The 114,305-nt window shown below is 67.9% G+C and carries 102 protein-coding genes (2 of these 102 only partly in view); 47 read left to right on the plus strand and 55 right to left on the minus strand.

Annotation, left to right across the window (positions count from 1 at the left end; translation table 11 throughout):
* Positions 1–744, plus strand: the 3' portion of a protein-coding gene (locus tag RIE32_08605; protein MEQ9096308.1) for a GC-type dockerin domain-anchored protein. It extends 381 nt beyond the left edge of the window; 744 of the gene's 1,125 nt are visible here — the last part of the coding sequence; the start codon falls outside the window, past its left edge; the stop codon is at positions 742–744.
* A 77-nt stretch (positions 745–821) separates the two neighbouring features.
* On the opposite strand, the gene RIE32_08610 is transcribed toward RIE32_08605, so the two are convergent.
* Complete coding sequence (locus RIE32_08610) at positions 822–1,283, minus strand: STAS domain-containing protein (protein ID MEQ9096309.1); 462 nt, start codon at positions 1,281–1,283, stop codon at positions 822–824.
* Positions 1,284–1,328: 45 nt separating this feature from the next.
* The gene (locus RIE32_08615; GenBank protein MEQ9096310.1) at positions 1,329–1,634 is read right to left on the minus strand and encodes a hypothetical protein; all 306 of its coding nucleotides are present in this window, start codon (positions 1,632–1,634) and stop codon (positions 1,329–1,331) included.
* 201 nt (positions 1,635–1,835) lie between these two features.
* On the opposite strand from RIE32_08615, the gene RIE32_08620 reads away from it, so the two are divergent.
* The 6 genes from RIE32_08620 to argS are packed head-to-tail and all read left to right on the plus strand — an operon-like array spanning position 1,836 to position 8,574.
* The gene (locus RIE32_08620) at positions 1,836–3,005 is read left to right on the plus strand and encodes a hypothetical protein (GenBank protein ID MEQ9096311.1); all 1,170 of its coding nucleotides are present in this window, start codon (positions 1,836–1,838) and stop codon (positions 3,003–3,005) included.
* Between the two features lie 60 nt (positions 3,006–3,065).
* Positions 3,066–3,752, plus strand: a complete 687-nt coding sequence (locus tag RIE32_08625; GenBank protein MEQ9096312.1) for a hypothetical protein — start codon at positions 3,066–3,068, stop codon at positions 3,750–3,752.
* A 15-nt stretch (positions 3,753–3,767) separates the two neighbouring features.
* On the plus strand, positions 3,768–4,493 hold the full coding sequence (locus tag RIE32_08630) for a glycosyltransferase family 2 protein (GenBank protein MEQ9096313.1): 726 nt from the start codon (positions 3,768–3,770) through the stop codon (positions 4,491–4,493).
* The gene (locus tag RIE32_08635; GenBank protein ID MEQ9096314.1) at positions 4,457–5,842 is read left to right on the plus strand and encodes a hypothetical protein; all 1,386 of its coding nucleotides are present in this window, start codon (positions 4,457–4,459) and stop codon (positions 5,840–5,842) included. Before RIE32_08630 ends, RIE32_08635 begins: the two co-directional genes overlap by 37 nt.
* Positions 5,839–6,684, plus strand: coding sequence for a hypothetical protein (locus RIE32_08640; GenBank protein ID MEQ9096315.1), 846 nt, complete (start codon positions 5,839–5,841; stop codon positions 6,682–6,684). The genes RIE32_08635 and RIE32_08640 overlap by 4 nt, the downstream gene beginning before the upstream one ends.
* Before the next feature lie 18 nt (positions 6,685–6,702).
* Positions 6,703–8,574 carry an arginine--tRNA ligase gene (gene argS, locus RIE32_08645; protein MEQ9096316.1) on the plus strand — a complete coding sequence of 624 codons (1,872 nt, stop codon included), beginning with the start codon at positions 6,703–6,705 and terminating at the stop codon, positions 8,572–8,574.
* 121 nt (positions 8,575–8,695) lie between these two features.
* Here argS and RIE32_08650 read toward each other — a convergent pair whose 3' ends face one another.
* Complete coding sequence (locus RIE32_08650) at positions 8,696–9,904, minus strand: porin (protein MEQ9096317.1); 1,209 nt, start codon at positions 9,902–9,904, stop codon at positions 8,696–8,698.
* A gap of 501 nt (positions 9,905–10,405) precedes the next feature.
* On the opposite strand from RIE32_08650, the gene RIE32_08655 reads away from it, so the two are divergent.
* Positions 10,406–11,200 (plus strand): response regulator transcription factor, encoded by a 795-nt coding sequence (locus tag RIE32_08655; GenBank protein ID MEQ9096318.1) that lies wholly within the window; start codon positions 10,406–10,408, stop codon positions 11,198–11,200.
* Positions 11,201–11,224: 24 nt separating this feature from the next.
* On the plus strand, positions 11,225–12,547 hold the full coding sequence (locus RIE32_08660; protein ID MEQ9096319.1) for an ATP-binding protein: 1,323 nt from the start codon (positions 11,225–11,227) through the stop codon (positions 12,545–12,547).
* 3 nt (positions 12,548–12,550) lie between these two features.
* Here the strand turns inward: RIE32_08660 and RIE32_08665 are convergent, their stop codons facing one another.
* Positions 12,551–12,961, minus strand: coding sequence for a hypothetical protein (locus RIE32_08665; protein MEQ9096320.1), 411 nt, complete (start codon positions 12,959–12,961; stop codon positions 12,551–12,553).
* Positions 12,962–13,003: 42 nt separating this feature from the next.
* On the opposite strand from RIE32_08665, the gene RIE32_08670 reads away from it, so the two are divergent.
* Both RIE32_08670 and RIE32_08675 read left to right on the plus strand, forming a co-directional pair.
* Positions 13,004–14,119 (plus strand): PhoH family protein, encoded by a 1,116-nt coding sequence (locus RIE32_08670; GenBank protein ID MEQ9096321.1) that lies wholly within the window; start codon positions 13,004–13,006, stop codon positions 14,117–14,119.
* Positions 14,119–16,506 carry an HDIG domain-containing protein gene (locus RIE32_08675; GenBank protein ID MEQ9096322.1) on the plus strand — a complete coding sequence of 796 codons (2,388 nt, stop codon included), beginning with the start codon at positions 14,119–14,121 and terminating at the stop codon, positions 16,504–16,506. The genes RIE32_08670 and RIE32_08675 overlap by 1 nt, the downstream gene beginning before the upstream one ends.
* On the opposite strand, the gene RIE32_08680 is transcribed toward RIE32_08675, so the two are convergent.
* The gene (locus RIE32_08680) at positions 16,503–17,738 is read right to left on the minus strand and encodes a tRNA-dihydrouridine synthase family protein (protein ID MEQ9096323.1); all 1,236 of its coding nucleotides are present in this window, start codon (positions 17,736–17,738) and stop codon (positions 16,503–16,505) included. The two genes, RIE32_08675 and RIE32_08680, sit on opposite strands and share 4 nt — an antisense overlap.
* Positions 17,739–17,785: 47 nt before the next feature.
* On the opposite strand from RIE32_08680, the gene RIE32_08685 reads away from it, so the two are divergent.
* Positions 17,786–18,223 (plus strand): hypothetical protein, encoded by a 438-nt coding sequence (locus RIE32_08685; protein MEQ9096324.1) that lies wholly within the window; start codon positions 17,786–17,788, stop codon positions 18,221–18,223.
* 29 nt (positions 18,224–18,252) lie between these two features.
* The gene (locus RIE32_08690) at positions 18,253–18,990 is read left to right on the plus strand and encodes a PIG-L family deacetylase (GenBank protein ID MEQ9096325.1); all 738 of its coding nucleotides are present in this window, start codon (positions 18,253–18,255) and stop codon (positions 18,988–18,990) included.
* On the opposite strand, the gene RIE32_08695 is transcribed toward RIE32_08690, so the two are convergent.
* Both RIE32_08695 and RIE32_08700 read right to left on the minus strand, forming a co-directional pair.
* Positions 18,987–19,292 (minus strand): hypothetical protein, encoded by a 306-nt coding sequence (locus tag RIE32_08695; GenBank protein MEQ9096326.1) that lies wholly within the window; start codon positions 19,290–19,292, stop codon positions 18,987–18,989. The genes RIE32_08690 and RIE32_08695 overlap by 4 nt on opposite strands.
* A gap of 8 nt (positions 19,293–19,300) precedes the next feature.
* A complete protein-coding gene (locus tag RIE32_08700) occupies positions 19,301–20,707 on the minus strand; it encodes a 3-deoxy-7-phosphoheptulonate synthase class II (protein MEQ9096327.1) in 1,407 nt (468 codons plus the stop codon).
* A 236-nt stretch (positions 20,708–20,943) separates the two neighbouring features.
* On the opposite strand from RIE32_08700, the gene RIE32_08705 reads away from it, so the two are divergent.
* Both RIE32_08705 and RIE32_08710 read left to right on the plus strand, forming a co-directional pair.
* Positions 20,944–21,762 (plus strand): hypothetical protein, encoded by an 819-nt coding sequence (locus tag RIE32_08705; GenBank protein ID MEQ9096328.1) that lies wholly within the window; start codon positions 20,944–20,946, stop codon positions 21,760–21,762.
* Positions 21,763–21,942: 180 nt separating this feature from the next.
* Positions 21,943–22,491, plus strand: a complete 549-nt coding sequence (locus tag RIE32_08710) for a carboxymuconolactone decarboxylase family protein (protein MEQ9096329.1) — start codon at positions 21,943–21,945, stop codon at positions 22,489–22,491.
* A gap of 18 nt (positions 22,492–22,509) precedes the next feature.
* Here RIE32_08710 and RIE32_08715 read toward each other — a convergent pair whose 3' ends face one another.
* Entirely contained in the window at positions 22,510–22,746 is a 237-nt protein-coding gene (locus RIE32_08715) for a hypothetical protein (GenBank protein ID MEQ9096330.1), read from the minus strand.
* A gap of 134 nt (positions 22,747–22,880) precedes the next feature.
* Between RIE32_08715 and RIE32_08720 the strand changes: the two genes are divergently transcribed.
* Both RIE32_08720 and RIE32_08725 read left to right on the plus strand, forming a co-directional pair.
* A complete protein-coding gene (locus RIE32_08720) occupies positions 22,881–23,846 on the plus strand; it encodes a DNA methyltransferase (protein MEQ9096331.1) in 966 nt (321 codons plus the stop codon).
* On the plus strand, positions 23,843–24,109 hold the full coding sequence (locus tag RIE32_08725) for a DUF167 domain-containing protein (protein ID MEQ9096332.1): 267 nt from the start codon (positions 23,843–23,845) through the stop codon (positions 24,107–24,109). Before RIE32_08720 ends, RIE32_08725 begins: the two co-directional genes overlap by 4 nt.
* Here the strand turns inward: RIE32_08725 and RIE32_08730 are convergent, their stop codons facing one another.
* On the minus strand, positions 24,110–25,696 hold the full coding sequence (locus RIE32_08730) for a VCBS repeat-containing protein (GenBank protein ID MEQ9096333.1): 1,587 nt from the start codon (positions 25,694–25,696) through the stop codon (positions 24,110–24,112).
* A 185-nt stretch (positions 25,697–25,881) separates the two neighbouring features.
* On the opposite strand from RIE32_08730, the gene RIE32_08735 reads away from it, so the two are divergent.
* Complete coding sequence (locus RIE32_08735) at positions 25,882–27,126, plus strand: hypothetical protein (protein ID MEQ9096334.1); 1,245 nt, start codon at positions 25,882–25,884, stop codon at positions 27,124–27,126.
* A 4-nt stretch (positions 27,127–27,130) separates the two neighbouring features.
* On the opposite strand, the gene RIE32_08740 is transcribed toward RIE32_08735, so the two are convergent.
* Together RIE32_08740 and rpsU are read right to left on the minus strand one after the other, a co-directional pair.
* On the minus strand, positions 27,131–27,406 hold the full coding sequence (locus tag RIE32_08740; GenBank protein ID MEQ9096335.1) for a hypothetical protein: 276 nt from the start codon (positions 27,404–27,406) through the stop codon (positions 27,131–27,133).
* A 14-nt stretch (positions 27,407–27,420) separates the two neighbouring features.
* Positions 27,421–27,624 carry a 30S ribosomal protein S21 gene (gene rpsU, locus RIE32_08745; protein MEQ9096336.1) on the minus strand — a complete coding sequence of 68 codons (204 nt, stop codon included), beginning with the start codon at positions 27,622–27,624 and terminating at the stop codon, positions 27,421–27,423.
* 141 nt (positions 27,625–27,765) lie between these two features.
* On the opposite strand from rpsU, the gene RIE32_08750 reads away from it, so the two are divergent.
* The gene (locus tag RIE32_08750; protein ID MEQ9096337.1) at positions 27,766–28,413 is read left to right on the plus strand and encodes a cyclase family protein; all 648 of its coding nucleotides are present in this window, start codon (positions 27,766–27,768) and stop codon (positions 28,411–28,413) included.
* Between the two features lie 52 nt (positions 28,414–28,465).
* On the plus strand, positions 28,466–30,925 hold the full coding sequence (locus RIE32_08755; GenBank protein ID MEQ9096338.1) for a hypothetical protein: 2,460 nt from the start codon (positions 28,466–28,468) through the stop codon (positions 30,923–30,925).
* Here RIE32_08755 and lysS read toward each other — a convergent pair whose 3' ends face one another.
* The 3 genes from lysS to coaD form a co-directional block, all read right to left on the minus strand.
* A complete protein-coding gene (lysS, locus tag RIE32_08760; protein MEQ9096339.1) occupies positions 30,926–32,536 on the minus strand; it encodes a lysine--tRNA ligase in 1,611 nt (536 codons plus the stop codon).
* 25 nt (positions 32,537–32,561) lie between these two features.
* On the minus strand, positions 32,562–33,392 hold the full coding sequence (locus RIE32_08765) for a hypothetical protein (protein MEQ9096340.1): 831 nt from the start codon (positions 33,390–33,392) through the stop codon (positions 32,562–32,564).
* A gap of 72 nt (positions 33,393–33,464) precedes the next feature.
* Positions 33,465–34,031, minus strand: a complete 567-nt coding sequence (coaD, locus tag RIE32_08770; GenBank protein ID MEQ9096341.1) for a pantetheine-phosphate adenylyltransferase — start codon at positions 34,029–34,031, stop codon at positions 33,465–33,467.
* Positions 34,032–34,340: 309 nt separating this feature from the next.
* Here coaD and RIE32_08775 point away from each other — a divergent pair, with 309 nt between their 5' ends.
* Positions 34,341–35,426, plus strand: coding sequence for a hypothetical protein (locus RIE32_08775; GenBank protein ID MEQ9096342.1), 1,086 nt, complete (start codon positions 34,341–34,343; stop codon positions 35,424–35,426).
* Between the two features lie 261 nt (positions 35,427–35,687).
* Here RIE32_08775 and RIE32_08780 read toward each other — a convergent pair whose 3' ends face one another.
* Entirely contained in the window at positions 35,688–36,839 is a 1,152-nt protein-coding gene (locus tag RIE32_08780; GenBank protein MEQ9096343.1) for a Nif3-like dinuclear metal center hexameric protein, read from the minus strand.
* 47 nt (positions 36,840–36,886) lie between these two features.
* Between RIE32_08780 and RIE32_08785 the strand changes: the two genes are divergently transcribed.
* From RIE32_08785 to RIE32_08800, 4 genes are all read left to right on the plus strand, one after another.
* Entirely contained in the window at positions 36,887–37,753 is an 867-nt protein-coding gene (locus RIE32_08785; GenBank protein ID MEQ9096344.1) for a hypothetical protein, read from the plus strand.
* Positions 37,750–38,664 carry an ROK family protein gene (locus RIE32_08790; GenBank protein MEQ9096345.1) on the plus strand — a complete coding sequence of 305 codons (915 nt, stop codon included), beginning with the start codon at positions 37,750–37,752 and terminating at the stop codon, positions 38,662–38,664. The genes RIE32_08785 and RIE32_08790 overlap by 4 nt, the downstream gene beginning before the upstream one ends.
* A complete protein-coding gene (locus tag RIE32_08795) occupies positions 38,661–39,890 on the plus strand; it encodes an amidohydrolase (GenBank protein ID MEQ9096346.1) in 1,230 nt (409 codons plus the stop codon). Before RIE32_08790 ends, RIE32_08795 begins: the two co-directional genes overlap by 4 nt.
* Before the next feature lie 119 nt (positions 39,891–40,009).
* Positions 40,010–40,714 carry a hypothetical protein gene (locus RIE32_08800; GenBank protein MEQ9096347.1) on the plus strand — a complete coding sequence of 235 codons (705 nt, stop codon included), beginning with the start codon at positions 40,010–40,012 and terminating at the stop codon, positions 40,712–40,714.
* A gap of 3 nt (positions 40,715–40,717) precedes the next feature.
* On the opposite strand, the gene dnaE is transcribed toward RIE32_08800, so the two are convergent.
* Positions 40,718–44,797: a DNA polymerase III subunit alpha gene (dnaE, locus tag RIE32_08805; GenBank protein MEQ9096348.1), complete on the minus strand. Its 4,080-nt coding sequence runs from the start codon at positions 44,795–44,797 to the stop codon at positions 40,718–40,720.
* A gap of 405 nt (positions 44,798–45,202) precedes the next feature.
* On the opposite strand from dnaE, the gene RIE32_08810 reads away from it, so the two are divergent.
* From RIE32_08810 to RIE32_08820, 3 genes are all read left to right on the plus strand, one after another.
* Entirely contained in the window at positions 45,203–45,904 is a 702-nt protein-coding gene (locus RIE32_08810; protein ID MEQ9096349.1) for a hypothetical protein, read from the plus strand.
* Between the two features lie 328 nt (positions 45,905–46,232).
* Positions 46,233–46,934, plus strand: a complete 702-nt coding sequence (locus RIE32_08815; protein ID MEQ9096350.1) for a hypothetical protein — start codon at positions 46,233–46,235, stop codon at positions 46,932–46,934.
* A 130-nt stretch (positions 46,935–47,064) separates the two neighbouring features.
* A complete protein-coding gene (locus RIE32_08820; protein MEQ9096351.1) occupies positions 47,065–47,370 on the plus strand; it encodes a hypothetical protein in 306 nt (101 codons plus the stop codon).
* Positions 47,371–47,373: 3 nt separating this feature from the next.
* Here the strand turns inward: RIE32_08820 and RIE32_08825 are convergent, their stop codons facing one another.
* From RIE32_08825 to RIE32_08840, 4 genes are read right to left on the minus strand one after another with little or no spacing between them, the layout of a single operon-like run.
* A complete protein-coding gene (locus tag RIE32_08825; GenBank protein ID MEQ9096352.1) occupies positions 47,374–48,312 on the minus strand; it encodes an aminotransferase class IV in 939 nt (312 codons plus the stop codon).
* On the minus strand, positions 48,269–49,144 hold the full coding sequence (locus tag RIE32_08830) for a serine protease (GenBank protein ID MEQ9096353.1): 876 nt from the start codon (positions 49,142–49,144) through the stop codon (positions 48,269–48,271). The genes RIE32_08825 and RIE32_08830 overlap by 44 nt, the downstream gene beginning before the upstream one ends.
* Positions 49,141–50,880 (minus strand): SpoIIE family protein phosphatase, encoded by a 1,740-nt coding sequence (locus RIE32_08835; GenBank protein MEQ9096354.1) that lies wholly within the window; start codon positions 50,878–50,880, stop codon positions 49,141–49,143. Before RIE32_08835 ends, RIE32_08830 begins: the two co-directional genes overlap by 4 nt.
* 41 nt (positions 50,881–50,921) lie before the next feature.
* Positions 50,922–52,574: a hypothetical protein gene (locus tag RIE32_08840; protein MEQ9096355.1), complete on the minus strand. Its 1,653-nt coding sequence runs from the start codon at positions 52,572–52,574 to the stop codon at positions 50,922–50,924.
* Positions 52,575–52,941: 367 nt separating this feature from the next.
* Here RIE32_08840 and RIE32_08845 point away from each other — a divergent pair, with 367 nt between their 5' ends.
* From RIE32_08845 to RIE32_08855, 3 genes are all read left to right on the plus strand, one after another.
* Complete coding sequence (locus RIE32_08845) at positions 52,942–53,616, plus strand: OmpH family outer membrane protein (protein MEQ9096356.1); 675 nt, start codon at positions 52,942–52,944, stop codon at positions 53,614–53,616.
* Positions 53,617–53,735: 119 nt separating this feature from the next.
* Positions 53,736–54,779 (plus strand): UDP-3-O-(3-hydroxymyristoyl)glucosamine N-acyltransferase, encoded by a 1,044-nt coding sequence (gene lpxD / locus RIE32_08850; protein MEQ9096357.1) that lies wholly within the window; start codon positions 53,736–53,738, stop codon positions 54,777–54,779.
* The gene (locus RIE32_08855; protein MEQ9096358.1) at positions 54,776–55,678 is read left to right on the plus strand and encodes a UDP-3-O-acyl-N-acetylglucosamine deacetylase; all 903 of its coding nucleotides are present in this window, start codon (positions 54,776–54,778) and stop codon (positions 55,676–55,678) included. Before lpxD ends, RIE32_08855 begins: the two co-directional genes overlap by 4 nt.
* Positions 55,679–55,681: 3 nt before the next feature.
* Here the strand turns inward: RIE32_08855 and RIE32_08860 are convergent, their stop codons facing one another.
* From RIE32_08860 to dapA, 6 genes are all read right to left on the minus strand, one after another.
* Positions 55,682–56,401 carry an NAD(P)H-dependent oxidoreductase gene (locus tag RIE32_08860; GenBank protein MEQ9096359.1) on the minus strand — a complete coding sequence of 240 codons (720 nt, stop codon included), beginning with the start codon at positions 56,399–56,401 and terminating at the stop codon, positions 55,682–55,684.
* A 69-nt stretch (positions 56,402–56,470) separates the two neighbouring features.
* Complete coding sequence (locus RIE32_08865; protein ID MEQ9096360.1) at positions 56,471–57,259, minus strand: hypothetical protein; 789 nt, start codon at positions 57,257–57,259, stop codon at positions 56,471–56,473.
* The gene (locus RIE32_08870; protein MEQ9096361.1) at positions 57,256–57,942 is read right to left on the minus strand and encodes a DUF1559 domain-containing protein; all 687 of its coding nucleotides are present in this window, start codon (positions 57,940–57,942) and stop codon (positions 57,256–57,258) included. The genes RIE32_08865 and RIE32_08870 overlap by 4 nt, the downstream gene beginning before the upstream one ends.
* Positions 57,943–57,964: 22 nt before the next feature.
* Positions 57,965–58,543, minus strand: a complete 579-nt coding sequence (locus RIE32_08875; GenBank protein ID MEQ9096362.1) for a hypothetical protein — start codon at positions 58,541–58,543, stop codon at positions 57,965–57,967.
* A 151-nt stretch (positions 58,544–58,694) separates the two neighbouring features.
* Positions 58,695–58,838 (minus strand): hypothetical protein, encoded by a 144-nt coding sequence (locus tag RIE32_08880; protein MEQ9096363.1) that lies wholly within the window; start codon positions 58,836–58,838, stop codon positions 58,695–58,697.
* Between the two features lie 28 nt (positions 58,839–58,866).
* A complete protein-coding gene (dapA, locus tag RIE32_08885) occupies positions 58,867–59,787 on the minus strand; it encodes a 4-hydroxy-tetrahydrodipicolinate synthase (protein ID MEQ9096364.1) in 921 nt (306 codons plus the stop codon).
* A 145-nt stretch (positions 59,788–59,932) separates the two neighbouring features.
* Between dapA and gatA the strand changes: the two genes are divergently transcribed.
* Positions 59,933–61,414 (plus strand): Asp-tRNA(Asn)/Glu-tRNA(Gln) amidotransferase subunit GatA, encoded by a 1,482-nt coding sequence (gene gatA, locus RIE32_08890; GenBank protein ID MEQ9096365.1) that lies wholly within the window; start codon positions 59,933–59,935, stop codon positions 61,412–61,414.
* A 1-nt stretch (position 61,415) separates the two neighbouring features.
* Here the strand turns inward: gatA and RIE32_08895 are convergent, their stop codons facing one another.
* Complete coding sequence (locus RIE32_08895) at positions 61,416–62,360, minus strand: hypothetical protein (GenBank protein ID MEQ9096366.1); 945 nt, start codon at positions 62,358–62,360, stop codon at positions 61,416–61,418.
* Between the two features lie 129 nt (positions 62,361–62,489).
* Positions 62,490–63,083 carry a sigma-70 family RNA polymerase sigma factor gene (locus tag RIE32_08900; protein MEQ9096367.1) on the minus strand — a complete coding sequence of 198 codons (594 nt, stop codon included), beginning with the start codon at positions 63,081–63,083 and terminating at the stop codon, positions 62,490–62,492.
* A gap of 93 nt (positions 63,084–63,176) precedes the next feature.
* Between RIE32_08900 and mutM the strand changes: the two genes are divergently transcribed.
* Positions 63,177–64,145, plus strand: a complete 969-nt coding sequence (mutM, locus tag RIE32_08905) for a bifunctional DNA-formamidopyrimidine glycosylase/DNA-(apurinic or apyrimidinic site) lyase (GenBank protein MEQ9096368.1) — start codon at positions 63,177–63,179, stop codon at positions 64,143–64,145.
* 297 nt (positions 64,146–64,442) lie between these two features.
* Here mutM and RIE32_08910 read toward each other — a convergent pair whose 3' ends face one another.
* The gene (locus tag RIE32_08910) at positions 64,443–65,285 is read right to left on the minus strand and encodes a hypothetical protein (GenBank protein MEQ9096369.1); all 843 of its coding nucleotides are present in this window, start codon (positions 65,283–65,285) and stop codon (positions 64,443–64,445) included.
* Positions 65,286–65,485: 200 nt separating this feature from the next.
* Here RIE32_08910 and mgtE point away from each other — a divergent pair, with 200 nt between their 5' ends.
* A complete protein-coding gene (gene mgtE, locus RIE32_08915; protein ID MEQ9096370.1) occupies positions 65,486–66,865 on the plus strand; it encodes a magnesium transporter in 1,380 nt (459 codons plus the stop codon).
* 7 nt (positions 66,866–66,872) lie between these two features.
* Here mgtE and RIE32_08920 read toward each other — a convergent pair whose 3' ends face one another.
* The 11 genes from RIE32_08920 to neuC all read right to left on the minus strand — a co-directional run bounded on the left by RIE32_08920 (position 66,873) and on the right by neuC (position 79,916).
* Positions 66,873–68,201: a GC-type dockerin domain-anchored protein gene (locus RIE32_08920; GenBank protein ID MEQ9096371.1), complete on the minus strand. Its 1,329-nt coding sequence runs from the start codon at positions 68,199–68,201 to the stop codon at positions 66,873–66,875.
* A gap of 177 nt (positions 68,202–68,378) precedes the next feature.
* Positions 68,379–68,822: a biopolymer transporter ExbD gene (locus RIE32_08925; GenBank protein MEQ9096372.1), complete on the minus strand. Its 444-nt coding sequence runs from the start codon at positions 68,820–68,822 to the stop codon at positions 68,379–68,381.
* Positions 68,823–68,825: 3 nt separating this feature from the next.
* A complete protein-coding gene (locus RIE32_08930) occupies positions 68,826–69,248 on the minus strand; it encodes a biopolymer transporter ExbD (protein MEQ9096373.1) in 423 nt (140 codons plus the stop codon).
* Complete coding sequence (locus RIE32_08935; protein MEQ9096374.1) at positions 69,245–69,994, minus strand: MotA/TolQ/ExbB proton channel family protein; 750 nt, start codon at positions 69,992–69,994, stop codon at positions 69,245–69,247. The genes RIE32_08930 and RIE32_08935 overlap by 4 nt, the downstream gene beginning before the upstream one ends.
* 35 nt (positions 69,995–70,029) lie before the next feature.
* Entirely contained in the window at positions 70,030–70,659 is a 630-nt protein-coding gene (gene tsaE, locus RIE32_08940; GenBank protein ID MEQ9096375.1) for a tRNA (adenosine(37)-N6)-threonylcarbamoyltransferase complex ATPase subunit type 1 TsaE, read from the minus strand.
* Positions 70,652–71,533 (minus strand): thiamine-phosphate kinase, encoded by an 882-nt coding sequence (gene thiL / locus RIE32_08945; GenBank protein MEQ9096376.1) that lies wholly within the window; start codon positions 71,531–71,533, stop codon positions 70,652–70,654. Before thiL ends, tsaE begins: the two co-directional genes overlap by 8 nt.
* Positions 71,534–71,548: 15 nt before the next feature.
* Positions 71,549–73,534 (minus strand): biosynthetic arginine decarboxylase, encoded by a 1,986-nt coding sequence (gene speA / locus RIE32_08950; GenBank protein ID MEQ9096377.1) that lies wholly within the window; start codon positions 73,532–73,534, stop codon positions 71,549–71,551.
* Between the two features lie 76 nt (positions 73,535–73,610).
* Positions 73,611–76,139: a ComEC/Rec2 family competence protein gene (locus tag RIE32_08955; GenBank protein ID MEQ9096378.1), complete on the minus strand. Its 2,529-nt coding sequence runs from the start codon at positions 76,137–76,139 to the stop codon at positions 73,611–73,613.
* A gap of 62 nt (positions 76,140–76,201) precedes the next feature.
* The gene (locus tag RIE32_08960) at positions 76,202–77,245 is read right to left on the minus strand and encodes a prepilin-type N-terminal cleavage/methylation domain-containing protein (GenBank protein ID MEQ9096379.1); all 1,044 of its coding nucleotides are present in this window, start codon (positions 77,243–77,245) and stop codon (positions 76,202–76,204) included.
* A 484-nt stretch (positions 77,246–77,729) separates the two neighbouring features.
* A complete protein-coding gene (locus tag RIE32_08965) occupies positions 77,730–78,614 on the minus strand; it encodes an HDOD domain-containing protein (protein MEQ9096380.1) in 885 nt (294 codons plus the stop codon).
* A gap of 114 nt (positions 78,615–78,728) precedes the next feature.
* A complete protein-coding gene (gene neuC / locus RIE32_08970; GenBank protein MEQ9096381.1) occupies positions 78,729–79,916 on the minus strand; it encodes a UDP-N-acetylglucosamine 2-epimerase in 1,188 nt (395 codons plus the stop codon).
* 149 nt (positions 79,917–80,065) lie between these two features.
* Between neuC and dnaN the strand changes: the two genes are divergently transcribed.
* On the plus strand, positions 80,066–81,232 hold the full coding sequence (dnaN, locus tag RIE32_08975; GenBank protein MEQ9096382.1) for a DNA polymerase III subunit beta: 1,167 nt from the start codon (positions 80,066–80,068) through the stop codon (positions 81,230–81,232).
* A gap of 160 nt (positions 81,233–81,392) precedes the next feature.
* The gene (locus RIE32_08980; GenBank protein MEQ9096383.1) at positions 81,393–82,562 is read left to right on the plus strand and encodes a Fic family protein; all 1,170 of its coding nucleotides are present in this window, start codon (positions 81,393–81,395) and stop codon (positions 82,560–82,562) included.
* Here RIE32_08980 and RIE32_08985 read toward each other — a convergent pair whose 3' ends face one another.
* Positions 82,563–83,231 carry a UbiX family flavin prenyltransferase gene (locus tag RIE32_08985; protein MEQ9096384.1) on the minus strand — a complete coding sequence of 223 codons (669 nt, stop codon included), beginning with the start codon at positions 83,229–83,231 and terminating at the stop codon, positions 82,563–82,565.
* Positions 83,232–83,383: 152 nt separating this feature from the next.
* Here RIE32_08985 and RIE32_08990 point away from each other — a divergent pair, with 152 nt between their 5' ends.
* Entirely contained in the window at positions 83,384–84,088 is a 705-nt protein-coding gene (locus RIE32_08990) for a hypothetical protein (protein MEQ9096385.1), read from the plus strand.
* Positions 84,089–84,096: 8 nt separating this feature from the next.
* Positions 84,097–85,113 carry an aspartate carbamoyltransferase catalytic subunit gene (locus tag RIE32_08995; GenBank protein MEQ9096386.1) on the plus strand — a complete coding sequence of 339 codons (1,017 nt, stop codon included), beginning with the start codon at positions 84,097–84,099 and terminating at the stop codon, positions 85,111–85,113.
* On the opposite strand, the gene RIE32_09000 is transcribed toward RIE32_08995, so the two are convergent.
* Positions 85,097–85,633 carry a DUF5658 family protein gene (locus RIE32_09000; GenBank protein MEQ9096387.1) on the minus strand — a complete coding sequence of 179 codons (537 nt, stop codon included), beginning with the start codon at positions 85,631–85,633 and terminating at the stop codon, positions 85,097–85,099. The genes RIE32_08995 and RIE32_09000 overlap by 17 nt on opposite strands.
* 181 nt (positions 85,634–85,814) lie before the next feature.
* Between RIE32_09000 and RIE32_09005 the strand changes: the two genes are divergently transcribed.
* Entirely contained in the window at positions 85,815–90,068 is a 4,254-nt protein-coding gene (locus RIE32_09005; GenBank protein MEQ9096388.1) for a PQQ-binding-like beta-propeller repeat protein, read from the plus strand.
* Positions 90,069–90,072: 4 nt separating this feature from the next.
* On the opposite strand, the gene RIE32_09010 is transcribed toward RIE32_09005, so the two are convergent.
* Together RIE32_09010 and RIE32_09015 are read right to left on the minus strand one after the other, a co-directional pair.
* A complete protein-coding gene (locus tag RIE32_09010; GenBank protein ID MEQ9096389.1) occupies positions 90,073–91,578 on the minus strand; it encodes a potassium/proton antiporter in 1,506 nt (501 codons plus the stop codon).
* Between the two features lie 3 nt (positions 91,579–91,581).
* On the minus strand, positions 91,582–92,310 hold the full coding sequence (locus RIE32_09015; GenBank protein MEQ9096390.1) for an SDR family oxidoreductase: 729 nt from the start codon (positions 92,308–92,310) through the stop codon (positions 91,582–91,584).
* 22 nt (positions 92,311–92,332) lie between these two features.
* Between RIE32_09015 and RIE32_09020 the strand changes: the two genes are divergently transcribed.
* From RIE32_09020 to RIE32_09040, 5 genes are all read left to right on the plus strand, one after another.
* Positions 92,333–93,889 carry an extracellular solute-binding protein gene (locus RIE32_09020; GenBank protein ID MEQ9096391.1) on the plus strand — a complete coding sequence of 519 codons (1,557 nt, stop codon included), beginning with the start codon at positions 92,333–92,335 and terminating at the stop codon, positions 93,887–93,889.
* Positions 93,890–93,910: 21 nt separating this feature from the next.
* On the plus strand, positions 93,911–95,524 hold the full coding sequence (gene pyk / locus RIE32_09025) for a pyruvate kinase (GenBank protein ID MEQ9096392.1): 1,614 nt from the start codon (positions 93,911–93,913) through the stop codon (positions 95,522–95,524).
* A gap of 215 nt (positions 95,525–95,739) precedes the next feature.
* Positions 95,740–97,977, plus strand: coding sequence for a S8 family serine peptidase (locus RIE32_09030; protein MEQ9096393.1), 2,238 nt, complete (start codon positions 95,740–95,742; stop codon positions 97,975–97,977).
* A 97-nt stretch (positions 97,978–98,074) separates the two neighbouring features.
* Positions 98,075–98,992 carry a GC-type dockerin domain-anchored protein gene (locus tag RIE32_09035; GenBank protein ID MEQ9096394.1) on the plus strand — a complete coding sequence of 306 codons (918 nt, stop codon included), beginning with the start codon at positions 98,075–98,077 and terminating at the stop codon, positions 98,990–98,992.
* A gap of 172 nt (positions 98,993–99,164) precedes the next feature.
* Positions 99,165–99,722, plus strand: coding sequence for an asparaginase domain-containing protein (locus tag RIE32_09040; protein MEQ9096395.1), 558 nt, complete (start codon positions 99,165–99,167; stop codon positions 99,720–99,722).
* Here RIE32_09040 and RIE32_09045 read toward each other — a convergent pair.
* Positions 99,719–100,375 (minus strand): hypothetical protein, encoded by a 657-nt coding sequence (locus tag RIE32_09045; protein ID MEQ9096396.1) that lies wholly within the window; start codon positions 100,373–100,375, stop codon positions 99,719–99,721. The genes RIE32_09040 and RIE32_09045 overlap by 4 nt on opposite strands.
* Positions 100,376–100,769: 394 nt before the next feature.
* On the opposite strand from RIE32_09045, the gene RIE32_09050 reads away from it, so the two are divergent.
* The gene (locus RIE32_09050; protein ID MEQ9096397.1) at positions 100,770–102,698 is read left to right on the plus strand and encodes a CRTAC1 family protein; all 1,929 of its coding nucleotides are present in this window, start codon (positions 100,770–100,772) and stop codon (positions 102,696–102,698) included.
* Positions 102,699–102,808: 110 nt separating this feature from the next.
* Here the strand turns inward: RIE32_09050 and rplU are convergent, their stop codons facing one another.
* From rplU to ubiE, 7 genes are all read right to left on the minus strand, one after another.
* Positions 102,809–103,135 (minus strand): 50S ribosomal protein L21, encoded by a 327-nt coding sequence (gene rplU / locus RIE32_09055; protein ID MEQ9096398.1) that lies wholly within the window; start codon positions 103,133–103,135, stop codon positions 102,809–102,811.
* Between the two features lie 122 nt (positions 103,136–103,257).
* Entirely contained in the window at positions 103,258–105,135 is a 1,878-nt protein-coding gene (gene typA, locus RIE32_09060) for a translational GTPase TypA (protein ID MEQ9096399.1), read from the minus strand.
* A gap of 107 nt (positions 105,136–105,242) precedes the next feature.
* The gene (locus RIE32_09065; protein MEQ9096400.1) at positions 105,243–106,715 is read right to left on the minus strand and encodes a hypothetical protein; all 1,473 of its coding nucleotides are present in this window, start codon (positions 106,713–106,715) and stop codon (positions 105,243–105,245) included.
* A 5-nt stretch (positions 106,716–106,720) separates the two neighbouring features.
* Positions 106,721–107,575, minus strand: coding sequence for a hypothetical protein (locus tag RIE32_09070; GenBank protein ID MEQ9096401.1), 855 nt, complete (start codon positions 107,573–107,575; stop codon positions 106,721–106,723).
* A complete protein-coding gene (locus RIE32_09075) occupies positions 107,572–108,198 on the minus strand; it encodes a sigma-70 family RNA polymerase sigma factor (GenBank protein MEQ9096402.1) in 627 nt (208 codons plus the stop codon). Before RIE32_09075 ends, RIE32_09070 begins: the two co-directional genes overlap by 4 nt.
* 137 nt (positions 108,199–108,335) lie before the next feature.
* Complete coding sequence (locus tag RIE32_09080) at positions 108,336–109,028, minus strand: B12-binding domain-containing protein (GenBank protein MEQ9096403.1); 693 nt, start codon at positions 109,026–109,028, stop codon at positions 108,336–108,338.
* Between the two features lie 184 nt (positions 109,029–109,212).
* Entirely contained in the window at positions 109,213–110,007 is a 795-nt protein-coding gene (gene ubiE, locus RIE32_09085; protein ID MEQ9096404.1) for a bifunctional demethylmenaquinone methyltransferase/2-methoxy-6-polyprenyl-1,4-benzoquinol methylase UbiE, read from the minus strand.
* Positions 110,008–110,071: 64 nt separating this feature from the next.
* On the opposite strand from ubiE, the gene RIE32_09090 reads away from it, so the two are divergent.
* Positions 110,072–111,076 carry a M48 family metallopeptidase gene (locus RIE32_09090; protein ID MEQ9096405.1) on the plus strand — a complete coding sequence of 335 codons (1,005 nt, stop codon included), beginning with the start codon at positions 110,072–110,074 and terminating at the stop codon, positions 111,074–111,076.
* Here RIE32_09090 and RIE32_09095 read toward each other — a convergent pair.
* The 3 genes from RIE32_09095 to RIE32_09105 are packed head-to-tail and all read right to left on the minus strand — an operon-like array spanning position 111,073 to position 114,112.
* Positions 111,073–112,116, minus strand: coding sequence for a hypothetical protein (locus RIE32_09095; GenBank protein MEQ9096406.1), 1,044 nt, complete (start codon positions 112,114–112,116; stop codon positions 111,073–111,075). The two genes, RIE32_09090 and RIE32_09095, sit on opposite strands and share 4 nt — an antisense overlap.
* On the minus strand, positions 112,107–113,135 hold the full coding sequence (locus RIE32_09100) for a membrane dipeptidase (protein ID MEQ9096407.1): 1,029 nt from the start codon (positions 113,133–113,135) through the stop codon (positions 112,107–112,109). Before RIE32_09100 ends, RIE32_09095 begins: the two co-directional genes overlap by 10 nt.
* The gene (locus RIE32_09105; protein MEQ9096408.1) at positions 113,132–114,112 is read right to left on the minus strand and encodes a hypothetical protein; all 981 of its coding nucleotides are present in this window, start codon (positions 114,110–114,112) and stop codon (positions 113,132–113,134) included. Before RIE32_09105 ends, RIE32_09100 begins: the two co-directional genes overlap by 4 nt.
* A 141-nt stretch (positions 114,113–114,253) precedes the next feature.
* On the opposite strand from RIE32_09105, the gene RIE32_09110 reads away from it, so the two are divergent.
* Positions 114,254–114,305: the start of a choice-of-anchor B family protein gene (locus RIE32_09110; GenBank protein ID MEQ9096409.1), read on the plus strand. It continues 2,243 nt past the right edge of the window; only the first 52 of its 2,295 coding nucleotides appear in the window; it begins with the start codon at positions 114,254–114,256; the stop codon falls past the right edge of the window.

Raw genomic sequence — 114,305 nt, forward strand, 5'->3', positions numbered from 1 at the left:
GACTTCACGCAGGTGCAGGCGCCGCGCAGCAGCCACCTGCCGTATGAATACTTCGAGGACTTCCAGCTGGGCTTCTGCGGCGATCTTGGTCAGTTCGAGCTGCGGATCAACGAGCCGGGCGTGTACCACCTGGTGCGCTTCGGCCCGACGGGCACGGACATCACCGCCGTGTTCGCCGGCGTGACCGCCGAGATCGAGAGCGACAAGGACGCCAAGACGGGCACCAGCTCGACGCTCGAGATCCACGAGCCCGACCTGGTGATCTCCGACAAGGTGGGCACGCACTCGCTGCGGTGGAAGTACTACATGGATCAGGAGGGCTACACCGTCGAGGAGGTCACCGACGTGGCCGACGCGACCATGGAGGTCTGCGACGCCAAGCCCGTGAAGAAGCTGATCATCGCCAATCACGGCACCGACGGCCAGATCTCGATGGGCGACGGCAACACGCGGCAGGACGGCAAGTGGATCGGCAAGGACGCCGACAACGGCAAGCTCGGCGCCTACCAGACGTTCGTCGACGCCCTGAAGGAAGACGGGAAGTTCGCCAACGACGCGGAGATCTGCCTGATCGGCTGCAACGTGGGCGACGGCACCGAGGGCCAGAACCTGGTGGACTGCCTGGCCATGGACCTGGGCGTCACGGTTCGGGCCACCAAGGGCACCGTGACCTACACGCAGCGCAAGGACGGCACGGTCGAGGTGAGCCAGTCGGGCTCGGGGTGGACCGTCGGCACGCCGTAACAAGCCGACTCGTCGAACAACGAACGCCCGGGCGAGAGGCTCGGGCGTTCTTGCTTGCTTGCTTGAGTGCGGGAGTTTCAGGCCGCGTGACGTTCGACGGCTTCGATGGCGCGCATCACGTCGCGGCAGATGGGGAAAAGGCGGTCCAGGCGGGTGAGCTTGAAGAGGCACTCCACGTTGGCCGCGGCATTGACCAGGGCGACGCGGCCGCCGGCCTTCTGCAGGCGGGTAAGCAGTTCGACGAGCACGCCGATGCAGGCCGAGTCCATGTAGTCGACGTTCTGGAGGTCGAGCACGACGTGGCGGGCGGGGGTCTGGCCGGGCTCTGTGAGCTTGTCGGTCAGGGCGACGACCAGGGCGGCGGCCTCGTTGCCCGAGAGCGTGCGCTCGCGCAGCGTGGCGATGATGGTGCTGCCGAAGCGATCGAACGTGGCCATGCCCGAAGCGTCCGAAGCCTGGGCGGCCATGGACTCGACGTCGGGTCCCCGCTGGTTGTCGGGGCGCTTGGAGTTGTCCTTGCCAAACAGGCGTGAGAGCATGGCGTCCCCCTTACGTGAGACTGGTGCGGTCGGAAGCGACGGGGCTTAGCGAACCCAGCCGTGGGCCGGTCCCGAATTGTCGGGGCGGTTTCGGCGAAGGGGCTTGGCCTTAAGTCGGCCGGGCTGCGCCTCGGTCGGCTCTTCGGTCTCTGGAATCACCGCGGGCGAGCCCGGGGTGGGATTGGCGGCCGGTACGGCCGGCGCCGGCGTGGGCTGTGCCGGCACGTGGGCCGGCGAGGGCACGGGCGGCGTCGAGCCGTGCGTGCGCTTCTGCTGGGCCTCGTCGAGCGATCGATCGAGCTTCTTCAGGATGTTGCGGAGTTCCTCGAACTCCCGCTTGCCGTTTTCCATAGTCGTGCCTCCCGCACCTTGGTTGCCTTCAGGCATCGGCGCGATCCGGACGCCACTTTCTTCAAAGTGAAGACGGGCACGGAGTTTGTGAACCCATTCGCCCCCAGGGCCCTCCAGGACGCCCTGCGGGCGAAATCGTTTTGGGAGTTCGCGGACTTTGGGGTACCCTGCGTGCGCGAAGTGCGACACCGGGGGCCGAGTATGGGGGAACTTCTGGACATTCGACGCGCCGCGCGTTGCCTCGCGGCCCTTCTGGTGGTGGTGCTGGGGTGCCTGGCCCTTGGGATGGAGCGTCAAGGCACCGCCGTGGTCTTGCATGTGCGGGTGGAGGGGCACATTGATTCGGTAGCCATGGTCCGAGAACTTCAGGGCCACCTTGAACGCGGCGCCGATCCGAGGTTTGAGGGTGTTTTGCTTGAGCTGGGGCCCGGCCGGATCCGCGATGACTTGGCATGGACGCTCGGTTCGGCGATCTCGGCGGCTCGTTCGCCGGTGTGGGTGTGGCTGGCCGGGGATGGCGGCGATGCGGGCCCCGAGCAACTCGAGCTTGCCATGCTGGGGACGGCTTCGTGGATCGATCCGGGGGTTTCGGTGGTGTGGGAAGGCCCGCCGGCGTGCGGCGAGTTGATGCCCGAAACGGTGGATCGGGACCGCATGGTCCGAGAACGCTACTCGTCGCTCTGGGTGGCTCTGGAGCGGCGCGGCGCGAACACCCGGCTGGCGGAAGGGCTGTTGCGCCCTTCGGCCCCACTGCGGGCCACGCGCGTGGTCGCGGGCGAGTGCGAACTGGTCCAGGGGCCGGTGGCACCCGGGGAAGACCGGGGGCTGCTGACGCTGGTCGAACCGGTCGCCAATGGCGGGACCCGCGGGCACGTGCCCCCGAGCGTCGCCGTGGCGCTGCACATGGTGGATGGGGTTGAGCGATCGGCTCGGCTCGTTCTTCGGCGGGCGTTGGGCGAGGATGCCGCGCGGGGCCTGCGCACGGAGCGTGTAAGCCTGAAGAGCGATCTGGCAGCCCAGATCGAGGAAGCGCATAAGCAGATCGCCATCGCGCGGGCCGAAGCGGCGCTGGCCCGCGACCAGTTGCGTGAGCGCATCGAGAGCGGGCTGGGCCGGGGCGCGTACGACAGGGCGGTGCGGGCGCGGGCCCGAGAGGCGCTGGCCACGGTGGAGCGGGGGGAGGCCGCGCTCCAGCAGTTCGAGTCGCTGGCGGACGAGCACCCCGAGGTGCTGCGAACGCGGGCGCCGGTGCAGGCCGACCTGCCGGGCGTGGAGGAAACGGCCGCCCGGGCCTGGGCACGGGAGATCGAGTACATCCGACGCGGCTTGGCCTCGACCCGGGCCGAGGCGATGGCGGAGTCTCAGGGATAGTGACTATCTCTGCGGGACCTCGTCGATCGGCCGGGCGAGCGGGTCGCTATTGTGGCCTCTATGAGCGGTGTGAATGGAGAAGGTGCGTCTGAGGCCACGGGGGGTGACGGCGCCGACGTCGTGTCTCGCGGCGGCGGGCAGGGCGGCCGGAAGGGCAACTCGCCGCTCGCCTCAGCCAGCCACGCGATGGCGCTGCGCGAGGCCTTCTGGCACGACATGTGTCGGGAGATCCTGACCACGCTGTCGGCCGAGATGTTCCGCCGCCAGGCCCAGACGCCGGCGATGGAACTGCCCGGCGGGGGGCAACTCGTCAGCAGCGTGGCGCCCTCGCAGCCCGAACCCGAGTTGTTCGACGGGCGAATGGCCATCCTGACCCACGGGGGCGAACGGATCCCCATCGGCGAGGTGCACCCGATGCTGGCGTGCGGTGTCATGGGCGACGACGCCGACCGGGCGGTGTCGCAGGCCGTCGAGTGCAGCATCTTTCAGGTGAAGACGCCGGCGGGGGAGTTGTACACGATTCCGGTGCACGAGATCCGAGCATTCCACGCCCTGACGCCGGAATTGATGGAGCGAATCGAAGAAGCGGGGCGTCAGAACCGTTCGCTGCGCCGGGGCAGCGAGGGGCGCGAGATGCCGTTTGGCTTCGAGGCGTACACGTCGCTGGCCCGCGGAGAGCGTGAGAACCAGAAGGATGACCCGTACTACCCGGCACCGGAAGAAGCCGCTTCTGGCGGCGGGCGCTGAGCTCCAGGAGCGTGCATGACCCGAACGTTGCTTGCCATTCCCGTCTACAACGAAGAGAAGTACGTGGAGCGCGTGCTCGGTCGCGTGAGCGCGTATCTGCCCGACGTGCTGGTGCTTGATGACGGCTCGACCGACCAGACGCCCTCGCTGCTGGCGAAGTTTCCGGTGGAGGTCATCCGCCACGCGCACAACCGGGGGTACGGACGCTCGCTGATGGACGCGTTCCGGTGGGCCGCGGTGGACCGGTTCGACTGGGTCATCACGATGGATTGCGACGAGCAGCACGAGCCGGCGTCCATTCCCGATTTCCTGGAGGCCATCGAGCGTGACGACCTGGACGTCGTCAGCGGCTCGCGATATTTGGACGTGCACCCCGAGAACGACGCGCCGCCCGAGGAGCGACGGCGCATCAACGGGATGATCACCGAAGAACTGAACGGCCGGCTTGGCCTGAAGCTGACCGACGCGTTCTGCGGCTTCAAGGCCTACCGCGTATCGGCGCTCAACCGGCTGAACCTGGACGTCGACGGCTACGCATTCCCGATGCAGTTCTGGGTGCAGGCCGTGGCCGCGGGGCTGCGCATTGGTGAGCTCCCGGTTCGTCTGATCTATAACGACGCGACGCGTTCGTTCGGCGGGCCACTGGACGATCATGATCACCGGTTGACGCACTACCGCGAGGTGTTGACGCGCGAGCTCGAGCGATGCGCCGATCGGTTGCCGCGGCGATGTCCGGCGTGATAGATCGCCTGCTCGACTCGGTCGTCGTGCGCGCCGAGGCGGGCGCATCGGTGGGTGCGTTGCGATCGCCAACGGCCGCGAAGGCGGCGGCGCGGGCCGAGCTTGGTTTGCCGACGGATCGGCCCATCGTGATGGTGGGCCACCAGGCGGAGGTGTGGCACGCGGGCATCCTTGCAAAGCTGTGCGCAGCGGCTGCGATCGCGGCGCGGCACGACGCGGCGCTCGTGTGGTTGACGCCCGACCAGGACGCCAACGAACCAACGATGGTGGCGTATCCGGCCCAGACGCACGAGGGGCGGCTGAAGCGGCGCGAGTGGCTGGTCGACGCGTCGGCGTTCGTCAGGCCCGGCACGCCGACGGGTTCGCGGCTGGCGATCGAGCCGGGGAGCGTTCCGCGCGACGCGCGCACGGAGTGGCCGCACTCGGCTGCGCGTGATGGTTTGGAGCGGATTCGGGCGGCGCTCGAAGACCGGCGGGGCGAAGCATCGCTTGCCCGGCAGTACACGATGGCGGCGCTCGACATCGTGCAGGAAGGACTGGGCGTATCGGTCGATCGCGTGCTGATGGCGTCGGAGATGTCGCGGGGGGCCGCGTTCGGCATGTGGAGCGAGCGCATGCGGCGCGAGGCGCGCGGGTGCGTACTGGCGTACAACGCGGCGGCGCAGAAATGGCCCGAAGCAGGCGTACGCGATCTGGAGATGGGGCCGCGGTGGGAGCTGCCGCTGTGGGCGTTGACGCCGGAGAAGCCCAGGCAGGCGGTGTACGGCGACGGTGAGCTGTCCGGCCGGCTCGCGCCGCGTGCGTTGGCGATGACTGGCTTTGCGCGCACGTTGCTGTGCGACGCGTGGGTGATGGGCACGGGCGGCGAGGCGTACGACGCGGTGACGCGGGCCTGGCTGGAGGCGTGGATGGGCACGGCGGACTTGTCACCGGGCGTCGTGGCAACCGCGACGCTCCGCATGCCGCTGCGAGAGGGTCCGTTGCCCGATGCCGAACGCGCCGCCGACGCGGCGTGGCGTGTGCACCATGCAAAGCACCATCCGGCGATGCTCGATCAGGAAGACCGGCAGCGCAAACGCGATCGATTGGTGCTGGCGATGGCATCTGCGCCGCGGCACTCACTCGAGCGAAAGAAGCTCTTCAGCGAGATGCGCGACGTGTTGCATCGGGCTCGGCATGAAGGAGAGGCTCACCTCGAATCGCTGCGGCGCGAGGCCGAGGAAGAGCACCAGCGGTTGCAGGACATGGAGCAGGTGCTCGATCGCACGTGGCCTTTTGCCTTGCACGATGATTCGGCGTTGAAGGAACTGGATGCGCGGGTTCGCGATGCCGCGGAGGTGCTGGCGTGAGGTGGCTGGGATTGGTGCTGGTGGTGCTGGTGGTGCTGCTGGCAGCCTGCGGCGAGGCGCCTGCGCCGCCGCCCGGGGCTGGCGTGCGCATCGCAACGACGAGCCCGGCGGTGGGCATCATGCTGCGGGACTTTGGAGCCCAAGACCTGGCCGTGGGACGATCGGGCTACGACGTGGCGCTCGATCCGGCGCTGCCGGTAGTGGGGGATGCGGCGGGCATCGACCTCGAGCGGCTGTCGGCGGTGGGGGCGACGCACGTGTACTACGAATCGGGCGCGTCGGCCGTGCCGGTTGGGCTGACCGAATTGGCAGATGACGTCGGCTTTGAGGTTCGCGCATTCGAGCTGACCAGCCTGGAGCAGTTGATCGAGTTGGCGAGCGACGTGCATCGCTTGGTATCGGACGAGGTGGATGCCGGACGCCCGCCCGTGGAACGCTTCGAGGACGCGCTCGAGCACAACACAGACCTGGCTGGCGCCGGGCGGGTGCTGTTGCTGATGCCCGGCACGCCGGCGGCGGCGCTCGGCCCTCGGTCGGTGCATCACGAGGTATTGATTCGGATCGGGGGCACGCCGGCGATCGAAGACGGCCGACCCTACATGCCGCTGGACGCCGAGGACGTGCTGGAGATCGGGCCGGACGCGATCGTGCTGCTGGCGCCGGGGAAGGCCGAGGACTGGCGGGATTTGCTTGGACCGCTGGCCGAGCTTCCGGTGCCGGCGATCGAGTACGGGCGTGTGGCAGTGCTGCGCGACGAGGAGGTGCTGATGGCCTCGACCTCGACGCTTCGGTATGCCGACGCGTTGCGGCAGCGGCTCGAGTCGTGGGCGGCCGAGCGCTAAGGCCCGTACGATGGGCCGATGAACGAGACCCAGAGCCCCAGCGAGACGCAGCTTGACCCCGTGGCGATCCTGAACGATCGGTTCCGGGCGGGGATCGATCGTGCGTTTCCCGAGGTCGCCGGCCGGGCCGACCCGTTGATTGCGCCCAGCAAGAAGGCGGCGATGGGTGACTTTCAGTGCAACGCGGCGATGGCGCTGGGCAAGATGGTCAAGCAGAACCCGCGCGAGGTGGCGGCGGCGATCGTGGACGCGGTCGACGTGTCGGACATCGCCGAGCCTCTTGGCGAATCGTCGATCGCCGGGCCGGGGTTCATCAACATCACGCTGCGCGGGCCGGCCCTGGCGGGTTTGCTCGGCGAGATGGCCGGCAAGGACCTGGGCCTGCCGCCGGTCGCCACGCCGCAGAAGATCGTGGTCGACTTATGCGGCGTGAACCTGGCCAAGCAGATGCACGTGGGGCACATCCGGGCGATCGTGATCGGCGATGCGATCGCGCGGACGTTCGAGCGGCTGGGGCACGAGGTCATCCGCCAGAACCACGTTGGTGATTGGGGCCTGCCCATCGCGATGGTGGTCGATGAGCTGCACCGCGAGAGCCAGGCCGGCCGGCTCGACCTGGACGCTGTGACGCTGGACGACCTGGACGCGATCTACAAGGCCATGAAGAAGCGCACCGACGCGGGGCGCACGGGCTTGCGGCTTGCGAAGAAGTGGGACCTTGGACCCAAGGTGCTGGCCGAGCTGGAGGCCGAGGTGGCCGACGCCGATGAGGCGATGGCGCGTGCAAAGGCGACGCTGGTGGCGCTCCAAGGCGGCGAGCAATGGGCCGTCGATCTCTGGCAGCGCATCAGCGACGTGACGATGGGCGCGTGCATGGACGCGTGCCGGCGGATGCACACGCGGATCACGCTGGAAGCGAGCGCGGGCGAATCGAGTTATCGCGATGAATTAGCGCCGATGGTCGAGGATCTGGTGAAGCGCGGCGTGGCCGAGGAAGACGGCGGGGCGCTGGTCATCCGCGGCGAGGGGAAGGACCCGCCCGCGCTCGTACGCAAGGGCGACGGCGGGTTCCTGTATGCCACGACCGACGTGGCCGCCATCCGCCGGCGCGTGCAGGACTTGGGCGCAAGCCGCGTGATCTATTGCGTGGACGTTCGCCAGGCGATGCACTTCCGCCAGGTGTTCGCCGCGGCCCACAAGGCCGGATATGCGACGACGCCCGATGGCGTAGAGGCGTCGCTCGAGCACGCCGCGTTCGGCACGATCCTGGGTACCGATGGCAAGCCCTTCAAGACGCGCTCGGGCGAGAGCGTGAAGCTGCAGGACCTGCTGGACGAGGCGCACGACCGGGCCGAGCGCGTGGTGGCCGAGCGGAACGATGCGCTCAACTCCGAAGATCGCGCGAAGACCGGCGAGGTCGTGGCGATGGCGGCGCTGAAGTTTGCCGACCTGTCGAACGATCGCGTTCGCGACTACGTGTTCGACTTCGATCGTATCCTGGCGTTCGAGGGTGATACCGGGCCGTACCTGCTGTATGCGCTGGTGCGCATCCGCAGCATGTTCCGTGAGGCCGAGTCTCGCGGCGTGGGCGATGGCTGGAAGGGCACGAGCGTGCGCATCGAGCACGAGGCCGAAAAGCAGCTCGCGATGGCGCTCTTGCGCTATCCGTCGGTCGTGCGGGCGGTGGGCGAGCACCTGGAGCCGCACCGGCTTTGCCAGCACATGCTCGAAATCGCGAACCGCTTCAGTGGGTTCTACCAGTCGTGCAAGGTGCTGGGAGCCGACGACGAGGCCACGCGCGACAGTCGGCTGTGGCTGTGCGACCTGACGGCGCGCGTGCTGGAGGACGGTCTGGGCGTGCTGGGGTTGCCGACGCTCGATCGGATGTAATCGAGACACCCGCAGACGAGTAGGTGTCGGCGTCCGCGATATCGTGGAGCGCACGAAAAAACGGGCGACCCGCAAGGGCCGCCCGTTCTTGATTCAGATCAGACCAATCGGCTTCTGAAGATCAGAAGCTGAGCTGGAACATCGTGCGGATGCCAGCCTGGGGGTCGCCGTTGTCGGGCAGCAGGGCGAGGCCCTCGCTACCACCGGCGAGCGGAGTCATGTTGACCGTCTCGAAGACGAAGAACACGTCCGCGACGAACTTGGCGCTCTGGTCGCCGTAGATGTAACGGGTATAGCCGAACGTCAGGGCGGCGAAGTCATCGACGCCATCGGCATCGGCCAGGATGTAGTCGAAGCGGCCGGCGATCTCGTCGTTCTCGCTGAAGCGGTAGGCCGCCTGGGCGATGAAGCCGATGTCCGAGACGTCGCCAGCGGCGCCGGCATCGGCGTCTTGGAAGATGAACGCGCCATAGACGCTGAAGCCGTTGCTCTCCCACTGACCGTCAGCGGTGATGCTGAGCAGGTCGAGCTCGCTGGTAGCGCCGCTACCCAGCGCGTAGGTGCCGTCACCCTGCTGGTAGAAGATCGCACCACCGAAGCGGAGGGCCTGCTCCTGGCCCTGGGTGGCGGTGAAGTCCTTGAAGTCGCTCCAGGCGCCGCTGACCTTGTAGTCGAAGCGACCGCCGATGGAGAAGTCGGCCTCGGCCTGGCTGGCGAAGCCGGTGTTGGCCGTGTTGAAGCCGTCGGAGAAGTTGACCTCAACCTTGTAGTCGTCGTCCTCGTTGCCGGCGTAGATGAACGAGATGCCCTGGCTACGACCCTGGCTGAAGCGACTGTTGGTGAACGAACGGTCGACCAGCGGCTGGCTACCCGAGGAAACGAGCTCCTCGTACAGGAACGGGGCCTTGAACTGGCCAAACTTCAGCTTGGCGTCGTCCTCCATGCCGGGGACGGGGGTGGTGATGTAGTAATCGAGCAGGGAGAACTCGCCGCCATTGCGGTCGAAATTACCCTGGACGTAGTAATCGAACTCGCCGACCTCACCCTTGGCGCCCAGGCGAGCACGACGGTTCTGGAAGCCGGTGGCGTAATCCTCGCCGCTGGCGGGCACCGGATCGTCGATCAGGGTGATGTTGTACTGAAACTGGAGGCGGCCGAAGATCTGGGGACCGGTCGCGGCGCCCTGGCTGAGCGTGGCGCGCGAGGCGTCGCTGCGGGTTTCCGCGGCGAACGAGCGGGCTTCGTCCAGGCTGGAGGTTTGAGCGATCGCGGTGCCACCAAGGCCCATGGCGAGGCCCGCGAGCAGCACTGTGGCCTTCGTGTGACTCATCGTACGAGACTCCTTCTTCGAGATCTGGGGCGGAAGACTGGCCGCCCGACTCCACCAGCGTGCCCGGCCGCACGTTGCATTGGCCGGCCGCACGTCGTTGCCGATGGTCTGGGTTCCACCCACGCCACCGACCCATCGGGCTCGACCATGAGCCCCCAAACATGGCTGGCGACGGCTCATCCTGAGCCAGGCCCGTCAGCCGGAACCGGCATCCCCAAGATGCCGGTGGTAACCCTGCTTTGTCGGCTTGCCGGCTCCCGGCTTCCACGAAGCCGGTGTCTGCAAGCCTTCGAATCGTTGCGGGAGCCGCTTTGAACGGCCCTGTTCCGCAATGCTTCGGCCCACATCCGGGCGAGAAGCCGAGATCGTAGCAAGCAACTTAGCCCTTGCCAACTACAGGTCCGATCAGTTTTTCGGCCCGATCCATTCGTGGACACCAGAATCTGCTCATGATTGCGAAGATATGTTAAAGTCGTGTGTATCCAGCCCGGGAGGCTTGCCATGACGCCCAACAATCCCACACCCGACAGGGCCCGAGCCCGGGCCAAGCGGGACGTACAAGAGGACCAGGGCATGGTCGCGAGCCATCAGAAGGCCAACGAGAAGCTGATCCTGATCGTTGAGGACGAGCGGGATCTCTCGGATCTGCTCGATTACAACCTCAAGGGCAATGGTTATCGGACAGTTGTCGCCCGCACCGGCCCCGACGGGGTCTCCAAGGCCCGGGCCCTGGGGCCGGACCTGGTGCTGCTGGACCTCATGCTGCCCGAACTCTCGGGCACGGAGGTCGCCCGCCAGATCCGGGCCGACAAGAGCATCAGCCACGTGCCGATCATCATGCTGACGGCCAAGGCCGACGAGGTGGACCAGGTGGTGGGGCTGTCGGTCGGGGCGGACGACTACGTCACCAAGCCCTTCTCGATGAAGGTGCTGATGGCGCGGGTCGAGGCGGTGTTCCGGCGGACGCAGAGCCACAACCGCGTGAGCGAGCAGGTGCTGCGGCTGGGCGGGGTGGCGCTGGACCTGGAAACGCACGAGGCCACGCTCGAGGGCGAGGCAATCCCGTTTACGCTCACCGAGTTTCGCCTGCTGTCGGCCCTCATCGAGGCGGACGGAAAGGTGCTCTCGCGCAGCGCCCTGATGAACCATGCCATGGGCCCGGGCGTGACGGTCACCGAGCGGACCATCGACGTGCACATCACCAGCATCCGGCGGAAGATGGGCCCGTGGGGCCGGCACATCAAGACCGTGCGAGGGGTGGGCTATCGTGCCGTGCACGAATTGACGCCGGCATAGCCGGACCCTCCGGGCGGTGACACCTTGACCGATTCGACTGGCAAACGCTGGTTCGTGCTCGCGGGCGTGGCGGTGGCTGTCGCCTTCGTGCTGCTCGTGTTGAAGACCCCGGGTTGGTCGGTGGGCGTGGCCATCGCCTTCGCAGGGGCCTGCACGTGGCGCGGCGCGTTGTTGGGCAACGCGGCGATTCGATCGGCACGGACGCAGGCGATGCGAAGCGCCGATTCGGCTGCGGCATTCGAGGCCGCCCACGAAGAACTTGCGACGGTGCTCGAGGTGATCGACGAGCCCATCCTGGCGTGCGACGGCGCCCAGACGGTGGTGCTGGTCAACGACGCGTGCGAGCAATGGCTGGAAATGCCGCGCGACGACCTGCTCGCCCGGCCGATCGACGAGGTGTTCACGAATGCCGAGGCCCTGTCGCTGCACGCGCGGGCGTCGCGGGGCGAGGCGTGTCGGAAGCGATTGACCTTCGCCGGCGAAGGCGGCAACCGTGTCGCCGACGTGTCGGCCTTACCGATTCCGCCGATGGGTGGCCAGCCGGGTCGCGGCGTGGTGCTGGTCTTGCGAGACGTCAGCGAGCTTTCACGGGCGCTGGAGATCCGCACGGATTTTGCGGCCAATGCCTCGCACGAGCTTCGCACGCCAATCGCGGCGCTTCGCGGGGCGGTCGATACGTTGCAGGGGCCCGCCAGCGAAGACGACGTGATGCGAACACGCCTGTTGTCCATGCTCGACGAGAACGTCACGCGCCTTGAGGACCTGATCCGTGATTTGCTGGACCTGTCACGGCTGGAGGCATTAGAGGGCTCGGTTCGTCTTTCCCGCGTGCCCGCCAGCGAGTTAGCGCGCGTGCTCACCGAGAGCTTCGAGCCCATGTGCGAGCGCGGCGGCGTGGCGTTGCGGTTCGATCTCGATCCGGCCCTCGAGCAGTTGCGCACCGATCGCAACCTGCTGACCATCATCTTGCGAAACCTGATCGAGAATGCCATCAAGTTCAGCTCGGAGGGCGACGAGGTGCTCGTGCGCGGCCGCGTCGAGCAGGGCGAGGAGCCCGGCGGCTCGCGCACGTGCGTGTTCGAGGTGGTTGATCAGGGCGTGGGCATTCCGTTGCCCATGCAGCAGCGAATCTTCGAGCGGTTCTACCAGGTCGACACGTCTCGCGATGGCAGCAAGATCGCTCGGGGCACGGGCCTTGGTCTGGCGATCGTCAAGCACGCCGTACGTTCGCTGGGCGGAGCCATCCGCGTCAAGAGCGTGTGGCAGCGCGGCACCACGATGACGGTCGAGCTGGGCGGCGCCGTCCCCCCCGAGCCCGTGCGGGGTGGGCCGGGCGACGCGGTCTGACTGCTACCTCGGGGCCCATTCGACGCCGTGGAGTTGCTCCAGGCGCCTGGCCCATGCCTGGAGGAGGGCCTGCTGGGCATCGCGATCGCCGTCCGGCTCGATGAAGGCGCGAAGGGTGAGGGTGCCGTTGCCGTGATCGGTGGCCGAAACGTCGCCCTGGCGGCTCTCGATGGCCAGGAACGAGGCGCCGTAGGTGTCGCCATCCCACGCGCCGCGGAGCAGGGCGGCCTGGGCGGATTCCAAGCCGATGAGCAGGGCCCGCTCGACGTCGTCGCGGTCGCCGGGCACGGGTCCGAGAACGCTGGGATCGTTCGTGGGCACGATGTCGCGGTCGGGTCCGACGCTACAGCCCGCGAGCAACCCCGCGAACAGGGCTACGAATAGAACGGGAAAGCGGTAGGATTGTGTTCGCATATGGCTCCGCCCGGGGAATGGGGCTCAGGTAGGATTGGCCGCATGACGAAACTGACCAGTGGGCCCATTGGTGGCACGGGGCCCGGAGGCCGGCGTTTGGAACTGACGATCGAGTTTCCCATCGGCCCCGATCCCGTTCGGGTGCTCGGGGTGCATGACCGCAATGTACGCCTGCTGCGCGAAGGGCTGGGCGTATCGGTGACGCCCCGCGGGGGGATCGTGCGGATCAGCGGCCAGGAAGAGGGCGTCCGTGCGGCCGAGCGATTTCTCCGTGCGGTGCTTCGGCGTGGCGGCCGGGCGTCGACGCCCGACGTGCTTCAGATGCTGGCCGAGGCCGCGTCGGGTGGACTGATGGCCTCGGAAGGCTCGAACTACCCAGGCGTCTCGACGACGCCGGGCGTGACGGCCGTCGGCCGGGGCGCGGCGCGTATGGCGCCGCGCGAGGGCGAGGCGTGGGAAGGTCCGCTGGCGGTGTATAGCGGCGGGCGGCAGATTCGTGCTCGCACGCCGGGGCAGGAGCACTACCTCGAGGCCATCCGCACGCATGAACTGGTGTTCGGCATGGGCCCGGCGGGCACGGGCAAGACGTATCTGGCGGTCGCCGCCGCGGTGCACCTGCTGCGGACCGATCGCGTGCGCAAGCTGGTGCTCGTTCGGCCGGCGGTCGAAGCGGGCGAGCGGCTGGGCTTTTTGCCCGGCGACATGCAGGCCAAGGTGCACCCATACCTGCGGCCGCTGCTGGATGCGCTGTACGACATGATGGACGTGGGCACGATGGAGCGCTTCCTCGAGAGCGGCGTAATCGAGATTGCGCCTCTGGCGTTCATGCGCGGGCGGACGCTCAACCAGGCGGCCATCCTGCTCGACGAGGCGCAGAACAGCACCGTCGGCCAGATGCAGATGTTCCTGACGCGCATGGGCGAGGGCTCGCGGATGATCGTGACGGGCGATCCCTCGCAGATCGACATCGATGAACCGGCCGGCAGCGGCCTGATCGACGCGGCCCGGCGATTGCGTCGCGTGCGCGGCGTTGCCTTTGCGAGCCTGACTCGCGAGGACGTCGTGCGACACGCGCTGGTGCAACGGATCATCGACGCCTATGGCGAAGAAGCCAAGAAGCCCAAGGCCCCCGCGGCGGCCGACGAAGGAGACGCCTGATGCGTTGGCCCTGGCAGAAGTCCAAGAGCAGCGGTCGCCGCGTCACGCTGCGTCGCGAACGCGCGACGCCCATGGAGAAGTTCAAGCGGCTGCTGACCAATCCGCGGACGGGCTATGCGGTAATCATCGCGTCGGCGGCCGCGGGGCTGCTCACCGTGCTGACGTGGTGGGCCAGCGGACAGCCGCTGCTGGCGATGGGTCGGTTGGCCGACGAGACGGTCGTGGCGCGCGAGGCGTTCAGCATGCCCGACCCGGCTCGGACCGACGAGCAGCGCACGCTCGCACGCGATCGGGCGGCGAGGATCTTCGTGCCAAGGACTGAACTGCGCAGCGTGGTGGAGGGACTGGCGCAGCTGCCGCTGACGCTTCGCGACGCCCAGACGCTCGAATCGGTGGCGCCCGAGATTCGGGCCCGGTTTGATCTTGACGCCGAGGAGTTGGCGGCCGTGCGTGCGCTCGTGGCCGAAGACGGCGTGGCGCCGCGATGGACCGAGGCCATGACGCGGCTCCGTACGGCATTGGAGCGCCGGCCATTCGTCGAGCCAGCAACGTGGCAGACCGAACGGCAACGCTCTGCCCAATTGGGCGGAAGCGAGGCGGGCGAGACGGCCGTTATCTGGCTGATGAACGATCAGGCCGGTTCGACCATCCACACCACGGCGGCGAGCCTGGTGAACGCTGGCAGCCCCGAGGCGCGTCGCGAAGCGGCCGAGCGACTGGCAAGCGACGCCCAGTTGACCGACGCGGCCCTGCGCTCGCTCGTGCTTGGTCGTCTTGCCAACCAGAGCGAGCCGACGTACCGCATGGACGAGGCCATGTCTGCCGCCCGGCAGGCCCAGGCGGTCGAGGACGTGGCCGAGGCCTTCGTCGAGGTGCAGCCCGGGCAGGTCATCGTTCGGCGCGGGGAGCCGGTGGGCCTGGAGACGATCGGCCTGCTGCGCAGCGAGCGCGAGGCGGTGGCGAGGTCGCGCGGCGTGTTCTCGCTTGGCTCGCGGCTGACTGGGTCGGCAGCGGTGTGCGTGCTCATCGTGCTGGGGCTGACGATGTACCTGGCGTGGTATTGCCCGCGCGTGACGCGCAATCCTGAGCGGATGGTGGGGATCGCGGGGTTGTTCGTTGCATGCTTTGCGCTGGCCGTGTGGTCGACGGCGCTCGAGCCTCGCCTCATGATGCTGCTGGCGGTGGCGCCCACGCTGCTGCTGGCGATGCTGCTTGCCATCGCCTATGACGCGCGGGTGGCGCTGGCGATCTCGGCCGGCCACGCGGTGCTGGTGACCGTAGCGCTGGGCCGGCCGTCGTGGTTCGTGCTCATCCCGCTTGCCGGCGCGGTCACGGCCGCGTGGCAGCTCAGCGAGATTCGGGATCGGCGGGCGTTCGTGCGCACGGGCCTGGCCACGGCGCTGGCGCTCACGGCGGCCACGCTGGGCGGCGGACTGCTGGGCCGGCCGGTGTCGGGTCGCGGGTTGCTCGAACTGACGTGGGACATGGGCTTTGCCGCCAGCGGCGGGCTGGCCACGGCGGGGCTCGTGCTATTCATCCTGCCCAGCGTCGAGCGGGCGTTTGATATCACCACGGGCATGAAGCTCATCGAGCTTCGCGACCCCAAGCACCCCCTGCTAAAGGAACTGCAACGCCGGGCGCCGGGCACGTACAACCACTCGATGAACGTGGCGTCGATCGCCGAAGCCGCCGCTGACGCCATCGGCGCCGACGCGTTGCAGACGTACGTGGGCGCGCTCTACCACGACGTGGGTAAGATGAACAAGCCCGAGTACTTCGTCGAGAACCAGGCGGGCGGGCCCAACAAGCACGATAAGCTGAGCCCGGCCATGAGCCTGCTGGTCATCGTGGGCCACGTGAAGGACGGGCTGGAGCTGGCGCGCGAGTTTGGCCTGCCGCGCACGCTGCACCATTACATCGAGGCGCACCATGGCACGACGCTGGTGGAGTACTTCTACCACCGCGCCAAGCAGAAGGCCGCCGACGAGGCCGAGGCCGCGCGCGAGAGCCGGGCGGTGAGCAAGGGCGCTTCGAGCGAGCCCGGCGAGGTCAGCAAGCGCGAGGCCCGCGAGGGCGAAATGGTCAACGAGCCCAGCGAGATGGAGTATCGCTACCCCGGCCCCAAGCCGCGGACGAAGGAGTGCGCGATCCTGATGCTGGCCGACGCCGTCGAGAGCGCCACGCGCACGATGGCCGACCCGACGCCGAGCCGCATCGACCAGCTCGTGCGCCGCCTCGCCCAGAAGCGGCTGACCGACGGGCAGTTCGACGACTGCGATTTGACGCTCAAGGAGCTAGACGCGGTGGGGGATTCGATCAGCAAGACGGTGGCGAGTATTTACCACGGGCGGATTGCGTATCCGGGGGGTGGGGAGAGGCGGGCTTAGCTCGGGGATTCGACCGGGCTCCGAACTTCATACCACTCGTGCAACACGCTCTGCCAATCCTCCAACCCCTTCACCCCGATGAACCGCTTGCGCACCTCGTCCCCCTGCGGATGATGCTGGGCAAAGCGGATGGCGAACTTGCGCATGGTCTTGCCGGTGTGGTATTCGGGGTCGCGCATGTGGGCGTTGACCCTCAGAGCGAGCTCGAAGTGGTCCTTGAGCACCTGCCGCTGCTCGGCGATGGTGGGGGGGCGGGGGTCCTCGCCGGCCATCATGCTGCGGGCCTGGCGGAAGATCCAGGGGTTGCCGATGCAGCCTCGGGCCACGCTGACGCCCGACACGCCGGTGTAGCCGATCATGCGGAAGATGTCCTCGACCGTCCAGATGTCGCCCGAGCCGAAAACGACGCGGCCGGGGCGCTGGCTCACGATGTCGCGCAGCAGGTCCCATCGGCTGGGGCCGACGTACTTCTGCTGCACGGTGCGAGCGTGCACGGTGGCCCATGCGTAACCGAGGTCGTAGGCGGCGTCGAAGATGCGCATGAAGTTGCGCGCCATCTCGGGCGTGTCGTCGAAGCTGCGGCGGATCTTCAGCGTCAGCGGCATGCTCTCGGGCAGCGCATCGCGGACTGCTTTGAGGATCTCAATCGCGCCGTCGGGCTCGGCGAGCCAGTGGCCGCCGCGGGCCTTCTTGGCGATCTTCTTGACGGGGCAGGCGAGGTTGATGTCGATGGCTTGGAAGGATGACTCGCTGATGTGCTCGATGGCCAGTTCGCCGCCCTCGGCCAGCTTGCGATACTCCTTGGGCCGCCGGCTGCCTTGCTCGACCATCTTGATCGCCGCAGCGGCCATCTCGCCGGGGTCGCTGCCCATGATCTGGCCGACCAGTGGGTGGTCGTCCTCGCCGCCGGGCACGTTGTCGTGCAGCTCGCCCAGGTCTGCCTTGGCAAATCCGCGGCCACCGGCCAGCAGGGTGCGGTCGAGCAGGGCCTCGGTGACGCACAGGGGGCAGCCGTGGCGGCGGGCGATGATCCGCATGGCCGCGTCGGAGTACCCGGCTAGCCCGGCCTGATAGAAGGGGGCATCCATGCCCGGGATGGTCGCGGGCAGGTGGGCGTGGACGCCGTCGATGCCGATCTGGCGGGCGACGGCGCGCGCATCGAGGTGTTCGCCGCCGGGGGCGATGCCTGGCGTGGGCTCGGTGGCGTTGCGGGATGCGGTCTCGCAGGACATCGGGCAAGGGTAGTGGACGCGGGCGGATGGCGGGGGCACCATTGGCGATGCGTCGAGGCGTTGCCATCGTGTTTTCGGGCGTGGGATTCGCGGCCATTTTCGCCGGCGGGTGCGCGTCGCGGGGCGAGTTGGACAGCGGCCCGACCTACCCCGAGGCCAGCCGCCGTGTCGAGACGCTGGACATCCACGCCTTCCGCGAGGGCACGAAGCTCCGGCTGACCAATACCACCGGTCGCAGCTTCGGCCCGGGCATGCTCTGGCTCAACGGTCGCTACGGCTACGCCATCGAGGGTCTGGCCATCGGGCAGACCCTGCGCGTGCCGCTGACTCGGTTCGTCGATGAGCAGGGCCGGCGCTTCGGCGCGGGCGGGTTCTTCGCGGCCGAGCCGCCCGAACTGCTGGCGCTGGTCGAGCTGACGGTGGACCAGGGCGAGTCGGAGCAACCGACCAAGTACGGGCTGATCGCAGTAGGCCAGCGGCGGTAACTGCGAAGGCCGGGCCGTATCCTGCGGGCATGGCCAACATCCTCGTCGTCGGACCGCATCCTGATGATCAAGAGCTCGGCATGGGCGGGGCGATCGCCAAGCTGGCCGAGCAGGGGCACGACGTGCTGCTGGTCGACGTGACCAACGGCGAGCCCACGCCGTATGGCGATCCGAAAACGCGGGCCGAAGAGGCAAAGAATGCAGCGACCATCCTCTCGCCCGACCGGGCGAAGTTCCCCGATGCCAGGCCGGTGAAGCGGGTGCTGCTGGGATTGCCCAACCGGTTCGTCGAGCACACGATCGAGAATCGTCACAAGATGGCCGGCGTGATCCGCGCGCACCAGGCGAGCATCGTCTTCACGCCGTTCTTCGAGGATGCCCACCCCGACCACCGGGCCGTCACGCGGATCGTCGAAGACGCACGGTTCGACGCGAAGCTGACGAAGGTCGACATGCCGGTGCCCGAGGGGATGGCCGCGGGAGAGCCGATCTATCCCAAGTGGCTGTTCTACTACTACGCCACGCACCTGCGCTGGGTGGCCAACCCGAGCTTCGTGCTCGATGTCACCGGCTACGTCGAGCGCAAGATCGAGTCGATCCGCGCGTACCACACGCAGTTCGTGCTGCCCGAGAAGAACCGCAAGGTGGTCGACTGGGTCGAGGCGAGCGCGACGTACCTGGGCAGCCGGATTGGGGTTGAGGCGGGGGAGGGGTTCTTTACGAAGGAGCCGGTGGGGCTCAGCGGGATCGATGGACTCGTCGGCTAGAGGTAATCGTCCGCGTTGATCGTCTTGGGCCCCTCGCTCCCCGCCGTGCGTTCGTAGTAGCCGTCGCCCTTCTTCTCGAACTTGGTGAAGCCCAGCTCGCCCAGGCGCTTGTTGCTCATCTGGGTCTTGTTGAGGTCGCTCCACTTGCCGGCGATGGCGGGGGCGCTGATGGCGCGGCGGCAGGGCTGGCCGGTCTCGGGGTGCTTGGTCAGCGGCTCGTCGGCCATGCGCTGGACGTACTCGAAGGTCTCGCCGGTAGGCTCGCCCTTCTTGTCCAGGATCTCGTAGTCGTACGTGGGCATGGACTATTTTACGCCGGAAGGTCGCCCGCCGTTCGGCTGAGCGCTCCGGAGAGGATGAAGGCCAATTCCAGGGCCTGGGCATAGTTCAGGCGGGGGTCGCACGCGGTGGCGTAATTCTCGGACAGTCGCTCCTGCGTCACGCCCGAGGCGCCGCCGATGACCTCGGTGACGTCATGGCCGGTGACCTCCACGTGCACGCCACCGAGCACGGTGCCGGCCTGCTTGTGGGCGGCCATGGTGCTGCGCAGCTCGGCGACGATGGCATCGAAGTGGCGTGTCTTGCGGCCTTCGTCGGTCACCTGGCCATTGCCATGCATGGGGTCGCACAGCCAGACGGCGGGCTCGCCCGACTTCTCGACGGCGTGCAAAATGGGCGGCAGCGCGTCGACCCTGGTCGCGCCCATGCGCGAGATGAGCACGATCTTGCCCGGCTCGCGCTTGGGGTTCAGTGTGCGGAGCAGGGCGACGGACTCGTCGGGGTCGATACTCGGGCCGATCTTGACGCCCACGGGGTTGGCAATGCCGCGGAAGAACTCGACGTGGGCGCCGTCCAGGGCGCGGGTGCGCTCGCCGATCCAGGGCAGGTGGGTGGTCAGGCAATAGAAGCCGTCTCTTCGAGGCACGCGGCGCGTCTGGGCGCTCTCGTACTCGAGGTTCAGCCCTTCGTGGCTGGCGAAGAAGTCCACGCGATTAACTTCCTGCAGCGCGCCCTCGCCGATGAGCTCGGCAAAGCGAATGGCGCTGCGCACCTCCTGGCTCATGCGCTGGTATCGCTCGCGCAGGTCGCCCGAGAGCTGGGCGTTGGTCAGGAAGCGCAGGTCCCACTGCTCGGCGTGGTGCAGGTCAGCAAAGCCGCCCGTCGCCAGCGAGCGGATGAAGTTGAGCGTCATGGCGGCGTGGTGGTAGCCGGCGAGCATGAGGTCGGGGTCGGGCCGGCGGGCATCGGGGGTGAACTCGGCGTGGTTGACCAGGTCGCCGAAGTAGCTGGGCAGCTCGCAGGCCTGGCCTTCGACCTCGCCGGCTTCGGTGGGTCTTGAGCGCGGCTTGGCGTACTGGCCCGCCAGACGGCCGATGCGGACGACCGGCTTCTGCGAGCCGTGGATGAGCACCAGGCTCATCTGGAGGAGGATCTTGAGGGTGGCGGTGATGGTGGCCGGGCTGCACTCGTCGAGGGTCTCGGCGCAGTCGCCGCCGTGGATGACCAGCCGCTTTCCGACCTGGGCGTCGGCCAGGTTTGCCTTGAGTCGCTCGATCTCCCACGAGGTGACCAGTGGGGGCAGGTTGGCCAGGCGCTCGACGGCTCGCTGGAGGGCGGCGGGGTCTTCGTAGGCGATGGCCTGGGCGCGAGGACGGGCCTGCCAGCTGGTGGGCGACCAGGGCGAGCGTGCGGGCGTTGCGGCGGTGGAGTTGGGCACGGCGGGCTTTCTTATGCGCGTGTTTTGCGCGTTTCGGGGTCGTTTTTCTTTTTTTCGTCGGATTCGCTCATGGACATGTGTTGTTGCGTCGATGGACCCTGCGTTCGGGGTTATCCGCCACTGACGGCGGCCGGACGAACTGGACCAGGCCGCACAAACCATATCGCCCGGCTTCGCAGGACCACTCCGGCCCTCCCGGGAACAACCAGAACGCGGCCCGTTTGGAGACTCACGCTATGAAGAGGACATCTTCGACTCGCCGCCGTGCGACCGCCAAGACCGCAAGCCGCACCCATGCGGCCCGGACGGCCCCGTCGCGCCGCACCCGCGCTACTGGCAGCAAGACCGCCGCCAAGCGCACCACCGGCCGGACCGGCGCCCGCAAGAGCACCGCCCGGAAGACCACCCGCACCACGGGCACGACCGCCAAGCGGGCCGCCACGGGCAAGAGCCCGGCCCGCAAGACGGCCAAACCGGCTGCCAAGCGGACCACCGCTCGTAAGACCGGCACCGCCGCCAAGCGGACCACCGCTCGTAAGACCGGCACCACTGCCAAGCGGACCACCGCTCGTAAGACCGGTACCGCCGCCAAGCGGACCACCGCTCGTAAGACCGGCACCACTGCCAAGCAGACCACCGCTCGTAAGACCGGTACCGCCGCCAAGCGGACCACCGCTCGTAAGACCGGCACCACTGCCAAGCGGACCACCGCTCGTAAGACCGGTACCGCCGCCAAGCGGACCACCGCTCGCAAGACCGGTACCACCGCCAAGCGGACCACCGCTCGCAAGACGGGCAGCACTGCGAAGCGCCGCCCGGCTCGCAAGAGCACGGCTCGCACGACGGCCAAGCGCACGACCAAGGCTCGCACCAGCAAGCCCGCCGCCAAGCGCTCGACCGCCAAGCGGAGCACGACCAAGGCCCGGACCGCAGGTCGCACGACCACGGCCCGCAAGCCCAGTGCCCGCAAGAGCCCGGCCCGCCGAGCCACGTCGACGACGCGGAGCCTGACCCTGGCCTCGCGTCGTTCGACCAGCGGTCGTCGCGCCGCCTGAGGCACCTCCTTCACGCCGGACCAAGGACGGTCCGGCCTGCCAGCTACGGCCGGCCCATACGGGGCCGGCTTTTTTTGGCATGTCACGAAATTCCATGCAGATACATGAATAGAGCCGCAGCCAGCGTGATTCGTCACGGACCAAGAGCATCATCCCCACGCAACACAAAGGAGCATCACGATGCCACGCCTGAACACGATCGAGCCCAGCAACGCCACCGGGAAGACCAAGGAGATCTTCGACGGCCCGCTGAAGGGCAAGCACCTGAACATCTTCAAGGGCATGGCCAATTCGCCCGCCGGCCTGCAGGCCTACCTGGGCATGGCCGGGGCACTGGGCGAGGGCGAGCTGTCGGCTCAGGAGCGCGAGGTGATCGCGCTTGTGACGGCCCAGCAGAACGACTGCGAGTACTGCCTGGCGGCCCATACCTACATGGGCAAGGGCGCCGGGCTGACCGAGGCCCAGACCATCGCCGCCCGTCGCGGCGAGCTGGACGACCCGAAGCTGGGCGCCTTGGCGACCTTCACCAAGAGCCTGCTCGAGAAGAAGGGCTTCGCCGACGAGGGTGACCTGAAGGCCTTCAAGGATGCCGGCTACGACGACGGGCACGTCGTGGAGACCATCGCCACCGTGGCGTTGAACTTCTACACGAACTTCTTCAACCACGTGAACGGGACGGACGTCGACCTGCCGCAGGCGCCGGCCCTGGAGACCGCCGGCGCACGCTGAGCCCTGATCGGGACTTGATCAAGATCGGCTGAGCCTCTGGGCCCGGTGCAGGGCCAGGGCGGCAAGAGCCAGCCCCGGCAGTACGAGGAACGCCAGCCCCGCCCAGACCGCTTCGGGCGTGGGCTGGCGCGCCACCAGGCCGCCGGCGGCCATCAAGCCCACGGCGGCCACGAAGCACAACCCGCCAAGGCGGACGGTACGGACGGCCGGGCTCGACCAGAGCCCGGCGGTGGTCTTGCGCGGGTTTCTGGACACGACGGGAACCTCTCTCTTTCGAAGCGCACTGGCCCGGGCAACATCGGTCGGGCCGGGAAGAAGCTATCGACAAACTCGGCCCCAGTCCACCACCTGCGAGTGGCGCTTTGCGCATGAGCGCGGTACACTGTTCGATGCCCGCCGCCGCGACCACCACGCGTTCGAAATCGTCCAAGTTGAAGCTGCCCAAGCCCTTGCGCCCGGGCGGAAAGGACGCGCCCGACTGCCGCGTGTACGTGGGTGATTGCCGAGACCTGTTGCCGAAGATTCCCGAGTGCGCCAGGGGCCAGGTCGACCTGGTTTTTGCCGACCCACCCTTCAACTGGGCCCGTGGCTACGACAAGTGGGACGACGCGATGCCCGACAAGGAGTACTGCGACGTGTCGCAGAGCTTCGGACCGATGGGCGAGGTGACGGCCTTTACGCAGCGCTGGATCGACCTGTGCATTCAGGCGCTCAAGCCCAGCGGGAGCCTTTGGATCAACATTCCCGACGACTGGGCCGCCGAGATCGTGGTGCACCTCAAGCAGCGCGGGCTGCACATGGTCAACTGGTGCGTGTGGCACTACCGCTTCGGGCAGAACACGACAAGCCGGTTCATCAACAGCAAGGTGCACGTGCTGTACTTCTGCAAGGACCCCAAGAACCGCACGTGGAACCCAGAAGAAGTGCTCGAGCCCAGCGACCGGGCGACCACGTACTTCGACCCGCGGACGATGGACAAGAAGGACGGCATGCCCGCCGGCATGCGCCTGCCGATGGATGTCTGGTACGGGCAGTACTGGGGCCGCATCCAGGGCAACAACGCCGAGCGGCGCGGCAAGCACGACAACCAGCTGCCCGAGCTCTACCTGGCCCGCGTCGTGCGCGCGACGAGCAACGAGGGCGACCTGGTGCTCGACCCGTTCACGGGCAGCGGCACGACTGCCGTGGCCGCCACGGCTCTGGGCCGGCGCTACGTGGGCTGCGAATATTCGCCCGACATGGCCAAGAGCGCCATGGAGCGCGTGCGCAAGGGCCCGGTGCGGGATCTGCGGGCGCCGGCACGGGGAACGGCGATCTTCGAGCCGCGTCGCAGGCGACCGGCTGATGGGGCATGACCGCGACGCTGCGCGTGAAGGTGGTGCCCGGCGCGAAGCGCGACGAGGTCATCGGCCCACTGGGAGACCGGCTGAAGATTCGCTTAAGCGCACCGCCCGAGGGCGGAAAGGCGAACCAGGCGGTGTGCGAACTCGTGGCGGCGACTCTGGGCGTCGACCCGCGTAGCGTGCGTGTTGCTCATGGAACAACAAGCCCACTCAAGACGCTGGCCATCGAGGGCTGCGCGCAGGAGCGGGCCGACGTGTTGCTCGAACCATTGTGATCACTCGCAGCCGGCATCGAACTCGTTCTGGAATGCGAGGAAGTCGAACAGCGTAAGCGACCCGTCGCCGTCGAAATCGGCCCCGAGATCGCCCGCATCGAAAGCGTTCTGGAATGCGAGGAAGTCGAAGATGGTGAGCGCCCCGTCACCATCGAAGTCGGCGCGGCAGGGGCTGGCCTCGACCATGTCGGCCACGCCGTCGCGGCGCACGTTGTACTGGTACGTGCGTACGGGCGCGAGCGCTGGGTCGTACACGATCGTGTCCGAGGCGAGTTGGAAGAGGTACGTCTGGTCATCGACCAAGTCGTTGCCGCTCACGCTGATGTCCATGAATCCGTTGCCGTCGAAGTCGCCGATGCTGGGCGACTGCTGGAACGAGGACGCATCGCCCACCGGCAGCGGCCAGCCGGCGATCTGCGTGCCGTCGTGGTTGAAGCCATAAAGCGGGGTGACGGCGGTGTTGTCGTCGACGAGCAGCTCGACGAATCCGTCACCATCGACGTCAGCGACCATGATCTGCGCGTGCACCGCACCCACGGCGCCCGTAACAGGCCAGCCCGGCAGCGGCGCGCCATCGCGGTCCCACACCTGGATGTTTGCCTCGCGCGTGGGCGTCAGCGTGCGATCTCCGATGGCGATGTCGAGATTGCCGTCGCCGTCGATGTCGGCGATGGAGGGGGGCGTGAAGATCGAAAACTCGGTGGTGGTGGGCCAACCCGGGCGCAGGTTGCCGGCAAAGTCGAGCACGTAGACGCGGCCGGTGAACGGATCGACTTCGTTGGTTGTCGCGAACACGATCTCTCGCGCGCCGTCGCCGTCCAGGTCGGCCAGGCCGGCGGAGTTGTAATTCAGCGTCTGGATCGTGCCGCCATCATCGGGCGTGTACGGGAAGCCGGCGAGCGTGTTGCCGTCGGCATCGAACGCATACACGGTGTAGAACGACGAGACGACGATCTCGGGCGCACCATCGCCGTTGATGTCTCCCACGGCCGGTGAAGCGCCGCTCGAGATGTTGTCGAGCACGACGGGGAAGCCAGCGCGCTGCGTGCCGTCGCCCTCAATGGCCGAGAGCTGCGCTACGCCGCCCGAGTTGGCGTTAACGAGGATCTCCAGGTCGCCGTCGCCGTCAAGGTCGGCCAGGGCCGGGCTCTTGAATGGGCCGCCGACCGAAACCGGAAATCCCGGGACGGTCGAGCCGTCCTTGTTGATGGCAAAGACATCGCCGCGGATGCCGAAGAAGAACGTCTGCACGACGATCTCTTCTTCGCCGTCGCCGTCGATGTCGCCGAACGCCGGCGCGCCGAATGTGCCCTGGCCCGGCGTGAGGAACCGCGGGAAGCCGGGCACGTTCGTGCCATCGAGGTTGAGCGCGAACAGGCGGTCCTGCACGACGTGGACCATCTCGAGTTCGGGGTCGGCGTCCATGTTCACCATCATGCCGCCGTCGACCGACGGGCCCGGAGCGATGATGAGGGGCCAGCCGTCGCGGGTCTCGAAGCCGGGCACCTGGGCCGCGGCCGAGGTGGCCAGACCGGCCAAGGCCAGCAAGGCGGGACTGCAGAGCGCGGCTTTCTTGGGCGTAAGCATGTTCTTCTTCCTCTCCGACAGAGTGCGTGGGGTTTGGGCTGGCGCCGCTCGCGATCGGACGCCCGCGAGACGCTTCACGGCACTCTAACGGATTCGGCAGGCCAGCACAAGCGGTTTCCTAAATATTTCTAGAAATCTTTTGATTTGCCATCGGACTTAGTGGCGATTCGTGCTATAAATGGAGCGTGACCGCCGCCGATCCCAGCCCAGCCGCGGCCGAACTCCTTGATGCAGCCGTGGTCGAAGCCGTGACCGGAGTCCGATCGGCGTATGCCGAGCTGTTATCGGCCGTCCCACGTGAAGGCCCGGGGGCCATCGGCGTTGAGCGGGCACTGGGTATCAGCAAGAAGCTGGCGTGGCAGGTCTATCGGGTCGCGACGTCCGACAACCTGGGCTCGGGGGCCCGCGTGCCGGGCAAGGCCGCGACCCGGCAGGTGCTGCTGGCGGCCAGCAAGGCGGGGGTCTCCGCGAGCGTGACCGATCGTGTGCGGGAGGCGACCGACAGGTTCCACGCTGTGGTCAGCCACCACGCCGACGACCGCAGCAGCTTCGACCTCATGGTGCGATCGGTGAGCGGAGACGGCATCGTCGGCCACGATGCCGAGCTGAAGCGGACCGCGTATCGCGCCAACCGCGAGCTCGTGGGCCGGTGCTGCGACGTGGACCTGTTCACGCTGCTGGTGCGACGATCGGACACGCCCGGCCACATGGATATGTGCTCGTTGCGCGGGCTGGCCGGCCTGCGCCGCCTCAGGCCAGACGTGCCGCTGGAGATCTCCCGGCACCGCTTCGATCAGGGCGAGGGGAACGTGCGCACGCGCGAACCAGTATTCGGCGACGCATCCGCGGATGGCCCGGCGGGGCTGGTCGAGGCTTTCTCGTCCGAGCCGCTGCCTTCGATCTCGGCCCTCGTCGGAAAGGACGGTTACACCAGGTTCGTGGCCGAGGTCGATCGGCTGGGCACCACGTCGGCGGTGAGTTGCTACCTGTGCGACATGACGCGGGGCCTGTCGATCCGGTCGCCCGACGGCACCGCGGCGATTGGCAACATTCACGAGGTCGCCACGCCCGCGCAGGTGCTCTATCAGGACATGCTGGTGGACCCGAGCCTGCTGGCCGAGGACGCGTTCGGCCCGGCCCACCCGAGCCTGCGGGTGCTGGCTCGAAGGCCCGAGGCGACCGTGTGGCCCGGCGACGACGCGGGCGTGGTGCTGCCCGTGGCCGAGCGATTGGTGCGCGGCGGGCGGGGCAGCGGGGCGGTGAGCGCACCGGAACTCCCGGCGTATCCCGGCATGATCCGTCAGATCGGCGAGCGGCTTGGCTGGAACGTCGAGGACATGGTCCTGTTCCGCGTGCGCATCGAGCACCCGGTGCTGCACTCGGTGGTCTGGATGCGGCTTGATCTCGAGGGCCGGCTGGCCTCTGACTGAGCCTTCAGCGCGACACGTTGCCGGCCAGGGCGGCCAGGGCCTTGATGTCCTGGTTGTCGACGATGGCGTCGATCTGGGCCTGGGCCACGCCCTTCTGCTTCAGCGCAGCGCGGGCGTTGTTCCAGAGGCGCTTGAGAGCGGCCTGCTTGCCTTCGGCGGTGGCGATGTACAACTCGGACACGACCTCGCCCAGGCGTGTCTCGATGATGGCGTCTTTATTGGCGTAGTAGCGCCCGACGATTTTCTGCTGGTTGGCCGAAAGGTCGGGTCGCTTGGCCATCGTGGGCGGGCGGCTCAGCCGCGACGCGGGCCGCTGGTCTCGCGGATGCGCTTGTTGACGGCCTTACGGGCGGCACGGCGGCGGCGCTCGCTGGGCTTCTCGAAGAATTCCTTGCGCTTGATGTCCTTGGTGAGCCCTTCCTTCTCACAGAGCTTCTTGAAGCGCTTCATCATCTGTTCGACGGATTCGCCACCGCGGGCTTTGATTCGGATCGCCATGAGAGCGTGGACCTCCAGTCCCGATGCCGGCCCCATTCCACCAGGCCCGATTTCAGGAACAGGAAGGGTTGCGGTTGAAACGGGCCAAGTCAAGCCGGCCCGCACTGGCACGGGAAACGCCCCGGCGGCGTAGCCTCGGGCATGCTGGTCGACATCTCCCCGCCGCTCTCGTCCGCCACGGCCGTCTTCCCCGGCGATACCGCGCTCAGCCGGAAGGTGCTGATGGATACGGCCCGGGGCGACCACCTGACGCTGAGCACCCTCACCAGCACCGTACATATCGGGGCCCACGCCGACGCCGAGAGCCACTACAAGCCGGCGGGGCGGTCGATCGACGAGCACCCGCTCGAGCTGTACCTGGGCCCGTGCGTGGTGGCGCCCGTACGGGCGAAGCCGGGAGCGCGATTTGAGATCGACGCGATCGACCAGAGGTGGCTCGACGCGGTCGAAGGACTCGCCGAACACGGCCAGCCCGGCCGGCTGCTGCTCCAGACGGGGACGGGTGGCGACCCCGCGACATTCCCCAGTGATCTGGCCGCCCCGACGCCGGAGATGATCGAAGCGCTGGCGGCCCGTGAGGTTCGGCTCCTGGGGGTGGACACCCCGAGCGTCGACCTGGCTGACGCCAAGGACCTGATCGGCCATGCGGCGTGCGCACGGTCGGGCGTGTCGATCCTCGAGGGTCTCGTGCTGGGCGGGGTCGAGCCGGGCATCTGGGAGTTGATCGCCCTTCCGCTGCGGCTGGTGGGCTTCGACGCGAGCCCCGTGCGGGCCGTGTTGCGGCGATAATCAGGGCTGGATCTGCCGGTTTGCGGCTGCCCATCACAAGAAGGAGCGAGGCATGTCTGTTCGTGAGCCCGTGGTCTGTTGCGAAGCACTCGAGCCCCGGGTGCTGCTGAGCGTCAGCATCGACGTCGATTACAGCTATGACGCCAATGGTTTCTTTGACGCGCCGGAACGCAGGGCCGTCATCGAGGCGGCCGCCGACTACGTTGGGTCGTTGCTGAACGACTCGCTGAACGCCATCGTCCCCGGCGGCGGAAACCAGTGGCGCATCCAGTTCACCAACCCGGCGACGGGCGCCACGGCCGAGATCACCGACCCGGTCATCGACGAGGACGAGTTGCTGCTATTCGTGGGTGGTCGCGACATCGCCGGCGACACGCTCGGCCTTGGTGGCGCCGGCGGCTGGCAGGCGCAGGGCAGCGCGGCGTTCCTGCAGAACGTGGAAGGTCGCGGCCAGAGCGGCGCCACCGGCCCCGAGGGCGGGCAGAGCGACACGAGCCTGTGGGGCGGAAGCATCGCATTTGATATCGATACCAACTGGCACTTCGGGCTGACGACCGAGGGCCTGGATGGCAACGAACACGACTTCTACTCGGTGGCGCTGCACGAGTTGCTGCACGTCCTGGGCTTCAGCGACGGGACCCCGGCGTTCGCCAATCTCATTTCACCCAGCGACACGTTCATGGGCGCGCGGGCCATGGCCGTCAGCGCCGACACGCAGCTTTCCTCGTCGGACCTGGCGCACTGGCGCGAGGGCCTGACCAACGGCGGGCAGGAATCGCTGATGGATCCCACGTTCGCTCGGGGCACGCGGAAGCTGATTACGCCACTGGACTTTGCCGCGATGGAAGACATCGGCTGGGAGTTCGACGCCATGCGCTGGCCCGGTCGGGGCGCGTTCATCGCCACCAGCCCCTTCTCGGGCGAGGGTCTGGCCTCGGGCAACGCCGCCCCGGCAAGCCCCGGGCTTCACTGGGTCGACGTGCGCGAGGACGGACTGCTCGACTTCCGCGTCACCAGCGATCAGCCGGTCACGCTGCGACTGTGGGATTCTCGCGGCCTGGTGGTCGCCGAGATGGCTTCGGCCGACACCCTCACCGGGCTTGGCCTGGTAGCCACCGATCAGGTGTACACGATCGAAGTCATCGCTTCATCGCCGGCCAGCTATGACATGGCAGTTGCGACCGGCGGCTTCGACGAGGTGGCCTACTACCCTGAGGGTTTTGCCTCGCCCGACATCGATCAGACGGTGTACGTGACCAATCCCTCCGATACGGCGCAGTTGTTTACGCTGACGCTGCGGTATGAGCGGGGCGATCTCGGGCGCGATGGCGACGCCGTCGCCGTGGATCGCGTCATCGAGCCGGGCGAGACGATCGCCATCGACATCGCTCGCGACGGCACGTACGCGACCGACGTCGCCACGGGACGGCAGATCCTGACCAGCGAGCCGTACGCGCTCGTGCTGGGCTCGACGGCGCCGCTGGGCGCGGCCATCGAGCACGCCGACGTCTTCAACGGCCAGCGCATCACCACCGCCGAAGACTTCACCCGCCAGACGAGCGCGACGTGGCACCTGCCGCGGGTTGAAAAGGTGTTCAACGTCTCGGACTTCCTGGTGTTCTACAACCCCAACGAGCACGATGCGCAGGTAACCGTGACGTTCGTGGCGCTCAGCGCACGCCTGACGCTGAACCAGACCATCCGAGCCGAGGCGCGCGGCGGGCTGAATATCCAGGCCATCGGCGCCCTGGCGCAAGGCAACTTCGGCGTGATCATCACCAGCCAGGCACTCGACCCGGCCGACCAGAGCGCCCACGACGGCATCGTGGCGGATCTCTCGCACTTCGACGGCATCGACGGCGTGGGCTGGACGGCGCTGGGCACGCCGGGCAACCTGCCCGTCTCCAACCTCGCGCCACTGGCCGACATCCCCAACTCGACGACCGAGCTGTTGATCTTCAACCCGGGCACGACCACGGCGCGGCTGTCGCTCGTGCGCACCACCTCGTCGGGCAACGAAACGCTCGCCGAGCGCTTCGTGCCCGTGGGCTCCACCAACGTATTGACGCTGCCCAACGCGGCGGGCTATCGCTACGAGTTCACCAGTGGCACGGGCGTGGTGCAATTCGTGCAGCGGACCGATACGGAGACTTTCAGCGGCCGGGCGCCGGGTGCCGCCGCGTTCGACATCGCATTCTCGGCCACGGCCTTCGACGCCAGTTCGGCCGATTCGCTGCTGCGTCTGGGCGTGTACAACACCGACATGGTGAGCCTGGCAAACATTACCATTCGCTTCCTGTTCGAGACCGGTCCGGAAGTCACCGAGTTCGTCCAGGTGGGCGGGCAGAACTTCCGCACGATCGACCTTGGCGCATACCAGTCGCTGCGGGATCGCTCCGGCGACCGCCTGCTGGCCGTCCTGCTCGAGTCGAGCGAGCGCATCACGGCGCTGCTGGCCGCGAGCGACGGTGATCTGGGGTGGGCAAGCGGAGGCCTGCTGCTGCCGGCGTAACTACGCCTCGGGTCGCATGAATGGGAAGGGGATGACCTCCCGCAGGCTCGCGCCCCCGGTCAAGAGCATCGCCAGGCGATCGATGCCAAGGCCGATGCCGCCGGCGGGGGGCATGCCCACGCGCAGGGCGCGCAGGAAGTCTTCGTCCAGCGTGCGGAAGGTGTTGTCGTCGGCCTGAGCGCCGGCAAGCTGCTGGCGGAACTTGGCTTCCTGAATGTGCGGATCGTTCAGCTCGGTGTAGGCCGGGCCAATCTCCATGCCGGCGATGAACAGGTCCCACCGGCCGGCCAGCTCGGGGCGATCTTCCAGCGGGCGCGTGAGCGGGCTGGTGGCGCTTGGGTAGTGCAGCACGAAGGTCGGGCGCGTCTTGTCGATCAACGGCTCGGCCTTGTCCTCGAACAGGCGGTCGACCAGCAGCCAGTGGTCGGTGGTCGCCGCGTCGGTGTACTCGTGCGCGGCCTTGCGGACGGCCGCCTCGTCGAACATCGAGCAGCCCACGGCCTTCTCGAACAGGTCGCCGTACTCGACCTGCACGAACGGGTCGGCGTAGTTGATCTCGAGCCCTTCCCACGGCATGGCCTTCGTTGTTGCTTCGGGGTAGAGGCCCTGGTACGCCGGATCGGCGCAGACCATCTCGGCCAAGCGGCGGACCATGCTCTCGGCCAGCTCGAGCATGGTGTGCGCGTCGCCGAAGGCCTGGTAGGCCTCCATCGAGGTGAACTCGGGGTTGTGCCGGCGGCTGAGGCCTTCGTTCCGGAAGTTGCGGCTCATCTCGAAAACGCGCGGCATGCCGGCGACCAGGAGGCGCTTGAGGTACAGCTCGGGCGCGATGCGCAGCGAGAGGTCCATGTCCAGCGCGTTGAGGTGCGTGACGAATGGACGCGCCGCCGCGCCGCCGGCCTGGGCCTGGAGCACGGGCGTCTCGACCTCGGCAAAGCCGCGCTCTTCCATGAAGGCGCGTACGTCGCGCACGATCTTGCCGCGCAACACGAGCCTGGCCATCGCCTCGGGGTTGGACCACAGGTCGACGTAGCGACGGCGGAAGCGGGCCTCGGGGTCGCTCAGGCCGGCGTGTTTCTCGGGCGGGGGCTCGATGCTCTTGGCGCCCGGGCGCAGGTCGCCGGCCCAGATGGTCAGCTCGCCTGCGCGGGTCTTCATGAGTGGACCCTCGGCCACCACGATGTCGGCCAGGTCGGTGTGCTTGGCCAGTTCGAAGCCCGCCTCGCTGCAATCGCGCTTGCTGACGGCGATCTGCAGGTCGCCGGTGGCGTCGCGCACATTGAGCCAGACCAGCTTGCCGTTGTCGCGATGCAGCACCACGCGGCCGGCCACGCGCACGCGCGTGCGGTCGTCGTGCGCGGGCGGCACGTCGGTGCTGGGATCTTCCTTGAGCTTCGCCTTGCGATCGGCCTCGGCCTGCTGGTGGGCGGCGTCGGCATCGGCGTCGTACAGCTCGTGCGCGCGGGCGAGTTCGACCAGCCCGTCCTCGCGCACGCCGTAGGGCTTCATGCCCGATGCGGCGATCGCCTCGCGGTTGGCCAGCCGCTGGCGGACGAACTCGTTGTCGGCTTCTGGCTGGGCGGGCGTGTGATCTGTGGCGGTATCGGTCATGGGCCGCGATTGTAGGGGAAGCGGCTCAACCAGGATCGCGGTCCTCACCTTCGATGGCCATGGCGGCGGGGCTCTGGGCCCGGACGCGTCGCAGATCGTCGCCGTCCTCGCCCGATGTGTCGGCCGTGGTCTTGCACCACAGCTCGAGCCGGGCGCCCACGGGCCGCATGGCGATGAGACGCACGCGTCGCCCGTCGCCCAGCGACTGCGAGGCGTCTTCGATGAGCGGGGTCTTGCCCTCCAGGGCGCTGAAGATGGCCTTGGTCTCGGGCAGCGTCAGCAGTGCGGGCGGCACGTACTGCTCCTGGTTTCGGCGGAGGTAGTCGAGCAAGACGCCCGCGGGGAGGGTCAGGCGACCCACGCTCACGGTCCGGGCGGGCAGCCATAGTGCGCCGTCTTCGTCGATGATGGGCTCGACGACGGCCGAGATGTAGCGGACCCCATCGGGCATGCCCACGCGCAGGCCGATGGCGATGAAGCCGTCCATGAACTCGACCTGGACCTCTTCGAGCTCCTGCGGCCAGCCGACGAGCTCCCACTGAGCGGCCACCCAGTCTCGCATGGTGGTGTTGAGCCAGGCGTTGGCGTCATTGGCGCCCACCCAGACGTGCCATCGCTCCTGGCCGGGCTCGCGGCGCTGGTACAGCGCGTTCCACAGCCCGTTCTCGATGGCAATGGCGGTCTGCTCGGTGCGTGGGTCTTCGCGGTGCACCGTGCGCCACCAGGCCGGGGCCTGCTCGGACAACGAGAAGGCAACAACGGCCGCCAGCGTGAGCACCGCCACGAGCGACAGGGCCCCGATGACCAGCCATCGGCTCAGACCGCTGATCTTCAAGCTCCAGAGCCGATCGGGCATCGTTGTTCATATGGTGGGTCGCATGGGTCCGCCGATCAAGCCGCCCATGCCACAACGCACCCAGGCTGTTGGTCATCCCTCGTCGTTGGCGGGGTCGTGATCGGCCCGCAGCCGAGCCAGCAGGGGGTGGTCGCGCTTGGCCCACATCGCCTCGATGACCGCCTCGGGCACCATGCTCCGCAGCACATCGGGGTCCTTGCCCATCGCGGCGATCTGCTTGATCAGGCTGCTGCTGATGTACGCGAAGCTCTCGCCGGCCACCATGAAGGCCGTCTCCAGCCCGGCCAACTGCCGGTTGGTCACCGCCTGCTGCACCTCATACTGGAGGTCCGACAGGTTCCGCACGCCCCGAAGCAGGGCCGCAGCCCCCTGGGCCTTGGCGAAGTCGACCGTGAGCCCGGTGAAGACCTCGACCCGCACCGGGGCGTGCTGGGGCTCTTCCTGGCACATCCGGGCGACCAGGGCCCGGGCCATCTCGGCCCGCTCCTCGGCGGTGAAGAGCTGGGGCTTGCTGGGGTTATTCCCGATGGCCACCACCAGCTCATCGAACAACGTGCGGCCGCGGCGGATGACGTCGAGGTGGCCGAAGGTTATCGGATCAAAAGACCCCGGATAGATGGCAACGTGCGGGCCGGGCATCGGCCATCGTACCAGAACCGGCCGCCGGCGGCACGGGCTGGATCGATCGTGCGGGCTCCGGGCCACGAGGGCCGCTCAAAACCATTCCCAAGCGGTGGGCGAAGCCGGCCGTGCAATGGACATTGTGGGTGTTCGGCCATCGGCCTTTGGCCGTGCCCAGCGTCTGGGCAGTCGTGGCCGCATCCCCCTGCACCGGCCCCGCGTCGTGTTCTCACGGCGCGGGGCTTTTTTGGCGCCTGATTCGAGACCTCTGGACTTGCATCCGCATCGGATTTCGGTCAGACTGTGGAGATGTTGTTCAGTCGATTCATGTGCACTGCTGCTGCGATGCTCGCGATCGCTCCTGGGGCGAGCGGCCCGTGCACGCCCGAACAGGTCTATTCGCCTTCCGCTTTTCCCAACGATTTCGGTGGCAGCATCGAGCTCAATGACCCCCACCTGCTCGTCGGGGACGGTGGCGAATACTCGATCTGCGGTGATCCGTTCTGCAGCAACGGCATGGTGTTTGCCTACGAGCGCGGGCCGGACGGTCAGTGGGTGTTCGCCGATGCGATCACGCCAGTGGGCTTGGGCGTCTTCGGTGGTTTTGGCAGCCGGGTCGTACTCGACGGCGACCGCTTCATGTCCGTCTCCGCCGAGACGGCCGGGCCGGGCGTGGCCGCGGTGCACGAGTTCGTGTACGACGGCGAGCGCTGGATCGAGGGGGAGACGCTGCTGGGCCCCGACGGCCGCAACCTTGTCAGCGTCATGGCCCTGCGTGGCGACACCGCCTTCATTCTCGACGATCGGGAGAACCTGCTGCGATTCCGCATCACCGACGAGGACGACTGGGAATACGTCGACGAGTTCCGCAATCCCGACGTGCCCGTCGGTCGGACCTGGTTTGGCCCGACCGTTCTGGACGACGACTGGGTCATCGTTTCCGCTGCCAACGAAGCAGTCATCGGGCCAAGCGCAGGAGCCGTGTACGTCTACCGCCGCACGCCCGACGACGGGATCGAATTCCACCAGAAGCTGATAGCCCCCGACGCGCTCGAGAGCCCGCGATTCGGCGGCTGGATCGAGATGCAAGGCGACGAGTTGCTGGTCGGGGCGCCACTCTCGGACCGCGGCGTCGAGAACGAGGGCGTCATCTACGAGTACGAACTGATCGATGACGCGTGGGTGCTGCGCGGCGAGATCCGCCATCCCGATCCGCAGGTCGGAGACCAGTTTGGCCGGGCGATGTCGCTGCGGGGCGATCGGCTCGTGGTCAACTCGATCACCGACCGCACGCCGTTGAGCGGCGGCGCGGCGTACCTCTTCGAGCGCGACGGCGACGGATGGTGGCGGCACGTGGCCGACCTGTTCCCCACTTCGCGGACCGGCCAGTTCGGCGCCGACGTTGAGATCTAGGGCGACACCATCGCCATCGGCTCGCCCGAGACCGTCGTCGGCGGCGCAGCGCCGGGCTCGGTCTACCTGTTCGACGCCGACTGCCGTCCATGCCGCCCCGATCTCGACGCCGACGGCGCGCTCTCCATCTTCGACTTCCTGCTCTTTCTCAATCTCTTCGACGACGGCGACCCACAAGCCGACTTCGACGGCGACGGCGAGCTGACCATCTTCGACTTCCTGGCGTTCCAGGATGCATTCGATGCGGGGTGTGCGTAGCCGCTACATCCACGTAAACGGCGTGCGATCCCGCGTCGAGACCATGCACTCGGTCTCGGGCAGCAAATCGATCAGGCGGTCGCGCAGGCGGGGGAGGTAGCCGCGCTCGGTGTTGGTGTGGCCGGCCAGCAGCACGCCCGCGCCCTTGCGGAGCAACTCCAGGGCCTCGTGGTGGGTCATCTCGCCGGTCACGAAGAAGTCGCAGCCCGCCGCCAGGGCATGGTTTCGCAGCGACGCGCCTGCCCCGGGGCACACGCCCACGGTCCGCACGGGCTTGTGCACGTCGTTATCAACCGCGGCCACCTTGACGGCCGGGATGCCCAGGAAGGTCTTGAGCCGGTCGGCGATCTCGGCCGGGGCGGCGGGGCGGTCGAGCACCAAACGCCGGCCCGCACCGGCGTGGCGCACGGGCTCGGGCAAGAGCTCATAAAGGTCCACCGCCGGCTCCTCGTAGGGGTGGAACTGGCGGAGGGTCTCCATCGCGATGGGCAGGGCGGCCTTGGAGCAAACCATCTCGAGGCGAAGCTCCTCGACGCGCTCAAGCTGGCCGATCTCGCCGACGGCCGGGTTGGCGTCGTCGTTGGCAAAGAACGTGCCCTTGCCGTCCACGCCGAAGGAGCAGGCCGTGTAGGCCCCGATGATGCCCGCGCCGGCCGACGCCAGGGCGTTGCGGACCTGGTCGGCGTCCTTGTGGGGCACGAAGGTGACGATCTTGATCTCTCGGCTGCCGGGCTGCTCGAGGTGTGGGGTCAGCGCACGCACGTCGCCGGCGATGCTCCCCTCGGTCTTCGAGCCGCTGATGGCCTCGCACAGCCAGTCGCACATGCCCCCCGGGGCGGCGTCCAGGCTGCTGTGGGGGCTGACCACCGACATGCCCGCCGTGACGGCCTGGAGCAGCATCTTGCCCATGGCCGTGTCGTCGGTCAGGCTCTTGATGGGGTGGAAGATGGGCGGGTGGTAGGCCAAGATGGCCGAGGCCCCGGCCGCCCGGGCTTCCTCCAGCACGTCGGGCGCCAGGTCGATGGTCAGCATGACGGGTCCGGAGAGGGCCTGGGTCCGCGAGCCCACGATGAGGCCCACGTTGTCCCAGTCTCCCGCGTACCGCAAGGGTGCGAAGCTCTCCAGCGCTTTGATCAGGTCGCCCACGGTTGCCATGGCCCATCGTACCGGCCGCAGAGGCCGATCGACCGATAGGGTGATGGATGCACCTGCGAGCCTTTGCCAAGCTGAACCTTGCCCTGGCGGTCGCCCCGCCCGAGGCCGACGGCCCACGCCGCGGCTGGCACCGCATCTGCTCGTGGATGCATGCCATCGATCTACACGACGACGTGACGGTCGAAGTCGATCGATCGCTCAAGGCTCCCCAACTCGACGCCCGCTGGGCCGACGACGCCCCGGTGCACGCCGGCGAAGCACTGGCATGGCCCGAAGAGCAGGACCTGGCACTCCGAGCAGCGCTGCGGCTCGATGAAGGAGCGCCGCTGCGCATCACTTTGCGCAAGCGCATCCCCGATGGCGGTGGCCTGGGCGGGGGCAGCAGCAACGCGGCCGCCGTGCTGCGCGCGGGCAACGCCCTGCTGGGGCTGGGCCATGGTCCGGCGAAGCTCCGCGAGATTGCCATGACCCTCGGCAGCGACGTGGCGTTCTTTATCGGCGACGCCGACCCGAGCCTGGACGCGCCGCCTCGGCCCGCGATCGTCGGCGGCTTCGGCGATCGCATCGAACGCCTGGCGGCGCCCAGCGAAACCATCGAGGTGACGCTGGCGATCCCGAGCTTTCCCTGCGCCACGGCCGAGGTGTACGCGGCCTTCGATGATCTGCACCCCGGCCCCCTGCGCGAGGCCGAGGTTCGGTCGCTTGCCATGCAGTCGCCGCGGGTGGCCTTGTTATTCAACGACCTGGCCCCGGCGGCCGAAGCGGTACGGCCTGAATTGAGAAGCTTGCGAACCGAACTGCAACGACATTGGGAAGCGCCGGTGCACATCACGGGCAGCGGCTCAACGATGTTCGCGATGGGCGCGCACCCCGGCGTGCCATCCTGCGTATCTCTCCGAGCGCAGTTGGCATGAGCGGCACCTTGCTCATCGGCATCGATCTCGGCGCCACGGGCCTTCGCGCCGGCGTGGTTGATGCGAACGGGCGTGTTGTCGCTCGGCACAAGCAGGCAACCCCGAGGGAACCAACGGCCTGCGCTCAAGCGATCGCCGGCGCGGTGCGCCGCGTGGCGGCCGAGACGGACGTGGGACGACCGAATGCCGTGGGCATTGGCGTGCCGGGCCCGGTCGTTGGCGGCACCATCACCGCAGCCATCAACCTGGATTGGCGGGACGTGCCCCTGGGCGAACTGGTGCAACGCGAGCTGGATGCGCCGGCGGTGCTCATCAACGACGTGAACGCCGCCGCACTGGCCGAGCAACGCCTTGGCGCCGCCCGGGGTGAATCGGACATGATCGCCCTGTGGATCGGCACGGGCGTGGGCGGCGGCGCGGTGCTTGGGGAGAAAGTCTACCTGGGCATCGAAGGCGTCGCGGTCGAAGCGGGCCACATCATTATCGATGCCCACGGCCCGCCGGGCGCGCGGACGGTGGAACAGTGCTGCTCTCGCCGCGCCATCGTGCGTGCAGTGCAAGCGGGCATCGACCGGGGCGAGCCGAGCATCGTGCGCGAAGCGACGCCGGAAGCCGTCGCCGACGCGTATCGACAGGGCGATGCATTGTGCGTCGGGGTCGTCGACGCCGCGCTCGGGCTCATCGGCTCGGCGGCGGCCAGCACGTGCGCGTTGCTTGGGCCACGGGTGGTGGTGGTGGGGGGCGCGCTGGTCGAGGGCATCGGTCCGGCTGTTGCCGAAGTCGTGGGCCGGGCCGCGAATGCCGACGCCTTTCCGCCCGGGCGTACGCTCTCGGTACGCCAGAGCGCCTTCGGGGACGACGCGGGACTCATCGGAGCCGCGCTGTTCGCCGCCGATACAATGTCGCGATGACGACGACCTCGACCAGCGATTCGACCACCATCGATCAGGCGATCGCCGCCGACCACGAGCGGCTCGTGGCCTTGAGACGCGACCTGCACCGAAACCCGGAGTTGAGCAACCGCGAGCACGAGACGGCCGCACGCATCGAGCTCGAGCTTCGCGAACTGGGCCTGGAGGTCAAGACCGGGCTGGCCAGCAACGGCACCGGCGTCATCGCCTATCTGCCCGCCACGCGTGAAACGCGCCAGACCGTCGCACTGCGCGCCGATATCGACGCGTTGCCCATCGCCGAAGCAACCGGCAAGCCCTACGCCTCGACGAACCACGGCGTTATGCACGCCTGTGGCCACGACGGGCATACGGCCATCCTGCTGGGCGCGGCGCGCGCCCTCGCTCGGGCAGGTGCGCGCCCGAACAATGTTCTGTTCGTTTTCCAGCCCGCCGAAGAAGACGGCGGCGGAGCCGAGGTCATGTGCCAGCAGGGGGCCTTGCGAGGTGCAGACGGCGGCGGCCTTGGCGAGCCGGTCACGCGCATCTTCGGCCTGCACGGCTGGCCGCGGATGCCCCTGGGCACGGTGGGCACGCGACCCGGGCCGTTGATGGCCAGCACCGACGACTTCGACGTGCGGATCGTGGGCAAGGGCGGGCATGCGGCGATGCCTCATCTGGCCCGCGACCCCATCCTTGCCGCCAGCGCAGTGGTGGTGGCGCTGCAGTCCATCGCGTCGCGCGCCGTGAATCCGAACGACGCGGGCGTCATCACCGTCGGTCAGTTCGAAGCCGGCACGGCCAACAACATCATTCCCGAGAGCGCCCGCCTGGTGGGCACCATCCGCGCGCTCAACGACGAAACCCGCTCGCTGCTGGGCGAGCGGTTCCGCGCCGTGGCCGAGTCGACCGCCGCGGCGCACGGTTGCACGGCAGAGATCGACTGGCAGCCTGGCTACCCGGTAACCAGCAACGATCCGGTGTGCGCCGAGCACGTGCTCTCGGTGGCCAGGCGTGTCCTGGGCGACGAATGCGTCGAAGTGGTGCCCGAGGCGAGCATGGGAGGCGAGGACTTCAGCTACTACGGCCAAGCGGTGCCGGCGTGCTTCTTCCTGCTCGGCCTCGCGCCGCCTGGCGCCGACGTCGACGCGCTCCCGCTGCTGCACCAGCCGGGCTTTGACTTCAACGACGATGCGCTGCCGATCGGCGTGCGGATGATGTGCGAGCTCGCACGGTCCGAGGTTTGAGCAACGTTCGGGTTCCCATACTCCAAACGAACACCGAAAATTTTGCTTGCATTCGCTCCCGCGATGCGGTAATCTGACTTCCAATGGGCGCACGACGACCGCCCGAAGGGAGAAAGAACATGAACCGCATCGCAACATCGACCGCCGCCATCCTGCTGGGTTGTACCGCAATGGCGCAGGCCAACAACGAGCGCCGGGTCACGCCCGACGAACCCCTGTTCATCGAGTTCCGCGTCGATCCGGGCGTGACAGGCACGCCCGACACGTTCGTGGTGTACCTTGGCCAGCCACAAGCAACCGACCCGGGCACGGGCCAGCGCTCGACGAGGCTGTCGAATCAGGGCTTGGGCATTGCCTTCCATCAGACCTCGCTGTTCGGCGACGTCGTCGGACCGATCGACATGGACCCGGGCGCGACGTTCACCTCCGCCGGTTCGCCCTACACGCAGCTCGACCCGGGCGAGGTCGAGATCGGTGGGCTCAGCGCCATGGCTATGGGCACCGAGAGCGGGCTCATCGAACTGAACATCACCAGCGGCGTGCTGATCGTCGATCTGGACGACATCCGCATCGAATGGGGCGAGGGGACCGGGCCGGACAGCTACACCCCCAGCGACGTGCAGCCCGAGATCACGGCGATGTACGTCGGCTCGCCGTGCTACGTCGATTTCGATCGCAACGGCACGCTCGACGTCTTCGACTTCCTGGCATACCAGAACGCGTTTGCCGTAGGCGATTACCGGGCCGACTGCGACGGCTGCGGCTCGCTGGACCTCTTCGACTTCCTGTGCTTCCTCACACGCTTCGACGACGGCTGCCCCTGAGCCTCAGCCCGCACGGGCGTTGCGGTTGTAGCCGTTGCGGCGCTTGTCCTCGCGCTCGACCGCCACGCCCTCGAAGAGCCTTGCCGACATCGGTCCCAGCACGCGCTCGACGCCCGAGATGAACTCGGGCTCGAGCCTGATGCGGGCCGGGTTGGTCGAGGGCACGGCCACGGGCTCGCACCCGCCGATGCACACCACGACCTCCAGCGGTGACGACGGCCCATCCACGGGCGCCCCGTTCTTCCGCGAGGCGTCGTGCTCACGCGCGAGAGCGTGGACCTGCTCGAGGGCGGTGGGCCCGCTGCCGTTCAAACGGCTGTCGCGCACGTAGAGGCGCATCTTGCCGCCTTCGAGCGGCACCGCCTCGATGGGCGTCATCTGCTCGACGATGATCTGCGCGTCGCCGCGCGAGCGATCGAGCCGCCCAAGCACGAACTTGGGCGAATCGTCCTCGAGCAGGTGCGCGTAGCGCTGGTAGGCATCGGTAAAGAGCACGGCATCGGCCGTCCCGGTCGTGTCCTCGATCGTGAGGATGCCCATCTTCTGTCCCGCGCTGCGGCCGCTGCGCGCGACGATCACGCGGGTGCTCTGCACCATGACCCCCGCGATCACGCGGCGGCCCTGCTCCACCTCGGCGAGTTGCCCCAGCTCGTGGCTGGCGAACGCGCGGATCCACGGGCCCCATTGCTCGAGTGGATGGCTCGACACGTAGAAGCCCAGCGTGTCCTTCTCGAACTTCAGCGTCTCCTGCTCGCCCCAGGGCTCGACGTTCACGAGCGCGGGCGAGGGCGCTTCCTCCGCCGCCGCGCCGCCGCCGAACAGCCCGCCCTGCCCGGCCGCCCGATCGGCCGCCGCGCTCTGGCCTGCGCTCACGGCCTGCTCGATGGACGCGACCATCGCCGCCCGCTGCTCGCGCGAGTGCACGGTGTCGAACGCGCCGGCCTTGACGAGGCTCTCGATCGTCGCCTTGTTCACGCTGCGCAGCGGGATGCGCTCGCAGAAGTCGAAGAGGTCCTTGAATGGCTCGGGCCCGTCTTCACCCTGCCGGGCGTTCACGATGGCCTCGATCGCGCCGCCGCCGGCGCCCTTGATGGCCTTGAGCCCGAAGCGGATGTGCCCGTGCTGGGCATCGTGCGGCTCGTCGGGCGCGTACACCACTTCGAAGTCCTGGCCCGACAGGTTTACGTCGGGCGGGGCCACGTCGATACCCGTGCGAATGACCTCGCCCGTCTTGGGGTCGATCACGCGCGTGCGCTTGCAGTCTTCCAGGTAGGGCAGCCAGTCGGCCACCTTCTGGGCCTGGCTCTCGAAGCTCAGGAACGCCGCCATGTACGGCGCCGGGAAGTACGTCTTCAGGTACGCCGTCTGGTACGCCACGATGGCGTAGCCGGTGCTGTGACTCTTGTTGAAGCCATAGCCGGCGAACTTGAGGATCAGCTCGAACAGTTCCTCGGCCTTGTCGCGCGTCAGGCCCTTCTTGCCGGCGCCCTCGACGAACTTGGGCCGCTCGGCCTCGATGATCTTTTCCTTCTTCTTGCTGATGGCCTTGATGAGCGAGTACGCCGCACGAAGCGGGATGCCGCCCAGCTCGTGGACGATCTGCATCACCTGTTCCTGGTACACCATCACGCCGTAGGTCTCGGCGGTGAAGCGATCGACGATCTCGTGCACCTTGGGCACGGGCTCCATGCCGTGCTTGCGCTTGTTGTACGCGGGGATCAGGTCCATCGGCCCGGGGCGGAACAGCGCGTTGGCGGCGATGAGGTCTTCCAGCCGGTCTGGCTTCATCTCCATGAGCAGGCGCCGCATGCCGCCCGATTCGAACTGGAACACGCCCGTGGTGTCGCCGCGCGCGAACATCTCGAACACCTTGGGATTGTCGTACGTCAGGCGGTCCAGGTCCAGCGGGTGGGGCCCGCCGTCACCCTTCTCTCGGCCCACGGCCGCGTAGATCGCATCCTCGTCCATCGCACTGGTTATGAGCGATCGCGCGCGCTCGATCACGCTGAGCGTGCGCAAGCCGAGGAAGTCCATCTTCAGCAGGCCCATCTTCTCGCAGGTGGGGCCGTCCCACTGCGTGATGGCCTCGTCCTCGCCGCCGCCGCTCTGCTTGTAGAGCGGTACGAGTTCGTGCAAGGGCCGCGTCGCAACGATGACGCCCGCCGCGTGCACGCTGGCGTGCCGGGCCTGGCCCTCCATCACCTTTGCGTTGGCGATGAGCCGCTGGATGGTGTCCCTGTCGGCATGCTGCTCGGGCGGCAGCTTGTCGTTGATCTTCGCCAGGGCAGCGGGCTTGCCGGCGGCGATATCCGCCCACTCGGGGTCCTCCGCCTCGGCCTTGTCCAGCGTCATGCCGAGCTGCTCGGGGATGGCCTTGGCAAGCCGATCCGCCGTGGGCAGGCTGATCGCCAGCACGCGCGCCACGTCGCGCACCGCGGCCCGCGCCTTGAGCGTTCCGAACGTGATGATCTGCGCCACGTGCCCGTACTTCTCGCGCACGTAGCGGATGACGTCGCCGCGGCCGTCCTGGCACAGGTCGATATCGATATCGGGATACTCGCTGCGGTCCGGGTCGGTGAATCGCTCGAACAGCAAGCCATACTTCACCGGGCACGCGTTGGACAAGCCCAGCACATACCCCGCCATCGTGCCCACGCCCGAGCCACGGGCCAAAGCCGGAATGCCCTTGGCCCGCCCCCAGTTCACGAAGTCCCACACGATCAGGAAGTATGCGCTGATGCTCTTGTCGGCCAGGATCTTCAGCTCGCGGTTCAGCCGGGCCCACTTGTCGAACGCGTCGGCATCGGCCGCCTTCTCACGCGCCACATCCGTGCCATCGGCGCCCTCGACGTACTCGTGCCGATGGGCCGTAATCTCCGGCCCATACCGCCACACCATGCCGCCCTCGGCCAGCAAGCGCAACGCCTGGTCGCACTGGAGGTTGAGCTCGCCGTGATCAAGCCCCGCATCGGCCGCCGGCTCGAGCGTAAACCTGGAACAATAGTCCTTGTACCACGCCGTCAGGAAACCGCCATACTGCTTCTCGTCGTGGCGGGGCAGCTCGTCTGGCGTGCGCACGACCACCACCGGCGCGTGGTTGGCGCCGATGGGCAACTCGACGTCGCACCGCGCCGCGATGCGCAGCGTGTTGTCGCACGCCTCGGCGCCGTCCTCGCCGTACTCGCCCTCGAACAGCTCGCGCATCTGCTGCGGCGTCTTGACGTACAGCTCGGGCGTGTAACGCAGCCGCTCCTGATCGTGCTTGTTCTTGCCCATCGAGATGCAGATGAGCGTGTCGTGCGCGTCGTGGTCCTCGGCACGCAGGAAGTGTGAGTCGTTGTCGCACACCAGCGGCACGCCGTGCTTCTTCGCCAGCTCGATCACGTGCGGGTTGATCGACACCTGCTCTTGCACGTGATGCTGCATCTCGCAGTAGAATCGCGGCCCGGTGCCCTCATCGGCGAACACCCGCTTGTGCCACTCGATGCTCTCTTCGGCCGCGTCCCACGAGGCCTGGCTCTTGGTGCGCGTGTACGCCAGCAGGTGGTCGCCAAGCTCGCTGCCCAGGTGCCCGTTGATGGCGATGAGCCCGCTGCTGTGCGCCTCGAGCAGCTCGCGGTCGATGCGCGGCTTGAAGTAGAAGCCCGTCAGGTACGCCTGGCTACACAGCAGCATCAGGTTGTTCCAGCCGGTGATGTTCTCGGCGAGCAAGACGAGGTGGTACCCGCCGTCGCTCACGCCGGTGTACGTGCGATCCTGCCGGGGTCGGCCTGGCGGGCAGACGTAGGCCTCCACGCCCAGGATGGGCCGGATGCCCCGCTTGCGGCATGCCTCGTAGAAGGCCACCGCGCCGAACATGTTGCCGTGGTCGGTCACAGCGACGGCCGGCGTGCCCAGTTCCTTGATGCGATCGGCCAGGCGATCGATGCGGTTGCCGCCGTCCAGCAGCGAGTACTCGGTGTGCAGGTGCAAGTGGGCAAAGCCCGAGCCGAGCTGGTCGAGCAAGGCCTGCTCGATGGATGTGTTTGGATCTTGCTTGGGTGCTTCCGTGCCCATGGCTTCGCCATCCTCCGTGATCAGCATCAACCAGAGAGGACGGTAGCCGAGCTGGCGTTGATCGGAATCGTACGTTGCGTCGTTGCGCACAAGACCCGATAATCGCCAACTTGTCGGTTATGGGAGATTTTGCACACAAATTCTTGTCATTGCAGGGGATCCAACATCGCATCTGGTCTCGTATCCGGTATTGTTCCATGGAGGGAGACGCTGCTCGGCCAACCGGCCGAAAGCGCTCAAGGACAACCCAGGATGGTGGGGGCATGGTGATCCGGTGCGATCGCGATGCGTCCTTCGGTTTCGGTCCGCCCGTCGGGTGGCTCGGGGCCGCGTCCGTCGTTTGGTTTGGTTATCTGGATTCATGGAGAGACGCTCGTCAGGAGCAGACAGCCAGAGAGAGCACAGCCCGAGAGAAACAAGGGAGATCTGAAGATGCGTTCTGCGATTGCAATCACCGCCATGCTCGCCGCCAGCGGCGCCGCCATGGCCGACTCGGTCGACCTGGCCTACACCGGCCCGGGCACCGGCCGGTCGTTCACCGTTCTTACCGATGGCACGTCCACTAGCGTGTTCGCCGGGCAGTTGACGTTCAGCGTGGCCAACGGCTCGGGCGCGGGCGCCCAGCTCAACGGCCCGCTGATGACCTACTGCATCGACGTGCTCGAGGGCGTGGGCGCCGGCCTGAACACCTACGACCTGGCCGACCTCAAGGACGCTCCGGTGACCGCCGGTGGCGACCCCGCCATGGGCGCCGAGAAGGCCAAGGCCATCGGCCGCCTGTACACCGCCGCGGGCGGCGACCAGTTCGGCACCAGCAACGACTTCGCCGCGGCCTTCCAGCTGGCCGTCTGGGAAGTCATCGCCGACTTCGGCAGCGACAGCGGCCTGAGCGTGGACTCGGGCGACTTCCAGGTCACCAGCAGCATCACCGCCGGCACCCAGTCGGTGCTCAACGGCCTGCTGGCCGCCGCCGCCGACGACAGCGTGTTCAGCTTCACCGGGCTCGGTGCCCTGACCAACGAAGGCTTCCAGGACCAGCTCTACAGCGTTGCCGTCCCGCTTCCCGGGGCGATGGGCTTGGCCGCCGTCGGTCTGGCCGGCGTGGGCTTCGCCACCCGCCGCCGCCGATTCTGAACCCCGTCGATGCCGGCCGGCTCGATCGGCCGAGCGCCCTGAAAGCGCTCGCCCCACGAGGCGGGCGTTTTACATGCGCTTGCCGGAACGTCCCGGAACACGCACCGTTGGTCCGCATAGCGGGCGATCGTCATAACCTACTGCAATAACTGAGCTTAGATCTCGACACTGCTCCCATTTCGAGTATGCTGGGAACGGATCGTCGCCGTCCGTGGCGGGAGGGGGAGAGCCGTCCCGTGTGGCCTCAATCCATAGCCGCCCAGCCGCCCCACATGCCAGTGGGCGGCTGGGCGGAGACTCGGACCAATCCAAAGAGAGGGACAGAGCCATGAAGGGTTCCATCATCGCCACCTTTGCCGTGCTCGCCACTTCGGCTATTGCCGCGGCCGACACGGTGACCATGAACTTCGTCGGTGCGGGTCATGGCCGGACGGCCACGATCCGCGTCGATGGCGATCGCTACACGGTGCACGCCGGCCAGCTCATCCACGACGTCACCGCCCGTTCGGGCTCCAGCGCTCCGGGCCTTGGGCAGCTGACGACTTACTGCGTCGACGTAGCCGAGTGGGTTAGCTACCAGAGCCGCGTGTACAACGTGAATGAGCTCACCGACGCCCCCGTTTCCCATGGCAACGCCGGCATGGACCAGCACAAGGCAGACGCTGTCGGCCGGCTCTACAGCTACGCCAACGGCCAGCAGTACGGCGCAGACAACAACTTCGCCGCCGCCTTCCAGCTTGCCGTATGGGAGGTCGTCAGCGACCTTGCCACCTCGACCACCGCGCTCAACGTCGCCGACGGCGACTTCCAGGCCTGGAACCTCAACAGCGGCACCATCAGCTACCTGAACACCCTGCTGGGCGTTGCCGTCGACGACGACGTGCGCATCAGCGACCGCGTCCTCGCCCTGACCAACGACGGGTCGCAGGACCAGATGTTCGAGGTCGCCGTGCCCCTGCCCACCACCGGGGCCATGGCCGCCGTGGGCCTTGCCGGCGCCGGGTTCTTCGGCCGCCGCCGCCGCGCCTGATCACGCCACCACGCCGATTCTCCGCATCGGCTCCATCTCCCGCGGCCCGGACACCGCTCCACCGCGTCACACCACCGCCCGCCGACCCAGGCGGGTGTGTTTTCGTGTCTCGAGCACCTAAACTCAACCGGTGGCAACGCGGACCTACACCTACACCCTGGGCGGCGGTCAGGCCCCCGAACCCGGCCCCCTCACGCGGCTGAAGGTCGCCCTCATGATGGGCGTGCTCGTCGTCATCGGCGCGGTGGTGCTTGCGGGCATCGTCGCCCTGGGCCTCGTGCTGCTGCCCTTCGCCCTCATCGCCGGCATCGTCGGGTGGTTCGTCATCCGCCACCGCATCCGTCAGGCGATGCGTGCCATGGAATCACCCAGGGAAGACACCTCAGGCCGGGAGAACGTCCGCGTTCGCCGCTCACCCGAGGGTCCCGCGGCCTGACGCTCAGCCCCTGCCGGCTTCTTCCAACGCTTCCCGCAGCGATCGGCTGACCGGCCCCACCGAGCCATCACCGATCTCGCGTCCCTCGATGCGCGTCATCGCCAGCAGGCCGAAGCTCGCGTTCGTGCAGAACACCTCGTCGGCGTCCAGCAGGTCTCCGATGGCCAGCATGCGCTTGCTGATCGCGATGCCCTGAGACTCGGCCAGCCCGAGAACCGCCGCCCGCGTCACGCCGGGCAGCACGGCGCTGGGCATCGCGCCGCCCTTGCCGGCAACCTCGGCCTCTTCCCCGCGCGCGATGGGCGTCATCAACTCGCCATCCTTGACGGCGAACACGTTGCTGACGCTCCCGCCGCACACGTGATTGGTCATGCTGAAGATCAGTGCCTCGGTCCCGCCCTTGGCCAGCGCATTCTGCAATTCGCGCAGCCGCCACCAGTAGTTCAGCGTCTTGTGCCCCGACGTCGGATCGAACGGGTTCGCCTTGGCGTCGGCCACCACCATCATGCCGCCCTGCTCGTACAGCGCCGCCGGATAGACCGTGGCCGGCTGCGCCACGATCGCCACCGTGGGCGTCTGCACGCCCGCGCCCACGCGCTCGGCCTCGCGTCGCACCAGGTTCAGGTCGCCACCGGTGACCGTCAGCCGCAGCCGGGCAACCTGCGCGTCGTTGTTCTCGAAGTATGCCTGCGCCGTGTGCTCGACGGCCTCCGCCAGCGGGTCGGCCCGCAGCGAGGAGGCCAGGCCCAGGTGCCGCGACGAGTCGACGAGCCGCGCCACGTGCTCGTCGACCCGCACGACGCGGACACCCGAGCCATCGCGGCGGGCGGTCATCGTCTCGAAGAGCCCGACCGCGTGCATGAAGCCAGCGTCCGAGAGCGAAACGCTCGCGGCCGGATCATCGTCCCGAAGCAGCCTTCCGTTGAGAAACACGGTTGCCATCGACGCTCAGCGTAGCCTCGCTTCGCACGAGCATCGCATCGCGCGTCCGCCGCGGCGGCAGCGAATCGAGCGCCCCGCTCGCCGCCAGGAAGGCCTGCGCGGGCACCTGGTGCGCCACGATCAGCCTCCCACGCCGCCACAGGCCTCGATACTCGACGCGGCCAAGCAGGATGCCCGCCACGCCGGGCCGGCCTTGCGCATCGTGCACCACCACCGGCCCCCCCGAGGCGCCACCCAGCTTCGACCAGCCCGACACCATGCGAAAGTACCGCAGCGTTTCGTCGACCTCGCTCAGGAACGGCTCGACCAGCACCGGCGCATCGCTCTCCAGAACCACGACCTCCCGCGGCGTGAACGAACCCGACACGGGCTCGCCCCGCGTCGGAAAGCCCACCAGGACCGCCCGATCGTCGGCCAGATCGCCCTCGACCAGCCGCGCGGGCATCGCGCCGAGTGCATCGACGTGCGCAGGGAATCGCACCAGCGCCCAGTCGCCGGCCTCCACCGGCTCGCCGCCCCCGGTAATCACCACCTCCAGCGGCATCACCACGCCGCGGCCCGAGCCCGGCTCGTTGACCCACATCCACGCGTACTGGGCGTCATCGGGCACCACGTGCGCCGCCGTTAAGAACCAGCGATCCGAGACGAACACCCCCGAACCACTGCCGCGAACACGCCCGCCGAAGAAGTCCACGCTCACCGGCGTGCAACCGAACACCGCCTCGGCGTCCGCGGGCCATGCCTGCCGCGTTGCGGTTTCCTCGAGCCCGGTGAAGGTGCAGCCCGCGAGCCCAACGGCGCCAGCCATCGCCAGCACCATCAGAAGCCTCACGGCAACACCCGCAGCGCCACGATCGTCTGGTCGTCGGTCATCCGGCTCAGGCCGGCAAAGCGCCGCACGCACCACACGATCTCCTTGACCAGCGAAGCCGCGGAAATGTCCGGATCTCGGCTCACCGTGTCATAGACGGATTGCGTCAAGCGAGGCCGACCATACCGCTCACCCTCGAAGTTCCGCGCATCGGTCATGCCATCGGTAAACATGACCAGCGTGTCACCGCCCAGCAGCGGCACGCGTTCTTCGCCGAAGACCTGGTTGGGCAGCACACCCGCGAGCATCCCGCTGCTGCGCATCGATCTTGCGTCCGCCCCGGCGATTTCCGTATTCTCGGGCGGCACGCCATCGACGACGGGCCGAAGCAGCAAGGGCGGATCGTGTCCGGCACTTGCATACACAAGCTCCAGGCTCACGGGGTCGACCACGGCGTACCACAGCGTCACAAATTCGTTGGGGAGCGAATCGCGGCAGAGATCGTTGTTGACCGCCGCCAGCACGGCCGCCGGAGCCGGATCTCGCGACACGTGCGCCAGCAGGCTTGCGCGCACGTGGCTCATGAGCAGCGCGGCCGCCACGCCCTTGCCCACCACGTCGCCCACCACGATGCCGATGCGTCGCTCGCCGGGCTTGCGGACATCGGTGTCCAGCTCGATGAAGTCAAAGAAGTCGCCGCTCAGCTCGAGGCTTGGCTCCCAGCTTGCGCCAAGGTCCAGGCGATCGTTCCTGGGCGGGCTCTTGGGCAGCATGCGCCGCTGCACGTCGCTGGCAAGCCTCAGCTGTCGCTGCAGCCGCCGCTCCTCGCGCTGCATACGAAGCAGCCTCGCCTGGCCGATCGCGACCGATGCCTGGTGGGCGATCGTCCGAAGCACACGATGCTCGGCCGGCGTGAACTGCCGCACACGCGAGCCATAGAGGCGGATGACGCCCAGCGGCTTGCCATTGAAGATCATGCCCGCGTGCAACGCGCTGGCCAGCCCTTCGGCCTTCGTACGCTCCTTCAGTTGCACGCGTGGATCGCGCTGCAGATCGGCTACCGCAACGACCTCGCCAGCCAACGCACGCTTGTCGAACTCGCGGTCGATCGAGAGCGGCAGCGGATTGGCCAGCCAGCTGTCGCTCAGGTTTCGGCTGACCCGGTGCTCGACGTCGCGCTCTTCGGGGGCGAGGCCCTGGCTCCCGGCATCGACGAACAACACCAGCGAACCGGCCCACAGGCCCAGCAGTTCGATGGCGCTGTCCAGCGCAATCCCCAGCACCTCGTCCTCGCTCTGGGCCGCCGCAAGCAGAGCGCTGAGCCGCTGCGTCGCGCTCAGTTCGCGCAAGCGGGCACGAAGCTCCAACTCGCGGTCGCAGACCTGGTCGGCCACGTCCACGACGAGCGCGACCGCCTGCTCGATCACCGCCGCCAGCGGCCCCTCCGTCGCCGGGCTCCGCCCCACGTGCACCCAGCCGATCACCCGGCCGTGGGCTCGCATGGGCACCGTAAACGCGCGTTCGGCCGCCAGCGCAGCCGCGTCCGGGCTCGTCTCGGCGATGCGCCAGGTCGCCGAAGCGTCGTCGCCGGGCAGGATCTCGCGACCCTGGGCATCCAGCAGCCGAACGGGCGCGTCCAGCAGGGTCGACAGCGTCGCGCACAACTGCACGAAGCCGCCGTCGCTGAGGAAGTCGGTGATCGAGAGCCCCGGGTCGTCCGTCGCCCGGGCAGACGCGCGGGCGGGTTGTGTGGTCATGCCGTCTGCCATCCTGCTCCGCCCCGAACCGTCGGGCCGCTTCACCCGCCGCCGGCGTCTTCGTCGGACGTTTCACCCTCGCCCTGACCGGCCGAGGCGCCGCCGCCGTCTTCAAGCCACACCGCTCGCAGCAGGGGCGTCAACGGATCTCGCCTTCCGGCTTCGCCTTCGCTCAAGCGCTCGAGTCCCAGGATGGTCGACACCCGATCACCCGCCTGGAAAGAAACATACGCCAGCAGAAGCGCACTCTCTCGCGTCCGGCGCGTGGAAGACTCATCGCGGATCTGCCGGGACAGCCGGTTGATCGCCGTGCGCAACCGATCTTGGCCGGGAAGCATGCCCTCCTCGTAGCGAGCGCCGACGAACTCGGGATGCTCCACCAGGAATGCGCGAAGGTTCACCGCGGCCGAGAGATCGAGCCCTGCGCCGATCTGCGCGTGCACGCGGCCGATCGCGGCAATGGCGTCCCCGGGTCGTGCCGCGAGCGCCATCGTGAAGCGCTGCTCGGCTTCGAAGTACCGGCCGTCTTGCATCATCGCCTGCCCGCGCTCGATGTGCAGGTCGTACGCCGACGCCCGATCGAGCTTGGGCGGGGCCACCTCCACCGTGCCCACGCCCTGCTTCAGCGTGGTGATCAGGTCCCGCCAGCCAGTCACCTGCTGCTCCATCGCTTCTTCGGGTTGGCCTCGCTCGAGCCCCTGGCCCTCAGCGCCGACGTCCATCAGCGTGCCTTCGCGCAGCACCTGCTGCAACGCCGAGAGCTGCTCCAGGAACGGGTCGCCGCCGCCAGAACGCCCCTGGCCCTCTTCGCCCGCGCCTTCTGCCGGTTCTGCCGGTTCGCCGCCGGGCGTCGTGCGAGACAGGAAGTCTTCCGAAAGCCGATCACGCAGCGCACGCTCGGCGCCCTCGCCGCCAGCCGCGCCCCGCTCGCGTTGTCCCGCCGCCTGCTCGGCTTGCCCACGATCGCGGCTCATGCGATCGCCCGTGGCCGGGTCACGCGGCGTGGTGGTCCGCTCGGCATCGCCCACGAGCTCCTCGCGAGCCAGCCCGCGCAAGGGCGAGGCCACCAGGCCCTGGGCAGTGCCCGACTCGTCTTCCTGCATGTAGAGCATCGAGGGATTCAGGCTTCGCTGCGCCGCGTACGCCGAGGTCGAACGCAGCGACAGGGCCGTCCCGGGCTCATACTCGCCCAGTTCGCCGGGCGTGGCCTGCCGGATATCCACGGCCCCGCTGACCGACTCGAGCGGATAGGAGGGGATGCCCGCCGTCACCCGATCGCCAGTGCGCGACGTGAGCAGGCTGCCCCGCAGGTTGCGTGGCGGCTCGTTGCCCACGGTGAGGGCGAACTGGTACTGCAACGCCTCGGTCCCGCGGATGCCGGTCCCCGCCAATCCGCTGGTGAACGAATCTCGCCGGAAGCTGAATAGATCGTCTGAGCCCACCCGCTGGCGGAAGTCATACTCCAACCCGTATCCCGTGACGCCACGGAAGCCCGCGCCCCCGGGCACGTTGCCGGTGACCAGGGCGTTGCGGAACCGCATCTCGGCCAAGTAATCGCGGGTCGGGCTGTTGACGCCCTGCCCGCCCACGCGGGTATTGCGATCAAGGGCCCGACCATCGCCCAGCGCGTTCTGTGCGAGGCACGTGCCCGCCGAAAGCAGCAACACCACGACACTCACGCCCACTAATCGCATCACCGGCCTCCGTTCATCCGCTGCGGATCGTCCGCCTGGACGATATCTGTAAGGATAGCCCGAGGGCCCCTCTCTTACAGGTACGACATCGGCCCCCCGCCGGGTTCTGGTCAATCCTTGCACCGCCACCAACAAGACCGATAACACAAGTAAGTATTCACCAGCTTTTTCGCCAAAGCTGCCGGTCAGCCAGCCCGGCGGCATCCGTGCATGGTGTAGAATCCCCACCGGACCGCACGATGAACAACCGCGGCTCGCTGGGTCGGTACGGTCCTGCATGCCACTTCATGGCTGCGCGGGCCCCGTGGTTCACACGCAACGATCGCGGAGCGATCGAACTCTCCCAGATGAGCAGGAGGCCTCAACCATGTCCACGATGACACGCCACTCCCAGTCGCCCATCGTTCCCAAGGCCAACGCCAGCCTGGGCCTGCTGGCCCTGGTTGCCATCGCCATCGCCTCGGTCGCGCTGCTGCGGCCCCAGGCCGACGCATCATCGGTCGCTCGGGCTACCCCCACGCCCGTGGCAACCGTCGACCTCGTGGCCGTCATTACCCAGCTGGACGAGTTCAAGGTCATCGACCAGCGCATCCAGGCCGACGTCGAGAAGAAGTCCAACGAGATCAAGCAGTTAACCCAGGAGATCGAGGGCCTGACCGCCGACATGGAGCGCCTCGACCCCGCCAGCGATGCCTACGACCAGATCTTCCGCGAGCGGAACATGAAGATGGGCTTCCGCGAGCTCCGCGGCTCCATGCTCGTCAAGTGGCAGCAGGAGGACACCGCCCGCGTCCTGACCGATCTCTACGAGAAGGCCCTCAAGGCCGTCGAGGACGTCGCCAAGCGCGACGGCTGGGAGGTGGTGATCCACGGCGGTCAGCCGCTCATGGTGCCCCGCAACCCCAACGTCCGGGCCGAGGCCGCCGTGGACTTTGTGGAGAACTTCATCCAAACTCGCCGAGTCATTTACGCTGGCGAGAGCGTGAACATCACCAAGAGCGTGGTGCAGCACATGAACAACCAGTACGCCGCCGGAGGCTGAGCACCCCAACGATCTCCTGACGCCGCCCGCCGTACCATCGCGTTCCACTCCGTCGAGGCCAGCCCGTGCGCACATCCGCTCCTGCCCAACATCAGAAGTCAAAGGCCGCGACCAACGCGATGAACGACCAGAGGCCGCAGGCCACCACCACCGGTACGCTGGCCGAGATCCTCCAGGCCCGCCTTGTCGGGCCGGCCGACATCCCGCTGGCCGACATTGCCCCGCTCGACAAGGCCACCCCCGGCGCTCTCACCTTCATCCGAGACCAGCGCCACGCCGCGGCCTGGAACACGTCCAACGCCTCGGCCGCCCTGGTCACCGAAGGCGTCCGCCTGGACCACACCGAAGCCTCCGATCGAGCCGTTCTCTACGTGCCCGACGCCGACCGCGCGCTGCTCACGCTCCTGAACGCCTTCGCCGAGCACGCCGCACCGCCCCCCGCCGAGCCGGGCATCGATCCCTCGGCTCAGGTCGACCCATCGGCGAACGTCGAAGGAGCTTCCATCGGGCCCATGTGCGTCGTCGGGCCGGGCTGCCGGGTGGCGCCCGGGGCCGTCCTGGTTGCCCGCGTCACGCTGGGCCAGAACGTCTCGGTCGGCTCCAAGTCGGTGCTGCACCCCGGCGTCGTCGTGCAGCACGGCTGCACCGTGGGCGAGCGCTGCACCCTGCACCCGGGCGTCGTCGTCGGAGCCGACGGCTTCGGCTACCTTCCCGGGCCAAACGGGGCCATCAAGATCCCACACCTGGGCGCGGTGGTGATCGAGGACGACGCCGAGATCGGCGCCAACACCTGCATCGATCGCGGCAAGCTCGCCGACACGCGCATCGGCCGGGGCACCAAGATCGACAACCTCTGCCAGATCGGCCACAACGGCGATATCGGCACGAACGTCATCATCTGCGGCTGCTGCTCCATCGCAGGCAGCGTCACCATCGGCGACGGCGTCACCATCGCCGGCTCCGTGGCCGTGAGCGACGGCGTCAAGATCGGCAAGGGCGCCACCATCGGCGCCCGCAGCGGCGTCATCAACGACGTGCCCGTCGGCGAGACATGGCTGGGCATGCCCGCCATGCCCGCACGCGAGGCCGCCGCCAACTACGCCCAGTTCCGAACGCTCTCCCGGGACATCCGCCAGCTCCGCAAGCGCCTGCGCGACGCATGACCTCGCCCACCGCACACCCCGTCGCCCGAAAGACGCTCAAGCGAGAGGCAGTCCTCGCTGGTCAGGGCCTCTTCTCGGCGCAAGCGTCGACCATCACGTTTAAACCCGGCAAGGACGGGCTCACGCTCGTGCGATCCGACGTGGCCGCCCACCTCCCGGTCGACTACTCCGCGTGCACTACCAATCCCGTCCATGCGGGGTTCAGCAGCGGCCAGCCGCGCAGCACGAATCTCGCGCGAGGCCACGGCATGGTCGCGACGGTCGAGCACATGCTCTCGGCGCTCACGGGCCTTGGCATCACCGATTGCGATATCGAGATCGACGGCATCGAGGTGCCCATCTTCGACGGGTCGGCCCAGACGTTCGTGCAAGCCTTGCTTGATGCGGGCATCGAGGAACTGGGCGACACGATCGATCCCATCGTGCTCGAGCAAGCCGTCAAGGCCGAGCACCTCAACGCCAGCATCGTCGCCGAGCCGCGCAGCAAGCCGGGCTGGTCCATCACCTACATCCTCGACTACGGCCGCGGCTCGGCCATCGAAAACCAAACTGTCACCTGGGACGGTTCGCCCGATGCCTACGCACGCTCGATCGCACCGGCCCGCACCTTCTGCATGGAGCACGAAGCCAAGGCGCTCCAGCGAACCGGGCTCTTCGAGAACCTCACGCCCGCCGACATGCTGGTCATCGGCCTGAACGGGCCCATCGACAACGCGTATCGCTTCGACGACGAGCCCGCCACGCACAAGCTGCTGGACGTCATCGGCGACCTCACGCTGGCCGGCCGACCCATCCAGGCCGACATCGTCGCCTCGCGCTCGGGCCATCAGCTGAACCAGCGGCTGGCCAACGCGCTGGTCAACCGATTTCCGCGCATGCCGATCGAACCGCGGCCGTAGGCCTCATTTCTCGAAGCCGAAGCGCTCGCCGTCCTTCCACTTGTCGCGCTGGTTGCCAAAAGCCGGCACGCCACCGGCGTCCTTGAGCATGCGTGCCATGTGCAGCAGGTTCCAGGTCATGATCGTGAGGTTGCGATTGGTGAAGTCGTTGTCCTCGGCGTGCGACTCGCTATCGAGATAGCTTGGCCCCGGGCCCGCCTCGCCGATCCAACCGGCGTCGGCCTGCGGCGGAATCGTGAAGCCAACGTGCGCCAACGCGTAGAGGATGCCCATCGAGCAGTGCTTGATGCCATCTTCATTGCCCGTAATCACGCAGCCGCCCACGCGGCCGTAGTAGTCTGACTGCCCCTTGTCGTTTAGGTCCGCCGAGTTGCTGTAGAGTCGCTCGATGAGCTTGGTGCATTCCGAACTCTTCTCGCCGAGCCAGATGGGCGTGCCGATGACCAGGATATTCGCCGACATCACCTTCTTGTGCAGCTCGGGCCACTCGTCGGCGTCGTAGCCCTCCTTGGTCATGTCGGGCTGCACGCCCGGCGGCACGTGGTGATCGACCAGCCGGATGTTCTCGACCACCACGCCCACTTTCTCCATCAGCCGGATGGACTTGTCCATCAGGCCCTGCGTGTGGCTGGTATTCGGAGAGCGCTTGAGCGTGCAATTGATGAAGACGGCGCGAAGATCGTCGTACTTCGCGGGCGCCCGGTCGATCAGCTTCGCATCCATGAAGAGAGCCTCCTTCTCGGAGGCAGTCTACACGCCGATGATTCATCACGGGTCGCGATGAGCGATCTTTCAACCCCCGCCCGAGCTGCGCAGGAAGCGGGTCATGTCGCGCATCAGCAGCTCGCCGCGGCGACGCTCCAGCGGGCTTGCGTGCTGGCCGATGTTGTTGTTCATCACGTCGAACATGCGGCCCATGATCCGCGCGGGCGGGCCCTGGCCGTCCTTGATGGCCTGCTCGTCGCGCTGGGCCTGCCGCCGGGCACGCTCCAGCCGCTCCTCGGGCGTGCGGTCGCGCACCTCGCCGCCCATCATCTCGAGCGTCGTTTCAAACTTCACGAAGGCCTCGGCCAGGTACTCGTCGCGTCGCTCTTGCGGCACGCCCTGATACTCGACGGCCATCGAGTCCCAAAGCTCGATCGCCAGGCGGCTGGCGTTCTCTTCGAGCTGCTCGCGTGCCTTGCCGCGGATCGACCCGGCAAATGCCGCCAGCATGAGCGAATCGCTCGAGTTCATGTTCTCCATGCGCTGGATGAGCATGCCAACAAGTTCGAGCCGGCGCTCCAGCGGCAGATCGTTGAACTCGCTCTGAAGGAGCGTGAAGTTCATGATGGTGTCGATGCGGGCGTTCTCATAGTCAGGCACCGGCGTGGGCCTGAACACGAAGTACCCCGACACGCCCAGCACCACGACCAGGCCGGCGGCAAAGGGCCAGTACCTGCGCGACCAGCGCCGCCAGTTGTCGCCATCGCGCAGCGTGTTGCGCTCGAAGTCGGCGATGCGCTCGCGCCAGGCGCCGATGTTGATCCGCCGGCGATCGAGGCGGCTGAGCGTCTTGAGCATGTCGTCGCGCGTGCTCATGTGCCGATTCCCAGTATGCGACCGATCTCACCAAAGAGCGCTTCGCCGTCCTCGGGCGCCAGCTCCTCGAGCCAGTCGGCCCGCATGGAGGGAAAGTACACGGCGTTCTGGGCCGGCCCGCCCGCGCGAAGGACGTGCCAGTCACCCGCGCAGTTCAGCAGGGGAATGGAGACGCCCCTTTCGCTCTGGGTCTCGATCGCGGTCGTCACGGCCCGCTCCAGCCGCGGGCTCTCGGCCGCGAAGGCAAGCTCGGTGGCCGTCATGACCAGGCCCGGAAAGTACTCGTAGCTCGTGCCCGCGCTGGCCCACAGCGGGGCTTCCTTGCCGCCGCGATCGCTCGGGCAGCGATAGCACGAGTTCGCGCCCAGCACGAAGTCTTCATCGGGCGAGGCGCGGCGAGGCACGGGCGTGTCCAGGTACTGGCTCAAGACGTCCAGCAGGCTCGGGTCGCTGCCGCCGCCCGGCTCGCCGCTGTGGAACGGCCGCACCACCGGCAGCACGCCCTTGGACTCGGTGTCGAGGTACATCTGGGTGCCCACGCCGATCTGGGCGAGGTTGGCCAGGCACGCGGTGCGGCGGGCGCTCTCACGCGCGCTGCCCAGCGTGGGAATGAGGATGCCGATGAGCACGCTGATGATCGCGATGACAGCCAGCAACTCGATGAGCGTGAATCCCTTGCGCATGCCCGGCCTTCCTCCCTGCGAGCTAGATGGGAAGCGCCGTGCGCTTGCCCTGGGCTTCGTCGACGAGCCGGCGCGCGAGTCGCGGTTGCTCGGCTCGGACCTTCCCGGCGTGTTGGGCGAATCCGTCGGCGAGTTTCGGATCGGCATCGAGGGCGCGCTGGACGCCCCGGGCGATTGCCCGGCCGGCCCGGCGGAGCTGAGCCCCGCGAGCAAGCGATGCCGCGAGCCCGGCGCCAAGGACCAGTGGCAATCGATAGGGCTCGGGCACGAACGGCGCGACCGCGCCGATCGTCCGGGTAATGGCTCCACCAGCTGGGTCGTGCTCGTACTCGGCTGAAGCGACGATGGCGTGGTCGGCGGCGGCAAGCTGATCCTCGACGACCACGAGCTGGGCGCGCCATCCGTCGGCAAGATCGGCAGGGGCCGACGGATCCGCCAGGGCCTCGCGCAGGGCGCGCTGTCGAGCGGCCAATGCATCGCGCAGCGCGCCAAGATCCTGTCGCGCTGCATCGATCCGATTGCGCATGGCGGCCTGGTCAACACAGCCCCCCGTCAGCAGCATGGCGGCCACGCACGCGACCGCACCCACCAACACGAGCATCCCTCGAAGGGTTACCGCCCCTCGCGGCCGACGCGTTACGAACGAATCCCGACGGCCGGGATTGCATCGCGCCGGGTGAACTTTGGGCACGTCGAACGATTTCGGCTCGGACTTCATGGGAAAACCCCCATCGCGGACCCGCAGGCGAATGTCACCCGCCGCACGTGCGGGCCCGGTCGGCCGCGGCGGGTGGTGGGGGTGTGGGCGTCTTGAGCATACTGGCCGCGTCGGCGAACGCAAGCCGAATCGTGCGCACCGCCGCCAGATAGCGCGCATCGCCGGAAATGCCAGTCAAATTCTTATGATTCGGCCGCCTGGGCCAATCAGCAGGTCGCAGCCTGCAGCAAGCCCGCCCGATCGAGGGCCTCATGGATGGCCCGGCGGGTGGGCTCGGTGGGCTGGGTCATGGGCAGGCGGAGCTGGCCCGAGTCGAGCTGCATCATCGCCATGGCCGCCTTGACGCAGATGGGGTTGGTCTCGATGAACATCGCGCGGGCAAGCTCGAATAGCGCGCCATGGTGCTCGCGGGCCGACGCCAGGTCGTCGTCAAGCATCGCCCGGCACAGCGATGCGGTGCGCTGGGGGGCGATGTTGCTCACCACCGACACGCAGCCCACGCCGCCCAGGGCCATGAAGGGCAGGGTCATGCCGTCGTCGCCGCTCAGCAGGGCGATGCCCGGGCAGCGCAGCAGGATGTCGGTGGCCGAGTCGGTCGAGCCGGTGGCCTCCTTGATGCTCACGACCCAGGGGCTTTCGTAAAGGCGTTCGACGGTCGAAGGCGCCAGCGCCACGCCCGTGCGGCCCGGGATGTTGTAGAGCATGATGGGCAGTTCCACGCTCTCGGCGATGGTGGCAAAGTGGGCGTACAGGCCCTCCTGCGTGGGCTTGTTGTAATAGGGGTTCACGCTGAGGCCCGCGTCGGCGCCCAAGTCGAGGGCGATGCGCTGCTGCTCGACGGCGTGGGCCGTGCTATTGCTGCCCGTGCCGGCCACGACCACCAGGTCGTGGGCCTTCCCGACCTCGACGCATCGGCGCACCAGAGCGCGATACTCCCCGTCGGACAGCGTCGGGCTCTCGCCGGTGGTGCCAGCCACGACGATGCCGGATACGCCGTTCTCGGCCTGGCGGGCAATCTGCATATCGAGCCGATCGAGGTCGATCTGCCGCCCGTCGGGAGTGAAGGGCGTGATGATCGCGGTGAAGGCGCCGGCGAAGCGATCGTCTCTGAGGTGGCTAAGGGGCATGGCAGTGGCCTTTGCGTTCGGTCGGTGTGGGGATGCGGTCGGACGAGGATCGGGCGCGCGCGGCCTAGCCTCGCGTCTGTTATTCGTCGGCCGGGCCTTGTTGGTTTGCGCAATCAGGACCCGGGAATGCAAGGAGCATCGACCGATGGCCCGGCCGAGCATGATCGAGACCGCACGACGCATCGCACGCGGCGAGCAATCGGCCCGCGAGGCCGCCCAGGCGGCACTGACCCGCATCGAACGGGCCCAACGCGAACTGAACGCGTTCATCCAGGTGCTCCAGGGCCCGGCCCTGGAGCAGGCGGAAGCGATCGATCGCCAGCGCGCTGCTGGAGACCAGCTTGGGCCGCTGGCGGGCGTGCCCGTCGTGCTCAAGGACAACATCTGCTTCGGTCGAACGACCTGCGCGAGCCGCATGCTTGAGCACTACGAGAGCCCGTACGACGCCACGGTCGTCACCCGGCTCCGCCACGCGGGCGCGGTGGTGGTGGCCAAGGCCAACCTGGACGAGTTCGCCATGGGCGGCAGCGGCGAGCACTCGGCGTTTGGGCCCACCCGAAACCCCTGGGACTTGTCTCGCGTGCCCGGCGGCAGCAGCAGCGGGAGCGCCGCGGCGGTCGCCGCCGGATGCGTCGACCTGGCGCTGGGCAGCGATACCGGAGGTTCGGTTCGTCAGCCGGCCGCGCTGTGCGGCCTGGTGGGCCTCAAGCCGACGTACGGGCGCGTGTCACGCTACGGCCTGGTCGCCTTTGCCAGCAGCCTCGACCAGATCGGCACGTTAACCAATTCTGTCGAAGAAGCAGCGGCGACCCTGACCATCATCGCGGGCCACGACCCGCACGACGCGACCAGCTCGCCAAGGCAGTCCGATTCCTTCATCGACGCGCTCGATCTCGAGAGCCCAAGCGACCGCGTCGCTCTGGTAGCACCTGAGGGAAGCGTGCATCCCGGCATCGTCGACGCACTGCAACGCGCCGCGAGCATCTTGCAGGAAGCGGGCGTCGACGTGGATGAGGGCGAACTGCCTCACACGCGGCACGGCATCGCGGCCTACTACCTCATCGCGCCGGCCGAGGCATCCAGCAATCTCGCGCGGTACGACGGCGTGCGATACGGCCGGCGAGCCGAGCTCGAAGAGGGCGAAGGCCTCGAGGCTTTGTACGTTCGTTCGCGGAGCGAGGGCTTCGGCGCCGAGGTCAAGCGCCGCATCATGCTGGGCACGCATGCGCTCAGCAGCGGGTACTACGACCAGTACTACGGCAAGGCCCAGCGCACGCGTCGGCTGATCAAGAACGACTTCGAGCGCCTCTTCGAGCGGGGCGCCCGCGCCGTGCTCATGCCCACCACGCCCAACCCGGCATTCAGGCTTGGCGAGAAGCTGAACGATCCGCTGACCATGTATCTCGAAGACGCGTTCACCGTGGGCGCGAGCCTGGCGGGCCTGCCGGCCATGAACGTTCCGGCCGGCCTGGTCGACATCGACGGCGTCTCGCTGCCAGTTGGCGTGCAGTTGGTGGGGCGTCCGTTCGATGAAGCGGGACTGCTGCGGCTTGCTCGAACGCTCGAGCGGGGGCTGGGGCTGGGCTTCAGAGCACAAAGCCCGCTGGCGATGCAACTGGAGGGGTGACTCAGATGGCGCCGGCGATCGCGGGAGCCTGGAACTTGGTGGCCAGCGAGCGCGTGGTCTCGGGCGAGAAGGTCACCAGGTAGTACACCAGCCCATCGTGACGCCAGCCGATGATGCTGGCCGCGTCGACGGACTCGGCACCGACCGCATAGGCCTTGCCTTCCTCGAATCGCTTGTCGCCACACCGCTGGATGTAGAGGCTGACCTCGACGGCCTGGCCCTCGGGATTCAGCGTCTCGAACATCACGTGGATCGACGGACCCTTGCCGGGCACCTGGCACCTGCCCGCCGCGATGAACGCCGCGCCGTCCATCGTGAGGTCCTGGGCGGTAAATCCGTTGCCCAGGATTTCACGGAAGGCCTGGGGCACCTTCTGGAGGTCTCGCTCGGTGAACTTTCGGATGCTCGTGGGGTGGCTCGCGCAGCGGGAATGCTCGCTGGTCATAAAGCCAGCCAACTGGACGCCCGTCGGAACGGCGCCGGCCTGCGCCACACCCAACCCGGCGGGCTGCGTGGGCGCATTGCCCCGGAAGTAGGCCGAGACGGCCGCCACGATCACGATCGCCGCGGCCAGGGCGATGAAGCGCTGCCATGTCGGAAACCGCACCACCGGCGCATCGGATGCGTCGGTGGCCATCGCTTGGGGCATGGGAGCCGGGTCGGCGTCGGCCAGGCGGACCTGCCCGGTCAGCGCAGTAATGCGGTCGCGCAGGGCTTGGGGACATTCGCAGCCGTCGCACATGCAGCGATTCACCGCCGCACGCATCGAACGTTCCGCCGACTCGCGACGTACGAGGTCGGGTCGGCCGGCCTTGGCCCGTGCGTACGCGGCCGATTCGTCGGCAGACAGCTCACCATCGGCGGCCAGGCGCACGAGTCGATCAAGCGTGACGCGATCGAGCGAGCCTTGGATGTTGTCGTCGGGTCCGCTGTGGTCGTGGCTCATGGTGCCGCTCCAAAAACCGTTCATGGGCCGGCCGGGGTCCGATGGGTCCGAAATAGGTCCGAATCGGCCGGCGGCGTATCCCATAGGGAGTTGCCTGATCCGTCGGCCGAAACCAGCCGCTTGATTTTCCTAACCAAGGTCGCGCGAGCTTTCATCCCCCGCAAGGCGATCAATTCCAAGTCTTTCTGACACCGAAGGATCGGCCCCCAGGGCGTCGGCCACCAGCTTGCGCGCCCGGTGTAACCGCGACATGACCGTACCGATGGGGACCTCCAGGATCTCGGCGATCTCCCGATACTTCAGGCCCTCCACGCCCCAGAGCAGCAGGATCTCCCGGAACTCGGGCTTCAGCTGCTCGATGGCGGCCTTGAGGGCCTCGTCGACCTGCTCCCAATCGAAGCTGGCCAGATCCCAAGCCGGGGCCGCCTCGCCGGGCGTCAGCTCGCCGTCGGACTCTTCGAAGAACTCGCCGACCGGCGTTGGCCTGCGGCCCTGCTTCTTCAGGTCCGAATAAAACGCGTTGTGGGCAATGGTGAAGAGCCAGGCCCGCATGCCGCCGCCGCGTTCTTCGAACTTCTCCCAGGTTTCGCTCTTGAGCGCCCGCAGGTAGACGTTCTGGACCAGCTCGTCGGCGCGTTCGGGGTTCCGCGTCAGGTGATACGCCAAGCGGTACACCGAATCGAGGTGTTCCAGGGCCATGGCTTCAAATGCCTGACGATCCATGCGGGGCCTTCCTTCGGCCGCCGGACCAAGTGCCCGGCTTGCAGGCGAGGGTACACCCCCCGGACGGGCTCGACCGGCGTGCGGAGGCGATCCGTGGGCTCATACGCTTTGGGCGTGCCGGAGTTGCCCGAGGTCGAACACCTGCGACGGACGCTCGAGCCCAGGCTCCTGGGTCGGAGCGTGACGAGGGCCACGCTCCACCGCCGCGACGTGGCCGTTGGCCCCGAAGACCCGCCCGGCGGGTTCGCCCGCCAACGCTCGCCCGTGCGGCCCACGCGGCTTGGCAGGCGCCAGATGCTCGATGGCGCACGCATTGCCCGCATCGACCGTCGGGGCAAGTTCCTGGCCGTCGTGGCGTTCGATGGCCGGGCCCTGGGCGTCCACCTGGGCATGACGGGTCAACTGCTCTGGGCCCGCGCCGGCGGCCGGTTGCCCACCGACCACGTCCACGCCACGTGGCGGCTCGATGACGGGTCGCGGCTCATATTCCGAGACCCCCGCCGGTTCGGCGGGCTTTGGGTCGCCCAGTCGCGCGACGCCCTGCCGCCCTGGGGCGGCCTCGGTCCGGATGCCCTGGAACTGACCGGCGAGCAGTTGGCCGCTCTAGTGGCGGTGGCTCGAAGGCCGATCAAGGCCGCCCTGCTGGACCAGGCGGTGCTGGCGGGTGTTGGGAACATCTACGCCGACGAGGCCCTGCACGCGGCAGGCATCCATCCCGCATCGCCGGCGTGCGAGATCGACCCTGGCCACTTGGCAGCGCTTGGGCGGGTGCTGGTCGATCTGCTGACGGCGGCCATTGGCGCCGGAGGATCGACGCTGCGTGACTATCGGGGGGCCGAGGGGCAGCGCGGGGCATTCCAGCTCCGCCACGCGGTCTATGGCCGGGCAGGGCAGCCCTGCCGCACCTGCGGCCGGCCGCTCTCGTGCGGGCTGCTTGCTCAGCGGACCACGGTCTGGTGCGACGCGTGCCAGCGTCCCCAACCTGCCAACGATTTATCCACAAGGGCCGAGCCCCGGACGAACGGGCGGACGACCCCCTCTCTTTCTACCCTTTCTATATAGAAAATAGTCTTCGTATTCGTTACGCATGTCGCCATGTGGATAATCACGGCCGAGGCGCCCGTAAGGCACGCCGTGACAGCAAATTAGGGTGGTTGATCGGGCGGCGCTTCCCTGTCGCAAGGCGCTCGCCACGTGTGCCCGGGCGGCATGGCGCTCGGTTGGGTGAGCCGTGCCAGGGCGGCCCAGACCACCGCCGAGCGCCAATAACAGGTTGTCCACACCAGTACCGACAGGCGCTGGCGCAAAAGAAAAGGCCCCTGTTGGGGCCTGCAGCGCTTGGACGTGATCGCGAAAGGGTCAGCTGGTCATCTTGCCGACCAGGTAGCCCACGATCGCCAAGACGAGCACGACGCCGGCCATGCCCGCGGCGAGCATCCAGATCTCAAGCCCGCCCACCAGGTCCATCATGACGCCCGCCCCGGTGGTGATCGAGACGATCAGGGCGAAGGCGAATGCCATGACCAGGAACAAGCCAAACGACGCAAACATGGTGGCCATCGAGGCCCCTGGCTCGAGGGTTTCCTCGGCGTAGACGACCGCGGCCGGTTGGCTGGCGGTGGTGCCGGCCTCCTCGAACAGCGCGCCGCCGCCGGCATCGACGTTCTCGCCCACCGTGGAGCCTTCGCCGTCCATGTCGAAATCGCTGAGCAGGTCGGCGCCCAGCGAGGTGTCGTCGGCTTCGCGGGTCATGTCCAGCAGGCCGCTGCCCGACGCGGCAGGGTCGGCGGCGGTGTCCATGCCGAAGCTGGGGGCGGCGGTAATCTGGGTCTGGGCGGCGGCGTCGGCCTCTTCGACCTCGTCGGCATCGAAGATGCTGATGCCGGTCTGTTCCTTGGGCTCTTCGAGATCCGGCGCGTCGTCATCGTCAGCAAAGCCGATGGCCGAGTCGTCGGACTCCAGCCCGATGCTTGAATCGTCGGCCAGGCCGGGCAGGTCGTCGTCGTCCGCGTCGCTTTCGGCGAGCATGTCGACCTGATCGACCTTGAAGATGAGCTTGTCACCGTCGACGAACTTGCTCAGGCGGTTGGATTCGACGAGCTCCAAGACCTCTTCCTCGCTCTTGCCGAGCTTCTGGCAGGTCTCTTCCATCGAGTAGAACAGCTTGGCCATGGCGCTTCGCTCCAGCGTTTGGGCGGGCATGTTTAAGGGAAAGCCCCTTTGCCCCATTGAAATCCACGATTCGGCTCGCTCGGGAGCCTCGGCGATGGGCCGATCCGCACGCCACCACGCGGCGGATGCGTGGGCGGGGAGGATAGGCCCCAAAGAGGGTCGGGCGTTTCCGCGGATCTTCACGTCCGCCCGGGTTGCCATTGCCCGGTGGTCGGGCTCCCATTCTGGCCATGAACGCCACCGCCGAGTTGCTGAATGTCGAGGTCCGGGAACTGATCGAGGCCAAGCGCTATCGCGAGCTGCGCGAGGCCTTGGCCCCGTTGCCGCCCTTCGACGTGGCGGCCGTGCTCGACTTGCTGGATCCGGCCGAGGCGGCCGTGGCGTTCCGGCTGCTGCCCCGTGAGCTGGCCGGCGAGGCGTTCGCCGTGCTCGACTACGACCGAGAGCAGGCCATCATCGACGCCTTGGGCGATCGGTCGGCCCGCACGATGCTCCAGGCGATGGACCCCGACGATCGGGCGGCCTTGCTCGACGAGATGCCCACGAGCGCTGCGCAGCGGCTGCTGAGCCAGTTGCGGCCCGAAGACCGCGCCGTCACCCAGCAGATCCTGGGCTATCCCGAGGAGTCGGTCGGCCGCCTGATGACGCCCGATTACGTGCGCCTGCGACCCGAGTGGACCATCCAGCAGGCGCTCGAGCACATTCGCCGGTATGGCAAGGACGCCGAGACGGTGCACTGGGTGTACGTGATCGACGGCACGGGCAAGCTCATCGACGACCTGCACATCCGCTCGATCCTGTTGGCCGAGCCGAACCAGACCGTGCGCGACGTCATGGACGACGCGTACCTGGCGCTGAGCGCGACCGACGACCAGGAGCAGGCCGCCCGGGCCATGCTCGACTACGACCGCACGGTGTTGCCCGTGGTCGATACCAAGGGCATCCTGCTGGGCATCGTGACGATCGACGACGTCGCGGACGTGGTCGAAGAAGAGGCCACCGAAGACATCCAGCTGCTCGGTGGTATGGAGGCGCTGGACGATCCGTACATCAAGACCTCGCTCGTGGAGATGCTCCGCAAGCGCGGCATCGCGCTGGGTGTGCTATTCGTCGTGCAGGTGGTGACCATCGCCATCCTGGGACGCTTCGAGGGCGCGCTCGAGGCGCACCTGATTCTGGCCATGCTGGTGCCGCTGATGATCTCGTGCGGAGGAAACACGGGTACGCAGGCGGCGAGCCTGCTGATACGCGCCGTGTCGCTGCGGGAGGTCTCGCCCACAGACTGGCGCCGGGTCTTGCGCAAGGAGCTGGTGACGGGCGCGATCCTCGGCCTGGCGCTGGGCGTGATGGGCGTGGGCATCGTGCTCCTGGTCAACGCCGTCGGCCTGGCCAGCACGGACGAGCCGTTGCGCGTGGGCGTGGCGGTTGGTTTGGCCGTGGTGGGCATCGTCACATGGGCGGCCATGCTGGGCGGGCTGCTGCCGCTGCTGCTGGAGAAGCTGAAGCTCGACCCGGCCACGATCAGCAGCCCCCTTGTGGCTACGCTGATGGACATCAGTGGCATCCTGATCTACCTGGGCGTGGCCACGGTGGTGCTGGCGGGAACCTGATGCCGGATCAGGCGCAACCGGCGTCGAACGCGTTCTGGAACGAGAGGAAGTCGAAGATGGTCAGCTCGCCATCGCCGTCGAAGTCGGCGAGTGGGTCGCCGGCGTCGAAGAGGTTCTGGAATGCGAGGAAGTCGAAGATGGTGAGTTCGCCGTCCCCGTCGAGGTCGGCGGCGCATGACGAGCCCGGCAGCCGTTGCGCATCGACGTGGACTTCCTGCGCGGCGGCCCGATAGTACTGGCCCACGGCCCACACGTCGCCGCCGGGCGTAATGGCCATGGTTCGAAACCACTGATCATGGCCGTCGGGGGGCGTGGTGACGTCGATGCGTTCCCACGTCGTGCCGTCATACTTGAGCATGAGGGCACGCGGGTACCCATCGGGGTCGGCATCGGTACCAGCGGCGTAGATCTCCGTCGGCGATCGTGCGGCGATGGCGCGCAGGTCTGCCTTGCCATCGGGGAACGTCGGCGTGTCGACGATTTCCCAGTCGTTGCCGTCCCAGTGCAGGATCAGCGGTTGGCTTCCCTGGCCGCCGACGTTCCATGAGCCGACGGCCCACACGTCGTCGCTTGCCAGCGCGACCACGTCGCTGAGCTGGGCGACTTCGCGAAGGCCGATGTCGAACAGTTCCCACCGCTCGCCCTGCCAGCGCACGATGTAGGCGGTCGGGCCAAACCCGCCGATGCCGGTGTCTTGGGCGCTTCCGACGGCCCAAGCATCATCTTCGCTCACGCCGTCGACGTCGCGCAGCGTGTTGTACGCACGGCCTCCGAATGCGAGCGGTTCGGGCTCGAAGCTGTCCCACCCCGAACCGTTCCATCGGGCGGCCAGAGCTTGGCCCGTGGCCGAAGGCGGAGGGTCGAGCGTGGCTTGGAAGCCCACGGCCCATGCATCGTGCCCGGCGCGCCCCAAGCCCAGGAAGCCTGCGCCACCGCGCCGTTGCGGGCCGTCGTCTTGTGTCCAGGACGAACCGTCGTAGCGGAGGACGAGCGTGGCGGCATCCGCGCCCGCGTCGTAGGAACCAACGGCAAAAACTTCGTCGCCGGCCATCTTCATCACGCCGTAGAGCGAGGCGCCATCGATGTCGGGCGTCTGGATGAACTCCCACTCTTCGCCGTTGAATCGCATGGCGAAGGTGAAGCTGTAGAACAAGGGGAAGGGATCGAAGAAGTCGCTGTTGCCCACGACCCACACCTCGTCGTCGGCTGGTGCATCGCTGCCCTGGGGGATGTTCTGCGGGTAGGGGCTCGTCGTCGGGAAGAACTGCCACTCGGACTGTGCGAGCGCCGAACCTGCGGCGATCATGATCGTGGCGAGCGTGATGTGGGGGCGCATGGTCGACTCTCCTTGTTCTCGGAAGGACGGATGGGCCTCGTGTGGCCGAGGGTGGCCACGCGTAGCCCGATCAGGCACTCGCACCGCGGCACTGGAGGACCGTGGTGGGAATCGGGTTGCCGGTCTCGACCTGATTGGCAATTTGCGTGCCCGCGTTGCCGATTGCGGGGAATGCAATCAGGGCGTGGAAGTCTCGAGTGCGATCTGGCGGACGCCGACGCGCGTGAGGATGTCCTGGGCGGTGACGACGTGTTGCCATGCGACGCCCGCATCGGCGCCCAGGCGGATCTTGATCTTGGCCGGGTCGATGCTCGACAGTTGCACACGGGCGTGGGGCTCGAACGCCTCGAGCGCCACCACGCCGCCGCCGAGCCCCGAGACCACGGGCGAGCCGTCGACCATCGAGACGCGGACGCCCAGCGTTGGATCGGGCAAGGCGTAGGGATCAAGGACTTCGGTCTCGCGCTGGGCACGCGCGGCGGGCAAGGCCGCGGGTAGGAACCACTCGGGCCCCACGAACACGATCGAGGCCATAAAGAAGATCAGGATGACCAGCACCACGTCGACCATGGGCGCCAGGTTGGGGCCGTAGATGTGCCTTGGATCTCTCGAGCGGCGCATGGGTCAGGACCCACCCGAAAACGGCGCGATGGTGGCCTGCTCGGTGGCGACGCGCACGGAGCGAACGCCTGCCTGGCGCAGCGCCGCCAGCACCGGCGAGAGCCGCTCGTAGGGCATGATTGCGTCGGCGCGAAGGTGCACCGACGGCGCAGCGCGCACGGCGCGGCCGAGCTGATCGATGGGGACGGCCGCACCATCGACGTCCAGGGCCAGGCGATCGCCATCCAGCCGGACGTTGACGAATGCGGCTTGTGATTCCTGGGCTTCGTCGCCCGTGGCCGACCGAGGAAGGCTGAGATCGCTGCGCTGGTCGCTGGCCAATTGGCCGACGAGCAGGTAGAACACGATCAGGCACATGACCACGTCGATCATGGGCGTGAGGTTCGGGTGGCCCGCGCCCTCGGTGTTGGGCCGGCGGCGTCTCATGCGTCGGTCTCGCCCTGGGGTTCCTGCTCGGCGGGCCGGGCCTGGTCCGATGGTTCGGGGTGCTCGCCGATGCGTTGCGCCACGCGCTCGACCAGCGGCGTCGTGATGCTGACGGCCCGGTCGCACAAGCGGTCGACTCGCCCGCGGAGCACGCTGTAGGCGACCAGCGCGGGCACGGCCAGGCACAGGCCCAGCAGCGTGTGAAAGAGCGCCTTGCTGATGCCCAGCGAGAGCTGGGCCGGCCCGGCGGCGCCGCCCTCGGCCCCGATGGTGGTAAAGGCCAGGATCATGCCCCAGACGGTGCCCGCCAGGCCCACGAGTGGCGCCAGGTTGCCGATGGTCGCCAGCGGCTCGATGCGGCGGAGCCAGCGGGCACACTGTGCGTCGGACTCGAGCTGTGCGGCCTCTCGGGAGGCCGCGGCGCTCAGGCCGTTGTCGCCCGCCGCGTCCTCGGCTCTCAGCATGCTCTTGAGCACCAGCGCGGGAAACGACGTTCGCGTGCGCAGGAAGCTGGCCAGCTCCGACCTCGGTCCGCGTGCGCTCAGCTCATTGAGGCGTTCGAGATCGTGCTCGGGCAGGAGGTTCTCCGAGCGGATCTCCAGCAGGCACTGCACCAGCAAGGCCACGCCGGCTATGGAGCCGGCGACCAGGATGATCGTGAACACGTCGATCGACTGCACGAACAGCGACCACGCGCTGGCGGTCGGGGCATCGGACTGGGCAAGGAGCTGGGATATCACGAGCATCGCCGGGAGGGTACGGCACTCTTGCCAGCGGCGTGCTAGGGCTCTTCGTCGGGCGGTGCGTGAGGGATATCCGATAGGTCATCCCGCTCGGGGTCCACGGGGCGGCTGATTGTGTGCGAGCCTGCGAACCAGCCGTGCAGGTCGGCCATCTGGGCTCGCTCATCGATGAAGGGCCAGGTCGGGCTATCCGGCGGCACGCGCTTGCCGGTGGTGGGGCACGTGGTCCAGCCGCGGGGCGGGGTAACCGAGATGGACCGCTCGCCGTCGCCGATGTGCTCCAGCGTGATAGTGGTGGTGCGGTGGGGCGGCAGGGCGCCCTCGACCCGGCTTGGCCACTCCATCGCGATCACGACCGACGGATCGTCGATGATGCGTTCCCAGCCCAGCCCGGCCAGCTCCTCGGGTCCAGCCATGCGGTAGGCATCGATGTGCACCAGCGTGAGTGCCGGACCCTCGTACTCGTTCATCAGGGCAAAGGTGGGGCTCGAGACCCTGGACGGGTCGATGCCAAGCCCCCTGGCCAGACCGCGCACGAGGGTGGTCTTGCCCGCGCCCAGGTCGCCCTCGAGGGCGAGGATGTCACCGCCCTTGAGCGTGGCGGCAAGGCGTGCGGCCCAGGCCTCGGTCTGCTCGGGCGAGCCGGTCTCGAGCGTCTGCTCATCCATGCTCGAATCCTTGGTTCGTCACGTCTTGCGTGCTGCCATCGGGCATCATCACGAATGCCCCCGGCTGGCCGGTAACGACGCGACCGATGCGCGTGACCGTGACGCCGTCGACCTGGCCTCGAAGATCATGGGCGCTCGTGAAGAGCAGCTCGTAGTCTTCGCCGTCGCCGATCGCGGCGCTCAAGCCCTGGGCATCGGGATGGATCGGGATGGCGTGCGCATCGAGTTCGATGCCCACGCCTGAGGCGCGGGCAACGCGGCCGGCATCGACGCCCAGCCCATCGGAGAGGTCGATCATCGCGTGCAGGCGATCGGCGAGCTGCTGTGCGATCTCGATGCGCGGTTGCGCCAGGGCGTGGCGATGGTTGCGCAGCGAGCCGCCCAGCGCGCCGGTGACGTAGACGTGGTCGCCCGCTCTGGCGCCGCTTCGCAAGATTGGCCGAGCCGCGTGTCCGCCGACGGTCACCGTCAGGGAGATCGGGCCGTTGCTCTCGGGCGGCAGGCTGGCGATGTCTCCGCCTACGAGCGGGCAGCCGAACTCGCGGGCGAACCGGGCCATGTGGTCGAAGAGTTCGTTGGCGTGCGCATAGCCGACCGGTAGGAGCGCGGTTGCCAACGCCCACGAGGGCGTGCCGGCCATGGCGGCGATGTCGCTGACCGATCGGAGGATTGCCTTGCGGGCGACCAGTTCGAGGCGCAAGTCATCATTGAAGTGGCGGTGCTGCACGAGGTGATCGGTGGTCAGCAGCAGCGGGTGGGGCTGGCCGGCGACGACGGCGCAGTCGTCGCCCGGGCCGACGAGGACGTGGCCGAAGGCCCGGGCGAGATCGGCCGAACGATCGGCGATGCGGCTGAGCAGTTCACGCTCTTTCACGGCTCCCCGAGACTCCTATTCGAGATAGGTGTATCCGGCCAGGCCGTTCTCGTAGTAGCGCATGAGGGCGGCGCCGTCCTGCACGCTGAGCTTGCCGGTGCGGACGGCCTTCTCCACGTCCTTGCGCATGGCGCGGCGCAGCTCGTTGTCGTCGTACTGGAGGTAGCCCAGCACTTCCTTGACGGTGTCGCCCTCGACGACCTCCGCGATGGCCCAGGAACCTTCCTCGTCGTCCAGCTCGATGTGGACCGCGTGCGTGTCGCCGAAAAGGTTGTGCAGGTCGCCCAGCACTTCCTGGTAGGCGCCCACGAGGAAGATGCCGACCTCGTAGTGCTCGTCGTCCTTGATGTCGTGCAGCAGCAGGGCGTCGTCGAAGGCGCCGCCATCGGTGGCGGGGAATCGCTTGATGGCGCCGTCGCTGTCGCAGGTCATGTCGGCCAGGATGCCGCGGCGGGTGGGGCGTTCGTCGAGGCGGCGCAGCGGGGCGACGGGGAAGAGTTGATCGATGGCCCACGCGTCGGGCATCGACTGGAACAGGCTGAAGTTGCAGAAAAACGTCTCACGGACCACGCCGGCCAGCGGGCGCGCATCGTCGACGAGGATATCGTCGGCGTCGACCGCGTCCGGACGCGACAGAAGGCCGGCGGCGATGGCCTTGAAGAGCCGCTCGGCCGTGGCGCGCATGTCCAGGCTGAGGCGGCCGTACTGGAACAGGGCGATGGCTTCGTCTCGCGCGGCCAGGGCGTCGTGGCTCAGCTCACCGAGGCGGCCTTCGCCCAGGCGCTCGTAGGTCGCCAGCAGGTCGATGACCGGCCGGGGCGGGTCGTCCATCGAGTCCAGCTGCGTGCGGATGGGTCCCACGTCGACCGGGCCCGGCAGGCCGCTGGAGGCCAGCACGTCGACGACGAGCATGCTGCCGTGGGCGACCATGGCGCGGCCGCTCTCGCTGAAGATGTTGGGGTGGGGCTGGTCGGCCTCGTCGCAGACGGCCTTGATGCGATAGACGATGTCGGCGGCGTATTCGCGCAGGTCGTAGTTCACGCTGCTGTCGGTGGCGCTGCGGCTGCCGTCGTAGTCCACGCCCAGCCCGCCGCCCACGTTGATGTGCGTGACGCCCGCGCCCATGCGGCGCAGCTCGGCGTAGGTCCAGGCGAGCTCGGTGATGGCGGTCTTGAAGCTGATGATGTCGCACACCTGGCTGCCGATGTGGAAGTGCACCACCTGCAGGCAGTCGAGCATGTCGGCCTCGCGCAGCTTGTCGAGACCTTCCATCAGCTGGGCGGCGGTCAGGCCAAACTTGGCCGCCTCGCCCGCCGAGCCCTGCCAGCGACCCATGCCCTTGGCGCTGGGCTTGATGCGCACGCCGATGCGCGGCGTGACGTTGTGCTCGCGTGAGATGCGGATGATCAGGTCAAGGTCGCTCGGCCGCTCGACGATGGGATAGATGCGGTCGCGGATTCGGCTGGCCAGCACGACCGTCTCGATGTACTCCTCGTCCTTGAAGCCGTTGCAGACGATGGGGATGCTCGGGCTGTCGGCCGTGAGCGCCAGGACGGCCAGCAGTTCGGGCTTGCTGCCCGCTTCCAGGCCGAAGCCGTAGCGGGTGGCGGCCTGCTTGATCTGCTCGCACACGCTTCGCTGCTGGTTGACCTTGATGGGGTAGACCGCCTCGTAGCCGCCCTGATAGGCCTCGTCCTTGATGGCTGCATCGAAGGACTCGCGCAGGCGGCCCATGCGGTGGTCCATGACGTCGTTGAACCGCAGCAGGACGGGCGCCCAGAGCCCGCGCTCGCGCAGACCGGCGACCACCTCGCCCAGGTCGATGCTGGGGCCATCGGGCCCCCGGGGGGTCACCCGCATCCGGCCGTCGTCGCCGGCGGCGAAATAGCCCGCGCCCCAGCGGTCGATGCCGTAGAGGTCGGTCGAGTCTGCAGTCGTCCAGGTGCCGTTGGCGGCCTGGGGCGGGCGGGTTGCGGAGGCATGCGTGGAAGTCTGTGTCACCCGGAAGGATATGGATGAATATCGCCGCCCGTCGGCGCGTGACGCGATCTTCACGAGCTGGGGCTCTCGGGGTGCTCTACGGGCGCGTCAGTTTACCGCGGCGGGTGGTCGAGACCTCGGGCGTCGACGCCGACTTCACGCGGATGGCGCCGTCGCGGCCGGTCACCAGCCAGAGGCCCTGGGTGCGGTAGTCCCGCCACGGATCTCGGCGGACGCGCTTGGTGCCGGCCGACTGGATGACCACGCGTGCCCGTGACGCGGCGACCAGGCGGCGGGCGTGATCGTCGTCGGCGCCATGGTGTGGCAGTTCGAGCACGTCCACGCGGAGCAGGTCCGGGTCGGTCTGGTCGATCAGCCGACCCAGGGCGGCGCCGCCGATGTCTCCGGTGAGCAGGATGGAGTGACCGGTCTCGCTCTCCCATCGCACGACCAGCGACGAGCTGTTGGCGTCGTCGAAGCGTTCGTGCGCGGGCGGCCAGAGCACGGTACCGCGTGCGCTGCCCAGCGGCAGCACGTCGCCGGCGGTGATGGTGTGGATGGCAACGCCCTGCGCACGGATGGCATCGAAGACGTCGCGCATCGCGCCGCCGCCATTGGCGGCCTCCAGCGCCTGGGGCGTCGTGTACATGAACGTGATGCCCAGCTCTTCGATGGCGCGGGGCAGGCCGTTGGCGTGGTCGAGGTTGGCGTGGGTGAGCACCGCAAGCCCGACGGGGGTGTCGCGATGCACGTACTGGGCCGCGCGCGAGGCGATTCGGCCGGCGGCGGGGCCCAGCGAGCCGCAGTCCCAGAGCCAGGCTTGGTCCTTGGATCGCAGCAGGTGGGCGCTGCCGTCGCCGATGGCCAGCGTGTCGAGCTGGAGCGCGATGGGCTCTCGCGTCCAGGGGTGGACGATTTCAACCGCGGCCCACGCGACCACGACCAGCAGCGCCAACGCGTGGTTCCACCGCACCCGTCGGCCCGCCCACGCGATGGCGGCGAGCGCGACGGTCGCGCAGATCGCCAGGGCCGCGCTCACCGGCGGCACCTCGATGCTCGAATAGGGAACGGCGTCGAACCCGCGCACGACGGCCAGATTCAACTCCGCCAACGCATGCAGCAGGGAAGACAGCGGCTCGGCCAGCGGCGGAGCGATCGTGCCCACGACCAGCGACGCGTACGCGGCGATCAGCAGCATCGCGATGAGAGGCGTCGAGACGATCGTGGCCGGCACGGTCAGCGGCGCGACGAGCCCCGTGCGCCAGGCAATCCACGGCAGGCTGACCAGCCAGCACAGCACGGTGGCGCTGAAGAGCTGGCCGACGGCGTTTCCGCCGTAGTTGACGCCCAGGCGCCAGTTGGGCGGCGGCTTCTCGATGAGGCCCCTGATCGACGGACGCCAGTGGAACAAGGACGCGTGCGTGCGCGGCGCCAGTGCGAGCAGCGCCGCCACCAGCCCGAAGCTGAGCTGGTAACCAAGGTCGAACACCTGGTATGGATCCCACAGCGCGATGCCCAGGGCCGTCCACGCCAGAACGGCCAGCGGGTCGTGGCGGCGGCCGAGCGCACGGGCGCCCAGCAGCGCCAGCACCATGACGCCTGCGCGGAGGATCGGCGTGCGCGCCGGCACGATCACCAGCAGCAGCCCGACGGCGATAGCCACGCCGATGGCCTCGACCCGCCAGCCCGGCCCGATGGCTCGCAGCACCCACGCCGCCGCGGCCGCGAGGATCGCCAGGTGCAGCCCCGAGATGGCAAGCAGGTGCGCCAGCCCGACGCGGCGGAAGGGGTCGTACGCCTCCTCATAGCCCGGGTCGTGCTGGCCCAGGACGAGCGCGGCAAGCAGGGCGTTGGCGGGGTCGGCCTGCTCGGTCTGTTCGAGCCGCAGCACCCGGCGGGCGCCCGATTGCAATGCATGCTGCGTGCGACGCAGGAAGGCGAACGCCGAGGATTCTTCGGCTTCGCTGACCAGCGCCCAACCATCGGTGTCGATCGTGCAGATAGGCTGGCGGGGTGGCCTGGGCGGGCCCGGGTTCATGGGTTCACTCGGCGGGCGAATCCAGCCGGTGACCTCGATGATCGTGCCGGGCGCGAGTTCGGGCGCCGCATCGATGCCCTCGCTCACGCTGATCCGAACCCGACCGCGCGTGGGGAGCGTTCCGCTTCCCATGTCGATGGAGACAGCCTTGCCCAGCATCACGGAACGATCGCCCTGGAACACGCCGCGCTCGTAGGACGGCAGGCCCAGGTCCGGATCGATGGCCGCGTCGGTCACCACGGCGGTCAGTCGAACGAGCCCTCGCTGCCGGCCGGCCTCGTCGTGGGGCAGGGCGCTCAGGCGATGCACGAGGTGGTCGGCCGGCGGCGCGACTTCGCCGGCCATGCGTCCTGCGCCGATGCTCGCCACCGCGAGCACCAGCAGCCCGCGTCCGCCCGCGCCGCGGATCGCCAGCGACAGGCCCGAGCATGCCACGGCGATGGCGAAGAGCAGCGTGGGATGGTCCAGCCGAGCGGCGTGGGCCAGGATGATGCCGCCCAGCCCCGCAGCCAATGCGACGACGGCCCGCGTGCGCGCGGGTCGCCGGGCGGGCCTGGGAGCGATGGATTCGTCCGGGAGAGTCTGCACGCCGGCATAGCCTGACAGAAACAGGCTGCCGGGTCAAGGCGATCTTGCCGAACCGGAGAAAATCAGTTGCCGACGTTCTCGAGCTGGTCGTCGAAGTTGGCCATCAGGTCGATGGACTCGACATTGCCCTCGCTGTCGGTCAGGCGGGTGCCGCCGGCCATGTCCGACCAGAAGCTCTGGTAGAACGCGACCTCGCTGGCGCGGCCGCCCTTGTCCTTGGAGCCCATGTACATGGCGTCGATGCCCGCAGCATGGAACACCAGGTTGCCGCGCGCGCTGGCGGGCACGTCGCCGTTGAGCGTGTTGGGGATGGTGGGCGAGCCGAGCAGTACGGCCATGTGCTGGAGCAACTCGGGCTCGGAGTCGCCGATGAGGCTGTACTCGCGGGCGCCTGCGGCGGTGGCGAAGGTCGGATTCTTGCCGCGCTTGCCCAGTTCCTGGGTCTTCAGGAAGCCGGCGTTGGAGACCCAGTAGAAGCGGGCGGGCTCGGCGCCGCTGTCCATGGCCGAGAAGGCGCTGAGGTCGTCGAGATCGGCGATGGCGGCCTTGTCCTGCTGCCAGGCCAGGATGGGCGTGCCGAAGGGATCGACCACCGAGCGAAGCTGCTGGTGCTCACCTGCGCCGGCCAGGCGTCCCTCGCCGGTGCCTTCCTGGGCCACGAAGCGATTCTGCTCGGGCGTGTAGTACCCACCGCCGGCCTCGCGGGTGCCGATGAGGGTGGTGTCGACCAGCACGGTGTCGCCGGTGGTCGGCCCGACCTCGATGACGTTGGGACCGGTGGCCGAGACGATGCCGCCGGCCAGGTCGAGCATGACGTTCTGCATGGCGGTGAAGCCGCGCATTTCGTTGGACGGGTCGCCCATTTGGCGCGCCGTGAAGTAGCCCGGCAGGCGTCCCTGATCGGTATAGAACTGCTGGGCGGCGGCGCCGATGGCGGTGAGCTGGCTCTGGCTGCCGGCGGCCTTGGCGGTGTTGCGAGCCCCGCCCAGCGTGGGCACGATGATCGCGATGACGATGGCGATCACCGCCATGGTCACCAGCAGTTCGATGAGCGAGAACGCGCGCCGGGCGCGACGTGTGCGATAGCCAGTCGTGTGCATGGTCATGTCCCCGAAACCTCCCCATCCGCCGGCCCGAGAACTGGGCCACCTGGTCCACCCGCGCCGGAGCGCGTCGATCCCGCCGATCGCGTCCTCGGCACCCTGTTGTTCGTGCCGCGGGGCCTTGGAGTTGCCGCGGCGTGGGGGGAGGGCTCCCACGCCGAAGTGTACCGAGGTGCCGGGACGGGGTTGAGCCTGGGCCCATGCCCGCATGAACATCGTGCAAAAAAGGCGGCCGCACACGTATGTGCGACCGCCCGGAGGGAGAAAGAGAGAGCTTGTTTGAGACTCGGTGTCAGCCACCGCGTCAAATTCTATCGAACAACACTGTAATCGGGAAAATAGGCAATATCGCGCCAGTGATCCCTGAAAATATGAACCAGAATTTATTTTCGCGTTCGGAATTGCGTACGAAATGCAAACAAACGAGCCTGAATGGCTCGTTTGTGTCGTAGAAATGGGTAATAACTCGATTCTTGAGAAACGAGTTTCAGCCCAGCAGGTTGGCCGTTGCGGCGATTTCATCCGCCGCCCGCTCCCGCAGGGTGTCGAGGGCGGCCTCGCTCAGGCCGAGGATCTCGAGCACGGCGGGGTCGATCTTGAGGCTGGTCAGGTCCAGGCGGAACTGGCCCGAGACCTCGCCCACCAGGCGGGTGGCGACGTAGACCATAGCGGGCAGTCGGCGGTTATCGGCCGGCGCCTTCATGGGGTCGTGGTGGTAGCCGGTGACCATGGCGAAGTTGCTAGGGAACTTCCACTTCTCGCACAGGCCCCTGCCGAAGTCCTGGTGGTCGGCCCCGAAGATCTGCGACTCGACGTCGCACATGTCGTTGATGGGCACGCCCTCGCCGTCGACGCCCAGCGTCTGGACGACCTCGATGAGCTTGTTGCGGTCGAACTGCATCTCGACCATGAGGCCGATGTTGTGCATCAGGCCGGCCAGGAAGGCCTCGTCGGCCATGCCGACCTTGGCGGCGTCGGCCACCATCTTGGTGACGGCGCCGGTGGCCACGGCGTGCTCCCACACGGCCTTGGCGCTGAAGCCGTGGCTGAGGTCGCCGCCGCGGAAGAGCTTGGCCAGGCTCGCGGCGATGGCGATGTTCTTGACGGCATTGAGCCCGAGCATCACGATCGCGCGGTTGATCGAGCCGATCTGGCCCGGCAGGCCGTAGAACGAAGAGTTCACGACCTTGAGGATCCGGCTTGAAAGGGCCGGATCGTTCGAGATGACGTTGTGCAGGTCCTGGGCTGTCGAGGACGGATCCTCGACCAGCTCCACGATCTTGAGAGTGACTTCGGGGAGCGTTGCGATGTGGCTGATCTCGCGGATCGCCATGTTGACGGTCTGCTCGCGTTCCTGTGTGCCGATGCTCATGGCCTGATCTCCTGCCGCGGGGTTGCTGTGACGGCTTGCCCATGAGATCGGCGCGATGATGGAGCGACTTTGGTGATCGTTGAGCTTGAGAACGCGAAATTTCGCGCCGCCGGCTCAGTAGGCGTTGAGCTTGGCCAGCAGCCCGCGGTTATTCGGATCTACCGTCGCCAGCAGGCCCGCCACGCGGGGTCCGGCGGCGCCATCGCCGTAGGGGTGGCTTGCCGGATCGCACGGCGGGGCGGCCAGGGCGTCGAGGATGGCCCGCTCGAGGGCTTCTTGAGGCCCTTCGTCGGCATGGACGACGCCCGCGGGTCGCTCCCGGCCGTTCTGGCGAGGTCCGATATCGACCACCCGGCACCCCATGGCCGGAGCCTCGATCAGGCCGGCCGACGAGTTGCCCACCAGCACCCCGCCGGTGGCTGCCAGCTTCTTGAGCAGGCCGACGAACTTCTCTCGCCGCATGTGGGGCCGGGGGTGGCCCAGCCGCTCGGTGAGCGTCCGTAGCACGCCCGCCCGTCCCGGGTCGTGGTTGGGCGAGAGCGCCAGGGGGGTCAGCTTCAGGGCCGCCAACGCATCCAGCAACGTGGCGGTGACGTGCTCCTCGGTTTCCACGGCCCGTCCCGTGGGGTGCAGCAGCACGACGGCCCTGGGCGAGCCGAGCGACGCAAACTCTTCCTCGGGCATGGGTTCAATGGCGGCAAGGTCATCGATGGCCGGCGAGCCCACGACATGGACGTGCTCGGGCTTTTCGCCCATGCGGATGAGGCGATCGGCCGAGGCTTGCGTGGCAGGAAGGTGGAGGTTGGCTAGCTTGCTGATGGCGTGCCGCATGGATTCGTCGGCCACGCCTTCGGCTCGGTCTCCGCCGTGCAGGTGGGCGAGCGCCCAGCCGCCCACGCTGGCAGCGCTCGCGGCGGCGAAGGCCTCGATGCGATCCCCAAGCACGACCACCCAGTCGGGCTCGTGGGCGCGAAAGCTGCGGGTGAGGCGGCTGATGCCCGTGCCGAGTGCCTCGGCATCGTCGGGCCGGGTGGTGCGGCCGGGCTTCTGCATGGGCACGCTGTCGGCGATGGGGAAGGCGGCCTTGACGTCGCGGAAGCTCTCGGCCGGGGGGATGAGGTGCGCCCCGGCGGCGATCACGAGCAGTTCCAGTTCGGCGTGGGCGTCGATGGCGGCCATCACGGGCTTGAGCAGGCCGAAGTCTGCCCGCGAGCCGGTGACCACGGCCACGCGTCGCTTGCGGGCGGCCCGGGCATGCGTACGCGCGGGCTGGGGGTCGCCGGCCCATCCAGGCCCGATCATTCCTGCCGCCCGGGAGTGGTTTGCGGGGTCATGGGCCATGGTAGAGCCGCAGGCGGGCGTGCTACAGTGGCTGTCTATATATGAGAGCCCCAGGCAGTTGGGGCGTGTTTTCATTGGCCCAATCGTCGGGCGGCAAGGAGAGGGCTTCCATGCGAGTGGTGTGCGATCGTGGCGCGTTGCTGGATGCGGTGAACGTGGTGTCGTCGGTCGCGGCCTCGCGCACGCCCAAGCCGCAGCTCACCTGCGTCAAGCTGACAGCCACGCGCGAAGGCGATGCGGGCGAGCTTACCCTGGCCGCCACCGACGGCGAGATCGGCCTGCGCCTGCGCACCGCCCGAGTCGACGTGCAGGAGCCCGGCGAGGCGCTGGTGCCGGCAGACAAGCTCAAGCAGATCGTCGCCGCCGAGGACCACGAGCCCACGCTGACCCTCGAGAATGAAGACCGCACGCTGCACGTCAAGGGCGAGGACGCAAGCTACACGCTGCTGGGCTACGACCCGGCCGACCTGCCGCGCGTGGCCGACCGCAGCGACTTCGGAGCCGAGGGGCTCAAGACGCGCTTCGACTTCCCCAGTGACTCTTTGGGTGACATGATCTCGATGACGCTGTTCGCCACGGCTCGCGAGACGACGCGCTACGCCATCAACGGCGTGCTCGTGCGGCGCAAGGGCAAGACGCTGGAGATGGTCGCCACCGATGGCCGCCGCCTGGCGATGGCCAAGGGCACCGTGCCCGGCGCGAGCAAGGACGACCCGGACGTGTCGTGCATCGTGCCCACCAAGGCGCTCTCGCTGCTGCAGCGCCTGGTCGATAGCGAAGACGAGACGGTCACCGTGGCCGTGGGAGACCAGAAGGCGCTGTTCGCCCTTGGCGGCGGCGACGACGACGTGCCGCGCGCGGTGCTTTCGAGCTCGCTGGTCGACGGCCAGTTCCCGCCATACGAAGAGGCCATCCCCAGCGACCAGACCGTCAAGGCGACCTTCGACAAGGACCTGCTGCACAGCGCCGTCCGCCGCGCCGCCCTGCTGACCAACGAGGAGAGCAAGGGCGTCCGCCTGGCCTTCCGCGGCGAACACAAGCAGCTCGAGCTGTCCAGCCACGCCCCGGAGATGGGCGAGGCCCGCGTGAACGTCGAGCTCAAGGGCTACGACGGCGCCGACGTGGAGATCGGCTTCAATCCCGGCTTTATCACCGACGCCCTCCGCGTCATGCACGAAGCCGAGGTGACCATGGAGCTCAAGGACGGCCGCCACGCGGGCGTGATCCGGACGAGCGGGAACGGTTTCCTGTACGTGGTGATGCCGGTGACGATCTGAGGCGACGCCTGCCCTGCATTCCAAATCTGTTTTGGTTTCGGGGTTGACTTTTAAAGCGAATGGCGTTTTGCTTTAAATTATGCCGACCGATTCAAATCCGGCTTCGAAACCGCCCTGGGACCTGAAATCGAGGTTCTCGGACCAAAGCCAGGGGTCGCTCGTGCCGGTGACCATGCGCAAGCGGGCGGTGGGGGCGTCGGGCGAGGGCGGCTGGCAGGAGGTCGAGACCTGGGCGTTCGTGCCGGACGACCTGCCGCCGGCGATCGACTGGCGGGCGGTGAAGGGCGAACTGTTCGACGAATTCGCCGGCGCCCACGCGGCGTTGGGGCGGGTGAACGGCCTGGTGCACGCGGTGCCCAACCCGGAGATCCTCCGCCAGGCGTTGTGGCTGCGCGAGGCACGGTTGAGCTCGAAGATCGAGGGCATCGAGACCACCGCGCTCGACATGGTTCTGGCCGGTGAAGAGGGCGGCGAGCCCAACCCCGGTCGCGAGGCACTCAACGCCGTTCGGGCGGTGCAATTCGGGCTCGAGAGCCTGGAGCCCTACAGCGCCACGCTGGTGCGCGCGATGCACGAGAAGCTGCTCGAAGGCGTGCGCGGCGAAGAACTGCGGCCGGGCGAGTTCCGCGACGTGCCGGTGTACATCGGCGTCGCAGGCCGACCCGACCGGGCGCGCTTCGTGCCGCCACCCGATGGAGACAGGGTGCAGCGATGCATGCGCGCGCTCGAAACGTTCGTGAATGGCGAGTGGCCCGAGATTCCCGAGCTGGCGCGGGTGGCGCTGGCGCACTACCAGTTCGAGGTGGTGCATCCGTTCCGCGATGGCAACGGGCGGATTGGTCGGGCCCTCATCCTGCACCAGATGTGCGCGTTGGGGTTGCTCGACATGCCGATCGTCTCGCCCAGCGGATACTTCCAGCGGCACCGGCAGGAATACGTCGACCTCATGCGGGCCGTCAGCGAACGGGGGGCATGGGTCGACTGGCTACGGTTCTTCGTCGCGGCGGTGGCCGAGGAAGCAGTAGGCACGCGGTTGCTGGCCGAGCGAATCGTGTCGGCTCATGCGCAATACACCGAGAAACTCCGGGACCATGCCGCCGCGGGACGGTTATTGCGATTGCTCGACCACGTCTTCGGCTGGCCGCTGGTCACCGCCGCGAGCGCGGCTCGCGTGCTGGGCGTGACCGATCCGACGGCGCGAAAGGACGTGGCGCTGTTCGAGGAACTGGGCATCCTCGCGCGCACCGACGAGAGTACGTATGGCAAGACCTGGTATGCGCCGGCGGTACTGGACGTGGCCGAGGCCGAATACGCCGAGTTCCCTGAGTAGCTACGCGTTGTGCACGTCTTCCCACCGCGTCTTCATGGCGTGTTCAACGTCGAGCAGGTCGAGCACCTTGCCCGCCACGAAGTCGATGACTTCGCCGATGGTCTTGGGAAGCAGGTACAGGCCGGGGTTGGTGGGGCAGATGATCGCGCCGGCAAGGGCGAGGGTCCGCATGTTTTCGATGTCGATGAGGTTCAGCGGCGTCTCGCGATGGCAGATGATCAGCGGCCGGCGTTCCTTGAGGGTGACCATGGCGGCGCGGGTCAGCAGGTTGCTGCCGGCGCTCGTGGCGATCGCCCCGAGGCTGGTGCTCGAGCAGGGCAGCACGGCCATGCCGTCGTGGCGGAAGCTGCCGCTGGCGATGACGGCGCCCACGTCCTTGTTGGGGTGGCAGATGAGCCGCTGCCGCATGTCGTCGGCCTGGGCGTGACCGGTCATGTGGGGCAGCAGGTCATCGAAGACCACGTGCCGGATGCCCGACTCATCGTGCAGCAGGCGGCGGCCGTACTCGCTGACGACCAGGTGCACCGTGGCCCGGGCCAAGAGCAGTTGCTCGAGGGCCCGCAGGGCGTACCACGCGCCCGAGGCGCCGCTGACGCCCAGCACGAAGGTCCGGCCGCTGGCGGCATCGGTGGCGGGGGCGTCTGGCGTTGCGTGGGGGAAGGTGGTCACGGGGGCTCCCGGTCGGGTTCGGGACGAATAGAGTGTCGGCCTACGGACGGGACGGATTCAACGCAATCGGGTCAGGGCATTGATAGCCCCAGCGGACGGAGGGCATCGTGGCAGGACGAGCACGAGTCGGGCAAGCGAGGACGAGGCGCGGGGTGGCGAAGGGGGGCCTGCTCGTCGGGCTGCTGGTGGGCGTTGCCGCCACGCTGCCGGGCTGTGCGGGCTGGCAGACCTGGCCGCCCAGCGAGCCGACGGACCGGGTGCCCGCCCGCGACAATGCGGCGGTAAACCAGACCATGACGCTCGCCTTGGCGCGCGTGATCGCCGACTATCCGCCCCGTGGGGGCGAGAACCAGCGCATTGCGGTGAATCTGCCCAGCGGGCAGGTGAGTCCGGAGGTCTACCGACGGATCGCCCGGGACGTCGAGGGCGAGCCGGGCGTGGACCGCCTCGTCGCGCCGCTGAGCGAGACCAACATGAACCTGCCGGTGTACCACGTGGCGGGGGTGAAGATCCGCACCAACACGGCGTACATCGACGTCCTTCGGCCGATCTTCGGCGTCGACGAACTCGATCGGGCCGAGCTGACCAACGACGAGGCCTACCAGGGCTACTCGGTTCGGCTGGAGGGTGGCATTCGCCCCTGGCGCGTGACCTGGGTCGAGCGGTTCACGCCGGGCGTCATTCCCACGCCCGCGCTCAATCCCATCGAGCAGGTTCGGCCCAGCGGACTGCCGCCAGCCGCCCCGGCGCCCAGCGAGGACGAATCGCCCGACATGGAAGACGGCGAATGGGAGCCGGCTCCTGATCCGGCCAGCGAGCCCGCCGAAGATCCTTCCGAAGAACCCGGCGAAGGCTGAGCAAGACCATGGACGTGCGCGAGGGCGGCTCGGGGGAGCCGGCATCGGGGATCATCGGCGCCCACGCGCTCTCGGGCGTCATGCCCGGCAAGGACCTCATTAACCTGGCCGACCTCCAGACGCCCGTGTTGCGACGGCTGCTGACCCGCGCGCGCCAGCACGCCTGGGCGCTCGATGAGGATCCGTTCGACGTCGGCCAGACGCTGCGTGGCCAGGTCATCGGGCTGTTGTTCTTCGAAGACTCGACGCGCACGCGGCTGAGCTTTGCCATGGCGGTGCATCGGCTTGGCGGGCGCTTCATCGAGCTGACCGACCGGGGCAGTTCGCTGAGCAAGGGAGAGACGCTGGCCGACACGGCGCGCACCGTGGAGGCGATGGGCGTCAGCCGCCTGGTGGTGCGGGCCCGGCGGACCGACGACGTACTTGAGGTCGCCCAGGCCGTGCGGATTCCGGTGTTGAACGCGGGTGCGGGCGATGGCGAACATCCGACGCAGGGCCTGCTGGACACCCTCGCGCTGGCCGAGTCGCACCAGCGCCTGGACTCGTTCGATCTGGACGGGCTGACGGTGTTGATCGTGGGCGACGTGCAGCGGTCTCGCGTGGCGCGTTCGAGTGGTCCGTGCATGGCGTCGCTGGGGGCCAGGGTGCTGGTGGCGGGACCAAGCGTCGACGGGCCCATCGCGGCGTCGGCGGGTGGATCAGCGGTGGACAACTTCGAAGGTGCCCTGCGGGAGGCAGACGCCGTGATGGCGCTGCGCATCCAGCACGAGCGCGGCGGCAGTGACTTGGACACGGCGGGCGCAGAGGCGGCCTATCGAGAGCGCTTTGGCTTGACGGCCGAGCGCGCCCGGCTGCTCAAGAGCGGTGCGGTTGTGATGCATCCCGGACCGGCCAATCCGGGCGTCGAGATCGATCAGGAGGTGATGGGCCTGCCGCGATCGATCATCACGCGGCAGGTATCTCTGGGCGTTGCCGTCCGCATGGCGTGCCTAGAGGCTCGCGGGGCGGTCACGGGTCGGACGTGATGGCCACCCAACTGTCGCTGTTGTAGACCTGGATCTCGGCCAGGTGGGGCGTGAGCGAGGCCATCTCGGTGCTGTAGTCGTTCCAGCGGAACATGAGCCAGGTCAGGGCGGCCATGCACACGATGGCGCCGATCTCACTGGCCACGCTCTTTCGCGTGCGCCAGAGCAGCCACGTGCCAAGCAGCAGCGTCATGCACTTGAACATCGCAAGCGTGGCGGGCGTGCCCCACTGAAGAATGAATCGTGCCAGCGGGTTGCTCTCGTACATGCCCGGCCCGACCATGTGGTCGAGGGTCATGACGAGGTCGGCCAAGCTGAGGAAGACGATGGCAAGGAGGAACAGGTTGACGCGTCTGGCTCGCAACTGCGGGCTGGCCCATTGCTCGCGGAGCGGCATCCGGATCCATCGGGGCTTCCAGCCCTGCACGGGCGTGCGGACAGGCCGGGAGAACCCCGGAGGTTCAAGGGCGTCCGAGAAGCGAGCCGTCCCCGACGCCGACGCCGCTGCGGAATGTGTCATGAAGGTTGCCCCCGTCCCTGCGATGGGTGACATCGGGCCCCGGCGCGGGTGGGTGCAGGGCGTGCGGGCGGCGGCGCATCGAAATGGGTCGGGTTGGGGGGGTTAGACTGGCCCGGCCTTCGGGCTGAGCCGATCAGGCAGGGGCTGCGGTGCGTATGGGCAGCGTTGGAGGTCCTATACGGTGAGCGGATACGCCAGATGGCGGGGTGGACTCGGGCTCGCGGCGGCGGCCGGGCTGGCGCTGTCGGCTCTCGCTGCGCCCGCCCTGGGGCAGGCCGAGACCAGCAGCATCTATGTGGACGATTCAACGGCCACCCAGAGCACGCTGCGGGCGTTGCCCTCCCTGCTTCGCGCCGGCAACGAGGCCGAGGCGGTGCGATCGTTGCAGGCATCGCTGGAGACCGGGCCCGATCGGCTCGTGCCCAGTGAGAGCGATGAAGACCTGTTCGTCTCGGTGCGCGACGCGATCCATGCGCGTCTGCTCGCCGAACCGACGCTGCTGGACCGGTATCGGCTGGAGCACGCCGCCCGGGCGCGTCGGCTGCTGGACGAGGGCCGCTACCAGGAGGTGGAGCACAGCTATCTGCTGACGCCCGCGGGGTACGAGGCGGCGCTGACGGTGGCGCGTGAGCGCTTCGGGCTGGCCCGCTTCTGGTCGTCGGCGCGCACGCTGATGCAGCTGGAAGGCCATCCCGATCGCGACGCGCAAGCCTCGGAATTGCTGTCGCTGGTGGCTGCGCAGTTGGATGATCAGGCGCTGCGCGAGCGGGCGGCGCGGTGGCGCGATCAGGCGGGCCTCGCGCCGGCCGACTTTGCGGCCTTGCAGGTTCCCAAGCCGGCGTCGGTGAGGCGCCGCGATGCGAGTACGCTGGCGGGCGGGCCGATGCCCCCGTTCCTGCCGGGGGAAGAACCGTGGTCGCAGGCGATCGATCGCGACCTGGCGCCGGGACCCGACGAGTCGTTGCCTGGGCCGCCGCCGATCGAGCCCAAGGGCGGCGCGTTCTGGCTGTTGCCGACCATCGCGGGCGACACGATCCTGATCAACGACGGCGCGACGCTCTCGGCGTGGGATCGGTTCTCGCTGCGGCTTCGCTGGCGCGCGTCGTTGTTGAACGACGAGGCATCGCAACAAGACCTGGCGCAAGCACGCCGGGAGCCGCAGGCCTGGCGTTCCATCGAATCGCCGAACACGGTGGCCGTCGATGCGCGCGCCGCGTATGCGTCGATGGGCCTGCACCAGGCCAGCGCACCAGACCTGTCGTCGGGCATCCTGGCTGTCTCACTGGACAACGGCGAGCGACTGTGGGCGACCGATACACGCAACATCGATCCTCGCTATGCCCTTGCGAACGTGCGCGGCGGCCCGGTCGCCAGCGAGGGACGCGTGATCTTTGGCTTGCGCGAAGACAATCGATCCGGTCGCCAGGTGGCCACGGCGCTCGTGGGCCTTGACGCACTCACGGGCGAGCCCGCGTGGATGCGCACGCTCGGCAGCGCCGGCACCGGCTGGAGCCGATCGAACCGCACTGTTGGCGCCGGCGGCGTGCTCGATCGCGGCGTGGTGTACTGGTACGAGCCCATGGGGCTGGTGGCGGCGCTCGATGCGCACGAAGGCCGGCCCATCTGGCTGCGACGCTTCGATACGCGCAGCGCGTTCTCGAGAAACACCACCGGCGCGTGGATGGTGCGGCCGCCCGTAGTCATCGGCGACTCGGTCTTCGCGATGGTCGATCAGCAGGAGATGGTGTACCACCTCGATCGCGGCACGGGCGAGCGCGTCGGGCGCGTTGCGACGGCGGCGCTCGGCGACGCCGACTACCTCGTCGGCGTGGGCGGGCACGTGGCGGCGGTGGGCGGCGCTACGGTATGGTTCTTCGAGCCCGACGACGTTCGCACCGGCCAGAACGTGCTCGATGCGTTGGAACTCGCCGATGGTTTCGACGCGCCCATCACCGGGCGTGCACTGGCGGCGGGCGACTACCTCCTCGTTCCATCTTCGGACCGCGCCGTCCTGCTCGACCCCGTTGACGGTGAAGTTGCCGGACCCATCATCTCGCTGCCCCGGCCGGGCAGCCTGGTGGCGGTTGACGACCAGATCGTGGTGGTCGATACGGGCGTGCTCGAGAGCCTGATGAGCGCCGACGTGGCGGCGATGGCGCTGACCGATCGCCTCCAGGATGATCCGGACGACATCGCGTCGCTCGTGAGCCTGGTGCTGCTTGCCGATCGGCGGGACGTGCCCGAGGCCGTTCCCGGTGCCGCCGAGCGTGCGCTGGAGGCCATTTCCAGGGCCGACGCCCAGGGAGAGAACGCCCTGCGGATGGCGCGCGGCGAGCAGCGGCGTTTGTTCGAGGCGTTGCTGTCGATGACCTTGCGGATGGTGGGGCGCGATGCCGACGCTCGCGATGATGAACTGGCCGACGAACTGGCCCGGCTCGCGCTCGCCGCGGCGCCCGAGGCTCGCGGCCGCGCCAGGGCGCTGCTCACGCTGGCCGAGCTGCGCGATCGGCAGGACCGAGCCGCCGAAGCGGCCGACGCGTACCTGAAGGTTCTCGATGACGCAGCGCTTCGGATTGCGCGCGTCGGTTCGGAGGAAGACACGGCCGGGGTCGTGGCGACGCGACGGCTGCAGAAGCTGCTGCCGCTGCACGGCTATGCCATCATCGAAGCCAAGGAAGCCGAAGCCGCGCAGGAATTGGCTGCTGCGCCGGCCGGTCGCGAGGGCGATGAGGCCCGTCTGGCCGTGGCGTCGCGTCTTCCGGTGTCGATTGCGGCGATGCGGGCCTACCAGCAAGTCGCCCAGAATGCGCAGGAGCGCGGTGATCGCACCCAGGCGGCGCGTGCATGGCGGCGGGCGCTGGACGTCGCCCGGCTGATCCGCACGAGCAATGGGCCGGTAAGCGGGCACGACGTTGCCTCCCTGGGCGCGCACCTGGCGCGCGTATTGGCAAACGACGATCATGTCGCGGCGGCGGGGCGAGTGGTTCGGCAGCTGCGCAGCGTCTCGCCGATCGACACGTTAGATGCGCCCGACCTGCAATCGCTGGCCGATCGCTTCGCAAGCCGCCAGCGCGGTCCGAGGCTGGGGGCCCGCCCGGTGGAGGTGAGCCAGCGGCTCGATGGCTGGAACCTCATGACGCCGGTGGCGTCGGTGGTCGAGACGGCCGTGCCCGAGCACGTGGTGCTCAAGGCCGGCCACCTGGTGGGCGTGTGGGCGCTCGCGCCCGATCTTGGTCCGATCGAGGGCGAGCCCTTCGAAGCCGATCCGGATGGCCCGATGGAGATGATCTGGACGGCGGTATTCGACCCGAGCCGACCGCCGACGCTGCTGCGGCAGGATCGTCATCGAGCGTTCTTCGTGTGGCAGGGGTCCGGTGGTCCGGAGCTGCGCGCCGTCTCGTTGTTCGATGCTTCGGAATGGCGCAGTGGGCCGATGATCGCGCTGTTCGACGAGGGTGATCGCGCGCCCAACCTGGGCGATACCGGGCCGCACGTTTCGGCGCTCATGGCAACCGGTCAACAGGCCGATCCCCTGGGCTGGATCGTCGCCGGCGACAGCGAGCACGTTGCCATCGCGCGGCGTGACGGCTTGCTTGCCGTGCTCGATGCGCGCACGGGCAACACGCTGTACGCCGGGCGGCCGGGCATCGGGACGGCGATGGACGTGGCCGTGGGCGGCGGCCGCGTGTGGGTGCTGGGTTCGACCAAGCCGCCGGGGTCTGACCTGGCTGGCGCGGCTGCGTCGCTGGCGTTGTGGGGCTTTGGGCCCGATGGCTCGCGGCAAGTCTTGCGTCAGGACCTTGCAGAACCGCCGCGCTGGCTCGCCGCGGTCGACGACGGTTCGGTGGTCGTGGGCACGCACAGCTCCGTCGTGGCGATCGACACGGACGATACCGACCAGGCAGGGCGACAGGTATGGGAGAGCGCCGACGACGCCGCGCTGAACGCTGCGCTGGGCTGGGTGCTGGGCGATGCCGTGATCGTGATGTCGCCACGGGGTGATCTGTCGATGGGCTCGGTCAAGACCGGTTCCTTCGATAGCCGGCCGCTGATGCTCTCGCTGGGCGATGGTGAAGTGCCGCGTTTGTCGCGACAGGGCGATCGCGTGGTCGTGCTGACGACCGGCGGCGTCACGGTGCTGGATTCGGACGGTCAGGTCATGGGCCGCGACGCCCTGCGGAGCGCCGGGGGTCGCAGTGACGAGAAGCTTCCGCCCGCTCTGGGCGAGAACCGCGTGCTGCTGGTGCCGCAACGGAGCTTCTCGATCAACAACGGTCAGGGCGAGTACATCGTCTCGACCGTGGATACGACGTCGGCCAAGGTCACCGGCACGCGGTCGATCCTGCTGCCCGAGCCGCCGCGCGAGGCGCGCCTGGTCGACGGGTATGGGTTGATCTCCACCGGCCAGCGGACGGTTGTGCTGCGGTTCGAGTAGGGCGTCAGACCGAGCCAAGCGGCGAGCCGAGCATGAGGCCGATGGCCGGCTCGTCGCCCTCTTTGCAGAAGACGTAGACAAAGTCGCCCGCTTTGATGCGGGTGCTTCCGCGCGCCGGCACGAGTTGATCGCCGCGGACGATGAGCGCGACGGAGGCCTCGTCCGGAAAGCGGACCTGCGAGAGCGACGCGCCGCAGGCGGCGACGGTTTCGTGCACGTGGTATACGTGGAAGCGACCGTTGAGGCGCCCCAGCGAGTGGACTTCCAGCGCGGCGGCCGGCTCGGGCGGCTCGGGGCTGTCGAGCTTGAGCCATCTCGTGAGCGGCACGATGGTCGCGCCAGGGACGATGGCGCTGACCACCACGATGAAGAACACCAGGTGGAACACGCCCTGGGCATTGTCGAGCCCGGCGATGACCGGGAAGCTGGCCAGGATGATCGGCACCGCCCCGCGGATGCCCACCCACGACACGTAGAGACGCTCGGTGTGGGTGAAGCGGAACGGCAGCAGGCAGAGCCAGACCACGACCGGGCGCGCGATGACGGCCAGCGCCAGGCCCAGGGTGAGCCCCACGCCGGCGATGGGGAGCAACTGGCTTGGGAACACCAGCAGCCCGAGCATCACGAACATGCCTACCTGGCTCAGCCAGGCCATGGCGTCGTGCACGCGGCGCAGGCCCGCGCGGTAGGGCGGCGAACCGACGCCCAGAACAACCGCCGCGGTATATACCGCAAGGAAGCCCGAGCCATGGATGAGCGTGGCGCCGCCGAAGGCGATGAATGCGCTGGCGAGCGTGAGCACCGGGTGCAGCCCACTGGTCGCAAAGCGGACGCGCGTCAGCGTCAGCCGGGTGAGCCAGCCCGTGAGTAGGCCAAAGAGCCCGCCCACCACCAGCTGGAATGGAATCTCGAAGAGTAGCGACCACCCTGGCGGATCGGTTGCCGCCAGCGTCTCGACCACGGCCACGGTGAGGATGACGGCGGCCGGGTCGTTGACGCACGACTCGACCTCCAGCGTGGTGCGCACGTTTTCCTTCACGCGCAGGCGGCCGCCACGGAGCACGGCGAACACGGCCGCGGCGTCGGTCGAGCTGACGATGGCGCCAACCAAGACGGCCTCTTGCCAGCTCAGGCCCAGCAGCCGACCGATGAGCGCCATGACGCCCGCGGTGCCGGTGACGCCCACGGTCGCCAGTACGCTTGCGGGGGCGATGCCCTTGCGGATGGCCGACACGGATGAATTCAGGCCGCCGTCGAAGAGGATGAGGATGAGCGCGACCATGCCGGCGCGCAGGGCGAACTGGTGGTTGTCGAACTCGATGCCGCCCAGGCCCTCCGACCCGCCCAGCATGCCCAGCAGCATGAAGCCCAGCACGATGGGCACACCGAAGCGCCGCAGGGCGCGGGCGAACACCAGGCTCAGGGCCATCAGCAGCCCGAGCACGAGCAGCAGGCCGGCGATTGCGCCCGGCTCGGCCAGACCCAGCGTGGATGACTGCCCGAGGGACATGGCTCAGCTCGAGGGCGTGATTTCGATCGCCGTGCCGTTGTCCTCGTCGCGCTTGCCGCTGGCGCAGTCGGCGATAAGGGTCGCCACGTCGGCCGGGTCGAGCACGTCCTCGCGCGGGACGGCCGATTCATCAAAGATGTTGCGGAACATGGCCGTCTCGGTGGCGCCCGGGGCGACGGCAAAGCCGCGCACGCCGGCGGCCTTGCCCTCGTTGGCGATGCTCTTGACCATGAGCTCGACGCCCGCCTTGCTGGCGGCGTAGCCGAAGAAGCCCGGGTACGGATCGCGCGTGGCCATCGAGGAGACGTTGACCACGCGCCCCTTGGTGGTCGAGAGGTGGGGCCACGCGGCCAAAATGAGCTTGGCCGGCCCGATGGCGTTGGTGGCAAAACACTGCTCGATCAGCTTGGGCGTGTGCTGGGCCAGGGGCACCAGCGGCGCCACCCCGGCGTTGTTGATGAGCGCGTCGATGCGGCCGAAGGCCTTCAGGCATGCCGTCACGATGGTCGACGGCCCATCGACCGACCCGACGTCGGCTCGACAGCCCTGGGCCTGTCCGCCGAGCTTGTCAAGCGCTTCGGCCAGCCGGCCCTGGTCTCGCCCCACGATCAGCACCCGCCAGCCGCGGTCGATCAGTTCCCTGGCCGTCGCCAGGCCGATGCCGGCGGTGCCTCCGGTGATGATGGCGGCCTTGGTGGTGTTGTCGGGCGTTGGTCGGGAGGGGCTGGTCATCGACTGAGCGTAGACTGGCCCCATGCGGTGGACGGCGGGCATCCTGGGCGTGCTGCTGGTGGGGCTGTTGGCGTTGCCATGGCTGGTGCGGCCCAAGGGCGGCTCGCAACCCGAGGGCGAGGGTCCTGCTCTGGTCATCATCACGCCCCACACCGAGCAGATCCGCTTCGAGTACGAGCGGGCGTTCTCGAAGTGGCACGAAGAAAACTTCGGCGCCCCCGTCGCGATCGACTGGCGCGCTCCCGGCGGCACCAGCGAGATCCGCCGGCTGCTGATCGACCAGTACCAGGCGGCCATTCGCAACGGCGAGTACACGCTCGTCGACGGCGAGGTGATCATCGAGCCGGGGCGCATGGGCTACGACCTGCTCTTCGGCGGCGGCAGCTACGAGCACACCCAGATGCGACGGGGGTTCGTCGCCGAGATCGATGGCGAAGACGTGCAGGTGCCCATCAGCGTGCCGGCTGGTTTCTCGCAAGAGCAGATGGACGAGTGGTTCGGCGAGAACAAGATCGGCAATCAGCTCTTGTACGAGCCCGAGCAGTACTGGATCGGCACGGCCCTTTCGGGCTTTGGTATCATCTTCAACAAGGACCTGTATGCCGAGGCCGGCATGGCCACGCCCACGAGCTTCAAGGATCTCACCGATCCACGATTGATGGGGCTCGTGGCGCTGGCCGACCCCAGGCAGAGCGGCTCGATCACCACGACGTTCGAGTCGATCCTGAATGCGTATGGCTGGGACGAGGGCTGGGCCATCCTGCGCGAGATGGCTGCCAACACGCGGTACTTCACCAGTGCCGCCACGAAGCCGCCGTTGGACATCGCCGCGGGCGAGGCAATGGCCGGGTTGGCGATCGACTTTTACGGGCGGACGCAGGCGCAGGCCGTGACGCCGCCGGGCGCGCCGCCCGAGGCCAGCCGCGTGGGCTACGTCGATCCGGTGGGGGCGGTGTACATCGATGCCGACCCGATCTCGGTGTTGCGCGGCGGGCCGAACCCCGAGCTTGCGCGCCGATTCGTCGAATTCTGCATGACCGAGCAGGCGCAGAGCCTGTGGCAGTTCCCTGCGAACCCGGACCAGGCCGGTCCGCAACCGACCGGCCCGGTGCAGTACGAACTGCGCCGTGCGCCCGTTCGCCGGGTGATGTATGAAGCGCATGCCGACCGGTTCATCGATCCGCTGGATCCCTTCGCGGCCGCGGCCGACGTGCCCTCGCGGGGCTGGCGGTCGTCGATTCCGGTCATGATGGGCGCATTCGGGGTGGACAGCGACGACGAGCTGCACGAAGCGTGGGCTGCCCTGTGGCGCTTACGGCTGCGGGCGGCCGAAGACCCCTCGCTGGCGTCGGTGCTGGCCGAGGCCGAGGCGGCGTTCTACGCGTTCCCGACGCAGGCGGTCGTCGGCGAAGACGGGCAGACCCGGGAGTTGCTGTTCAGCGAGGCGCACTACGACGCCGTCCGCGACGTATGGCGCGATCCGGACGCGGCCGCCGAGGCCAGAATCGCCTATACCCGCTTCTTCCGTGACCGATATAAGGAGGTGGTGGAGCTCGAGGCTCGCTCCCAGCCCGACTGAGTTATCGGAAGGACGGAACCCGTGCCGACGCAGCTCGACCAAGCGCCCATGGCCAACAGTCCGCTCGCCCATTCCGCTCATGGTTTCGATCATGGCGCCCCCCGCACCGAGCGTCCAGCGCTCACGAAGATCGTGGCGACCATCGGGCCCGCGTCCGAGAGCCAGGCCGTGCTCGAACGGCTCATCGACGCGGGGGCCAGCGTCTTTCGCCTGAACTTCTCCCACGGCACCACCGACGAGCACAAGCAGCGGCTGGAGACCATTCGAAGGGCGGCCGAGGCGAAGGGCGTGTGCGTGGGCGTGCTGGGCGATCTGCCGGGCCCCAAGATCCGCGTCGGCACCGTGCCCGATATCGATGAGGGCGGCGGGATCGACCTGACGCCGGGCCAGCACGTGCTATTGGACCGCTCGATCGAGGAAGCCGAGATTCGCGAAGAGCCCGACGGGGACCACTGCGAGATCGTGCCCGCCTTGCCGCTGACCTATGGCGATCTGGTCGATGAGGTGCAGCCCGGCCAGCGCGTGCTGATCAACGACGGCGCCATCCGCATGCTGGCGGTGGGGGTCGAGCCCGATGGCCGCGCGGTGCGATGCGTCGTGACGGTGGGCGGCAAGGTGACCACGCGCAAGGGCATCAACCTGCCCGAGACCGACATGAAGGTGCCCGCGCTCACCGATCGGGATCGCGAACTTGTCAAGTGGGCGGTGGCAAACGAGCTTGACTACCTGGCGTTGTCGTTCGTTCGCAGCGCGAAAGAGATCGAAGAGCTGCGCGACCTGATCGTGGCCGAGGCGCCCGATCGCGAGCCGATTCCGATCATCGCGAAGATCGAGAAGCCCCAGGCGCTGGCGTGCATCGACGAGATCGCCGAGGTGAGCGACGCCATCATGGTGGCGCGCGGCGACCTCGGCGTGGAGATGGACATCCCCGAGGTGCCGCCCGCGCAGAAGCGCATCATCCGGGCGGCGGGCGACTGGGGCAAGCCGTGCATCGTCGCGACGCAGATGCTCGAGACGATGATCGAGAGTTCCATTCCTACGCGGGCCGAGGCAAGCGACGTGTCCAATGCCATCTTCGATCGCGCCGGGGCGGTGATGCTGTCGGGCGAGACGGCGGTGGGCAAGCACCCGGCCCTGGTGGTCGAGACGATGTCGCGCATCGCGCGGGCCACCGAGTGCGCCCTGGCCAGGGCCGAGGGGAAGGCAAGCCCGCCCCAGCGGCTCAAGCAGACGCGATACCGCACGGCTGCGCTGGCGCACGGCGCCTGGCACCTGGCCGAGGACCTGGACGCCAAGGCAATCGTCTGCTGGAGCCAATTGGGCGGCACGGCCCGCTATCTGAGCCAGAACGACTTCGACATTCCGATTCTCGCCTGGTCGAGCGATGCGGCGGCGACGCGACGCATGGCGCTGCTGCGCGGCGTGTGGCCCGTGCTGCAGCAGCCGCCCGAGAGCGGCCGCCTGGCCGACTGGACGGACGTGGTCGAGGCGTACCTGCTCGAGCATCGCTGGGCCCAGACGGGCGATCAGGTCCTGCTCGTGGCCGGTCGGCCGCTGGGCGTGGCCAGAGTGGTCAACTCGCTTTCGGTGCTCGAAGTTGGTGATCCCAGCGGTGGATATCGGGATCATCATTAGATCGACCGGGCGGGAATCCCCGCTTATTCGAGCGGTCTGGCGATCTATCGGACGTTTTGCTAACGCTACCCGTTCGCGCACGGTACTGGGGGTGTGCGGAAACTTGCCCGGACGTCGTCCGGGCTGTCTTTTCGCTCGTATAGACGGCCATGGTCTGCGCCACCTGCCCGGTGCGCGGATCGTTCAGAACTTCCAAGCGAATAGGGGAGCACAGCATGGGTTATCAGCACGTCTCGCGTCGGTCGGTTGTCGGCGCTCTTTCCATCCTCATGTCGGTGGGTCTGGCAAGTCCGGCGATGGCCGACGACGCCATCGGCCTGGGCGCTGAGTACTTCGGGCCGTTCGTCGAGACGCCGGGCCAGCGCACGTTCAGCGGCCAGATGCTGGTGGCGCCCAAGCGGATCGTCGATTGGCAGCGTGCGGGTCTGACGTACGAAGAGGCCGTCGCGCGTCGTCGCGCGGCCGAGGCGCGCATCGAACCGTTCGTGGTTCGCCGTGATCGCGGCCCGGATCGCTACACGCTGAGCATTCCCGATGGCATGGATGAGTCTTCGATGGGCGCCTGGCTTGGCGCGACCGATGACTACCGCTTTGCCCATCCCAACTGGATCGTCTACACGATGCGCGAGCCGAATGACCCGCGCTACAGCCAGCAGTGGCACCACCCGGTCATTTCCTCGCCCCAGGCGTGGGACCTGACGACTGGTTCGTCGTCGGTGATCGCCGCGTTCGTCGACACGGGCACCATGCTCACCCACGAAGACCTGGCTGACTCGTTGATCGAGGGGTACAACTCGGGCGACCGCCTCCGCGAGAGCGATGGGGGCGTGGTGCGAGACCAGCACGGCCACGGCACGCACGTTGCGGGCTGCGGCGCGGCGATCGGTGACAACGGCGTGGGCGTGGCCGGCGTGGGCTGGAACCTCCAGATCCTCGGCGTGCGCGCCCCGACGGCCGCCGCCGGCGGCGCTGGCAGCGCCTCGTTCGACGCCATCCTGCACGGCTCGGAGTGGGCTATCGAGAACGGCGCCAAGACCGCCAGTTGCTCGTGGACCGGCGTCGAGAGCCCGGCCGTGGGCGATTCGGGCACGTATATCAAGAGCATCGGCGGCCTGCTGCTGTACGCGGCCGACAACAGCAACCGCAACCACAGCGGCTTCTCGTGGGAAGACACGATCGTCGTTGGTGCGACGAATCGATCGGATGACAAGGCGAGCTTCTCGAGCTATGGCCGAGGCGTGGACGTGTTTGCGCCGGGCGTGGAGATCCTCAGCTCGGTGCTTGGCGGCGGCTACGACTTCTACAGCGGCACCAGCATGGCCACCCCGGTGACCAACGGCGTGGTGAGCATGATGTGGAGCGTGGCGCCGACGGCCACGCCCGAGGTGCTCCAGACCATCCTGTACGACACGGCCGACGATATCGGCGCGCCGGGATTCGATCCGATCTTCAGCAACGGACGCGTGAACGTGTTCAGTGCGGTGACGGCCGCCGCGGGCACCGGTTCGGGCGAGCCGCTGGCGATCGACGACACCTACGCGGTGATCGCCGCGGAGATGGCCACGCTGGATGTGACGGCCAACGACTTCGAGCCCAGCGGCATGCCCTTGACCATCGAGAGCTTCGATGCGACCGGCTCGCTGGGCGGGATGATCTCGCTGAGCGCTGGGACGGGACCTGAAGGCCGGGACGAATTGCTCTACACCGCGCCTTCGGGTAGCTTCGGCGAGGAGACCTTCGACTACGTGGTCACCAACGGCGACCAGTCGGCCGGCGCGACCGTGACGATCGACGTGCTCGACCCCGACAGTTTCCGCACGCCGGAGAACCCCTCCATCACCCAGCCCGGCCTCGACGTTGATTACTACGAGGGTGGCTTCGACGTGTTGCCTGACTTCTCGACGCTGACGCCGTACGCCAGCGACGTGGTGAGCTCCATCGATTTCCCCTCGACGACGGGCGACTTCATCACCAGCGGGCGTGCCGACGACGTTGCGGCGGTGTTCAATGGCTACATCGACATCCCCCAGACGGGCATCTACACGCTGTACACCAGCTCTGACGATGGCTCCAAGCTCTACCTGGGCGAGGACGAAATCGTCAACAACGATGGGCTGCACCCGATGGTCGAGGTGGGGACGCAGGTCGCCCTGCAGGCCGGCACGCATGCGTTGACCGTCGAGTTCTTCGAGCGCGGCGGCGGGGCCGGCATCATCATGAGCATCCGCGGTCTGGATGGCGTGAAGCGCGTCGTGACGGCCGACGAGCTCAGCCGGGCCGTGGATTGCCGGGCCGACTTCGACGGCAACGGCGTGCTCGACATCTTCGACTTCCTTGCGTTCCAGAACGCGTTCGCTTCGGGCGACCTCGCCGCTGACTTTGACGGCGATGGCGTGCTGAACATCTTCGACTTCCTGGCATTCCAGAACGAGTTCGCCGCCGGCTGCTCGTAACGCACACCCTTCGGGCCAGCGTACTCGGAACACCGCCGCACCTTGCGGCGGTGTTCTCGTTGTACGTGCTCACATGGCGGGGGCGGAGGAGGTATCGATGAAGCGTGCGTGGTTGATTGGTTGTGGTGCGGCGGCGGGGCTGGCAGCATGCGCGAATGCCCAGGTATTCGTGGGCCTTGAGGGTGGATCGCCCGCTACGTACACCTCCGACTTGTCGGGCTTCCCGACCGTTGCGTGGGATGCCGGCGTGAGCGTCGACGTCAGCGGCGCCGCGGGCAAGGGCGATGGCGGCGTCTACTTCTGCAACGGCGCGTTCACAACCGTGCTCTACGAGCATGACTTCCGGGGCTCGCCCACGCGCCTGGCGACCATCGACCGCGACATGCATGCCCTGGCGTACGACGGCCAGACGTTGTATGGCTACTCGAACTTCTCCAGCACCAAGGGCATCTACAGCATCGACCCCGCCACGGGTGTCACCGAGCTGGTGTACGACATCCACACCGGCACCAGCTTCCGCTTCTTTGCACTCGACTACAACGCGGCCGACGGTTTGCTTTACGGCTACACCGAATACGGCGACACGGGCCTGTGGGCGATCGACGTCGATGCGCAGGAGATGACCAAGATCGTCGATCCCTTCCCCGCCAGCAATACGCAGGGGCGGGCGATGGCGATCGGCGACAACACGGTGTACATCCTGTCGACGCGCGGCGCCGATGGCGTGCCGGCGTTCGCCTACGACCTCTCGCAGGGCACAGGCGGCGAGTGGGTCGTGTTCACCAACCCCTACACCGACAGCAATGCGACCGGCGGCGCCGCGTGGCTCGGCCCGCTCGAGTCGCCATGCCGAGCCGACTTCGACGGCGACGGTGAGCTGACGATCTTCGACTTCCTCGCCTTCCAGAACGCCTTCGATGCCGGCGATCCGGCCGCCGACTTCGACGGCGACGGCGAGTTGACGATCTTCGATTTCCTGGCGTTCCAGAACGAGTTCGACGCGGGCTGCCCTTGATCCCTACACGCTAAAGACCAGCGGAAAGATGCCACCGGGGTGGACGACGGGCTTGTCCTGGCCGGGCTTGGCGTGGGCGACGCGGAGGGTGTGCTGGGTCATGGGGAGGTCTCCTGTGTTGGCTGCCATACGGATGCGCCAGCCGGCGGGATCCGACAGCCTATAACCCGCCATGGCTCCCAAGACGTCCCTTCCGCCCCTGCCCGTCGAACGCCTCATCGCCGTGCTGACCACCGGCGGCACCATCGAGAAGACCTACGACGAGTACACCGGCACCCTTGCCAACCACCGCTCGATCGTCCGCCGGAAGCTCGAGCGTTTTCGGCTGACCGCGGCCGAGGTGTCGGTGCGTGAGGTCATGAGCAAGGACAGCCTGGAGATCACCGACGAAGACAGGCGGACGATCCTGGAGGCCGTGCGGGGCGCCCTGGCTGGCGATCCTGCGCCCACGGGCGTCGTCATCCTGCATGGCACCGACACGCTCTCGCTGACCGGAGACCTCCTGCAGGCCGAGCTTGCCGCGCTCTCGGTTCCGGTCATCCTGACCGGGGCGATGCGGCCTTTTGCGATGCAGCGCAGCGACGGCGTCCAGAACCTGACCGAGGCGCTCTTTGCAACCGGTGTGCTCCAGCCGGGCGTGTGGTGCGTGTTCCACGGCCGGGCGCTGCCGTTTCCCGGCGTGGCGAAGGATCGCCAACGCGGAACCTTCGTGCGCACGGGCGAGGCCTAGCTCTTCGGCCAGGGCGGCGTGCGGCCCTCGGCGGTCCACAGCCCCGAGACGGGGATGCGCATGTTCTGGCTCATGAAGACCATCGCGATCACGCGGGCCAGCGGTCGGGCGAGCAAGACGGCAAACGCCAGCGTGATGCATCCGCCCAGGAGATGGATGAACGCGGCAATGACCTCACCTTCCGTAGGGCTCCTGCTGATGCCGCTCAGCAGGTACGCAACGGTGCTGAGCAGGCCGATGGTCGCTGGAACGGCCGAGAGCAGGAGCAAGCGCCCCGCGGCGAGGTGTGGCATGCCGATGGCGGCGGTGAGCGCTGCGACGAGCATGACCGGCGGATGCCACAGCAGATCGCTGAGGGCGACCCAGTCGAGGAAGTCGCCGTGCCACCTGGCCCATGCCACCGCCGAGGCCGCCATGCCGAACAGGTACATGCCCAGGCCGAAGGCTCCGCCGCCGACGAGCATCCACCACAGGAAGGCTGGCGTGGCCATCATGCGACGGCGAAGGCTGGGCCGGAGGTCCTGGGTCTGAGCGGGCCAGACCCGGCCGCACTCGGGGCACCGGCTGACAAGAAACCGGTATCGCGGTTCGAGGTGGATGGCCTGACCCCGGAGCTCGTAGTGGCACTGGGGGCACGTCCAGCCGTCGGCCACGGCCGCGATGATCTCGCCAAGATCGGGGTTTGTGGCGGTCTGGGCGCTCGTTTGGCGTACATCTGGGGTTGCTTGGCCATCCTGATCGTACATGGCTGCCTTTGGGTGCGGCTGGCTGTGGGATCGCGAAATTCACGGCCGGCGCGGGCAAATGGGCTTGACATGGCACACGCTTTCTGAGATATTGGTAAAAGTTGGTAGGCGCTTCTCGTGGCCCCTGATCGATCTCCGGTTTGCGGGCCTGCGTCTGTCGGGAGCGCGTCCCATCGGGGTCGCGTGTAGGAAAACGGGGGATCGGGCGCCCGTGCACGCACGGGGGCCGCAGGAGACGGGGGTTTCGAACATGAAAGGTTTCACCTTGCGAGGTTCGGGCGTATGGCCCGGGCGCTGTGGCGTGTCCGCGTCCTTGGCCGCGAGCGCCGTGGCGCTCTTGGCCGGTCAGGCGATGGGGCAGGCCTTCACGCTCGAAGACGTCAGCCGCGACGTCGGCATCGAGCGGACCGTGTACCGCTCGGCGATGGGGATGATCGCCGGCATCAACGCGGCCGATTACAACAACGATGGGCACGTCGATTTCTTCGTGCCCAACACCGAGGGCATGCCCGACCTGCTGTACGTCAACAACGGCGACGGCACGTTTACCGAGATCGCGGCCGATGTGGGCGTGACCGGCGGCGATGGCGTTGACAAGCCACGCTCCCGCGTGGCGCTGTGGTTCGACTACGACGGCGATCGGCGCCTGGACCTGATCGTGGCGGGCGACTCGTTCTTCAGCCCCATCGATCAGATCGAGTGGGACTGGGCCACGCCCAGGCTCTATCGACAATTGCCCGATGGCACGTTCGAGGACGTCAGCGACGCCACCGGCATCGGCGATCTCGACCTGGTGAGCGATCATCGTGGGCTCGACCCCGGATCGGGCGCGTTTTCGCTGTTGCGCCACGTGGGCAGTTTCTCGGCGGGCGACCTCAACGGCGACGGGTACCTCGACCTGATGATCGGCCTGTGGTCGGCCGCGGGCGAGAACGACCCCGACGAGATCGGCGGCCGGCTGCTGCTCAACCAGCCCGATCTGAACACCGGCGGCCGACGATTCGAGGACGTCTCGATCGACGTCTTCGCACCGGGCATGGCCGACCCGGGCGTGGATCGCTTCGGTAGCTACTGGCAGATCGTGATGCACGACTTCGACAGCGACGGACTGCTGGACATCTACGGCGCCTGCGACATGGACAAGAACCACCTGTGGATCAACCAGGGCAGCTACGAAGATCCGGATCGTCCGGGCGTGCGCCTGTTGCGCCCGATGCTCGACGTGACCGATGCAGCGGGCGCGACCGACGACGTTCCCGAGACCGACATGGGCGTCTCGATCGCCGATGCGAACGCCGACGGCGTGATGGACATCTTTACGACCATCACCGATACCCCCGGCTCGCTGCTGCACAATAACTTCTTTCTCAGCCAGAGTGACGAGCCTACGTACGTCGAGTCGGCGCTCGAGGCCGGCGTGAGCCAGCAGGGCGGCAAGTTCGGCTGGGGATGGGGCACCACCTTCCAGGACATGAACCGCGACGGCTGGCCCGATCTGCTCATCACCAACGGCTTCAACGCCTGCGTCGACCGCCCGCGGATGATGATCCACGATGGCGATCCGGACAACGTGCACTTCACCGAGCAGGTCAGCGACGCGCTCACCATCATCGAACGCGGCTCGACCATCGTCGGGGCCGACATCAACCGCGACGGCAGCGTCGATCTCCTGCACACCGTGATGCTCTCGGCCATCTCGCCTCGCTGCGACGAGTCGGCCATCAAAGTTCTTCGGAACGTGCCCGATAGCGGCGAGCCCATCGCGTCGTACATCACCGTGCGCCCACGAATGGAAGGGCCCAACTTCCATGCCATCGGCTCGGTCGTGCGTGTCGAACTCGACGGGGCCCAGGCCCAGCTCGACATGATCCGCACTATCACCGCGGGCATCAGCATGGCCGGGCAGGAGCCCGCCGAGGCCTACTTCGGCCTGGGCATCGATGCGCAGGGAAGCGACCCGCTGCGCGTCACCATCCAGTGGCCCAATGGCGCCGACCCAACCGTCATCGAGGGCACGGTCGACTCGCTGGCCAACCAGCTGCTGCACGTGGGGCCCTGCTCGGTGGTCGATCTGGACGGCACGCCGGGCCTCGATTTCTTCGACCTTCTGGCGTACCTGAACCTGTTCGACAACGGCGACATGCGGACCGACCTGGCCGCCCCGTTCGGCTCGCTCGACTTCTTCGACGTGCTCGAGGCGATCCAGCTCATCGAGGCCGGCTGCCCGTAAGCGCCCGGCATAGCGAACCCGTTCTCCTTCCCAAATGCGGGAAGCACAACACCCGCCCTTCCGGTTTCGGAGGGCGGGTGTCTTCTTGGGGTCGCGGTGTGTCCGGGGCCTCAGCCGTTCAGGCCGGTGACCTTCACCAGCGTGTAGCGCTGGCGGTGGCCGGTCTTGCTGCGCGAGGCCTTCTTGGGGCGGTACTTGTGGATGTCGATCTTCTCGCCCTTGACCACCGGCTCGACGACCTCGGCCGTCACGGTGGCGCCCCCGACCAGCGGGGTGCCGACCTTGGCCGAGCCACCCGCGTCGCCAATGACCAGGACCCGGTCGAAGGTGATCGAGTCGCCCTGGCTGGCCTCGCCGCCCTTGTAGAGGTCGATGAGGATCTCCTCGCCCTGGGTCACCTTGCGCTGGCCGCCCGACTCTTCGATGATCGCGTACATGGCAGATACCTATCAAGTTCCGCACAGCAAATGGGGCGGGAGTCAGCCTCCCGGCTTGGGGCCCGTGCCGTGGCGGGTCGAGAGTTTAGCAGGGGTTTGGGGCTGGGGAAAGCCGGGAGGAATCAGGCTCCCGCACCGACTTTCTCCTTGTCCTTTTTCTGCCGCTCCGCACGCTTGCGCATGCCCTCGTCGAGGATCTTCTTGCGCAGGCGCACGCTGGTGGGGGTGAGCTCGACGAGCTCGTCGTCCTCGATGTATTCCAGCGCGTCCTCGAGCGTGATGGCCCGCGGGGCCTTAAGGGTGACGGTGGCTTCCTTGTTGGCGCTGCGGATGTTGGTCAGGGCCTTGAGGCGGACGATGTTCACCGGGATGTCGTTGTCGCGGTTGTGCTCGCCCACGACCTGCCCGCCGTAGACCTTCTCGCCCGGCTTGACGAACAGGATGCCGCGGTCGTGGAGCTGCTCGACGGCGTAGGCGGTGACCTGCCCGGCCTCTGTGGCGATCATCACGCCGTTCTGGCGCCCGCCCGCTTCGCCCATCATGGGCACGTACCGCTCGAAGCGATGGCTCATGATGGCCTCGCCCTGCGTCGCCGTCAGAAGGCGGCTGCGCAGCCCGATGAGCGAGCGACTGGTGATCTCGAAGACCAGGTGGCTCGTGTGGCTGCCGCGGTCTTCCATCTTCTTGAGCTCGCCCTTGCGAGCGCCGACGAGCTCCATCACCTTGCCCACGCTGTTCACCGGCGCATCGACCACCAGGATCTCCAGCGGCTCGTGAGCCTCGCCGTCGATGTCCTTGATGATCACGCGCGGCCGGCCGATGCTCATCTCGTAGCCCTCGCGCCGCATCGTTTCGAAGAGGATGCCAAGGTGCAACAGGCCACGGCCGGCCACGACGAACTCGTCGGCCGACGCACCGGGCGCCACGCGCAACGCCACGTTGCTCTGGAGCTCCTTGTCCAGCCGCTCGCGGATCTGCCGGCTGGTGACGAACTTGCCGTCCTGCCCGCCGAAGGGCGAGTCGTTGATGCGCATGACGATCGACACCGTCGGCTCGTCGATCGTCACCGGCGGCAGGGGCTCGGCCACTTCGGGATCGGCCAGCGTATCGCCGATGTCCACTGCCTCGATGCCCACGGCCGCGAACAGATCGCCAGCACGCACGCTGGCCGTATCGACGCGGCCCAATCCTTCGAAGCGCTGCAGCCCCGTCAGCCGCACGTCCTTTCGGCTGCCGTCGCGCTTGAGCATGGCGACCGTCTGGCCCTGCTTCAGCTCGCCGGCAAACACGCGGCCGATGCCGATTCGGCCGACGTACTCGCTGTACGCCAGCGTGGTGACGAGCGCCTGGAGCGGCGCGCTTGCATCGTCGTCGGGAACGGGCACGTGCTGGAGGATTGCCTCGAACAGCGGGCGCAGGTCCGTGCCCGTCGTACCCTGCTCGGCAGACGCCCAGCCATCGCGGGCCGATGCATAGATCACCGGGAAGTCCATCGCATGATCTTCGGCGCCCAGCTCAACGAGCAGGTCGAAGACCTCATTGATGACGCCCTGCGGGCGCGCATCGGGCCGATCGCACTTGTTGATCACCACCAGCGGCTTGAGCCCGGCCTCGAGCGCCTTGCCCAGCACGAATCGCGTCTGGGGCATCGGCCCCTCGAACGCGTCGACCAGCAGCAGCGCGCCGTCGGCCATGCGCAGCACGCGCTCGACCTCGCCGCCGAAGTCGGCGTGGCCCGGCGTGTCGATGATGTTGATGGCAAAGTGCTGCCCATCGGGCCGCGCGTAGCGCACGCCGCAGTTCTTCGAGAGGATGGTGATGCCCCGCTCGCGTTCGAGCGGGTTGCTGTCCATGATGAGGTCGCCGCGCCCGCCGGCGAGCTTTTCGAGCTCGCCCGCGCGGAAGTTGCCCGATTGACGGAGCAGCCCGTCCACCAGCGAGGTCTTGCCATGATCGACGTGGGCGATGATCGCCACGTTCCGAATGCCTGCGTCGGCCATAAGAATGTGCAGTCCAGAAAGGGGGGATCCCGCATCGCCGGCGAGCCGCCGGTGCCGATCCCAGAGTGCGAGAGCAAGGGTAGTCGCCGCCGCCACCGAGGGTGGCGCTACCGGTCGGCTAGAAGCCGCAGTTCCAGCCGAATCCGGCCGCGAACCTCGTTCGAGCCCGCGTCGACCGCCCAGCTTGCCTGGTCGATCATCGCGGCGATCGAAGCCACGCCCGCGTCGGTCTCATCCCGTCCGGCCGTGGCCTCGCTCGGAGCGTTCAGCAATTCCCATAGCTCCGAGGGCCGGGCCGATCCGCGGAGGCCTCCGGCCATCGGCGATCGACGCTTGATGGCCTGCCCCACGATCTGCACCGCCGGAGATTCGGTTTCGGTTGGTTCGGCGCCGGCCCCGAGCACCGGGCCCGATGCGACGGCGAGCAGCAACTCTGCGTGCCCGGGTTGGTGGGTCAGCAGCGTCCAGGCTACCTGGGCCCTGGGGCCGAAGATGGACCGCGATGCCCGGGTCTCGGATAGCTCGCGAAGACGCACCTGGCCTTCTTCGCCCACCGGCGGACCTTCCAGCCCCAAGGCATGGGCGACGGGCTCTTCCAGGGGCAGCCGGGCGCCCAGGTCGATGCCATCGGGTCCGCGACGGACGAGCAACTCGCCGGTGCGACGCGTTACCCGCGCGCCCTCTGGCACCAGCCCGACCAATCCGGCTCGATCCAGCACGCCCGAGACGATTGCCGACCCTGGTCCGACGACATCCAGCAGAACGCCGTCGCTCGGCGGCGTGGTTCGAGGGCCCGCCGCCGGTTCGCCGCCGGCCGGGCACAGCCCGATCTCGATCGTGGTTCCCTTTGCGGTGGCCCAGATGGCCAGGGCTTGCATGCGCTCGCTGGGCCCCCAGAGCCATCGTTCGAGATCACCGAACAGGCCGCCCGAGCCCGACGGCTTCCAGAACCCGCGCACGACGGCATCGGTGGGGGCGACTCGTAGCACCGCGCCGTCCAGCGCTTCGTTTTTGCCCGCCGAGACGGCGATCGTTCGCAACAGCAGCCACTCGGCGCCGGCCGGTGCGAGCGCCACGACGCTGCGGCCATCGCGTAGCGGCGGCAGCGTCGAAAGCAGGAACGATTCTTCTTCGAGCCCAAGCACGGGCCGGCCGTAGGCGATCTTCCGGGGCACGGCGCGCGTGCGTTGGAGCAGGCGCACGTCCATGGCCGAGTCGATCGCCGCCAGCACGATCCAGTCCACGCGCTCGCCGCCATCGCGTCGGCCAAAGGCCAGCACGGTGCTCCCGCCGAGAAGCCCGTCAAAGGCTTCGTTCCCGTCGACGCCAAGTCGCCTGGAAAGCAAGCCCCAGGCGCGGCGGGTTTCGGCGAGCGCGCCCTGTTCGCGCATCCAGGTTCGTACCGTGGCGCCCAATTCACTGTTCCGCAGCGACGCGGCGTCATCAAAGCTGAACGCGCCCAGCACGCCCTGAGGGAGCCGGCCGAAGAGTTCGGATCCATAGGCGTCCGAGGCGTTGGCTCGAGAACAAGTACAAATCCACGCAGCCAGGACTGCCACGATCATCCACGCGAAACGCACGGGAGTCACTCCCGGTCACGCTCGGCTTCGAGCAGGTCCAAAATGGTCGGCTCGCCGCGACGCAGGAAGAGAAAGTGCCCCGGGCGTCCGCCAGGCAACGTCACCGTGGCGCTCGAGGGCGCCGGTCGGTTCCACCACCCCGATGCATCCGGGCCGCGCACCACGCTCGCCGCGGTCTGGCGTTCCATCGGCAGCGGGCCGGTGGGCCACGCGTTCGCGGGGGAACGGTTCGTTTCGCCCGAGCGGGCAAGCAACGGCAGCCGTGCCACGGCGCCCGTCCGGCTCGGCTCGGTGTCCTGTCCGAACGCCGAGAAGCTCGAAGCGGGATCCGCCGGTAAGCCGTAGACGATCGTGCGTTCAACCTTGCTCTGATCGATCGAGTCGGCAAGGTCTTGCTGCACGCTGGGCGGCACCAGGCGCAGGTTGGCCGCATCGGTATTGCCGCTCTCCAGCAGCACGCCCAGCGGTCGCTGGCTCTCGGGCAGACGCAGCTCGGGTGGCGTCAGGCGAACCCATACCACCACGCCCGCGGCCAGCGCCAGCGTCGCCATCGCGACGGCCGAGCGCCCCGCCAGAACAAAGCGTCGTCCACGCTTGTTCAGGTAGCCACGCGATGCTTCGCATTGCGCCAGCACGCGTTCGGAAAGGTCCACATCAAGACGCGTATTCGAAGCGCTCTGTCGAAGCATCGAGACCGCTTCGCTCGTCCGACTGAATTCTTCGGCAAGCAGGTGATCTTCGCGCAGCGCCTCATGGAGCCGTGCCTTGCCGGCACGGTCCAGGTCGCCATCGAAGTACGCGTCCAACAACTCGCGCGTATTGCGCTCCTGGTTATGGCCAGGCTTGTGCGTCCGACTCATCGATCCACCCCACGATCGACCCGTTGCTCTGAATGAGACTGAGAATGGGCAGTACGCATGGCCGCACGTTCGGCTCGAATGGCCTCGAGTGCGACACGGAGCTTGCGACGGCCACGGTGCAGATGGCTCTTGACGGTGCCCGCAGGCATGAGATAGTGCTCGGCGATCCTCGCGATCGGCCAGTCGCATTGATGAAACAGGACGACGATCTCGCGCTGCGTCTCGGGCAACCGATCGAGCGCTTCGTCCAGGTCGTTGCGGCTGCGGGTTCGCTGCTCGCGCGCATCGAGCGAGTCTTCGCTGGCGTGCACGTCGTCGGCCGAGAATGCCACGAGATCGCTGTCGTACGTCGGGGCGCACTTCTGCACCGCGTTGCAGTGCAGACGCTTGGCGATCGTGAAAAGCCAGGTCGAAAAACGGAACCGCGTGTCGAAGCGATGCAGATTGGTCAGCGCCCGAACGAACGCCTCCTGGACCACGTCTTCGGCCATCTCCGGACGACCACAACGCCGGAGCATGAAGGCATACAGCGAGACCTGATGCGCCTGCACGAGGGCGGCAGCCGCCGAGCGATCGCCCGCCAGCGCGTCATGGATCAGGTCTTGTTCGGTCGTGCGGTCCATAGCCTCGCTCCACTATACCGCAAGCCCGCGACGGGGTTGCACCCGGCCGCGGGCCAGCTTCGAAGGGTCACGTCCGTTAAGTATCGGCCATCCCTGGCCGATTCGTTCGCGAGGGCTTGGGGTTCCCCGCGACAGCGTCAGGCGGCGCTCTTGCGACGCCGACGACGCGGGCGGGCCGGCGTCCGGACGTGGGCCTGCTCCACCAGGGCCTCGACGACGTCCAGCGGGTCTTCGCCCCACAGGTCGGCGCCGATCTCCTCGGCCAGGCCGCTGGCCCGGTTGAACACGCCGCCGCCCACGGCGACCTGCATGGGCCGCTCGGGGTACTGCTCATGGATCGTGTCGATCAAGTCGCGGATGTGCGGCAGGTCGTTCGCGCCAGAGGCGAACATGACCAGGGCCGAGGGCTGGCGAGACTTGATCTCGGCCAGCAACTCGTCGTTGGGAATGCCCCCGCCGCCGAAGGTCACGCGGAAGCCCTCGCTGGTCAGCAGATCGACCGCCAGCTGGCCGGCGAGGTCGTCCGAGTCTCGAGGCCCGCATACCACCACCACGCTGCGACCATTGCCGGCCTTGGGCACGATGAGCCCGGCCGTCTGGTCGGCCAGCACGCGGAGCAGGCGTGTGGCATAGTGATGGCTCAGCTTGGTCAACTGGTCGCCGCGGAAGAGCTTCTCGACCTTCTCATAGGTAGGCCAGTAAAGCTCGGTGATCAGGTCGACCGCCGAGTCGCCCGCCTCAAGTGCCCGGAGCACCACCTGGCGGGCCTCGACCCGATCTCCTGAGACAAGGACGTCAAAGAATCGTTCGCGAAGAGCATCCGTGCACATCGTGCTACCCCTGATTCCGGCCCGCCGCGATGTGCGGAGGTCCAACCCGTTGTGCCCCGACCGGCCCATCGCCGCCCGCGAGCGAGGACTACATCGCCACACGGCCGCGATCAATCGCAGCACGATGAAAAAACTTTGATATGGCAGTTTCTGCGCGGCAATCCGTGCGCGTCGGCGGGTCCGATCAGGGCTTACGTCCGCAATAACATGCGCAAATACCGCCGCTGAGCGATCTCACGGACACTTCTTCAAGCCCGGTGGCACGCATCAACTCGATCACGCGACCGCGATCGAGGAAGGTCTCCACCGAGCGAGGCAGGTATCGGTATGCCCCCGAACGGTCGCCGCTGATCCACGTAGCCGTCCGGGGCATGATGACCTTGGTGTACAGGTCATGGCCCCAGCGGATGGGCGCCAGGGCGGGCCGATCGAATTCGAGGATGACCAGCCGGCCGCCCGGCCGCAGCACGCGGGCAAACTCGCCGATGGCTGCCTCGGGGCGCTGCACGTTGCGCAGGCCAAAGGCGATGGACAGCACGTCGCAACAGGCATCTGCGAGGGGAAGTGCCATCGCATCGCCCTCGACATAGAAGAGTTTGCTGGAATCATGGTCCTGCAATAGACGTTGCCTATGACGAGCCCGCTCGAGCATCGCGTGCGTGAAGTCCACGCCGATGATGGCGGCGGCCGGCGTCCTGGCAAATGCCTCGGCCAGGTCGCCCGTCCCGCAGGCGACGTCGACGACCACATCGCCCGGTTGCACGGCCGCCCGCTTCACCGTGTGGCGGCGCCACCGTTGGTCGAGCAGGAACGAGTGAACCCGGTTATTCAGGTCGTACGAGCCGGCGATGGCGGTGAACATCTGGCGGACGCGGTCAGCTTTATCGGACTGTTGATGCGGATCCGTGAGCGTGTTGCCATCCCAGGCGGGAGATGATGCTTCCTTCAGGTCCGGTTCCGGGGGAGAGGTCTGGTTCATACGCTGTCCAGCAAGGATAGAGCCCCGCCGGCCCGCGCCGGCCCGGAAGGAGGATCGTGTGGGTATGCCCAGCTTCAAGAAGGTATTGACCGCCATCGCGCTCGCGGCCGCCGCGTCGCTCACCGGGTGCGCCACCGACCCCACCACAGGAGACACGTTCTTCAGCATCTACTCATGGGACCAGGAAACAGCCCTTGGCCTGGAAGCCGCGCCCTCGTTCACCGACGAGTTCGGCGGGCCGGTGCCCAACGAGCAGGTCCGGGCGTACGTCACCGAGGTCGGCTCGTCGATGGTTCCCCATGTCGAAGAGGGCGTGCCCGACGACCTGCCGTGGGAGTTCACGATCCTCAATTCCGACGTCGTAAACGCGTTCGCCCTGCCCGGCGGTCAGGTGTTCATCACGCGCGGCCTGGCGTCGCAGCTCGACAACGAAGCGCAGCTCGCCGGCGTGCTTGGTCACGAGATCGGCCACGTGACCGCGCGGCATGGCAACCAGCAGATGAGCCGATCGGTCGCGCTCCAGGGTGGGCTTGCCGCGAGCGCCCTGGTCATCGGCGCCGCGGGGGAGGACAGCGTACTCCGCGAGTACGGGCAGTACGGCTTGCCGGTCGCACAGGTCGGCGGCCAGCTCGTGCTGCTCAGTTATGGTCGTGACGCCGAGTATCAGGCCGACGAGCTCGGCATGCGCTATATGTCACGCGCGGGCTACAAGCCCAGCGGGCAGCGCGGCGTGATGCAGAAGCTGGCCGAGTTGGGCGGGGGCGGCCAGCGCCCGCCTGCCTGGCTCTCGACCCACCCCTACCCCGAGGCGCGCATCGAGCGCATCAACGAGCTCTTGCGCGGCGAGTACGCGCAAGCCGAGGCGAGCGGCGCCAACGAGAAGTTCCCCGATCGCTACCGCCAGCGCATGCTGCAGCCCCTGGCGAGCATGCCCGCGGCGCCACCGCCACCGAGCGAGGGCAGCGCGATGCTGCTCGATTCGGTGATCTGGTGCGGGTTGTGCCGCGAAGGCGAGGCGGAAGAGCAGACGCTGGCGGCGCGGTGGGGGCGGCGCGTGAGTTCGCACTAGCGGCGGTGGAGCTTCCGGAGCCCGAAGATGCCCAACACTACGAACGGCAAGACGAGCATGACAATGCCGAGGACGCCGGCGGTGTTGCTGATGGGCATGGGCTGCGAAGATCTATAAATAGCGCCCGCCGCGCGAGGGGCCATGTTCGGCGTCCATACCAGAGATCCTGACGCGTGGGAAAGGCTCGACGTTTTCTCGATTTCTCGAAACGCTGGACCCACAGCCAGCCGACCTAGTCGTTGGGCATCGGCTAACTCAGCGGGCGAGGCTTGCCAGTACTGATCGAGCCCCGTCGCCTTGTATAGCGCCCGCACGCCCGCCTCCACGCCTGCGCCCGTAGCCGACGATGTGGGCTGGAAGGGTGGGTTGATTCCGCCCTTGTGAAAATGGAGTTGCCAGGTTTCGCCGGGGTGCTGCACCTGAAGCCACCCCAGGTCCTTCGATACACTTTCTTCAAGGATGAACGTGACTTGCCCGTAGATCGGCGGGTTGCTCCCGGTCTTTCGCGGTTCGACAGCGTGCGTGCACGACAATTGCAGACGATATGACGGAGAGCCAACGCCTTGGGACGGGGTGTACGTCGCGCGGTAGTACAATTCTTCAATCCGCCACGCCCCCCACTCAATCTTGTTTCCCACGGGCAATGCCAGCGGCGAGAGCATCCATGCGCCCAGAATCAGAGCAAGCATCATCGCCGCGAGCGTGAGCCAGCGCGGCACGGGTAGCCGCCGGGACTCGATCACTTCGCGAAACAGCACGGCCCCGGGTTCGGTAAGCGAGGCGCCGCACTCGGGGCAGGTATCACCCTCGCCGCGCGGATAGCCGCAGGCGGCGCAGATAGCCGGGTGATCGCGCAGGGCGCGATGCTTGCGCGGACGGATGCCGCGGATGACCCGTGCCGCAAGGCTCGAACGCTTACGATTTGCGACGAGGTAGAGCACGCTGCCGAAGAACGCCACGGCGAACAGCGGCCCGATCACGGCGATGTACGCCGCATGGACGATCTCGAACAGTTCCCCCCAGAGCGTCGTCACGGCCACTCCACCCCCAACACCCGTGCCCAGTTCCCACCCGCAAACCCCGCGACTTCCGCCTCGCTCCAGCCCTCGCTTCGGAGCAGGTCGAGCAGCTTGTGAAGATCGTTCGGCGTGTTCACACCCTCGGGCAGGTCGGTTGCCGCGAAGCCGCCGTCCATGTCGGTGCCCAGGCACACCTTGTCGCGGCCGGCGATCTCGGCGACGTGCAGCACGTGCTCGAGTGCGGTGCGCAGGGGTGGGCGTTTCTTCTCCTTGTCGAACTCGGGATCGAGGAATGGCGCGTACAGATTGATGCCGATGACGCCGCCGCGGCGCGCGATCTCGGCGATGGTCTCGTCGCGCAGGTGGCGCTGGTTGGTACCGCCCAGCAGCTCACGGGCATTGCTGTGGCTCGCGACAACACGGCCGCCCGACATCTCGAGCAACTCGTCCATCGCCTTGTCGCTCAGGTGCGAGAGATCGTGGATGATGCCGGCGGCGTCGATTGCGCGCACGACGTCGCGACCCTCGGCGGTCATGCCGGTCTCCTGCGAGTTGCCGCCCGCGTAGCGCGAGCCCATCGCCCACGCCAGGCCGATCGCGATGACGCCCTGCTCGCCCCACCACGCGACCTGGTCAGCGTTCTCGATCGGGTCGGCGCCCTCCATCAGGATGCCCAGTTGCAACGGCGCGTTGCCCGTGTTCGGCAGCAGATCGATGACGCCCGCGTCGCGCCAGGCGTGGTAGAGCTTGAGTTGCCGCAAGCCCGCGCGGTGCGCGGCCTCGGCATCACCGGACGGGTAGGTGTGCTGGAAGCCGCCGAGCTGCAGGGCCTGGGGCGAGTCCTGCTCGGTCATCTCGGTGAAGATGGTGCCCAAGCAGCCGCGAACGTTGCCGTCCTTGAGCGATGGCAGCGTGACGGCGGCGGGCAAGAGCGTGCCACGACACTGCGCGAGCGGCGCGTGCATGTCGCGCCCGATCTCGGCCAGGTATGTCAGGTCGAGATGGCCGTCGAAGATGGGCGTGTTACCGCTGTCGCTCACGGGCCGGCGGCTTCCGCTTCGGGGCTGGCGTCGGCGTTGTCGTTCGATTCGGCCGGTGGCTTGCCGCCGGGAAATGCGCGGTGCGGCAGGCTCTCGAACTCGAGATGGAAGTGCGTGGGTTCGAAGAACGTGCCCGGCTCGGTGCGCAGCCACGGATCCCGAACGTGTCGGAAGAGTTCATACGGCAGTTCGGCGCGGATGCCGATCGTGCCATCTTCTTCACTCTTCACGAAGCGCACCGTGGCGAATCGCTCGGCGGGTTGCGGGTCTTCGTCGCCTGCGGGCTCGCCGCCCTGACGGTAATAGCGAGGTGCGTCCGGAGGTAGCTCGCCGTGGACGACGCGGAGCACGCCGGGCCGACCATTTTCTTCCGAGACGGCGCCGCCCAGCGTGTCGTCGGCGCGTGCGGTGTTGTACTGATCGATGGCGCTCGCGTCGAGCCCGCAGTTGAGCACGTCTTCCATGCTGTATTGCAGGTGGTGCAGGGCGGTACCCTCGGTCGGCTTGGCCGCCTCGATGAAGCGCACGCCCTCGAGCCGCACCTCGACGACCGAGCCTGGACGGATGTCGGCAAAGAACGGCTGCTGCTTGTCGGCCTTATAGAACCCCACGCGAACGACCGAGCCCAGTGGGTGCCCGCTCTGAAGGTCGATGCGCGTGCCGCCGACTGCCGCGAAGGCAAGCAGGTTCTTTCCGAGATCGACGCGATCGTTCTTGGTGCCCCAGGGGATCTGCCTGGACAGTTCCATCCGCATGCCGTCGCGGCGGACCCAGGCGATCATGATCCTGGGTTCGTGCTGATCATCGATGTACAACGGGCGGTTGTTGCCCGGTGCGGGCTGGACCTCCTGCGGTTCGGGATCGGAAGCAGGCGGGGCGGCCTGTCGGGCAATGCCCGCGTACGCGCATGCCGCGACGCAGATGATGGTTGCCGCCGTAAACCACCACGCCGCCGGTGATTGATCATTCGATCTCATGTTGTGACCAGCCTCCCTCGCTGGGACCAACGGAGTCTTCCAGTCGGTTTCAGATCCTACGTTTGGCAATCCGGGCGGTTTCGGCAAGAATCTGAAACACTGGGTCTGGACTCCGGCGTACTCCGGTCAGGGAGCATCAATATGAAGCACACGATCTCGCAGGCGTCTGGCCGTTCGGTATTTACTCGGAATT

The organism is Phycisphaerales bacterium, from assembly GCA_040221175.1.
GTDB lineage: Bacteria > Planctomycetota > Phycisphaerae > Phycisphaerales > UBA1924 > JAHCJI01.

Bases quoted from the DNA above. Each gene is read 5' to 3' on its own strand.
- RIE32_08610 (MEQ9096309.1), bottom strand. From the start codon at position 1,283: ATGCTCTCACGCCTGTTTGGCAAGGACAACTCCAAGCGCCCCGACAAC.
- RIE32_08615 (MEQ9096310.1), bottom strand. From the start codon at position 1,634: ATGGAAAACGGCAAGCGGGAGTTCGAGGAACTCCGCAACATCCTGAAG.
- RIE32_08620 (MEQ9096311.1), top strand. From the start codon at position 1,836: ATGGGGGAACTTCTGGACATTCGACGCGCCGCGCGTTGCCTCGCGGCC.
- RIE32_08625 (MEQ9096312.1), top strand. From the start codon at position 3,066: ATGAGCGGTGTGAATGGAGAAGGTGCGTCTGAGGCCACGGGGGGTGAC.
- RIE32_08630 (MEQ9096313.1), top strand. From the start codon at position 3,768: ATGACCCGAACGTTGCTTGCCATTCCCGTCTACAACGAAGAGAAGTAC.
- RIE32_08635 (MEQ9096314.1), top strand. From the start codon at position 4,457: ATGCGCCGATCGGTTGCCGCGGCGATGTCCGGCGTGATAGATCGCCTG.
- argS (MEQ9096316.1), top strand. From the start codon at position 6,703: ATGAACGAGACCCAGAGCCCCAGCGAGACGCAGCTTGACCCCGTGGCG.
- RIE32_08650 (MEQ9096317.1), bottom strand. From the start codon at position 9,904: ATGAGTCACACGAAGGCCACAGTGCTGCTCGCGGGCCTCGCCATGGGC.
- RIE32_08655 (MEQ9096318.1), top strand. From the start codon at position 10,406: ATGACGCCCAACAATCCCACACCCGACAGGGCCCGAGCCCGGGCCAAG.
- RIE32_08665 (MEQ9096320.1), bottom strand. From the start codon at position 12,961: ATGCGAACACAATCCTACCGCTTTCCCGTTCTATTCGTAGCCCTGTTC.
- RIE32_08670 (MEQ9096321.1), top strand. From the start codon at position 13,004: ATGACGAAACTGACCAGTGGGCCCATTGGTGGCACGGGGCCCGGAGGC.
- RIE32_08675 (MEQ9096322.1), top strand. From the start codon at position 14,119: ATGCGTTGGCCCTGGCAGAAGTCCAAGAGCAGCGGTCGCCGCGTCACG.
- RIE32_08680 (MEQ9096323.1), bottom strand. From the start codon at position 17,738: ATGTCCTGCGAGACCGCATCCCGCAACGCCACCGAGCCCACGCCAGGC.
- RIE32_08685 (MEQ9096324.1), top strand. From the start codon at position 17,786: ATGCGTCGAGGCGTTGCCATCGTGTTTTCGGGCGTGGGATTCGCGGCC.
- RIE32_08690 (MEQ9096325.1), top strand. From the start codon at position 18,253: ATGGCCAACATCCTCGTCGTCGGACCGCATCCTGATGATCAAGAGCTC.
- RIE32_08695 (MEQ9096326.1), bottom strand. From the start codon at position 19,292: ATGCCCACGTACGACTACGAGATCCTGGACAAGAAGGGCGAGCCTACC.
- RIE32_08705 (MEQ9096328.1), top strand. From the start codon at position 20,944: ATGAAGAGGACATCTTCGACTCGCCGCCGTGCGACCGCCAAGACCGCA.
- RIE32_08710 (MEQ9096329.1), top strand. From the start codon at position 21,943: ATGCCACGCCTGAACACGATCGAGCCCAGCAACGCCACCGGGAAGACC.
- RIE32_08720 (MEQ9096331.1), top strand. From the start codon at position 22,881: ATGCCCGCCGCCGCGACCACCACGCGTTCGAAATCGTCCAAGTTGAAG.
- RIE32_08725 (MEQ9096332.1), top strand. From the start codon at position 23,843: ATGACCGCGACGCTGCGCGTGAAGGTGGTGCCCGGCGCGAAGCGCGAC.
- RIE32_08730 (MEQ9096333.1), bottom strand. From the start codon at position 25,696: ATGCTTACGCCCAAGAAAGCCGCGCTCTGCAGTCCCGCCTTGCTGGCC.
- RIE32_08740 (MEQ9096335.1), bottom strand. From the start codon at position 27,406: ATGGCCAAGCGACCCGACCTTTCGGCCAACCAGCAGAAAATCGTCGGG.
- rpsU (MEQ9096336.1), bottom strand. From the start codon at position 27,624: ATGGCGATCCGAATCAAAGCCCGCGGTGGCGAATCCGTCGAACAGATG.
- RIE32_08750 (MEQ9096337.1), top strand. From the start codon at position 27,766: ATGCTGGTCGACATCTCCCCGCCGCTCTCGTCCGCCACGGCCGTCTTC.
- RIE32_08755 (MEQ9096338.1), top strand. From the start codon at position 28,466: ATGTCTGTTCGTGAGCCCGTGGTCTGTTGCGAAGCACTCGAGCCCCGG.
- lysS (MEQ9096339.1), bottom strand. From the start codon at position 32,536: ATGACCGATACCGCCACAGATCACACGCCCGCCCAGCCAGAAGCCGAC.
- RIE32_08765 (MEQ9096340.1), bottom strand. From the start codon at position 33,392: ATGCCCGATCGGCTCTGGAGCTTGAAGATCAGCGGTCTGAGCCGATGG.
- coaD (MEQ9096341.1), bottom strand. From the start codon at position 34,031: ATGCCCGGCCCGCACGTTGCCATCTATCCGGGGTCTTTTGATCCGATA.
- RIE32_08775 (MEQ9096342.1), top strand. From the start codon at position 34,341: ATGTGCACTGCTGCTGCGATGCTCGCGATCGCTCCTGGGGCGAGCGGC.
- RIE32_08780 (MEQ9096343.1), bottom strand. From the start codon at position 36,839: ATGGCAACCGTGGGCGACCTGATCAAAGCGCTGGAGAGCTTCGCACCC.
- RIE32_08785 (MEQ9096344.1), top strand. From the start codon at position 36,887: ATGCACCTGCGAGCCTTTGCCAAGCTGAACCTTGCCCTGGCGGTCGCC.
- RIE32_08790 (MEQ9096345.1), top strand. From the start codon at position 37,750: ATGAGCGGCACCTTGCTCATCGGCATCGATCTCGGCGCCACGGGCCTT.
- RIE32_08795 (MEQ9096346.1), top strand. From the start codon at position 38,661: ATGACGACGACCTCGACCAGCGATTCGACCACCATCGATCAGGCGATC.
- RIE32_08800 (MEQ9096347.1), top strand. From the start codon at position 40,010: ATGAACCGCATCGCAACATCGACCGCCGCCATCCTGCTGGGTTGTACC.
- dnaE (MEQ9096348.1), bottom strand. From the start codon at position 44,797: ATGCTGATCACGGAGGATGGCGAAGCCATGGGCACGGAAGCACCCAAG.
- RIE32_08810 (MEQ9096349.1), top strand. From the start codon at position 45,203: ATGCGTTCTGCGATTGCAATCACCGCCATGCTCGCCGCCAGCGGCGCC.
- RIE32_08815 (MEQ9096350.1), top strand. From the start codon at position 46,233: ATGAAGGGTTCCATCATCGCCACCTTTGCCGTGCTCGCCACTTCGGCT.
- RIE32_08825 (MEQ9096352.1), bottom strand. From the start codon at position 48,312: ATGGCAACCGTGTTTCTCAACGGAAGGCTGCTTCGGGACGATGATCCG.
- RIE32_08835 (MEQ9096354.1), bottom strand. From the start codon at position 50,880: ATGACCACACAACCCGCCCGCGCGTCTGCCCGGGCGACGGACGACCCG.
- RIE32_08840 (MEQ9096355.1), bottom strand. From the start codon at position 52,574: ATGCGATTAGTGGGCGTGAGTGTCGTGGTGTTGCTGCTTTCGGCGGGC.
- RIE32_08845 (MEQ9096356.1), top strand. From the start codon at position 52,942: ATGTCCACGATGACACGCCACTCCCAGTCGCCCATCGTTCCCAAGGCC.
- lpxD (MEQ9096357.1), top strand. From the start codon at position 53,736: ATGAACGACCAGAGGCCGCAGGCCACCACCACCGGTACGCTGGCCGAG.
- RIE32_08855 (MEQ9096358.1), top strand. From the start codon at position 54,776: ATGACCTCGCCCACCGCACACCCCGTCGCCCGAAAGACGCTCAAGCGA.
- RIE32_08860 (MEQ9096359.1), bottom strand. From the start codon at position 56,401: ATGGATGCGAAGCTGATCGACCGGGCGCCCGCGAAGTACGACGATCTT.
- RIE32_08865 (MEQ9096360.1), bottom strand. From the start codon at position 57,259: ATGAGCACGCGCGACGACATGCTCAAGACGCTCAGCCGCCTCGATCGC.
- RIE32_08870 (MEQ9096361.1), bottom strand. From the start codon at position 57,942: ATGCGCAAGGGATTCACGCTCATCGAGTTGCTGGCTGTCATCGCGATC.
- RIE32_08875 (MEQ9096362.1), bottom strand. From the start codon at position 58,543: ATGCTCGTGTTGGTGGGTGCGGTCGCGTGCGTGGCCGCCATGCTGCTG.
- dapA (MEQ9096364.1), bottom strand. From the start codon at position 59,787: ATGCCCCTTAGCCACCTCAGAGACGATCGCTTCGCCGGCGCCTTCACC.
- gatA (MEQ9096365.1), top strand. From the start codon at position 59,933: ATGGCCCGGCCGAGCATGATCGAGACCGCACGACGCATCGCACGCGGC.
- RIE32_08895 (MEQ9096366.1), bottom strand. From the start codon at position 62,360: ATGAGCCACGACCACAGCGGACCCGACGACAACATCCAAGGCTCGCTC.
- RIE32_08900 (MEQ9096367.1), bottom strand. From the start codon at position 63,083: ATGGATCGTCAGGCATTTGAAGCCATGGCCCTGGAACACCTCGATTCG.
- RIE32_08910 (MEQ9096369.1), bottom strand. From the start codon at position 65,285: ATGCCCGCCCAAACGCTGGAGCGAAGCGCCATGGCCAAGCTGTTCTAC.
- mgtE (MEQ9096370.1), top strand. From the start codon at position 65,486: ATGAACGCCACCGCCGAGTTGCTGAATGTCGAGGTCCGGGAACTGATC.
- RIE32_08920 (MEQ9096371.1), bottom strand. From the start codon at position 68,201: ATGCGCCCCCACATCACGCTCGCCACGATCATGATCGCCGCAGGTTCG.
- RIE32_08925 (MEQ9096372.1), bottom strand. From the start codon at position 68,822: ATGCGCCGCTCGAGAGATCCAAGGCACATCTACGGCCCCAACCTGGCG.
- RIE32_08930 (MEQ9096373.1), bottom strand. From the start codon at position 69,248: ATGAGACGCCGCCGGCCCAACACCGAGGGCGCGGGCCACCCGAACCTC.
- RIE32_08935 (MEQ9096374.1), bottom strand. From the start codon at position 69,994: ATGCTCGTGATATCCCAGCTCCTTGCCCAGTCCGATGCCCCGACCGCC.
- tsaE (MEQ9096375.1), bottom strand. From the start codon at position 70,659: ATGGATGAGCAGACGCTCGAGACCGGCTCGCCCGAGCAGACCGAGGCC.
- RIE32_08960 (MEQ9096379.1), bottom strand. From the start codon at position 77,245: ATGACCATGCACACGACTGGCTATCGCACACGTCGCGCCCGGCGCGCG.
- RIE32_08965 (MEQ9096380.1), bottom strand. From the start codon at position 78,614: ATGAGCATCGGCACACAGGAACGCGAGCAGACCGTCAACATGGCGATC.
- neuC (MEQ9096381.1), bottom strand. From the start codon at position 79,916: ATGATCGGGCCTGGATGGGCCGGCGACCCCCAGCCCGCGCGTACGCAT.
- dnaN (MEQ9096382.1), top strand. From the start codon at position 80,066: ATGCGAGTGGTGTGCGATCGTGGCGCGTTGCTGGATGCGGTGAACGTG.
- RIE32_08995 (MEQ9096386.1), top strand. From the start codon at position 84,097: ATGGACGTGCGCGAGGGCGGCTCGGGGGAGCCGGCATCGGGGATCATC.
- RIE32_09000 (MEQ9096387.1), bottom strand. From the start codon at position 85,633: ATGACACATTCCGCAGCGGCGTCGGCGTCGGGGACGGCTCGCTTCTCG.
- RIE32_09010 (MEQ9096389.1), bottom strand. From the start codon at position 91,578: ATGTCCCTCGGGCAGTCATCCACGCTGGGTCTGGCCGAGCCGGGCGCA.
- RIE32_09015 (MEQ9096390.1), bottom strand. From the start codon at position 92,310: ATGACCAGCCCCTCCCGACCAACGCCCGACAACACCACCAAGGCCGCC.
- RIE32_09020 (MEQ9096391.1), top strand. From the start codon at position 92,333: ATGCGGTGGACGGCGGGCATCCTGGGCGTGCTGCTGGTGGGGCTGTTG.
- RIE32_09030 (MEQ9096393.1), top strand. From the start codon at position 95,740: ATGGGTTATCAGCACGTCTCGCGTCGGTCGGTTGTCGGCGCTCTTTCC.
- RIE32_09035 (MEQ9096394.1), top strand. From the start codon at position 98,075: ATGAAGCGTGCGTGGTTGATTGGTTGTGGTGCGGCGGCGGGGCTGGCA.
- RIE32_09040 (MEQ9096395.1), top strand. From the start codon at position 99,165: ATGGCTCCCAAGACGTCCCTTCCGCCCCTGCCCGTCGAACGCCTCATC.
- rplU (MEQ9096398.1), bottom strand. From the start codon at position 103,135: ATGTACGCGATCATCGAAGAGTCGGGCGGCCAGCGCAAGGTGACCCAG.
- typA (MEQ9096399.1), bottom strand. From the start codon at position 105,135: ATGGCCGACGCAGGCATTCGGAACGTGGCGATCATCGCCCACGTCGAT.
- RIE32_09070 (MEQ9096401.1), bottom strand. From the start codon at position 107,575: ATGAGTCGGACGCACAAGCCTGGCCATAACCAGGAGCGCAATACGCGC.
- RIE32_09075 (MEQ9096402.1), bottom strand. From the start codon at position 108,198: ATGGACCGCACGACCGAACAAGACCTGATCCATGACGCGCTGGCGGGC.
- RIE32_09080 (MEQ9096403.1), bottom strand. From the start codon at position 109,028: ATGTGCACGGATGCTCTTCGCGAACGATTCTTTGACGTCCTTGTCTCA.
- ubiE (MEQ9096404.1), bottom strand. From the start codon at position 110,007: ATGAACCAGACCTCTCCCCCGGAACCGGACCTGAAGGAAGCATCATCT.
- RIE32_09090 (MEQ9096405.1), top strand. From the start codon at position 110,072: ATGCCCAGCTTCAAGAAGGTATTGACCGCCATCGCGCTCGCGGCCGCC.
- RIE32_09105 (MEQ9096408.1), bottom strand. From the start codon at position 114,112: ATGAGATCGAATGATCAATCACCGGCGGCGTGGTGGTTTACGGCGGCA.